A 115343-nucleotide genomic window follows, 5' to 3' on the forward strand; every position below is an offset into this window, starting at 1 on the left:
GGCAGAAGACGAAAAAACGTCAAGAGCCGCTGCTGGTTCTTGGAGAGGGCAGTAATGTCCTGTTTTTAGAAGACTTTGCTGGCACGGTCATGATTAACCGCCTGCACGGTATTAAGGTCAGGGAAGAGCAGGATAGCTGGCATCTTCATGTCAGCGCCGGTGAGAGCTGGCATGAGCTGGTAAAAAGAACGCTCGACGGCGGTATGCCCGGTTTGGAAAATCTGGCTCTGATCCCTGGCTGCGTCGGTTCGGCTCCTATCCAGAATATCGGCGCGTATGGCGTTGAATGGAAAGATGTCTGTGAATACGTCGACCTGCTCAATCTGACGACCGGAGAGATCGATCGGATGGTGCCTGAACGCTGCAACTTTGGCTACCGGGAAAGTATTTTCAAACATCAGTTTAAAGTCGGCTATCTCATCGTTGCCGTCGGTATACGGCTGAATAAACAGTGGCAGCCGCTATTGAGCTATGGCGATCTGACTAAGCTGGATAAAGAGACGGTAACGCCGCATCAGGTATTTGACGCAGTTTGCGCGATGCGTCGCAGTAAACTCCCGGATCCGAGAGAAACCGGCAACGCCGGCAGCTTTTTCAAGAATCCGGTGGTGGAGAAGGAGCAGGCCACAGAACTGTTAGCTGCTTACCCTGCTATGCCGCATTTCCCGCAGGCGGATGGTCGGGTGAAACTGGCCGCAGGGTGGCTGATCGATCAATGCGCGTTAAAAGGCTATCGTATCGGCGGGGCTGCGGTGCATAGTAAGCAGGCGCTGGTGTTGATTAACCAGGATAATGCCGTTAGCCAGGATATCGTTGCGCTGGCGCGCCACGTGCGCAACACGGTTGCAGAGAAGTTTAGCGTCTGGCTTGAACCTGAGGTGCGCTTTATTGCATCGGCAGGTGAAGTAGACGCTGTAGAGGCTATTTCATGAGAGATACGACGGTTCCATTAAAGCTCATCGCCATGCTGGCCGATGGAGATTTCCATTCGGGTGAACAGCTGGGTGAATATTTGGGCATGAGCCGTGCCGCGGTTAACAAGCATATTCAAACCGTCAGAGAGTGGGGCGTAGACGTGTTTACCGTCCCGGGGAAAGGCTACAGCCTGCCGGCGCCGATTCAACTGCTCGAAGCGCAGCGTATTACAGCATTGCTGGATGAGAAGCAGGTGACGGTGTTGCCGGTAGTGGATTCAACCAACCAGTATTTGCTCGATCGTATCGCCAGTTTGCAATCCGGCGATGCCTGTGTGGCAGAATATCAGCAGGCGGGGCGAGGTCGTCGCGGGCGCCAGTGGGTGTCTCCGTTCGGTGCCAACCTCTATTTGTCGATGTTTTGGCGTTTGGAGCAGGGACCGGCGGCGGCGATTGGCCTTAGTCTGGTGATCGGCATCGTGATGACCGAGGTGCTGCAGCGTTTGGGGGCAGAAAAAGTCCGGGTGAAGTGGCCGAATGATCTTTACCTGAATGACCGAAAACTGGCGGGTATTCTCGTTGAATTGACCGGTAAAACCGGCGATGCTGCACAGATTGTGATCGGCGCCGGTATCAACCTGGCAATGCGGGATACGCAGAGCGACAGTATTAATCAGGGTTGGATTAACCTGCAGGAGGCGGGGATTGCTATCGATCGCAATGAGCTTGCCGCTACGTTACTCAATGAGATGCGTCAGTCATTGCGGCAGTTTGAAAGTGAAGGACTGTCGCCTTTCATTGCACGTTGGCGTGAGCTGGATAACTTTATCGATCGTCCGGTCAAACTCTTGATTGGTGAGCAGCAGATCCTGGGGATTGCGCGCGGCATCGATCAGCAGGGTGCATTGCTGCTTGAACAGGATGGCGTGATCAAACCCTTTATCGGCGGTGAGATCTCATTACGCAGTGCCGAGTGATCGTGTAGCCAGCAGGGGACACGGTTGTCCCCTGCAAAACGCTACTTTCTAAGGCGCACATGCTCGACGGCATGATTGGCGCTTTTTGTCATGATCAGACTGGCGCGCTCACGCGTCGGCAGAATATTCTGTTGTAAATTTAAGCCATTAATCTCATTCCATAGCTGAGTGGCGATTTTCACCGCTTCACTCTCCGAGAGTTTGGCATAGTTATGGAAATAGGAGTTTGGGTTGGAGAACGCGCCCTGGCGGAACTTCAGGAAGCGGTTGATATACCAGGTCTGCAGCAGATCGGCAGGTGCATCGACGTAAATAGAGAAATCGACAAAGTCTGAGACAAAGACGTGGTGTGGGTCGTGCGGATAGTCCATGCCGCTTTGCAGAACGTTCAGGCCTTCCAGAATCAGAATATCCGGCTGTTCAATGACCTTATTGCCATCGGGCACGACGTCATAAATCAGGTGTGAGTAAACCGGTGCGGTGACGCGTTTAGCGCCTGATTTCACTTCTGAGACAAATTTCACCAGGCTATGCATGTCGTAAGACTGCGGGAAGCCTTTCTTTTTCATCAGACCGCGTTCGTTCAGTACTCTGTTGGGGTGCAGGAAGCCATCGGTGGTGACCAGTTCAACGCTGCGATGTTCCGGCCAGCTGCTAAGCAGCGCCTGCAGCAGACGTGCGGTGGTGCTTTTACCTACGGCAACGCTGCCGGCGATGCCGATCACATAGGGAATTTTCTGCCCGTCGGTGCCAAGAAATTGCTCCAGAACGGCCTGACGGCGTAGATTGGAACTGATGTAAAAGTTCAACAGTCGCGACAAGGGGAGGTAGATCTGCGCGACTTCCTCTAAAGAGAGATCTTCGTTAATCCCTTTCAGTTTAACAATTTCTTCTTCTGATAACGTCAGCGGCACCGAATCTCGCAACGCAGCCCATTGGGTACGATCGAACTGTAGGTACGGCGTTGCTAAAGATTGATCTCTTTTTATCATAAGCCAAATTCTGCCTGTTAACGCAGGTTGGGAAAGGCGCCGGACGCCAACTCCAGATAATAAACAAGCTGCATATTATAGACAGCTTCGTTTTTGGCGTAGACTTTTTTCAACTTTGTTGTCGATTGCGGTGAGAGAATGGTAATTGTGCGAACGGGCACGCACTTGTGAATGCGTGCGTTGCAAGGCGATATCAGAGAAAAGTAATGATATCGCGCGGGGTTCAGCTGGCCAATGAGCGGGATGCCGGATTGACCGCGAACAGTCGCTTATAGTAAATCACGGTAGGGTGGTAATAACCATCTGGGGTGGCGGCGTAGTCCGGCAGTTCTCCGAGGCAGTGGTACCCCATGGCACGATACAGCGATTCGGCGATGCTGCCAGCTTGCGTATCGAGATAGAGCAGGCCGCGCTGATGCTGTAGCGCCGTATTTTCCACGGTTTTCATCAGCGTGCGGCCGATGCCTTGACGACGCGCCTGGCTGTGCACCAGGAGCTTTTGAACCTCTGCGCGGTTGCGCCCATTGGGTTTTTGGCACAGTTCCAGCTGCACGCAACCGGTAACACCGCTTTCGTCTCTGGCAATCCATAACAGCAGCTCGCCTTTCGCCAGCGCCGGGCGCAGGCCGTGGAAGTAGCTGGCCGCCTCTTCTGGCGTAATGTCCTCGGTATAGCCGATTGATGCGCCCCCTTTTACGGCATCCAGCAGCAGTGCTGCCAACTCGCTGCGGTAGACCGGTAGCGTACTGGCATTTATCGGTACAATTTTCATCAACAACTCCTTGGTTAATGCGGGTAAGCAACCCATGCAATAAGCACGCCAACCGTCCGAAGGCACTGCTGATACGTCAACGGGGTGGTGTACGTTTGCGCGTCTGCACCATCATGGGGCACCATGATCGCTGATGATGCAGGCGTTGAAGAAAGAGGGAGACACCGTCAGTTGATCGCACTGAGCCGGCCGACACGCAGAAACATCGGCTCAAGGCTTGCAAAAAGCGGATGAAATTGTACAGAATGGTCGTCGCGTTTGATGGTTATTTGCGCGCGGAGCGAGCTGAATCCGCTGCAAAATGCAAAAATCGACTGTTTTATGAGCGAAAGTGCGCAGAACGCAATTTTTTTGTTGCATAGCCCGCGCTCTCTACCTAGAATGCGCTGCACTTGATGCCGGCTTAGCTCAGTAGGTAGAGCAACTGACTTGTAATCAGTAGGTCACCAGTTCGATTCCGGTAGCCGGCACCATCAAGTACCTGTAGTTAAAATCTGGTGGGGTTCCCGAGCGGCCAAAGGGAGCAGACTGTAAATCTGCCGTCACAGACTTCGAAGGTTCGAATCCTTCCCCCACCACCATTTTTAACCTTGTTAGCAAGGTTAAACCGCACGGCAGCCAGTATGATGAATGCCGGGCGGGGAAGGTAAACCGGTTTGCACAGCGTGTTTAAGGCTGTACAAAACGAAGGGTGAGGAATTCAGCGACCAACCGTCCTTTCCCCATCCCAATATCTGCAGAAAAATCAGGTAGCCGAGTTCCAGGATGCGGGCATCGTATAATGGCTATTACCTCAGCCTTCCAAGCTGATGATGTGGGTTCGATTCCCACTGCCCGCTCCAAGATGTGCTGATATAGCTCAGTTGGTAGAGCGCACCCTTGGTAAGGGTGAGGTCGGCAGTTCGAATCTGCCTATCAGCACCACTTCTTATTTTCTCGCCCCCTGATTCTCTTTCTGTTCTGAATTCAGCAAGCATTAAGCTTGGTTGATGTGGTGATACCACCGATTTATCCGTGTCTTAGAGGGACAATCGATGTCTAAAGAAAAGTTTGAACGTACAAAACCGCACGTTAACGTCGGTACTATCGGCCACGTTGACCATGGTAAAACAACGCTGACCGCTGCAATCACTACCGTACTGTCTAAAACCTACGGCGGTGCTGCTCGCGCTTTCGACCAGATCGATAACGCGCCAGAAGAAAAAGCTCGTGGTATCACCATCAACACTTCTCACGTTGAGTATGACACCCCGACTCGTCACTACGCGCACGTTGACTGCCCAGGGCACGCCGACTACGTGAAAAACATGATCACCGGTGCAGCGCAGATGGACGGCGCAATCCTGGTAGTAGCAGCGACTGACGGCCCAATGCCTCAGACCCGTGAGCACATCCTGCTGGGCCGCCAGGTAGGCGTACCTTACATCATCGTATTCATGAACAAATGCGACATGGTAGATGATGAAGAGCTGCTGGAACTGGTAGAGATGGAAGTTCGCGAACTGCTGTCTGCTTACGATTTCCCTGGCGACGACCTGCCGGTAATCCGTGGTTCCGCGCTGAAAGCGCTGGAAGGCGAAGCCGAGTGGGAAGCGAAGATTGTTGAGCTGGCAGAAGCGCTGGACAGCTACATCCCAGAGCCAGAGCGTGCTGTAGACAAGCCGTTCCTGCTGCCAATCGAAGACGTCTTCTCCATCTCTGGTCGTGGTACCGTTGTTACCGGTCGTGTAGAGCGCGGTATCATCAAAGTCGGTGAAGAAGTTGAAATCGTTGGTATCAAAGACACCGTTAAGTCTACCTGTACTGGCGTAGAAATGTTCCGCAAACTGCTGGACGAAGGCCGTGCTGGTGAGAACGTAGGTGTTCTGCTGCGTGGTATCAAGCGTGAAGAAATCGAACGTGGTCAGGTACTGGCGAAGCCAGGTTCAATCAAGCCACACACCCAGTTCGAATCTGAAGTGTACATTCTGTCCAAAGACGAAGGCGGCCGTCATACTCCGTTCTTCAAAGGCTACCGTCCACAGTTCTACTTCCGTACAACTGACGTGACCGGTACCATCGAACTGCCAGAAGGCGTAGAGATGGTAATGCCAGGCGACAACGTGAACATGGTAGTAACCCTGATTCACCCAATCGCGATGGACGACGGTCTGCGTTTCGCAATCCGTGAAGGCGGCCGTACCGTAGGCGCGGGTGTTGTTGCTAAAGTTATCGCTTAATCGCTGATAACATTTGACGCGACACGCGGTAAAAGGGCATCATTTGATGCCCTTTTTCTACGCTGTGAACTAGAACCTATCTCATCAGCGATTTTACGTTCATAATCATTGGTGAGATGGGCTCTTAAAAGCGTATTGACAGGGTACGTCATCGCGTAAAACACCGAATGCTGTTTGAAGAGCATCTAATCGGTTTGGTTTGCCTCGCAATGCGAGGCAAAGTTGTTTGTTCTGAATCATAAGTGACAGGTTGGTTTATGAGTGCGAATACCGAGGCTCAAGGGAGCGGGCGCGGCCTGGAAGTGATGAAGTGGCTAATCGTCGCCGTTCTGTTGGTTGTGGCTATTGTCGGTAACTATTACTACCGCGATTTCAGCCTGCCATTGCGTGCGCTGGCTGTGGTTGTGGTGATTGCTATTGCGGGCGCCATCGCCCTGATGACGACCAAAGGTAAAGCCACCGTAGCGTTCGCGCGTGAAGCGCGTACCGAAGTACGTAAAGTGATTTGGCCAACGCGCCAGGAAACGCTGCACACCACATTGATCGTTGCCGCGGTAACTGCCGTGATGTCTTTGATTCTGTGGGGGCTGGATGGCGTTCTGGTCCGTCTGGTATCGTTTATTACTGGCCTGAGGTTCTAAAATGTCTGAAGCTCCAAAAAAACGTTGGTACGTCGTTCAGGCGTTTTCTGGTTTTGAAGGTCGCGTAGCGCAATCGCTGCGTGAACACATCAAACTGCACGATATGGAAGAGCTGTTCGGCGAAGTCATGGTGCCTACGGAAGAAGTGGTTGAAATCCGTGGTGGCCAGCGTCGTAAGAGCGAACGCAAATTCTTCCCGGGTTACGTGCTGGTTCAAATGGTGATGAACGATGCCAGCTGGCACTTGGTGCGCAGCGTTCCGCGCGTGATGGGCTTTATTGGCGGTACGTCGGATCGCCCTGCGCCAATCAGCGACAAAGAAGTTGACGCCATCATGAACCGCCTGCAGCAGGTTGGCGATAAGCCACGTCCGAAAACGCTGTTCGAACCGGGTGAACTGGTGCGCGTTAACGACGGTCCGTTTGCTGACTTTAACGGCGTGGTGGAAGAAGTGGATTACGAAAAGAGCCGCCTGAAGGTTTCCGTTTCCATCTTCGGTCGTGCAACGCCGGTAGAACTGGACTTCAGCCAGGTGGAGAAAGGCTGATCGTTTAATCATCAGCTATCCGGGCTTTACGTCTTGTATGAGGCGCGAAATTAAACTATAATTTCGCGCCTTTTGTTTTTAGAGGCCTTGCTCATTGGTTTGAGCGGGGTGAAACACGGGGAGCCTCTTGCGAGGCGATACTACCCATACGAGGAAATTTCAATGGCCAAGAAAGTACAAGCCTACGTTAAGCTGCAGGTTGCAGCTGGTATGGCTAACCCGAGCCCGCCAGTCGGTCCAGCTCTGGGTCAGCAAGGTGTTAACATCATGGAATTCTGTAAGGCGTTCAATGCTAAGACTGACAGCATTGAAAAAGGCCTGCCGATCCCGGTTGTTATTACCGTTTATTCTGATCGCTCCTTCACCTTCGTTACCAAAACTCCGCCAGCAGCAGTTCTGCTGAAAAAAGCGGCTGGTATCAAGTCTGGTTCTGGCAAGCCGAACAAAGACAAAGTCGGTAAAGTGACCAGTGCTCAGGTACGTGAAATCGCAGAAACCAAAGCTGCGGACATGACTGGTTCCGACGTTGAAGCGATGATTCGCTCCATCGAAGGTACTGCTCGTTCCATGGGCCTGGTAGTGGAGGATTAATAGATGGCTAAGCTGACCAAGCGCATGCGCGTGATCCGTGACAAAGTTGATGCTACTAAACAGTATGACATCACCGAAGCTGTTGCTCTGCTGAAAGAGCTGGCCACCGCTAAATTCGTAGAAAGCGTAGACGTTGCCGTTAACCTGGGCATCGACGCGCGTAAATCTGATCAAAACGTTCGCGGCGCTACCGTTCTGCCACACGGCACCGGTCGCAGCGTACGCGTTGCCGTCTTCGCTCAAGGCCCTAACGCTGAAGCTGCAAAAGCAGCTGGTGCAGAGCTGGTAGGCATGGAAGATCTGGCCGATCAGATCAAGAAAGGCGAAATGAACTTTGACGTTGTTATCGCATCTCCAGATGCAATGCGCGTTGTTGGCCAACTGGGCCAGGTTCTGGGTCCACGTGGCCTGATGCCAAACCCGAAAGTGGGTACCGTTACGCCGAACGTTGCTGAAGCAGTGAAAAACGCTAAAGCAGGTCAGATTCGTTACCGTAACGACAAAAACGGCATCATCCATACCACTATCGGTAAGGTTGATTTCGAAGCAGCTCAGCTGAAAGAAAACCTGGAAGCCCTGCTGGTTGCGCTGAAAAAAGCGAAACCATCTCAGGCTAAAGGCGTTTACATCAAGAAAGTTAGCCTCTCCACCACCATGGGTGCTGGCGTTGCTATCGATCAGAGCGGCCTGACTGCTGTAGCGAGCTAATCGTTTAGACGATTAATCGCTTTGACTTGGGGCATATTTTCGCCTAGAATCTTATGCCCCAAGGTTCTGCCGTTTTTATCGGCGGAACACAAGAATTTTCGGTTGGAGCCTGGCCTAATCCAGGCCTCCGTCCAAGACCGCAGGTGTATCGCAAGATGCTTAATTTTCCTGCGTAGACGGTGACAGAGCCTAAAGAAATTTTTTATAAAAGAATGTCTTTGCTGGATTCTGCTCACCGTGTTAAGCCGCTTGATCTGCTGTTTCGGCAGCGATTAAGTGAAGTGAGTTCCGGGGGATGTTCCCCGGCTAATCCAGGAGCAAAAAGCTAATGGCATTAAATCTTCAAGACAAACAAGCGATTGTTGCTGAAGTCAACGAAGTAGCCAAAGGCGCGCTGTCTGCGGTTGTTGCGGATTCCCGCGGCGTTACCGTAGGTAAAATGACTGAACTGCGTAAAGCAGGTCGTGAAGCTGGCGTTTACATGCGTGTTGTTCGCAACACCCTGATGCGTCGCGTTGTTGAAGGCACTCCGTTCGAATGCCTGAAAGACACGTTTGTCGGTCCAACCTTGATTGCATTCTCTACTGAACACCCGGGCGCTGCTGCTCGTCTGTTCAAAGAGTTCGCGAAAGCGAATGCAGAGTTCGAGGTTAAAGCTGCGGCCTTTGAAGGTGAGCTGATCCCTGCGGCGCAAATCGACCGCCTGGCAACGCTGCCAACTTACGAAGAAGCAATCGCACGCCTGATGTCGACCATGAAAGAAGCCGCTGCCGGCAAACTGGTTCGTACTCTGGCTGCTGTACGCGATCAGAAAGAAGCTGCATAAGCCGCTCTTTCTTAGCCTTTGCTAACGTATTTAAACTATTTCTGAATCTTAGGAACAATTGTTATGTCTATCACTAAAGACCAAATCCTGGAAGCAGTAGCTGCTATGTCCGTAATGGACGTTGTTGAGCTGGTTTCCGCTATGGAAGAAAAATTCGGTGTTTCTGCTGCTGCTGCTGTAGCTGTTGCTGCTGGCGGTGCTGCTGAAGCTGCTGAAGAGAAAACTGAATTCGACGTTATCCTGAAAGCTGCAGGCGCTAACAAAGTTGCTGTTATCAAAGCAGTACGTGGCGCTACCGGCCTGGGTCTGAAAGAAGCTAAAGACCTGGTTGAATCTGCTCCAGCCGCTCTGAAAGAAGGCGTGAGCAAAGATGACGCTGAAGCTCTGAAAAAATCCCTGGAAGAAGCTGGCGCTGAAGTTGAAGTTAAATAAGCCAACCCTTCCGGTTGCAGCCTAAGCGATTAGGCTGATGGCTGGTGACTTTTTAGTCACCAGCCTTTTTGCGCTGTAGGGCGCCAGTAGCGTTTCACACTGTTTGGCTACTGGATTGCCTCCCAATATTTGTTTCTATCGACGACTTAATATACTGCAGCTGTGCGCTCCAGGAGTTCTGGGGGCAGGTGCAATGAAATGGTTTAAGAGTGATAGCAAGAGGTATTGCGGAAAGTGTCCTCGCTTTCCGGTCGACAAAATAGTGTTGCATGAACTGTCCTAATCGGACGGACAGAGAGGTTCTACTTTTCAGCGAGCTGAGGAACCCTATGGTTTACTCCTATACCGAGAAAAAACGTATTCGTAAGGATTTTGGTAAGCGTCCACAAGTGTTGGATGTGCCATATCTCCTTTCTATCCAGCTTGACTCGTTCCAGAAGTTTATCGAGCAAGATCCAGAAGGGCAGTACGGCCTTGAAGCCGCCTTCCGTTCTGTATTCCCAATCCAGAGCTACAGTGGCAATTCGGAGCTGCAATACGTTAGCTACCGTCTTGGTGAGCCGGTGTTCGACGTCAAAGAGTGCCAGATTCGTGGTGTGACGTTCTCTGCACCGCTGCGCGTTAAACTGCGCCTGGTCATCTATGAGCGAGAAGCACCAGAAGGTACGGTCAAAGACATCAAGGAACAAGAAGTCTACATGGGCGAAATTCCGCTCATGACCGAAAACGGTACCTTTGTTATTAACGGTACTGAGAGGGTTATCGTATCCCAGCTGCACCGTAGTCCTGGCGTATTCTTCGACAGCGATAAGGGTAAAACCCACTCTTCGGGTAAAGTGCTGTATAACGCACGCATCATCCCTTACCGCGGTTCCTGGTTGGACTTCGAGTTTGACCCGAAAGACAACCTGTTCGTGCGTATCGACCGCCGTCGTAAACTGCCGGCCTCGATCATTCTGCGCGCGCTGAACTACACCTCAGAACAGATCCTTGACCTGTTCTTCGAGAAAGTTGTTTTCGAAATTCGCGACAACAAGCTGCAGATGGAGCTGGTTCCTGAGCGTCTGCGTGGTGAGACCGCTTCGTTTGATATCGAAGCCAACGGCAAAATCTACGTTGAGAAAGGTCGTCGCATCACCGCTCGCCATATCCGTCAGCTTGAAAAAGACGATATCAAGAGTATCGAAGTGCCGGTTGAGTACATCGCGGGCAAAGTGGTCGCCAAAGACTACATCGATACCAATACCGGCGAACTGATCTGCTCCGCCAACATGGAGCTGTCGCTGGATCTGCTGGCGAAGCTGAGCCAGTCTGGTCACAAGCGTATCGAAACGCTGTTCACCAACGATCTGGATCACGGCGCCTACATCTCCGAGACGCTGCGTGTCGACCCGACCAATGACCGCCTGAGCGCGCTGGTTGAGATCTACCGCATGATGCGTCCTGGCGAGCCACCGACGCGTGAAGCAGCAGAAAGCCTGTTCGAGAACCTGTTCTTCTCCGAAGACCGCTACGATTTGTCCGCGGTCGGCCGTATGAAGTTCAACCGTTCTCTGCTGCGCGACGAGATCGAAGGTTCAGGTATCCTGAGCCAGGAAGACATCATCGATGTGATGAAGAAGCTCATCGATATCCGTAACGGTAAAGGCGAAGTGGACGATATCGACCACCTCGGCAACCGTCGCATCCGCTCCGTGGGCGAAATGGCTGAGAACCAGTTCCGCGTAGGTCTGGTGCGCGTTGAGCGTGCGGTGAAAGAGCGTCTGTCTCTGGGCGACCTGGACACCCTGATGCCTCAGGACATGATCAACGCCAAGCCGATTTCGGCGGCGGTGAAAGAGTTCTTCGGCTCAAGCCAGCTGTCCCAGTTTATGGACCAGAACAACCCGCTGTCCGAGATCACGCACAAGCGTCGTATCTCCGCATTGGGCCCGGGCGGTTTGACCCGTGAGCGCGCCGGCTTCGAAGTACGTGACGTACACCCAACCCACTACGGTCGTGTATGTCCAATCGAAACCCCGGAAGGTCCGAACATCGGTCTGATCAACTCCCTGTCCGTGTACGCACAGACTAACGAGTATGGCTTCCTGGAAACCCCGTACCGCCGCGTGCGTGACGGCGTGGTTACCGATGAAATCAATTACCTGTCCGCCATTGAAGAAGGCAACTTTGTTATCGCCCAGGCTAACTCCAACCTGGATGATGACGGCCGCTTCGTGGAAGACTTGGTCACCTGCCGCAGCAAGGGCGAATCCAGCCTGTTCAGCCGCGATCAGGTTGACTATATGGACGTTTCCACCCAGCAGGTTGTATCCGTTGGTGCGTCTCTGATTCCATTCCTGGAACACGATGACGCCAACCGTGCATTGATGGGTGCGAACATGCAACGTCAGGCGGTGCCAACCCTGCGTGCTGACAAGCCGCTGGTCGGTACCGGTATGGAACGCGCAGTAGCGGTTGACTCCGGCGTAACCGCCGTTGCCAAACGCGGCGGTGTGATCCAGTACGTGGATGCTTCCCGTATCGTTATCAAAGTTAACGAAGACGAGATGTACCCGGGCGAAGCAGGCATCGACATTTATAACCTGACCAAGTACACCCGTTCCAACCAGAACACCTGCATCAACCAGATGCCGTGTGTCAACCTGGGCGAGCCTATCGAGCGCGGCGACGTGCTGGCAGACGGCCCGTCTACCGATCTGGGTGAACTGGCGCTGGGTCAGAACATGCGTGTGGCGTTCATGCCTTGGAACGGTTACAACTTCGAAGACTCCATCTTGGTGTCCGAACGCGTAGTCCAGGAAGACCGCTTCACCACCATCCATATTCAGGAACTGGCTTGCGTGTCGCGCGACACCAAACTGGGGCCTGAAGAGATCACCGCCGATATCCCGAACGTGGGTGAAGCTGCGCTCTCTAAACTGGATGAATCCGGTATCGTATACATCGGTGCGGAAGTGACCGGCGGCGACATTCTGGTTGGTAAGGTAACGCCGAAAGGCGAGACCCAGCTGACGCCAGAAGAGAAACTGCTGCGTGCGATCTTCGGTGAGAAAGCGTCCGATGTGAAAGACTCTTCTCTGCGTGTGCCGAACGGCGTTTCCGGTACCGTTATCGACGTACAGGTCTTTACCCGCGATGGCGTGGAAAAAGACAAGCGTGCGCTCGAAATCGAAGAGATGCAGCTGAAGCAGGCGAAGAAAGACCTGACTGAAGAACTGCAGATCCTGGAAGCCGGTCTGTTTGCGCGTATCCACGCGGTGCTGGTTGCCGGCGGCGTTGAAGCTGACAAGCTGAGCCAACTGCCGCGCGATCGCTGGCTGGAACTGGGCCTGACCGACGAAGAGAAGCAAAACCAGCTGGAGCAGCTGGCCGAGCAGTACGACGAACTGAAAGCCGACTTCGAGAAGAAACTGGAAGCCAAGCGTCGTAAGATCACCCAAGGCGACGATCTGGCACCTGGCGTGCTGAAAATCGTCAAGGTGTACCTGGCGGTTAAACGTCAGATCCAGCCGGGTGATAAAATGGCAGGTCGCCACGGTAACAAGGGTGTTATCTCCAAGATCAACCCGATCGAAGATATGCCTTACGATGAAAACGGCACGCCGGTAGACATCGTACTGAACCCGCTGGGCGTACCATCACGTATGAACATCGGTCAGATCCTGGAAACCCACCTGGGTATGGCGGCGAAAGGCATTGGTGAGAAGATCAACCAGATGCTCAAGCAGCAGCAGGAAGTGGCCAAACTGCGTGAATTCATCCAGAAAGCCTACGATCTGGGTGACGACGTTTGCCAGAAAGTCGACCTGAACACCTTCAGCGATGACGAAGTGATGCGTCTGGCAGAGAACCTGAAAAAAGGTATGCCAATCGCAACGCCGGTGTTCGATGGTGCGAGAGAGACTGAAATCAAGAAACTGCTGGAAATGGGCGGTATCCCGACCTCCGGTCAGATTACGCTGTTCGATGGCCGTACCGGCGAGCAATTTGAGCGCCAGGTAACCGTAGGCTATATGTACATGCTGAAACTGAACCACCTGGTTGACGATAAAATGCACGCTCGTTCAACCGGTTCTTACAGCCTGGTTACGCAGCAGCCTCTGGGTGGTAAAGCGCAGTTCGGTGGCCAACGCTTCGGTGAGATGGAAGTGTGGGCGCTGGAAGCATACGGCGCAGCTTATACCCTGCAGGAAATGCTTACCGTTAAGTCGGATGACGTTAACGGCCGTACCAAGATGTACAAAAACATCGTGGATGGCGACCACCGTATGGAACCGGGCATGCCGGAATCCTTCAACGTATTGTTGAAAGAGATCCGCTCGCTGGGTATCAACATCGAACTGGAAGACGAGTAATCGGCTTTCAGCCTCAGGCTCCTCGCCTAGGAGCCGGAGCGTGGTTGTTCAGGTCACACGGGAAGAGGCGATGTTTGCCTCTTCCCAACAGGTTTAACTCCGACAGGAGCCAATCCGTGAAAGACTTATTGAAGTTTCTGAAAGCGCAAACTAAGACCGAAGAGTTTGATGCGATCAAGATTGCTCTGGCATCGCCAGACATGATCCGTTCGTGGTCGTTCGGTGAAGTTAAGAAGCCGGAAACCATTAACTACCGTACGTTCAAACCAGAGCGTGACGGTTTGTTCTGTGCCCGTATCTTCGGGCCGGTAAAAGATTACGAGTGCCTGTGCGGTAAGTACAAGCGCTTGAAGCACCGCGGCGTTATCTGTGAGAAGTGCGGCGTTGAAGTGACCCAGACCAAAGTGCGTCGTGAGCGCATGGGCCACATCGAACTGGCTTCGCCAACCGCGCATATCTGGTTCCTGAAATCGCTGCCGTCCCGCATCGGTTTGCTGCTGGATATGCCGCTGCGTGACATCGAACGCGTGCTGTACTTCGAATCCTACGTGGTGGTTGAAGGCGGTATGACCAACCTCGAGCGCCGTCAGATCCTGACCGAAGAGCAGTATCTGGACGCGCTGGAAGAGTTCGGTGACGAATTCGACGCCAAGATGGGTGCAGAAGCGATCCAGGCCCTGTTGAAAAACATGGATCTGGAGCAAGAGTGTGAAACTCTGCGCGAAGAGCTGAACGAAACCAACTCCGAAACCAAGCGTAAGAAGCTGACCAAGCGTATCAAGCTGCTGGAAGCGTTCGTACAGTCCGGCAACAAGCCGGAGTGGATGATCCTGACCGTGCTGCCGGTACTGCCGCCGGATCTGCGTCCGCTGGTTCCGCTGGATGGCGGTCGTTTCGCGACCAGCGATCTGAACGATCTGTATCGTCGCGTCATCAACCGTAACAACCGTTTGAAGCGCCTGCTGGATCTGGCCGCGCCGGACATCATCGTGCGCAACGAAAAGCGTATGCTGCAAGAAGCGGTAGATGCGCTGCTGGATAACGGCCGTCGCGGTCGTGCGATCACCGGTTCCAACAAACGTCCTCTGAAATCTTTGGCCGACATGATCAAAGGTAAGCAGGGTCGTTTCCGTCAGAACCTGCTCGGTAAGCGTGTTGACTACTCCGGCCGTTCCGTTATCACCGTTGGCCCATACCTGCGTCTGCACCAGTGTGGCCTGCCGAAGAAAATGGCGCTGGAGCTGTTCAAACCGTTCATCTACGGCAAGCTGGAGCTGCGTGGCCTGGCCACCACTATCAAAGCCGCCAAGAAAATGGTTGAGCGCGAAGAAGCCGTCGTCTGGGATATCCTGGATGAAGTGATCCGCGAACACCCGGTACTGCTGAACCGTGCACCAACCCTGCACCGTTTGGGTATCCAGGCTTTTGAACCGGTACTGATCGAAGGTAAAGCCATCCAGCTGCACCCGCTGGTTTGTGCGGCGTATAACGCCGACTTCGATGGTGACCAGATGGCTGTTCACGTACCGCTGACGCTGGAAGCCCAGCTGGAAGCGCGTGCGCTGATGATGTCGACCAACAACATCCTGTCTCCGGCGAACGGCGAGCCAATCATCGTTCCGTCTCAGGACGTTGTACTGGGTCTGTACTACATGACCCGTGACTGTGTTAACGCCAAAGGCGAAGGCATGGTGCTGAGTGGTCCTAAAGAAGCCGAGCGTATTTACCGCGCTGGCCTGGCCTCGCTGCATGCGCGCGTTAAAGTGCGTATCACTGAAGAAGTGAAAGATGCGGAAGGCGAGTGGACGACGCAGACCAGCCTGGTGGACACCACCATCGGCCGCGCCATCCTGTGGATGATCGTGCCGAAGGGCCTGCCGTACTCTATCGTTAACCAGCCGTTGGGCAAAAAAGCGATCTCCAAGATGCTGAACACCTGTTACCGCATCATGGGGCTGAAACCGACCGTTATCTTTGCTGACCAGATCATGTACACCGGTTTTGCTTACGCAGCCCGTTCAGGCGCTTCCGTAGGCATCGACGACATGGTTATCCCGGCGAAGAAAGCCGAGATCATCGAAGAAGCGGAAACCGAAGTTGCCGAGATCCAGGAGCAGTTCCAGTCTGGTCTGGTTACCGCCGGCGAACGCTACAACAAGGTTATCGATATCTGGGCTGCGGCCAACGAACGCGTTGCTAAAGCGATGATGGAAAACCTGTCGGTAGAAGACGTGGTTAACCGTGACGGCGAAGTGGAACAGCAGGTTTCCTTCAACAGCATCTTTATGATGGCCGACTCCGGTGCGCGTGGTTCCGCCGCTCAGATTCGTCAGCTGGCCGGTATGCGTGGCCTGATGGCGAAGCCGGACGGTTCCATCATCGAAACGCCAATCACCGCGAACTTCCGTGAAGGTCTGAACGTACTCCAGTACTTCATCTCCACGCACGGTGCGCGTAAAGGTCTGGCGGATACCGCACTGAAAACCGCGAACTCCGGTTATCTGACGCGTCGTCTGGTTGACGTTGCGCAGGATCTGGTGGTGACCGAAGACGACTGTGGCACCCACGACGGCATCCTGATGACCCCGGTCATCGAAGGTGGCGACGTGAAAGAGCCGCTGCGTGAGCGCGTACTGGGTCGTGTGACCGCTGAAGAAGTGTTGAAGCCGGGTACGGCGGATATTCTGGTTCCGCGTAACACCCTGCTGAACGAAAAATGGTGTGATCTGTTAGAAGAAAACTCCGTTGACAGCGTGAAGGTTCGCTCTGTCGTTAGCTGTGAAACCGACTTCGGCGTGTGTGCAAACTGCTATGGTCGTGACCTGGCGCGTGGCCACATCATCAACAAAGGTGAGGCCATCGGCGTTATCGCGGCACAGTCCATCGGTGAGCCGGGTACCCAGCTGACGATGCGTACCTTCCACATCGGTGGTGCGGCATCGCGTGCGGCTGCTGAATCCAGCATCCAGGTGAAAAACAGCGGTAGCATCAAGCTGAGCAACGCCAAATTCGTTGTGAACAGCAGCGATAAGCTGGTGATCACCTCGCGTAACACCGAGCTGAAACTGATCGACGAATTCGGCCGTACCAAAGAAAGCTACAAGGTGCCTTACGGCGCCGTGATGGCGAAAGGTGACAACGCGGAAGTGACCGGCGGCGAGACCGTTGCGAACTGGGATCCGCACACCATGCCGGTAGTCAGTGAAGTGAGCGGTTTCATTCGCTTTGCCGATATGATCGACGGCCAGACGATTACTCGTCAGACCGACGAACTGACCGGTCTGTCATCGCTGGTGGTTCTGGATTCTGCAGAACGTACCGCGGGCGGTAAAGATTTGCGTCCTGCGCTGAAAATTGTTGACGCCAACGGCGACGACGTCCTGATCCCAGGCACCGATATGCCTGCTCAGTACTTCCTGCCGGGCAAAGCGATTGTTCAGCTGGAAGACGGCGTACAGATCGGTTCGGGTGATACCCTGGCGCGTATTCCGCAGGAATCCGGCGGTACCAAGGATATTACCGGTGGTCTGCCGCGCGTTGCGGATCTGTTCGAAGCTCGTCGTCCGAAAGAGCCGGCAATCCTGGCTGAAATCAGCGGGATTATCTCGTTCGGTAAAGAGACCAAAGGCAAACGCCGTCTGGTTATCACTCCGCTGGACGGCAGCGATGCCTACGAAGAGATGATTCCAAAATGGCGTCAGCTCAACGTGTTTGAAGGCGAACGCGTCGAACGTGGTGATGTGGTTTCCGATGGTCCAGAGTCGCCGCACGACATTCTGCGTCTGCGTGGTGTGCATGCGGTTACCCGCTACATCACCAACGAAGTGCAGGAAGTTTACCGTCTGCAAGGCGTTAAGATTAACGATAAGCACATCGAAGTTATCGTTCGTCAGATGCTGCGTAAAGGCACCATCGTTAGCGCTGGTGGCTCTGAGTTCCTGGAAGGCGAACAGGCTGAAGTGTCTCGCGTCAAGATTGCCAACCGCCAGCTGGAAGCAGATGGCAAGTTGGGTGCAACCTTCGCGCGCGACCTGCTGGGTATCACCAAGGCATCCTTGGCGACCGAGTCCTTCATCTCTGCTGCATCGTTCCAGGAAACGACGCGCGTTCTCACCGAAGCGGCGGTTGCCGGTAAGCGTGATGAACTGCGTGGCCTGAAAGAGAACGTCATCGTGGGCCGTCTGATCCCAGCCGGTACCGGTTACGCTTATCATCAGGACCGCATGCGCCGTCGTGCACAGGGCGAAGCACCGGTTGTTCCGCAGGTGAGCGCGGAAGAAGCGACTGCCAACCTGGCCGAATTGCTGAATGCAGGCCTGAACGGTAACGGCGACGAGTAATCGCGCCGCGGCCCGGTACGCCGGGCCAGTATTGATAAACCGTCCCTTTGGGGGCGGTTTTTTTTTGCCTGCGGACGGGGGCCGGGTGGGAGAAATGGAACCGGAGACGCATGGCGCTCTGGCCATACGCTCCGGGGTTGGTAAGGCAAGGTTATCAAGAGGGGGAGATAACCTTGGTTGGCTTCGGGATTGATAACCAACGCCGCCACTTTACGTCAATGGTCGGCGGCGGCCAGCGGCGTTTACCGAGGCTGCGCGCCGTTTCCAGCACTTTTCTCTGGCCGTTGAAAACGTTGCCGTTTATTGCGGTGCGCGTCCCAGATAGCTATCCCAGTCTTTCCATACCGGCTGCAGCCCGGCCTTGTCGATCGCCTGGGCGACCTGCTGCGGGGAGCGGCCGTCGTGCGGCTCAAACTGTTCCAGTTCCGGCGGCACATCGTCAGCGTAACCGCCCGGCTGCGTTTTGGAGCCGGCGCTGACGCTGTTAATGGCTAGCGGGATCACGTGATCGCGAAAATGCGGCGATTCGCGCGTGGACAGGGACAGTTCGACGTCAGGCGCAAACAGCCGGAAGGCGCAAATCAGTTGCACCAGCTGCGCTTCATCCATCAGTGACGCCGGTTCGATACCGCCGGCGCACGGCCGCAGACGCGGGAACGAAATCGAATAGCGGCTCTGCCAGTAGGTTTGCTGCAGATAGGCCAGATGCTCCGCCAGCAGATAGCAATCGGTGCGCCAGCTGTTGGACAGGCCGATCAGCGCCCCCAGTCCGATTTTGTCAATCCCGGCGCGCGCCAGGCGATCCGGCGTCGCCAGTCGCCAGTGGAAATCCTGCTTCTGTCCGCGCAGATGGTGCTGCTGGTAGGTGGCCGGATGATAGGTTTCCTGATACACCAGCACGCCGTCCAGCCCCAGGGTTTTCAGCTCCGCATACTCCTCCTGCGACATCGGCTGTACTTCCATCATCAGCGAACTGAACTGAGAGCGGATCTGCGGCAGATGGCGGCGAAAATAGTCCATGCCGACCTTAGTCTGGTGTTCGCCGGTGACCAGCAGCAGGTGCTCGAAACCCAGCGCCTTGATGGCGCGGCACTCTAGGGCGATCTCGTCGGCGTCCAGCGTTTTGCGCTTGATACGGTTGCTCATGGAAAAACCGCAGTAAGTGCAGTCATTGGCGCACAGGTTGGATAGGTAGAGCGGGACGTAGAAGCTGACCACGTTGCCGAAACGCTGGCGAGTCAGCTGTTGGGCGCGTTGCGCCAGCGGTTCGAGGTAGGGAGCCGCCGCCGGTGAAATCAGCGCCATAAAATCGTCCCGCGTCAGCTTCTCTGCGTTCAGCGCCCGCTCCACATCGCGCGCCGTTTTGCTGTTGATGCGCAGGGTGATGTCATCCCAGTCAAAGGTTTGCCAGCGTTGCGAGAAATCATCCGCCATCAGTCCACCTCCGCCGATTGGCTGAGAAATGCGGTCAGCGGGCTGGAGGCGGCCGCGCTGCGCTGGCTGTGGCCGAGGCCTGCCTGGCGCGCCAGCTCGCCGGCCTCCAGCGCCAGGCGGAAAGCCTGCGCCATATGTACCGGGTTGCGGGCGACGGCGATAGCGGTATTCACCAGCACCGCGTCGGCGCCCAGCTCCATTGCTTCCAGCGCGTGGCTGGGGGCGCCGATGCCGGCGTCAACCACCACCGGCACGTTGGCCTGCTCGATAATGATCTCCAGAAAATCGCGGGTGCGTAGCCCGCGGTTGGAGCCGATCGGCGCGCCCAGCGGCATCACCGCAGCGCAGCCCGCTTCCTCCAGCCGTTTGCACAGCACCGGGTCGGCGCCGCAGTAAGGCAGCACCACAAACCCCTCTTTGACCAGCGTTTCCGCAGCTTTCAGCGTTTCGATCGGGTCGGGCAGCAGGTACTTCACGTCCGGGTGGATTTCCAGCTTCACCCAATGGGTGCCGAGGGCTTCGCGCGCCAGCCTGGCGGCGAATACCGCTTCCGCGGCGGTTTTGGCGCCGGAAGTGTTGGGCAGCAGACGCACGCCCAACTGCCGCAGCGGCGCGAGAATGGCGTCGTTGCCGCCTTGCAGGTCGACGCGCTTCATGGCCATGGTCACCAGCTGTGAGCCGGACGCCTGCAGCGCGTCAAGCATCAGCGCCGGGGTGGCGAACTTGCCGGTGCCGGTGAATAAGCGTGAGGTAAAGGTGGTATCGGCGATTTGCAGCATATCAGCCTCCGGCAATCGCTTGGAAAAGCAGGATGTCATCGCCGTCCTGCACCAGATGATTGGCCCAGTCGGCGCGTGGGATGATGACGTGATTGATGGCGAGCGCGGTACCCGGCTGGTCGCGCGTCAGCTGCGACAGCAGGGCGCTGACGCTGAGCGGCGCCGCCAGCTCCAGCGTTTGGTCATTCAGGCGGATTTGCATAGATCGCCTCCGCAGATGGGGCACGACTGGGCTTTGCTCAGCTGCAGCGTATGCCAGCTTTGCTGTTTGCCATCGAACAGGCGCAGCTTGCCGCTGAGCGCGGAGGGCATGCCCGCCAGCATCTTGATGGCTTCCAGCGCCTGCAGCGTACCGATGACGCCGACCACCGGGCCGAGTACGCCGGCGGTGCGGCAGTTGCGCTGCGGCTCCGTCTGGTCAGGGTACAGGCAGGCGTAACATCCCTGCTGGAACGGCGGGGTGATGACCAGCAACTGCCCGCTGAAGCCGACCGCGCTGCCGCTGATAAGCGGCTTGCCGGCGGCCACGCACGTGGCATTGATTGCGTGGCGGGTCGCCATATTGTCGCTGCAGTCCAGCACCAGATCGGCGCGCGCCACCGCCTGTTGCAGTTCTGCGCCCTGCAGGCGCTGCGCCAGTGCGATCGACTCGACCTGCGGATTAAGCGCCTGCAGGTGGCGTTGGGCCAGTTGGGCCTTCCCGTGCGGCACGTCGGCGCTGCGGTAGAGGATCTGCCGCTGCAGATTGGTGAGATGCAGCTGGTCATCGTCCGCCAGCAGCAGCGTTCCGACGCCGGCGGCGGCCAGATACAGCGCCGCCGGCGATCCCAACCCGCCCAGGCCGACGATCAGCACGCTGGCGCCTTTGAGTTTTTCCTGCCCGTCGGGGCCGATGTCTTCCAGCAACAGCTGCCGGCTGTAACGTAAGAATTCGTGATCGCTGAGCATACCGTTACTCCTTGCCTTCAATCAGGCGCAGCAGTTCCGCCGTAGCGGCCCGCCAGTCCGGCGCCTGGGTGATGGCACTCACCACCGCCACGCTGCCGACGCCGCAGGCCAATACCGCCGGGACGCGATCGAGGCTGATGCCGCCGATCGCCACCGTGGGATACGCCGCCAGCGTCGCCACGTGGCGCTTCAGCTCCGCCAGCCCCTGGGGGGCGGAAGGCATATCCTTGGTCTGGGTGGGAAAGATGTGGCCGAGCGCAATATACGAGGGCTGCACCGCTTTGGCGCGCGCCAGTTCGGCATCGTCATGGGTTGATACGCCAAGACGCAGCCCGGCGCGATGGATGGCTGCCAGATCGGTGCTGTCCAGATCCTCCTGCCCCAGATGGACGCCGTAGGCGCCGTGTTTGACCGCCAGCCGCCAGTAGTCATTGATAAACAGACGGGCGTTGTAGCGTTTGCCGAGGGCGATGGCGGCGATAATGTCGGCTTCGACCTGCTCATCCGGTTGGTTCTTAATCCGCAGCTGGATGGTGGTGACGCCTGCGTCCAGCAAGCGTTCGATCCACATGACGCTGTCCACCACCGGGTACAGCCCGAGGCGGTGCGACGTGGCGGGAAACGGGCTTGATAACTCAGCCATTGTTGTCCTCCTGCAGCGCTGCGGCGCTGTGGTACAGCTCGCTGCCGCGTGAGCGGAATTCGGCGGACATTTTTTCCATACCGGACAGCACTTCGATCGGTTTGGCGGCTTCCTGCGCGGCGGCATAGTCGCGCACTTCCTGTGAAATCTTCATCGAACAGAATTTCGGCCCGCACATTGAGCAGAAATGGGCGATTTTGCCGGATTCCTGCGGCAGCGTCTCATCGTGATAGGCGCGGGCGGTGGCGGGATCCAGCGCCAGGTTGAACTGGTCTTCCCAGCGGAACTCAAAGCGCGCCTTGGACATGGCGTTATCGCGGATCTGCGCGCCGGGGTGGCCTTTCGCCAAATCCGCGGCGTGCGCGGCGATTTTATAGGTAATCAGCCCCTGTTTGACGTCTTCTTTGTTCGGCAGCCCCAGGTGCTCTTTCGGCGTCACGTAGCACAGCATGGCGCAGCCGAACCAGCCGATCATCGCGGCGCCGATGCCGGAGGTGAAGTGGTCATAGCCCGGCGCGATATCGGTGGTCAATGGCCCCAGCGTATAGAACGGCGCTTCATGGCAGTGCTCCAGCTCTTCGGTCATATTGCGGCGGATCATATGCATCGGCACGTGGCCCGGGCCTTCGATCATCACCTGTACGTCGTATTCCCAGGCGATTTTGGTCAGTTCGCCCAGCGTATGCAGCTCGGAGAACTGCGCTTCATCGTTGGCGTCCTGTACCGAGCCAGGGCGCAGGCCATCGCCCAGCGACAGTGAAACGTCGTAGGCGGCGCAGATCTCGCAGATTTCGCGGAAGTGTTCATACAGGAAGTTTTCCTGATGATGCGACAGGCACCATTTGGCCATGATCGAGCCGCCGCGGGAGACGATGCCGGTCAGGCGTTTGGCGGTCATCGGCACATAGCGCAGCAGCACACCGGCGTGGATGGTGAAATAATCGACCCCTTGCTCCGCCTGCTCCAGCAGCGTGTCGCGGAACATTTCCCAGGTTAGGTTTTCCGCTACGCCGTTCACTTTTTCCAGCGCCTGATAGATGGGGACGGTGCCGATCGGCACCGGGCTGTTGCGCAGGATCCATTCGCGGGTTTCGTGGATATAGCGGCCGGTGGAGAGGTCCATCACGGTATCCGCGCCCCAGCGGGTGGACCACACCAGTTTTTCCACCTCTTCCTCGATGGAGGAGGTCACCGCAGAATTGCCGATATTGGCGTTTACCTTCACCAGGAAGTTGCGACCGATAATCATCGGTTCAGATTCCGGGTGGTTAATGTTGGCCGGGATAATGGCGCGGCCAGCGGCCACCTCCTGACGGACAAACTCCGGCGTAATGTTTTCCGGCAGGTTGGCGCCCCAGCTTTGGCCCGGATGCTGCTGGCGCAGCACCTCACTGTGGATGCGCTCACGGCCCATATTTTCGCGGATGGCGATAAATTCCATCTCCGGCGTGACGACGCCGGCGCGCGCATAGTGCAGCTGGGTGACGCATTTGCCCGACTGCGCTTTGCGTGGCTGCGGCAGATGTTCGAAACGCAGGTGGTCTAACCCCTCATCCGCCAGACGCTGCTGGGTAAAACCGGAGCTGACGTGGGCCAGCGTCTCGGTATCGTCGCGCTCTGCGATCCAGCCGGCGCGCAGCTTGTCCAGGCCGCGGTGTACGTCCAGTTGGGACGCCGGGTCGCCGTAAGGACCGGCGGTATCATAGACCGGTACCGCCTCATTCGGCTCGTATTGCGGTTCGTCTTTACTGCCGCCGATTAAGGTCGGGCTGAGCTGGATCTCGCGCATCGGCACCTGCAGATCGGGGCGCGATCCTTGCAGATAGATGCGGCGGGAGTTGGGGAAAGCGACGCCCTGAAGGTTGTCGATAAACTGCTGCGCGGCTTCACGCTGTACTTTACGGGGACGCTGGTTGTTATTAGACATAGCAAATTCCTACAAGTCGGGTGAGTTGGGAAAATTGCTTGTCTGGAGCTCGGAGGGAGTAACGATGTTGGCCGATCGGCAGACGCTGGTGGAAGGTCTGCCGCTGGCGATAGATTACTCTTGTTCCCTTCGCGGGTATTAACCCGATCAGGTTCCGCGGATCCCGAATTAACGGTCTCAGCCTGGCCGACTTGATAACAAGCCTGGCGCTAGGCACTCCGACAAGAGCCCCCAGTATAGAAGGGCATTATTGTTTGCTGCAAGGGAAAGCTATTGGACCAGGTTGCCTTTTTCCGCTTCCTGTTGGCCGGGCTGCCAGGTTTCTGTGAGCAGCTGAATCAGGCGATCTTCCAGTGCGAAGCGGGCGGCCAGCGTTTCGCCGATGTCCGACAGCGCCTGATGGAACGCCAGACAGAGATCCTGATCGATCTCGGTGTCGGCATAGCGATCGTGGAACGCCATCACCTGTTCGGTATTGATCCACAACTTGGGATAAATTTGGGTGGCGAAAGACATTTTAGGACTACCGGCGCCTTCCACCTGCTTGATGACTCTGTCATAGATATGAAAATGCCCTGCGGAGAGATAATCCACCAGATTGTGGCAAAAGTTCTCCAGCGCTTTTGCATTAAGCGGCGTATGCTTTTCTTTATTCGGCTTAATGCCGACGAGCGTGCAGTAAGCAACCAGCAACTGCTTACGTGCCTCAAGCCATTGATCAACTAATTCATTACTACCACCAACGCGCTGAGTCAGGCTTTCCAAGTGGTTGAGCATTGTTGACTCCGTAAGTAAGAAAAAGTAACGGTAAGTTATAAAAATGTAACAGTGCCGATTTCTAGAGTGCCAGTGAAGCTGAGGTTGTGCAACAACGATATGGAACTTGCATTAACAGGTAACGAAAAGGGCTGGTGGATCGTCAGCCATGAAAACAAACTTTGGTTACCAAACGGTGAATTGCCGTTTGGTGCTGCCGATAAATGGGGCCTGCGCGGCGAAGCGGCGCGGCAAATTGGCGAGTGGCAAGGGGCGCCGGTCTGGCTGGTGCGCCGCGCTATGGCGCAGGAGATGGGGTCGTTACGGCAGCTGCTGGATCTCGACCGCGCCCTGTTCCAGTTAGCCGGGCGCGGGGTGCAGCTGGCCGAATTTTATCGTTCCCATCAATTTTGCGGCTACTGTGGCCATAAGATGCACCTGAGCCGCAGTGAGAATGCTTGCCTGTGCGGCCACTGTCGCGAACGTTATTATCCGCAAATCGCCCCCTGCGTGATTGTCGCCATCCGCCGCGATGATGAAATCCTGCTGGCGCAGCACGTACGCCACCGCGGCGGCATCCATACGGTGCTGGCCGGTTTTGTCGAGGTAGGGGAAACGCTGGAGCAGGCGGTGGCCCGCGAAGTGATGGAGGAAAGCAATATTGAAATCAAAAACCTGCGCTATGTCTCCTCCCAGCCCTGGCCGTTCCCGCAGTCGCTGATGATGGCCTTTATTGCGGATTATCATCGCGGCGAACTGCGTCACGATCCCAAGGAACTGCTGCATGCCGGCTGGTATCGCTACGATCGGCTGCCCCTGCTGCCGCCGCCGGGCACCGTGGCGCGGCGTTTGATTGAGGACACCGTGGTGCTGTGCCGGGACGCATGATGCGCTGGCGCTTTGGTACAACGCCCATTCTTTTGGGTATACAATAGCGCCAGCTGAATTAAGGGAGCCAATAATGACTGAGTTGAAGAACGATCGTTACCTGCGTGCGCTGTTGCGCCAGCCGGTGGATGTTACCCCCGTATGGATGATGCGCCAGGCCGGTCGTTATTTGCCGGAGTATAAAGCCACGCGGGCGCAGGCCGGCGACTTTATGTCGCTGTGCAAGAACGCCGAACTGGCCTGTGAGGTGACGCTGCAGCCGCTGCGTCGCTATGCGCTGGATGCCGCCATCCTGTTTTCCGACATTCTGACCATTCCTGACGCCATGGGGTTGGGGCTCTACTTTGAAACCGGCGAAGGGCCGCGTTTCTCATCGCCGATTACCTGCCGCGCCGATGTAGAAAAGCTGCCGCTGTTCGATCCGGAGGTGGAGCTGGGCTATGTGATGAACGCAGTGCGCACCATCCGCCGCGAGCTGAAAGGCCAGGTGCCGCTGATCGGCTTCTCCGGCAGTCCGTGGACGCTGGCGACCTATATGGTTGAAGGCGGCAGCAGCAAGGCGTTTACCAAACTGAAAAAGATGATGTACGCCGAGCCGCAAACCCTGCACCTGCTGTTGGACAAGCTGGCGGACAGCGTGATTTTGTATCTGAATGCGCAAATCCGCGCGGGCGCGCAGTCGGTCATGGTGTTCGACACCTGGGGCGGCGTGCTGACCGGCCGTGATTACCGCGAATTCTCGCTGAACTATATGCATAAAATCGTCGATGGCCTGCTGCGCGAGCATGACGGTCGCCGGGTGCCGGTGACGTTGTTCACCAAAGGCGGCGGCCAGTGGCTGGAAGCGATGGCGGCGACCGGCTGCGATGCGCTGGGCCTGGACTGGACCACCGATATTGCCGATGCGCGTCGTCGGGTCGGCGATCGGGTGGCGCTGCAGGGCAATATGGATCCGTCGATGCTTTACGCCGCGCCGCAGCGTATTGAACAGGAGGTGGAAACCATCCTGTCCGGCTTCGGCCACGGCGAAGGGCATGTGTTCAACTTGGGCCACGGTATTCATCAGGACGTGCCGCCGGAAAACGCCGGCGTGTTTGTCGAGGCGGTGCACGCGCTGTCGGCCAAATATCATCGTTGATCCCGTGCTTCAGCGATAGCGCTACAAGGAGAGTTGCCATGATTGATACCCAGACGCTGCGCGCCGAGCAGTTACAGCGCGCCGCAGACGTGATTCGCCAGGACCAGTTGGCGGTCGACCCGCCGGCCTTTATCGCCGGCTGCGACGTGGGGTTCGAACAGGAAGGCGCAGTAACGCGCGCCGCTATCGCGATTCTGCGTTATCCGTCGCTGGAGCTGGTGGAATACCAGATTGCGCGTATTGCCACCACCATGCCGTATATTCCCGGCTTTCTCTCGTTTCGTGAATACCCGGCGCTGCTGGCGGCCTGGGAACGGCTACGGCAGAAGCCCGATCTGATTTTTGTCGACGGCCACGGCATTTCGCATCCGCGTCGCCTCGGCGTGGCCAGCCACTTCGGGCTGTTGGTCGATGTGCCGACCATCGGCGTGGCGAAAAAACGGCTGTGCGGCAAGTTTGAGCCTTTGAGCGCAGAAGTCGGCGCCAAAAGCGCGCTGATGGATAAGGGAGAACAGCTGGGCTGGGTATGGCGCAGCAAGGCGCGCTGCAACCCGCTGTTTATCGCCACCGGGCACCGCGTCAGCGCCGACGGTGCGCTGGCCTGGGTGCAACGCTGCATGGCAGGCTACCGTTTACCTGAACCGACGCGCTGGGCGGACGCCATTGCCTCGCGCCGGCCGGCCTTTCAGCGCTGGCTGGCTGCGTATCCGGAGGTGTCGCCATGCGTATTTTAGGTTACACTGCGCCGCAGACTCAGCGAGTGAGACAAAATAATGCTCCGTAATCCAATTCATTTACGCTTAGAAAAGCTTGAAAGCTGGCAACATTTGACCTTTATGGCTAGTCTGTGCGAGCGTATGTATCCGAATTACCAGATGTTCTGCCTGCAAACCGAGTTTGGCGACCCGCAGGTGTACCGCCGAATCCTGGATTTGATTTGGGAGACGCTGGTAGTGAAAGACGCCAAGGTCAACTTCGACAGCCAGCTCGAGAAGTTGGAGGAAGCGATTCCGGCGGCGGAAGATTACGATCTTTACGGCGTTTACCCGGCGATTGATGCCTGTATCGCATTAGGGGAACTGATCCATTCGCGCCTCAGCGGGGAGACGCTGGAGCACGCCATCGCCATCAGCGAAACATCGATTCGCACCGTGGCGATGTTGGAAATGACCCAGGCCGGGAAAGAAATGACCGATGAAGAACTGAAGGTTCTGCCGGCGGTTGAGGAAGAATGGGACATCCAGTGGGAAATTTTCCGCCTGCTGGCAGCCTGCGAAGAGCGCGATTTAGACCTGATTAAAGGGCTACGCGCAGACCTTCGTGAGGCTGGCGTGAGCAATATTGGGATAAATTTAGCGCAATAAGGCAAGAAAACGTGATTTAACGCCTGATTTGTCATGCCTTAAGGCTTCACATCCGCACCCTGTCTGGTCTACATTTGGGGGGCGTAAAAAAAGTGGCTATCGGTGCGTGTATGCAGGAGAGTGCTGTCAATCGGCATATCCGTCGCACTCGATGCTTTGCAAACGATAAACACACTGTAAGGATAACTTATGAACAAGACTCAACTGATTGATGTAATCGCGGACAAGGCTGACCTTTCCAAAGCACAAGCTAAACTGGCTCTGGAATCTACCCTGGCTGCTATTACTGAGTCTCTGAAAGAAGGTGATGCGGTACAATTGGTTGGTTTCGGTACTTTCAAAGTAAACCATCGTGCAGAGCGCACTGGTCGCAACCCACAGACTGGCAAAGAAATCAAAATTGCAGCGGCTAACGTACCCGCGTTCGTTTCTGGCAAAGCACTGAAAGACGCAGTTAAATAAGACTGCGTGTTGGTGAAAAGATTAAACAGAGGGGCTTTGAAGCCCCTTTTGTTTGTGTGCAGGGCGCTGGCAGCTATTGGCATTGCCAGCGTCCTGAGCGCATGTAGTTGGCATCATACTCCCCCCGCCTTTACCGCCAGCGGCTACGTGGCCGATCAGGGCGTAATCCGCCTGTGGCGTAAAGACGACGAACAACAGCGTCCGGCAGTGTTGGTAACCGTATACAGCCCCTACCGCGGCGTTGGCACCGTGACAACCCGCTATGACTATCAACACGGCGCGCTGAGGCAAATCAAGCGTACCGACGCCGACGGCGACCGCGACTCTATTCAACTGCGTTTTACCGATGACGGTACGGTCAGCTTTATGCAGCGCCAGCTGGCGACGCGGCGTGAACCGCTGTCTGCGGACGATATCGCTCGTTATCAATATCAGGCGCGCCGCGTACTGGCACTAAGCGATGCGTTGCGGGCCGGCAGAGTGACCTTATATCAGGGGCGCTGGCAGCAGGACGGAGTGAAAACCTGTGCCGGGCAGTGGCGTGACCCGGAACTGGGCGACAGAGCGACGGCGTGGATTGAGCGCCGGGCGCAAAACAGCGCAGGGCCGGTCAGCGTGGCCTGGCTGGAGGCGCCGGAAGGGCGTCAGCTGTTGCTGGTGGCGAACGAAGATTTCTGTACCTGGGAACCGCAGGAAGACGCGCTGTAACAGAAGGGGACAGGACGCGGCGAACGCGCCCTGCCATGCAGCGTGATTTACTTGCCGCGCGCAATCGCGTGATAACCGATATCTTTCCGGCAGAAGCTGTCCTGCCACTCAATACCCGCCGCCAGTTGATAAGCGCGTTGCTGCGCCTGCGCCACCGTCTCGCCCAGCGCCGTCACACACAGTACGCGTCCGCCGCTGGTAACGACTTCGCCATCTTTCAACTGCGTGCCGGCATGGAAGACTTTACCGTCGGCGCTCTCCTGCTGCGGCAGGCCGTGAATCGCATCGCCGGTGCGGTAGTCGCCAGGATAGCCGCCGGCAGCCAACACCACGCCAAGAGCGGGGCGCTCATCCCACAGGGAAGTCTGTTGATCCAGCGTGCCCTCAGCACCTGCCAGGCACAGCGCCACCAGATCGGAGCGCAGGCGCAGCATGATCGGCTGGGTTTCCGGGTCGCCGAAGCGGCAGTTGAATTCGATCACTTTTGGCTGACCCTCGGCGGAGATCATCAGACCGGCGTACAGGAAACCGACATAGGTGTTGCCTTCTGCCGCCATGCCGCGCACCGTTGGCCAGATCACCTGATCCATCACCCGCTGGTGGATTTCGTCGGTAACCACCGGCGCCGGCGAGTAAGCGCCCATGCCGCCGGTGTTCGGGCCGGTATCGCCGTCGCCGACGCGCTTGTGATCTTGGCTGGTGGCCATCGGCACCACGTGTTCGCCATCCACCATAACGATAAAGCTGGCTTCTTCGCCATCCAGGAACTCTTCAACCACAATCCGGTGGCCGGCGTCGCCAAAGGCGTTGCCCGCCAGCATATCGCGCACGGCGTCTTCTGCCTGCTGCAGCGTCAGGGCGACGATGACCCCTTTGCCTGCCGCCAGCCCGTCGGCCTTAATCACGATCGGCGCGCCTTTGCTGCGTACGTAGTCCAGCGCCGTGTCTACGTCGGTAAAGTTTTGGTACTCCGCCGTCGGGATCTGATGGCGGGCAAGGAAATCTTTGGTAAATGCTTTGGAGCCTTCCAACTGGGCGGCGGCCTGCGACGGACCGAAGATTTTCAGGCCGGCGGCCTGGAAGGCGTCGACCACGCCGATTACCAGCGGTGCTTCCGGCCCGACAATGGTCAGGCCGATGTCGTGGCTCTGGGCAAAGGCGAGCAGCGCCGGGATGTCGGTGGCGGAAATGGCTACGTTTTCCAGATTGCTTTCCAGCGCGGTGCCGGCATTGCCGGGGGCGACGTACACTTTATCAGCCAGCGGCGACTGGGCGGCTTTCCAGGCCAGCGCGTGTTCACGCCCGCCGTTACCGATAACTAAAATATTCATCAGGTGCTCCACAAAAAACGGCGTGCGCCACGCGGCGCACGCAATAACAGGGGATTAATGGCGGAAGTGGCGCATGTCGGTGAAGATCATGGCGATGCCGTGCTCGTTGGCGGCGGCGATCACTTCGTCGTCGCGAATGGAGCCGCCCGGCTGGATCACGCAGGTGATGCCCACCACGGCTGCGGCATCAATGCCGTCGCGGAACGGGAAGAAGGCGTCGGAGGCCATTGCGGAGCCTTTCACTTCCAGCCCTTCATCGCCTGCCTTGATGCCGGCGATTTTGGCGGAGTAAACGCGGCTCATTTGGCCGGCACCAATGCCGATGGTCATATTGTCGCGTGCATAGACGATAGCATTGGACTTCACGAACTTGGCTACTTTCCAGCAGAACAGCGCATCACGCAGCTCTTGCTCGCTTGGCTGGCGCTCGGTGACGACGCGCAGGTCATCTGCGGTCACCATGCCCAAATCGCGATCCTGCACCAGCAGGCCGCCGTTGACGCGTTTGAAGTCCAGGCCGGCAACGCGCTGCTGCCATTGTCCGCAGGCCAGTACGCGCACGTTCTGTTTGGCGGCCAGCAGGCTGCGTGCTTCTTCGCTGACGTTTGGCGCGATGATCACTTCAACGAACTGGCGGCTGATAATGGCCTGCGCGGTGGCGGCGTCCAGCTCACGGTTAAAGGCGATGATGCCGCCGAACGCGGAGGTCGGGTCGGTTTTGTAAGCGCGCTCGTAGGCCGCCAGAATGTCATCGCCAATTGCCACGCCGCACGGGTTGGCATGTTTGACGATTACGCAGGCCGGCTCGGCGAACTCTTTTACGCACTCCAGCGCGGCGTCGGTATCCGCGATATTGTTGTAAGAGAGCGCTTTACCCTGCAGCTGCTGCGCCGTGGCGACGGACGCCTCCTGCAGATTCTCTTCTATATAGAAGGCGGCCTGCTGGTGGCTGTTTTCCCCGTAGCGCATATCCTGCTTCTTCACGTAGTTCAGATTCAGTGTGCGCGGGAAGCGGCCGGCAGGCTGTTCGGTATCGCCGTGGTAAGCCGGCACCAGCGTGCCGAAGTAGTTGGCAATCATGCTGTCATAGGCGGCGGTATGCTCAAAGGCTTTGATCGCCAGATTGAAGCGGGTGTTGAACAGCAGGGAGCCGTCGTTGTTATCCATCTCGCCAATAATTGCCGCGTAGTCGCTGCTCTTTACTACGATGGCAACGTCTTTATGGTTCTTGGCGGCAGAGCGCACCATGGTCGGCCCGCCGATATCGATGTTTTCCACCGCGTCTTCCAGCGAGCAGTCCGGGCGTGCAACGGTCTGTGCGAAAGGGTACAGGTTGACGACCACCATATCGATCGGCTGGATCGCATGTTGGTTCATGATGGCGTCATCCTGGCCGCGCCGGCCGAGAATGCCGCCGTGTACTTTGGGATGTAGGGTTTTGACTCGTCCGTCCATCATCTCCGGGAAACCGGTATAGTCGGACACTTCGGTGACAGGCAGGCCGGCATCAGCCAGCAGGCGGGCGGTGCCGCCGGTAGACAGAAGTTCAACACCGCGCTGTGACAGCGCCTGCGCAAATTCAACGATACCGGCTTTGTCAGAAACGCTGAGCAGGGCCCGGCGGATTGGACGAGGTTGTTGCATGGTTTTATCCCTTGGCTTTTGAGTCGCAATATAAAGAGCGTTACGTGAATCTCTACCTTTTGACTCTCTATATAAAGAGAAACAGGAACAGATTCAGGTAACGCCCCCATAAAGGGGGATCGTTTCATCGCCGGGAATTGTAGCGAAAACGTTTGCGTGGCGCTCGTAAATTTTCCGCTCAAATACCTTCTGTGGATAAGTTTGTGCAAAAGTGGGTATAAGGGCGGCTTTTGCTGTGGAATGCAGCAAACGAACGTTTTTGTTGAAAATACCTGTTGCGGCCTGCGCGGAACTCCCTATAATGCGCCTCCATCGACACGGAACATGTGAACAACATCACAGAGTGTCCGGGGTCGACAGAGAAAAAATTCTGAAAAAATGAATTGACTCTGAAAGAGGAAAGCGTAATATACGCCACCTCGAGTTAGCAAGCGAAAGCGCGTAACTCACTGCTCTTTAACAATTTATCAGACAATCTGTGTGGGCACTCACAAGACGATATCCAGCATCCTCGGATGCAAAAAAATATCAAGTCTTGAAGAGTGACTAACTGAAGTAAAATTCATGCAGTAAATCTTTGAGCAACAGCTATTAACTTAGCGAATCAAGCTTTTAATTGAAGAGTTTGATCATGGCTCAGATTGAACGCTGGCGGCAGGCCTAACACATGCAAGTCGAGCGGCAGCGGAAAGTAGCTTGCTACTTTGCCGGCGAGCGGCGGACGGGTGAGTAATGTCTGGGAAACTGCCCGATGGAGGGGGATAACCACTGGAAACGGTGGCTAATACCGCATAACGTCTTCGGACCAAAGTGGGGGACCTTCGGGCCTCACACCATCGGATGTGCCCAGATGGGATTAGCTAGTAGGTGGGGTAATGGCTCACCTAGGCGACGATCCCTAGCTGGTCTGAGAGGATGACCAGCCACACTGGAACTGAGACACGGTCCAGACTCCTACGGGAGGCAGCAGTGGGGAATATTGCACAATGGGCGCAAGCCTGATGCAGCCATGCCGCGTGTGTGAAGAAGGCCTTCGGGTTGTAAAGCACTTTCAGCGAGGAGGAAGGGTAGTGTCTTAATACGGCATTACATTGACGTTACTCGCAGAAGAAGCACCGGCTAACTCCGTGCCAGCAGCCGCGGTAATACGGAGGGTGCAAGCGTTAATCGGAATTACTGGGCGTAAAGCGCACGCAGGCGGTTTGTTAAGTCAGATGTGAAATCCCCGAGCTTAACTTGGGAACTGCATTTGAAACTGGCAGACTAGAGTCTCGTAGAGGGGGGTAGAATTCCAGGTGTAGCGGTGAAATGCGTAGAGATCTGGAGGAATACCGGTGGCGAAGGCGGCCCCCTGGACGAAGACTGACGCTCAGGTGCGAAAGCGTGGGGAGCAAACAGGATTAGATACCCTGGTAGTCCACGCCGTAAACGATGTCGATTTGGAGGTTGTGCCCTTGAGGCGTGGCTTCCGGAGCTAACGCGTTAAATCGACCGCCTGGGGAGTACGGCCGCAAGGTTAAAACTCAAATGAATTGACGGGGGCCCGCACAAGCGGTGGAGCATGTGGTTTAATTCGATGCAACGCGAAGAACCTTACCTACTCTTGACATCCAGAGAACTTAGCAGAGATGCTTTGGTGCCTTCGGGAACTCTGAGACAGGTGCTGCATGGCTGTCGTCAGCTCGTGTTGTGAAATGTTGGGTTAAGTCCCGCAACGAGCGCAACCCTTATCCTTTGTTGCCAGCGGTTCGGCCGGGAACTCAAAGGAGACTGCCAGTGATAAACTGGAGGAAGGTGGGGATGACGTCAAGTCATCATGGCCCTTACGAGTAGGGCTACACACGTGCTACAATGGCGTATACAAAGAGAAGCGAACCTGCGAAGGCAAGCGGACCTCATAAAGTACGTCGTAGTCCGGATTGGAGTCTGCAACTCGACTCCATGAAGTCGGAATCGCTAGTAATCGTAGATCAGAATGCTACGGTGAATACGTTCCCGGGCCTTGTACACACCGCCCGTCACACCATGGGAGTGGGTTGCAAAAGAAGTAGGTAGCTTAACCTTCGGGAGGGCGCTTACCACTTTGTGATTCATGACTGGGGTGAAGTCGTAACAAGGTAACCGTAGGGGAACCTGCGGTTGGATCACCTCCTTACCTAAAGATATCCTGACTGTGCAGTGTCCACACAGATTGTCTGATGAAAAGAACGAGCAAAGCGTCGATGCGTTGGGGGTACGGTGACAAATAACACTGTCGCTCGATTTTCCTGGGAAAATCTCGCCCTTACACGAAATTAGCGAATCAGTGATTCGCTAAGCAAATTTCGTGTCCCCTTCGTCTAGAGGCCTAGGACACCGCCCTTTCACGGCGGTAACAGGGGTTCGAATCCCCTAGGGGACGCCACTTGCTGATATCGGGTGAAAGACGGTATCAAACGATATCTCAAAACTGGCTTGCGAGTCATGTTTGAGATATTTGCTCTTTAACAATCTGGAACAAGCTGAAAATTGAAACATGGCAGCTGAAACTTGTCCCCCGTAGAAGTTTGGGATGAGGAGTAACCTGTCATAGAGTCTCTCAAATGTAGCAACGCGACGATGTCGAAAGACACCTTCGGGTTGTGAGGTTAAGTGACTAAGCGTACACGGTGGATGCCTAGGCAGTCAGAGGCGATGAAGGGCGTGCTAATCTGCGAAAAGCGTCGGTAAGGTGATATGAACCGTTATAACCGACGATACCCGAATGGGGAAACCCAGTGTGTTTCGACACACTATCATGTCATGAATACATAGTGGCATGAGGCGAACCGGGGGAACTGAAACATCTAAGTACCCCGAGGAAAAGAAATCAACCGAGATTCCCCCAGTAGCGGCGAGCGAACGGGGAAGAGCCCAGAACCTGAATCGGCTTGTGTGTCAGTGGAAGCGTCTGGAAAGTCGCACAGTAAAGGGTGATAGTCCCGTACACGAAGATGCACAGGTCGTGAGTTCGATGAGTAGGGCGGGACACGTGTTATCCTGTCTGAATATGGGGGGACCATCCTCCAAGGCTAAATACTCCTGACTGACCGATAGTGAACCAGTACCGTGAGGGAAAGGCGAAAAGAACCCCGGCGAGGGGAGTGAAATAGAACCTGAAACCGTGTACGTACAAGCAGTGGGAGCACCTTCGTGGTGTGACTGCGTACCTTTTGTATAATGGGTCAGCGACTTATATTTTGTAGCAAGGTTAACCGAATAGGGGAGCCGTAGGGAAACCGAGTCTTAACTGGGCGTCTAGTTGCAAGGTATAGACCCGAAACCCGGTGATCTAGCCATGGGCAGGTTGAAGGTTGGGTAACACTAACTGGAGGACCGAACCGACTAATGTTGAAAAATTAGCGGATGACTTGTGGCTGGGGGTGAAAGGCCAATCAAACCGGGAGATAGCTGGTTCTCCCCGAAAGCTATTTAGGTAGCGCCTCGTGAACTCATCTTCGGGGGTAGAGCACTGTTTCGGCTAGGGGGCCATCCCGGCTTACCAAACCGATGCAAACTCCGAATACCGAAGAATGTTATCACGGGAGACACACGGCGGGTGCTAACGTCCGTCGTGAAGAGGGAAACAACCCAGACCGCCAGCTAAGGTCCCAAAGTCATGGTTAAGTGGGAAACGATGTGGGAAGGCACAGACAGCCAGGATGTTGGCTTAGAAGCAGCCATCATTTAAAGAAAGCGTAATAGCTCACTGGTCGAGTCGGCCTGCGCGGAAGATGTAACGGGGCTAAACCATGCACCGAAGCTGCGGCAGCGACACTTAGGTGTTGTTGGGTAGGGGAGCGTTCTGTAAGCCGTTGAAGGTGTGCTGCGAGGCATGCTGGAGGTATCAGAAGTGCGAATGCTGACATAAGTAACGATAATGCGGGTGAAAAACCCGCACGCCGGAAGACCAAGGGTTCCTGTCCAACGTTAATCGGGGCAGGGTGAGTCGACCCCTAAGGCGAGGCTGAAAAGCGTAGTCGATGGGAAACAGGTTAATATTCCTGTACTTGGTGTTACTGCGAAGGGGGGACGGAGAAGGCTAGGCTAGCCGAGCGACGGTTGTCTCGGTTTAAGCGTGTAGGGGGAGTGACCTGGTAAATCCGGTTGCTTGTCAACCCTGAGGCGTGATGACGATGCACTACGGTGCAGAAGTAGTTGATGCCAAGCTTCCAGGAAAAGCCTCTAAGCTCCAGGTAACACGAAATCGTACCCCAAACCGACACAGGTGGTCAGGTAGAGAATACCCAGGCGCTTGAGAGAACTCGGGTGAAGGAACTAGGCAAAATGGTGCCGTAACTTCGGGAGAAGGCACGCTGGCGCGTAGGTGAAGTCCCTTGCGGATGGAGCTGAAGCCAGTCGCAGATACCAGCTGGCTGCAACTGTTTAATAAAAACACAGCACTGTGCAAACACGAAAGTGGACGTATACGGTGTGACGCCTGCCCGGTGCCGGAAGGTTAATTGATGGGGTTATGGGTAACCAGAAGCTCTTGATCGAAGCCCCGGTAAACGGCGGCCGTAACTATAACGGTCCTAAGGTAGCGAAATTCCTTGTCGGGTAAGTTCCGACCTGCACGAATGGCGTAATGATGGCCAGGCTGTCTCCACCCGAGACTCAGTGAAATTGAACTCGCTGTGAAGATGCAGTGTACCCGCGGCAAGACGGAAAGACCCCGTGAACCTTTACTATAGCTTGACACTGAACATTGAGCCTTGATGTGTAGGATAGGTGGGAGGCTTTGAAGTGTGGACGCCAGTCTGCATGGAGCCAACCTTGAAATACCACCCTTTAATGTTTGATGTTCTAACTCGGCCCCCTAATCGGGGGTGAGGACAGTGTCTGGTGGGTAGTTTGACTGGGGCGGTCTCCTCCCAAAGAGTAACGGAGGAGCACGAAGGTTAGCTAATCACGGTCGGACATCGTGAGGTTAGTGCAAAGGCATAAGCTAGCTTGACTGCGAGAGTGACGGCTCGAGCAGGTGCGAAAGCAGGTCTTAGTGATCCGGTGGTTCTGAATGGAAGGGCCATCGCTCAACGGATAAAAGGTACTCCGGGGATAACAGGCTGATACCGCCCAAGAGTTCATATCGACGGCGGTGTTTGGCACCTCGATGTCGGCTCATCACATCCTGGGGCTGAAGTAGGTCCCAAGGGTATGGCTGTTCGCCATTTAAAGTGGTACGCGAGCTGGGTTTAGAACGTCGTGAGACAGTTCGGTCCCTATCTGCCGTGGGCGTTGGAAGATTGAGAGGGGTTGCTCCTAGTACGAGAGGACCGGAGTGAACGCACCACTGGTGTTCGGGTTGTCATGCCAATGGCATTGCCCGGTAGCTAAGTGCGGAAAAGATAAGCGCTGAAAGCATCTAAGCGCGAAACTTGCCTCAAGATGAGTCTTCCCTGGGCCTTTAAGGCCCCTGAAGGAACGTTTAAGACTAAGACGTTGATAGGCTGGGTGTGTAAGTGCAGCGATGCATTGAGCTAACCAGTACTAATGAACCGTGAGGCTTAACCTTACAACACCGAAGGTGTTTTAGAGACGCGATTTGATTTTCAGCGAAGTTCCGAGATTGGATTGACTGGCGGCGTGGAAACGTTGCGGGTTGATTGAAACAGAATTTGCCTGGCGGCAATAGCGCGGTGGTCCCACCTGACCCCATGCCGAACTCAGAAGTGAAACGCCGTAGCGCCGATGGTAGTGTGGGGTCTCCCCATGCGAGAGTAGGACACTGCCAGGCATCAAACAAAGTAAGAAGCCTCATGCGAAAGCATGAGGCTTTTTGCGTTTTTGGCCGTTAGGATCGCTTACCTGTATTTTACTCTTATCGACCATTAAAAGGCCCCGTAGGGCCTTTGAGTCACGGGTGTTTGCTTCCTTGAATTACCGACTAATGAGAACTTCCCTGGGAAATCCCGAGCCCGGTTTGCGAACGAACAAACTGGGAGCGGAAGCGCTCACGCTCCTGCTGACCCGTCAATGAACTATCGGTGACGGAGAACAGCCAGGTACCGATAAAGGCTACGATCATGGAGAACAGCGCCGGGTATTCGTACGGATAGATAGGCTTCTCATGGCCCAGAATCTCTACCCAGATCGTTGGCCCCAGAATCATCAGAAGCACCGCAGTCAGCAGACCGAGCCAGCCACCGATCATGGCGCCGCGGGTTGTCAGACGGGACCAGTACATAGAAAGAATAATGATCGGGAAGTTACAACTGGCGGCGATGGAGAAGGCCAGCCCGACCATAAAGGCGATATTTTGTTTTTCGAATAGGATCCCCAAGCCAATGGCGACGATCCCCAGCAGTACTACGGTAATTTTCGACACCCGCAGCTCTTCTTTCTCGGTCGCCTTGCCGTTTTTGACCACGCTGGCGTAGAGATCGTGCGATACCGCAGAAGCCCCGGCTAATGTCAGACCGGCAACAACCGCCAGGATGGTGGCGAACGCGACGGCAGAGATAAAACCAAGGAAGAAATTACCGCCAACTGCATTGGCTAAGTGAACGGCGGCCATATTGGTCCCGCCAAGCAGAGCGCCGGTGGCATCTTTAAAGGCAGGGTTAGCGCTGACCAGCAGGATGGCGCCAAAGCCGATAATAAAGGTCAGAATATAAAAGTAGCCAATAAAGCCGGTGGCGTAGAACACGCTTTTCCGTGCTTCTTTAGCATCGCTGACGGTGAAGAAGCGCATCAGGATATGCGGCAGACCGGCGGTACCGAACATGAGTGCCAGGCCCAGCGAGAGTGCGGATATTGGGTCGGAGACTAGCCCGCCGGGGCTCATGATTTCGCCCCCTTTCGGGTGCACCTTCACGGCTTCGGCAAACAGCGTATTAAAGTCAAAATTGACCGACTTCATCACCATCAGTGCCATAAAACTGGCGCCGGCCAGTAGCAAAACGGCTTTGATAATCTGTACCCAGGTGGTGGCCAACATCCCGCCAAACAGAACGTACATCACCATCAAAATACCGACCAAAATAACTGCTACGTGGTAGTTCAGCCCGAACAGCAGCTCGATCAGTTTGCCGGCGCCGACCATCTGGGCAATCAGATAGAGCGCAACCACCACCAGAGAACCGCATGCTGACAGCAGACGAATCGGTTTTTGCTGCAGTCGGTACGATGCGACGTCGGCAAAGGTATAGCGCCCCAGGTTACGTAGCCGTTCGGCGATCAGGAATAGGATAATCGGCCAACCAATCAGAAAACCAATGGAATAGATCAGTCCGTCGTAGCCGGAGGTATAAACCAATGCGGAAATGCCGAGAAACGAGGCGGCGGACATAAAGTCACCGGCGATCGCCAGCCCGTTTTGAAAACCGGTGATACGACCGCCGGCGGTGTAGTAATCCTGGCGGGAGCGGGTGCGTTTGGAGGCCCAGTAAGTGATGTACAGCGTCGCACCGACGAACAGGACAAACATCACGATGGCTTGAATATTTAACGGCTGGCGCTGTACCGCACCGGTGATGGCATCAGCATTGGCCAGTGTTGGCAGCAGCAGGGCGACAATGGCAAGTAAGTATCTCATTGTTTCACCTCACGCAGAATCTCTGCCGTCAGGCGATCAAACTCGCCGTTAGCACGGAACACGTAGATACCGGTCAAGACAAAAGAGATGACGATCAATCCAACGCCGACGGGAATACCTCGGGTGATGGTGGAGCCGGCGGCGATGGGGGTACCCAGCCACTGCGGCGCGAAGGCGATCAGTAGGATAAAGCCGACGTATAGCGCCAGCGTGATTAACGACAGTAGCCAGGCGAAACGGCCACGTTTGCGCACCAGCTCCTTAAAGCGCGGGTTTTGCTCAATTCCCTGGTAAATGGTGTCATTCATTGTATGTCTCCAAAAGGCATTGATTGCGAACGCCGCGCTATATCCGCAGCCTTTCAGGATACCTACATCTGTTCCGGCATTTGTTTCAGGCAGATACCGGGTAATTCATTCAGACGCAGACTGCAACCTGAACACTTTCGGAGATAGCGGCCGCCGGCCGGACATGCACCGGGCGGCCGGGAACGGCAAAAAATTACGACGGTACTTTCATTGATTGTTTTTCTTCCAACAGCTTGTCGACAACCGCCGGATCTGCCAGCGTCGAGGTATCACCCAGATTGCTGGTATCGCCGGCGGCAATTTTGCGCAGAATACGCCGCATGATTTTGCCGGAGCGGGTTTTCGGCAGAGAGTCGGTCCAGTGCAGGATATCCGGTGTGGCGATTGGCCCTATCTCTTTACGCACCCAGTTGCGTACCTCGGTATAGAGCTCCGGCGTCGGTTCTTCACCGTGATTCAGTGTGATATAAGCGTAAATCGCCTGGCCTTTAATATTATGTGGAATACCGACCACTGCGGCTTCAGCGATTTTCGGGTGGGCAACCAGCGCCGATTCGATTTCTGCCGTTCCCAGACGGTGGCCGGAAACGTTCAGCACATCATCGACGCGGCCGGTAATCCAGTAATAGCCGTCTTCGTCGCGTCGTGCGCCATCGCCGCTGAAGTACATCCCTTTAAAGGTCGAGAAATAGGTCTGTTCAAAGCGCGCGTGATCGCCAAACAGCGTCCGCGCCTGGCCAGGCCAGGAGTCGACCATCACCAGATTGCCCTCGCAGGCGCCTTCCTGCGGCGTACCGGCATTATCGACCAGCGCCGGCTGTACGCCGAAGAACGGCTTCGTGGCGGAACCGGCTTTCAGCTCGGTAGCGCCGGGCAGCGGGGTGATCATAAAACCGCCGGTTTCGGTTTGCCACCAGGTGTCCATGATCGGACACTGGCCGTTGCCAATCTTTTCGTAGTACCACTCCCAGGCTTCCGGGTTAATCGGTTCGCCCACCGAGCCCATAATGCGCAGCGAGTCGCGTTTGGTACCTTCAATCGCTTTGTCGCCCTCCGCCATCAGCGCACGGATCGCCGTTGGTGCGGTATACAGAATATTAACCTGATGTTTGTCGATGACCTGCGACAGACGATTAACTCCGGGATAATTCGGCACGCCTTCAAACATCAGGGTAATGGCGCCGCAGGCCAGCGGGCCATACAGTAAATAGCTGTGGCCGGTAACCCAACCGACGTCGGCGGTGCACCAGTAAATGTCGCCATCATGGTAGTCGAAGACGTATTTGAAGGTCATCGCCGCATAGACCAGATAGCCGCCGGTAGTATGCAGTACGCCCTTCGGTTTACCGGTCGAACCGGAGGTATAGAGGATAAACAGCGGATCTTCGGCATTCATCTCTTCCGGCGGACACTCTGCAGAGACCCCGACGGTCAGCTCGTGCCACCAGAGGTCGCGGCCTTCCTGCCAGTAGCCGGGTTTACCGGTACGTTGGAAAACCACCACATTGTCGACGCTGGTCACCCCTGGATTTTTCAGTGCGTCATCCACATTCTTTTTCAAGGGAACGGAACGGCCGGCGCGCAGGCCTTCATCGGCGGTGATCACCAGGCGGGCGTTGGAGTCGATAATGCGTCCGGCCACCGCTTCCGGTGAGAAGCCGCCAAAGATCACGGAGTGCACCGCCCCGATACGAGCGCAGGCCAGCATCGCTACCGCCGCCTCTGGCACCATAGGCATATAAATCGCCACGACGTCGCCTTTCTTCACCCCCAGACTTTTGAGCACGTTGGCAAATTGGCAGACATCGTGATGCAGTTGCTTATAGGTCACATGCTTGGATTGGTTCGGGTCGTCACCTTCCCAGATAATGGCGGTTTGGTCGCCGCGGGTGGCCAGATGGCGATCCAGGCAGTTGGCTGCCAGGTTGAGAGTGCCGTCTTCAAACCAGCGGATGCTGATATTCCCCGGCGCGAAAGAGGTGTTTTTTACCTGAGTATAAGGCTTGATCCAGTCAACAATCTTGCCGTGTTCTCCCCAGAAGGCCGCCGGGTCTTGCACCGATTGCAGATAGTATTGCTGGTATTGTGCCGGGCTAATCAGGGCATGTTCCGCAATTGCGGCAGGAATCGCATGTTTGTGCAGTTGGCTCATAGCTTTTACTCCTTGTTATAAGTTGTTAATGATATGTCAACTGGTGGTTAAGTATAGTTTGCTATGATTCTTTGTTCCTTTTTTGCGCGATAGATCACGCAACGAAGATATTGATTTGTAATAGTTACTGGCGAATTGACGGGGAGATCTGCGAGGTTAATGTGTCTTTACGGGGGAGTTCACAGTTTTTGACAACAAACCCGTATTTAAAGAACAAAAAAACATAAAGCAAGGGATGTTAAAAACGTCATGAGATATTGCATTTAGCATGGCTAAAACTGTTTCGTAATAATGTGGTTATTAATATTCCTATTCGGTATTAATTAGGCATGATATCTATGAATTGTTTTTTCTTAAAAGTTAAACGTAACGCAATAAAAAAACACCGTGAAGTACGCAATAAATACATCCAGTATTTGTAAGGATTCCCTTCTTTTGACAATCATTCATCCGCCATGTAGGCAAACGTAATTTATTGTTTTAGTATTAAAATTTGTAAGTTTGTGTAAGTTTCAGGAAGTTCCAACCATACGCTTAAATATGCATATTACGTGATGGGTCACGCATTTCCTTATTGCCGATAAATTGAACGATCTGTTTGTTTTATAGCTTAACGCACAGTGAATTATGTATTTAATAACAACGAATTATGTTAATGGAAATTATTGAGAAGTTAGCATTTCCTGCAGCGGCGCGCTTTTTGCAGGTGAAACAAGGCTTGCAGAGCATAGGCTTCAGATGGTACAGATTTAACCCGCAACACTGACAGGGCAAGTGAACGTTACATTAAATTAACATAAACCTGTATTGAATTGATTAAGTATTTCATCTGGAGTTGTTGGTAAAAAATACTTCAGAGGAATGCTTTGAGGACTTTTTTGGGTATGAGAAGTGTGAAAATTAGCCTTGCTTGGCAAATCTTGATTGCGTTGGTGCTAGGGATTGTTGTTGGAGCGATCCTGCACAATCAGACGGACTCTCGCGAATGGCTTGTTAATAATATTCTTAGCCCCGCCGGGAATATTTTTATCAGCCTGATTAAAATGATTGTCGTGCCAATCGTTATTTCTACCTTAGTCGTCGGTATTGCCGGCGTCGGCGATGCGAAGAAATTGGGCCGCATTGGTTTGAAAACCATTCTCTATTTTGAGGTGATAACCACCATCGCGATTGTGGTGGGGTTGACCTTGGCGAATGTTTTCCAACCCGGCCACGGCATCGATATGTCAACGCTGACTACCGTGGATATCTCCCAGTATGAGAAAACCACCGAACAGGTACAGAGCGGCTCTCACAGCCTGGTAAGCACTATTTTATCGCTGATCCCGTCCAACATATTCGCATCGATGGCAAAAGGCGACATGCTGCCGATTATCTTCTTCTCGGTACTGTTTGGCTTAGGGCTCTCTTCCCTGCCCAAGGAAACGAAAGAGCCGCTGCTGAACGTCTTTAAAGCGGTTTCTGAAACCATGTTCAAAGTAACGCATATGATTATGCGTTATGCGCCGGTCGGGGTCTTTGGCCTGATTGCGGTAACCGTCGCAAACTTTGGTTTTGCCTCGTTATTGCCGCTCGCCAAGCTGGTGCTGTTGGTGTATGTGGCCATCGCCTTCTTCGCCCTGGTGGTGCTCGGAACGGTGGCGCGAATGTGCAAACTGCGCATCTGGACGCTGATCCGAATCCTGAAAGACGAGCTTATTCTGGCCTATTCCACTGCCAGTTCGGAAACGGTGCTGCCGCGCATTATTGAAAAAATGGAAGCCTACGGTGCGCCGAAATCGATCACCAGCTTTGTGGTGCCGACCGGGTACTCGTTTAACCTGGATGGTTCCACGTTGTACCAGAGCATTGCCGCCATCTTTATTGCCCAGCTCTACGGTATTGAACTGTCAATCGGTCAGGAAATCGTGTTGGTGTTGACGCTGATGGTGACGTCAAAAGGTATTGCCGGCGTACCGGGCGTTTCCTTCGTTGTGCTGCTGGCAACGCTGGGTAGCGTGGGGATTCCGCTGGAAGGGCTGGCCTTTATCGCTGGCGTCGACCGCATCCTGGATATGGCGCGTACGGCGTTGAACGTTGTCGGCAACGCGTTGGCTGTGCTGGTCGTCTCCAAGTGGGAGCGCCAGTTCGACAGCAGTAAAGCGCTGGCCTATGAGAAGGAATTCCTTGCGGGCAAAGTAAAAACAGCAAGACAATCTTAATATTGCCTCTCGCTAATTATTAAAAAAGCCCGCCATTGGCGGGCTTTTTTTGTGATGTGATGCCAGCGATTGCCCTTTGAGTGTAAAGTTTCTTCAGTAAGCACTTACTTTAGTTTTTTAATACTACGGTATCATTTTTTTATTGTTAAAAATCATTGTGATTAGTAACGATTGTTAAAAGTTCCCACCTTTTTTTACTTGCCTTAATCCTCGCTGCCTCTATTTTTAATAAAGGGTTTTCCTTCTTTAGGAACGATCCTGCATGACATGAAAATGTCATGTATTAGCTTCAAGCCTTTATCGACATCATAAGTTTTTTTTATGTTATTGGCCCTGGGCGGGTAGGTGAAAGCCTGTTTGTCCCCAACAGAGAGAAGCATGCTGTGACAATACTCAAACCCCTAATAGCCAGGAATCGCAGCTGGGCGTTGCAACAGCGCCAGCGCAATCCTCATTATTTCCGTAAGCATATCGCCGGTCAGCAGCCACATGCGCTGTGGATAGGTTGTTCCGATAGCCGGGTTCCGGCAGAGGTGCTGACCGGCGCACATCCGGGTGAGCTGTTTGTACACCGTAATATCGCCAATATGGTTTTACAGGATGACGATAGCCTGATGAGCGTATTGCAGTACGCGTTGGACTATCTGCATGTCTCCGCAATCGTGCTGTGCGGCCACTATGGTTGTGGCGGCGTGCAGGCCGCAGTTAATCTGCCCGATCTGCCGTTGTCGCAGGAGAACAGCGCGTTAGCAAGGCGTCTGAAAAATTTGCGTCAGTCGCTGGCGAGCGAACTGCCGCAGTATCAGCAGAGTGAAGAGGATGAGACGCAGCGCTTGAATCGCGTGATCGACGCGCACGTGGTGACCCAGTTTGCTCATCTTGTCGACTGCCAGCCGGTGCAACAGGTCTGGCAACAGGGCCGCACTCTGGATGTATTCGGCTGCGTTTACGATTTGCATGACGGGCATCTGAAGGAGCTGATTCATCAGGACAGTGCGGAGGTGCATAATGAGCTTAAGCACTCTGCGTAATGATATTCCCGCAGGGATCGTCGTGTTTTTGGTGGCTTTACCGCTCAGTCTGGGCATTGCTCAGGCGAGTGGCGTGCCGCCGTTTGTCGGACTGCTGACCGGTGTGATTGGCGGTCTGGTGGTCACATTACTTAGCCCGTCGCGTTATGCGGTTAGCGGGCCGGCCGCCGGATTGGTAACCATCGTCGTCGGGGCGATGGAAACGCTCGGATCATTTTCTTTGCTGCTGGTCGCGCTGATTATGGCTGGGGTACTGCAGCTTATTTTCGGTTTGTTGCGTGCCGGACGCTTTATTTCATTGGTGCCCGGGACGGTTATCCAGGGCATGCTGGCGGCGATTGGCCTGTTGCTGATTATGCAACAGATACCGGTCGCGCTGGGTTATCAGGGCGAAGAGGGCCTGTCAGGGCTGTTTAGCGCCGCAGGTCAGATGTTGTCGCCGGCTTCGGTCGTGGTCGCGTTGGGTGCACTGTTTATTCTTTGGGCCTGGACGACGGCGCCGGTGAAGCGCATAAAAGTGATGACGTATATCCCCGGGCCGTTGGTGGCGGTACTGTGGGGCGGTTTGGCCGTGGTATTTGGCGAACGCCTGATGCCGGAGTTTATGGGCAATATCTCACGCATTGCCTTACCCCAATTCGACAGCGTTGACGAATTGGGCGCGCAGTTCAGCCGGCCGGACTGGCAGGGGGCATGGAGTAACCCTGCCGTTTATGTGATCGCGGTGACGTTAGCGTTGGTGGCCAGCCTGGAAACCTTGCTCAGTCAGGAAGCGTTGAAAAAGCTTAAATCGCAGACACCAGCGCCATCGCCGGATAAAGAAATGCGCGCGCAGGGTGTCGGTAACATGCTGAGCGGATTCTTGGGCGGTTTGCCCATCACCGCCGTTATCGTGCGGAGTTCGGTTAACGTAAATGCAGGAGCACGCAGTAAAGTTTCTATTTTACTGCACGGGGTTCTGTTGCTGTTGTGCGGTGTGTTCTTCAGCGATTTGTTGAACGTCATTCCGTTAGCAAGCCTGGCGGCGGTACTGCTGTATACCGGCTATAAACTGGCTTCTCCGGCGTTGTTTGCCGTACAGTGGCGTATGGGACTGGCGCACTTCGTACCGTTTATCGTCACCGTTGGCGGGATTATTATCTTCGGCATGCTGGCGGGGATCGCAATTGGTCTGATGGCGCAGGTTCTGTGCAGCACCTACAAAAGCCATCACAATGCGCTGCAGCTGGCGCAGTATGACGATCACTATGTGGTGCGTTTTCATCAGAATCTGACCTTCCTGCATAATCCGCGGCTGCAGAGCGTATTGGCGCAGATTCCTGATAACTGCGTGGTGATTGCGGAATGCGACAATGCAGAATATATCGATCCTGACGTACGTGCCATGCTGGCGGACTTCGGTGCGAGTGCGGCAACGCGCGGCATCACGCTGAACCGCTGGCCGGTGTAGGTGAGATAATGGCGTGAGGAGCATATTCATCACACTTTGCTGATTACGCCGTAAACAGAAAACCCCAGGCTGCGTTTGCGCAGCCTGGGGTTTGCTTATCGTTCAGCTTATTTGGCTGGACGACGGCCAAAGATGCCGCCGAAGATGCCGCCCAGTACGGACAGACCAGCTTCGATAACTTCACCGATGCCGTTGCCCAGGTTGGCAGCTGCGTCTTTAGCGCCTTTGATGCCAAAGTTTTCGATCAGTGCACCGATGCCGTTGCCCAATGCTTTTGCTGCATCAGCAATTGGACCTGCGCCAGAAACGTCCTGTAATTCGACTTTATTTAATTCTCTCATAATCATCATCCTTTTATATGACAGGTTTGTTTTTTCAACGTGAAGAAATAAATGGCGCCCAAGTTAAATTGGCCGGACAAGATATTTCGATGACTACTTTTATCCAAGCTGTAATTAAAATCAACATAAAACACCCTGCACATGGTATTTTATGATGATTCCTGATGTATGGTCGGAAATATCCTTATTCCTTGTGGTTGATGGAGACGGTGATATTTATTTATTTCTGGACTTTAAAACGCCCTCCCGGTTATATTTTATATAATTATCACGTTAGATGATGGTTTGGTGTTGACGATTCGATTTTTATAATTCGTGGTTATGTTTATATCGAAAATATATTTTCCTGTGAATTAATTTTAATTAGCAGGATGATTTTGTTGGTTTTTTTAGTGGAACTGCAAATCAGCTTGGATAATCGAAGGTGCTTGTATGGATACAATTGGCAGGGTTATTGAGGAGTTTTTCCCGGGGCAGGATATGTCTCCTCGCCGGCGTAGGTTAATTAAATGGGTGTTCGGCGAAGAAAAGATTGCGCCAGTATTACAAAAAGCCAAAGGAAAGCAAGGGCTTGATTGGGTTGATTCGGTAGTCGATACCCTGCAGTTGCGCTTTGAGGCACACGGTGGCGATTACGATAATATCCCCAGCCAGGGGCCGCTGATTGTGATTGCCAATCATCCTACGGTTATCGATGGGTTGGCGTTAATGAGCACGATTTCACGTGTGCGTAAAGATGTGAAGATAATTGCTAACCATGTATTAACCTTTTTGTTTCCGCAAATAAAAGATATCTCGATCGGCATCAGAAATATGCACGGTAAGATGAGCCATCGGCAATTTAAAGAGATGAGCGACCACTTGGAGAAAGGGGGCGTTCTGCTGATCTGCCCGGCAGGGCGATTAGCCGGCCTGTCGCTGGGCGGGCTGCGGGAGTCGCCATGGCATTCGGGGTTCATTCACCTGGCGCGTCGTACCCGGGCGACGCTGTTGCCTGTGCATATTCGCGGCATCAACAGCGTTTGGTATTACATGGCAGCGCTTGCCTGGCGTCCCTTGTCTAATCTAATGATTTTCCGTGAAATAGCCCGGCATCAGGGCAGTACGCTACGTATGAGGATTTGTCAGCCAATCGGCGTTTCAGCCCTAAAGACGGATGAAGCGCTGGAGACGTTGGCTGCCGATTGCCGGGCTCATCTTTTGAGCGTCGGTAAGGGGAAACCGGGAGTGGTGCCTACATTGCCGGCGCTTGCCGCTCCGGAATCGAGAAGCCTGCTGGCTAATGCACTGAGTCGGTGTGAAGTGTTGAAAACGCTTGGTGATGGTAAACGGATATATCTGTATCGTTATCAGGACGAGGCATATTCGCCAATTTTACAGGAGCTGGGCCGGCTGCGTGAAGCCTCATTCCGCGCCTTGGCGATGGGATCCGGGGAAAAGCGCGATAATGACGTTTACGATCCGGACTATTACCATGTGATACTCTGGGATCCGCAGGCATTGGAAATTGTTGGCGCCTACCGTATTGTGCCGGCAGGCGAGCAGATCGCCAAGCGTGGCGTAGAAGGTCTGTATAGCTATTCCCTCTTCCAGTATACCCGCCTCTTAACGGCTGACGTCGCCGAAAGTTTTGAAGTCGGGCGTGGGTTTATTCAGCATCAATATCAAAAAACCAATGCGCTGGATGCATTATGGAAAGGTATTTTCTGTTTTTCTCAGCGTTATCCTGATTATAAAAATCTGCTGGGGGTATTAACGATTCCCAAAAACTATTCTGTTTCAGCGCAGCGATTGATTATTGATTTCTACCAATGCTATTTCTCCGCGCCGCATCAGGCCGGCTTAATGGCAGGAGAGGCGAACTGGCCGAACAGCACATCCGGTACGCTGTTTTCCGGCGATGACTTTCGCGCCGACTGGAAGCGGCTGAATACGCTACTGGATGAAGCCGGCTATCAACTGCCATGGCCATTTAAGCAGATGGCGCGCTGGTTTTACCTTGGCGGTTCAATGTTGCTTGGGTTTAAGGACGACCAGAGTTTTAATTCTATTGCCGGCTTGAGTATTTGCAAACTGGCGGCGTTGAAGAAAAGTTATCAATCCCACTATATTAAAACGGCGTAATTATTTATCGAGAGAAATACGTCGCTGCCTCTTGGTATATAGGAATATCTTCAATGAACCTTACTGGTAAGGCTGTGCTGATTATTATTTTTTCTTTGCTGTGCTCGGGCTGTAGGGATACATCGCCCGATGCATTTTCCGGCTATGCCAATGGTGAATTTATCTATCTCTCTTATCACGCCAGTGAAAAGATTGAGAAGGTTCTGGTTAATAAAGGCGCTTGGGTCGAGAAGGGACAACCCTTGGCTACCATGGAGTCTTTTAACGCCGATAATGCGCTGCGTATTGCAGAGAAGAATTATATGGCTGAACGCGCCCTGCTGCAGGATTTGCGTTCTGGCGATCGTGATAAGGAGCTGGACGTGGTGCGTGCACAGTTAACGCGGGCGCGTGCCGCAGCCAAACTGGCAAAACGTCAACTGGAAAGAAATCAGCCTCTTTATACCAAGCATGTTATTTCCGCCACGGAGTGGGAGGGGATGGAAGCGGATTATGCACAGAAGATTGCGCAGGTTAATGAGCTGTCGCATCAACTGAGTGCCAAGGCGCTACCGGCGCGGCAAGAGCGGATTAACAACCAGTCGGCGCGGGTGGCATCCGCCAGGCTGCAGCTGGACAAAGCGCGTTGGGATTTGCAGCAAAGCCAGATTGTCGCACCGGAGTCGGCATTGGTTTATGACGTTATTTATCGCCCCGGCGAGCGTCCCGCTGCCGGTAAACCCATTATCAGTCTGCTGCCGCCGGAAAATATCAAGGTCCGTTTCTTTGTACCGGAAAAGGATCTGGGAGCGCTACATGTGGGTTCACGCATCGATATTCTTTGTGACGGCTGCGCAGAGCCGATCGCGGGGACGGTTCACTATCTCAGTCCGCAGGCGGAATACTCTCCACCGGTGATTTACAGCACCAAACGCCGTGAAAAACTGGTGTTCATGGCTGAGGCGCGACCGGAGCTTGTGCAGGCGCAGCGGATGAAGATTGGCCAGCCGGTGCAGGTGAGGCTCGTTCACGATGAATGACTGGTGCATTGATGTTCACAAGTTGAATAAACACTTTGGCGCCAATCATGCGGTGAGGGATTTTTCTTTACGCATTGGCAAAGGCGAGATTTACGGCTTTCTGGGGCCGAACGGCAGCGGTAAAACCACCTCGATACGCATGATGTGCGGCTTGATCACGCCGGATTCCGGCAGCGGCTCTTGCCTGGGGATGGACATATTTACCCAGCGTGAAGCGATTAAGCGGCGCATTGGCTATATGACCCAGCATTTTTCAATGTGGGGTAATTTGACCATTCGGGAAAATTTATTATTTATTGCACGTCTGCACAATCTTGACCGGCGTAAGCAGCGTATTGAGCGCGTACTGGAGGAGATGGGGCTGGCGTCCCGCCAGCATCAGCTGGCGAAGGTGCTGTCCGGCGGCTGGAAGCAAAGGATGGCGCTGGCCGCCTGTATGCTGCACGAACCTGAGCTGCTGTTTCTGGATGAACCGACGGCTGGGGTTGATCCCAAGGCGCGGCGCGAGTTCTGGCAAACGCTGCATCACCTCTCTGACGCCGGCATCTCCATTCTGGTCAGCACGCACTATATGGATGAAGCGGAGCGCTGCCATAAAGTGGCGTACCTTTCCTACGGCACCCTGCTGGCCAGCGGCGCCATCGCAGATATTATCCAGGCGCAAAATCTCACCACGATCCAGGTGCGCGGCAAGGGATTGACGGAGTTGGAAAGCCGGCTGCAAGCCCTGCCAGAGATCGAGCAGACGGTCATCTTCGGCAATGCGCTGTATGTTACCGCCTGCAATGGCGAACGGCTGCACGGTTTACTGACGGCACGGTTGCCGGTGGGGTATGAACTGTGCCAGGTGCCGACTCAGCTTGAGGATGCGTTTACCTACCTGATGAAGAGTAGCGATGAAAAAACCAATGATTAACTTTTCGCTCACGCGCTGGCTGGGGGTGGTGATCAAGGAGATCCATGAACTGCGCCGGGATCGGGTGAGTTTCAGCATGGTGTTCCTGACGCCGCTGTTCCAACTGATCATTCTGGGCTATGCAGTGAATATGGATCCGCGCCATGTGCCGGCGGCGTTGTTGAACTATGACTCGGGGCATCTGAGCCAGGTGTTTATCAGTGCAGCACAGAATACTCAATATTTCTCCCTGCAGCCGGCAGCCTCGGAGCAGGAGGCGGAAAAGGCTTTTGTGCGGGGTGATGTGATCTTTATCGTGACCATCCCGGCGGACTTCAGCCAGAAGATTTTGCGTGGTGAAAAGCCGCAGTTGCTGATCCAAAGCGATGCTATTGATCCGATCGCCGGCGGCAACGCGCTGAGTGCCATCGCGCAGGCGTCAAAAAATATGTTTCAGTACGATCTGCCGGAGTCACTGCGGGGCAGGGAAGGGACGGAGAACTTCGAGCTGGTAGTGCACCGGATGTTCAACCCGGAAGGGATCACACAGTACAATACCATTCCCGGGATTATCGGCTCGATCCTGAGTACCACCATGATCCTGATGACCGCGCTGGCGATCACCCGTGAGCGTGAGAGCGGTGCGATCGAAAACCTGCTGGTATCGCCGGTGACCGGGCTGGAGGTGATCGTCGGTAAGATCACGCCTTATGTGCTGATCGGCATGTTCCAGTCGGTAATGATCCTGCTGTGCGCGGTATATCTGTTTAATATTCCGCTGCTGGGGAACGTGTTTTTACTCCTGACGGTGCTGACGGTCTATATTTTTCTGTGCCTGTCGGTCGGCATCACCATTTCCAGCATTGCGCAAAGCCAGCTGCAGGCGTTGCAGATGTCGTCGTTCTACTTTATTCCCTCGGTGCTGCTGTCCGGCTTTATCAGCCCGTTTATCAGCATGCCGGCCTGGGCGCAGGCGATCGGTTCATGCCTGCCGCTGACCTACTTTATTCGCTTAATCAAAGGGGTGATGCTGAAGGGCTACACGCTGGCGGAGCTGCTGCCGGATTTTCTGCCGCTGCTGGGGCTGGCGGCGGCGGTGATTTTTATCGGCCTGCGTACCTACCGCAAAACGCTGGACTGATGAGAACGGGTAGCCCATTCCAGAAAGCGAAAAACCCGCCATAGGCGGGTTTTTCTGAATATGGTGCCCGGACTCGGAATCGAACCAAGGACACGGGGATTTTCAATCCCCTGCTCTACCGACTGAGCTATCCGGGCAACGGGCTGCATTAAACCGTAAAGCCCGGTTGGCGTCAATCGCTTTATGACATAAACGTGAAAAAACAGCGTCGTTTGCTGTCTTTTCATTCAGCTTGCGTGAAGTTTATCCTTAAGCAGGATAATCAGCGCGTTATATGGCCGGATAGCGCTGTAATCACCTAGCCCAAGGCACCGTGTTTGCGGCACTGGGCCACCTGCAGAATGTCTTCCGCCAGGCGTTTGGCGACGGAAACATCCTGAAGCTGTCGTTTGATCAGCAATTTGCTCAGGCAGCCTTCCTGAATCAGCTCCATCTGCTGGGCCACCATATCGGCGTCGTCGGCGTCCATTTCCCGCAGCAGGTCGCGGGTCAGCGCCAGCGAGCTCATCTTCTGCTGCTCTGCGAGCTGGTGGATCGGATGGTCATCCTCCGGGAAGAAGCTGCAGGCGGCAATAAACAGGCAGCCGGGATAGCGACTGTTCTGTACGTATTCCGCCAGCACGTCATAGCGCGCCAGCAGTTTTTGCTGCGGCGTCAGCGTCTCATCCAGCAGCAATTGCCGGCGCCAGGCGTCGATCTGCTGCCCGTGATGGCGCAGGCAGTCATACAACAAGGCTTCCGCATCCGGCCAGTAGGGCTTGAAATCAGCAGGTTGTACGTCGAGCTTCTCTGCCAGCATTTCCAGCGTGGTGTTCGCCAGACCTTGCTGTTCCAGCAACCCCAGCGCGGTATCAAGAACATGTTCGCGTTGCACCTGTGCTCCCCTCCAAATTCTGCTTCTGCACCTCAGTGTCGTTTACTGCACAGTTTTCTGCAAATGTGCGTTAAACGTCTGGGCATTCATAAAACCGGTAACGCGATTGGCCGTTTGCTCATGGCCGTTACGGTCAAAGAACAAAATGGTGGGCAATCCCAAGACCTGTAGATGTTTCAGCAGCGCCGCCTGTTCGGCGCTGTTGGCGGTGACGTCAGCCTGCAGCAGCACCGTGTCGGCCAGGCTGGCCTGCACGCCGGCGTCGCTGAAGGTGTACTTCTCAAACTCTTTGCAGGCGACGCACCAGTCGGCGTACAGGTCCAGCATCACCGGCTTACCCTGCGCCTGCCGCAGCGCCTGATTCAACTGTTCTACGTTGCTGATGCGGGTGAACGCCAGGTGCGGCTGGACGGCCTGCTGCGCGGCGCCGGGGCCAAACGCCCAGTCCTGCAGCGGGCGGGCGGCGATCACCGCCGCGGCCAGCAACAGTAGCTGCAGCGCGCGGGTCCAGCCGCGTGAGCTTTTCAAACTCAGCACGAAGGCCCAGCCGAAGAACGCCAGGCCGAGCAGGCTCCACAGGCGCAGCCCCCACAGATCGCCGATCACCCGCTCCAGCAGGAATACCGGCAGGGCCAGGATGACAAAGCCGAAGGCCTCTTTCACGTACTGCATCCATGGCCCGCTGCGCGGCAGCAGTCGGTTGCCGAACAGCGTGACGATAATCAGCGGAATGCCCATCCCCAGTGCGTACAGGTACAGCGTGCCGCCGCCGGCCCACATATTGCCGCTTTGCGCGATATACAGCAGGATGGCGCTGAGCGGTGCGGTGGTGCAAGGCGAACAGATCAGCCCGGCCAGTGCGCCCATCACAAAGACGCCGAACAGCGAGCCACCGCGCTGAGTGTTGCTCCAGTTGGCCAGCCGCGTCTGCAGTGAGGAAGGCAGCTGCAGCGAATAGCAGCCAAACATCGACAGCGCGAGGGCGATAAACAGCGCGGAGAGGCCAATCAGCACGTACGGATGCTGCAGCGCCGCCTGGAACTGCAGGCCGGCGGCGGCCACCACCAGGCCCAGCAGCGTGTAGGTCAGCGCCATACCCTGCACATACACCACCGCCAGCAGCAGGATGCGCCCGCTGCTGTGCGGTCGCTCCCGGCCGAGGATAATGCCGGAAATCAGCGGGTACATCGGCAGGACGCAGGGGGTAAATGCGATGCCGATACCGATCAGCAGCGCCCACAGCGGTGAAAACGGCAGGCTGGCGGGAGCGGGCGTTGCCGGCGTCGCGCTGGCCGGCGTTGGCGGGGATGACGCCGCCACGGCGTCCAGCGGAATCACACGGGTTTCCGGCGGGTAGCAGAAACCGGCGGCGGCGCAGCCCTGATAGGTGACGCTCAGGCTGGCGTTCGCCGAGGCCTGCCGCAGCGTCAGCGGCAACTGCAACTGCTGTTGATAAATCTCGGTCTCGCCGAAGAATTCGTCTTTATGGCTTATCCCTTTCGGCAGGCTGAAGTCGGCCAGCTGCGCCTGCTGTGGCACCAGTTTTATTTGCTGGCGATACAGATAATAGCCGGGGCGGATCTGCCAGTTCAGCGTCAGTTGCTGGCCCTTTTGCTGGAAGTCGAAGGCAAATGCCCGATCGACCGGCACAAACTGGCTGCCGCCGCCGTTGCTGAACAGCGAGGCCTGCACCGTCTGCGACAGGAAGAACAGGCTGCACAGCAGGAAAATCAGTTTAATGATGCGTTGATCCATAACAAATAGTCTTTATCTCCGGCCATCACCGGCAGTACCAGCAGCTCGGGCGTCTGGTACGGGTGATGTTGTTTCAGATAGCTGAGCAGGGCGTGTTGATGCTGGCGATTGCTTTTGAACAGCATCTGGACTTCGTACTCCTGTTCCAGTTTCCCTTCCCAGTAATACAGCGATGACGCGCCGGGCAGCAGCGTGGCGCAGGCGGCCAGCTTTTCACCCAGCACGCGGGCCGCCAGCTCCTGAGCGCTGGCCTCATCCGGTGCGGTACAAAGTATGACGACGGCTTCGCAATCAGACATCTTGACTCCCTCTCAACCCGATTCTCTGCAGAGCACTATACCCTGAAGGCCTAGCGGCTAGAAGGCGAGTTTATCACCAGCGCGGATACCGCAGGAAATACGGGGCCTGACGGCCCCGTGGAGAGTTACAGCATGATGCCGCCCAGCAGGAAGCCGAGCACTACGGAGAGGATGACGCCGATGGTGCCGGGAATAAAGAACGGGTGGTTAAACACGAAACGGCCGATACGGGTGGTGCCGGTATCGTCCATCTGCACTGCGGCGACCAGCGTCGGATAGGTCGGCAGAATAAACAGGCCGGATACCGCCGCGAAAGAGGCGACGGCCGTCAGCGGGCTGACGTTCAGGGCCAATGCCATCGGCATCAGCGCCTTGGCGGTGGCGGCCTGGGAGTAGAGCAGCGCCGAGCAGAAGAAGAAGATCACCGCCAGCAGCCATGGGTGCGCCTGAATCACACTGCCGGCGGTCTCTTTGATCCAGTCCAGGTTGGCCTGTACGAAGGTGTCGCCCAGCCAGGCCACGCCCAGGATACAGATACAGGCGCTCATGCCGGCCTTGAAGGTGCTGGAGTTCAGCACGGCGTCGGTATCGACGCGGCACAGCAACGTGGTCAGGGTGGCGACACTCAGCATGATGATCAGAATAGCGTTGGTGGTGTTCATCAGCGGCTTGGCGACCAGCCCCAGCCCCGGGCTGTTGATGATGGCGTAGGCCACCACGCAAAGTACGCCCAGCAGGAACAGCAACACTGATGACTTGGCGCGCGGTTTAATCTCCATCACCTTGTTGCCGCGCAGGGTAATCAGGCCTTCTTCCAGTCGTTTCAGGTAGACCGGGTCGTTAGACAGTTTGGAGTCGAACAGCCAGGTGACCAGCAGCGACATCAGCAGCACCGCCAGGAAGGTCGACGGAATGACCACCATCAGCAGATGCAGATAGCTGACGCCGTGGCCTTCCATCACCGAGGACATATAAACCACGGCGGCGGAAATCGGCGATGCGGTAATGGCGATCTGGGCGGAGACGACGGCGGTAGAGAGCGGTCGGCAGGGTTTAATGCCTTGCTCTTTCGCCACTTCGGCAATCACCGGCAGCGCGGAGAGGGAAATATTGCCGGTGCCGGCAAAGATGGTCAGGAAGTAGGTGACCACCGGCGCCAGGATGGTGATGTGTTTTGGATTTTTACGCAGTAACTTCTCGGTTTGCTGGACCAGGTAGTCCATACCGCCCGCGACCTGCATCGCGGAGATGGCGGCGATCACCGCCATAATGATGGAGATTACGTCAAAGGGGATATTGCCCGGCTTTACGCCGATCATCGCCAGAACTAAAACCCCAAGGCCCCCTGCAAAGCCAATGCCGATACCGCCCAGTCTGGCCCCGAGAAAAATGGCCAGCAGAACGATGATCAATTCCACCGCTAACATAGTGTTGCTCCTCGCAATAAAGTTTTTATATTCGCCATCTTTCAGGCTGCCGTTTGCCCGGCCGTACGTATCCGCCGTTCCATCGGCGTGTTCGCTGCGCCGTGACGGGGGCGCGACAACCCGAATAACTTTGGTTATATGAAAATGAAACGTTAAAAATTTGTGGGCGCTAGAAAGTAAAAAGGCACGCTATCCAGAGGATTTAGCGTGCCTTTCAGGCTACCGGATGTATCTGTTATTGTTCGTTTTCATCTGTATAGCGTTTTGCTTTATAGGCCGGATGTTTTAAGTTCTCGACGGAGAAGATGTCATCCAGTTCGGCTTCCGTCAACAGGCCGCGCTCCAATACCACTTCCCGCACGCTTTTACCGGTTTCCGCACAAATCTTACCGACGATGTCACCGTTGTGGTGGCCGATAAACGGATTCAGGTAGGTCACGATGCCGATAGAGTTGAAGACGTAGTGTTCGCACACTTCCTTATTGGCGGTAATGCCGTTGATGCATTTCTCCAGCAGGTTATAACTGGCGTTGGTGAGGATGTGGATAGACTCGAACATCGCCTGGCCGATCACCGGCTCCATCACGTTCAGCTGCAGCTGACCTGCTTCGGACGCCATGGTAACGCAAGTATCGTTGCCGATCACTTTAAAGCACACCTGATTGACCACTTCAGGCACCACCGGGTTGACCTTGGCCGGCATAATGGAGGAACCAGCCTGCAGTTCCGGCAGGTTGATTTCATTCAGGCCGGCGCGCGGGCCGGAGGAGAGCAGGCGCAGGTCGTTGCAGATTTTGGACATTTTCACGGCCAGACGCTTCAGCGCACTGTGCACCATGACGTAAGCGCCGCAGTCCGAGGTGGCCTCAATCAGATCTTCGGCCGGCACGACCGGCAGGTTGCTGACTTCCGCCAGCTTTTGCACTGCCAGCTGCTGGTAGCCGTCCGGCGTATTCAGCGCGGTGCCGATGGCGGTCGCACCCAGGTTGACTTCCAGCAGCAGCTCCGCGGTGCGGCGCAGGTTGCGGGTCTCTTCATTCAGCAGCACGCTGAATGCGTGGAACTCCTGGCCGAGCGTCATTGGCACGGCGTCCTGCAGCTGGGTGCGGCCCATCTTCAGGATATTTTCAAATTCTTTGGCTTTACGTTCGAAGCCTTCACCCAGCTGGTTGATGGCGTCGATCAGCTTCATCACCGAGGCGTAAACCGCAATGCGGAAGCCGGTCGGATAAGCGTCGTTGGTGGACTGGCTCTTATTCAGGTGATCGTTCGGGTTCAGATACTGGTATTCCCCTTTCTGATGCCCCATCAGCTCCAGGCCGATATTTGCCAGCACTTCGTTGGTATTCATGTTCAGCGAGGTGCCCGCGCCGCCCTGGAAGACGTCCACCGGGAACTGGTCCATACATTTACCTTTATCCAGCACCTCATCACAGGCCAGGATAATGGTATCGGCGATCTTGCGCGGAATAGTTTGTAGCTCTTTATTCGCCAGCGCGGCCGCTTTTTTCACCATCACCATGCCGCGGACAAACTCAGGAACATCGCTGATTTTGCTGTTGCTGATATAAAAGTTTTCAATCGCACGCAGAGTGTGAACACCGTAGTAGGCATCTGCGGGTACTTCACGTGTTCCGAGCAAATCTTCTTCGATACGAATATTGTTTGACATGAGAACCTTCTCTATGTAGCTACCGAATTATTTATTTTGTTAGTTAATTTATGTTGCCGTGAGCGCCAACCGCCGCAGTATCAACCTAAACGGTCGGAGCTGCGCCGATCATATGCTGCTTCGCAATAAATGAATGAACACAGATCACTATCTGAACGTTCAAAAACCACAGCTTTTGCATTCCGTGATCTGATTCACATTTATCAGTGTAGCCATTTAAAAGAGACCAGCCGGTTGAAAAGCCGCTCGGCTACCCTCATTGTAATTAACTCGACCTGTTTTATCAGGCCACTTTATTATTCTCGTATGCGCCCGGAGCGGGTACGCGAAGCTATCTGATAGGAGAACACGGTGCGCTGGTTACCGTTTTTGCTGATATTTCTGCTGGTATACATTGAAATATCGTTATTTATCAAAGTCGCCGCCGTATTGGGCGTCGCCGTCACCCTGCTGCTGGTGATTTTCACCTCCTGTGTCGGGATATCGCTGGTGCGCAACCAGGGAATGAAAACCTTTGTGCAGATGCAGCAGAAGCTGGCGGCCGGCGAAAGTCCGGCGGCCGAAATGGTGAAAAGCGTTTCGCTGGTGATGGCGGGCTTCCTGCTGTTGGTGCCGGGCTTCTTTACCGATTTCCTCGGCCTGCTGCTGTTGCTGCCGCCGGTGCAGAAAACGCTGACCCTGAAGCTGATGCCGCATCTGTCGGTTTACCGCCCCGGCGGCCGGGGGCCAGGTGGTGATGCGGCCAACGGCAATACTTTTGACGGTGAATTCCAGCGTAAGGACGACGATCGCCATACGCTGGAACACCGCCCGGACGATCATGACAAACGTGACGATCGTTAACGGACGTCTGTCGTATTTCACAGTGAATCACCACGCGGCCTTCTGGCCGCGTTTTTGTGTGGGCGATCGCAATTACTCCGTCGGTTAAAAATTTTTTTTTCCCGCCCCCTTGAAGGGGGTTGGAATGCCCCCATCTCAAAACCCACGAGGCCGGTAAACATGATAATCCGGTGCACAACCCTAAATCTGAGACAGACCTTCTTACAGGAGAGCGTTCAATGAGTATTCGTCCATTGCATGACCGCGTTATCGTCAAGCGCAAAGAAGTTGAATCAAAATCTGCTGGCGGCATCGTACTGACTGGCTCTGCGGCGGGTAAATCCACTCGTGGCGAAGTAGTGGCCGTTGGCAAAGGGCGCGTTCTGGAAAACGGAAATATTCAACCGCTGGATGTGAAAATCGGTGACATCGTGATTTTCAACGACGGTTACGGCGTGAAAGCCGAGAAGATCGACAATGAAGAAGTGTTGATCATGTCCGAAAGCGACATCCTGGCAATTGTTGAAGCGTAATTACGCTTTATCTTCTGAACTGAAAAGAATTGAAGGGAAATACCAATGGCAGCTAAAGACGTAAAATTCGGCAATGACGCACGCGTAAAAATGCTTAACGGCGTGAACATTCTGGCGGACGCGGTAAAAGTCACCCTGGGCCCGAAAGGCCGTAACGTAGTGCTGGACAAATCTTTCGGCGCGCCAACCATCACCAAAGACGGCGTATCCGTAGCGCGTGAAATCGAACTGGAAGACAAGTTCGAAAACATGGGCGCACAGATGGTGAAAGAAGTTGCCTCCAAAGCGAACGACGCTGCGGGCGACGGCACCACCACCGCAACCGTTCTGGCGCAGGCCATTGTGAACGAAGGCCTGAAAGCCGTTGCTGCGGGCATGAACCCGATGGATCTGAAGCGTGGCATCGACAAAGCGGTTATTGCAGCGGTAGAAGAACTGAAAAAACTGTCCGTACCTTGCTCTGATTCCAAAGCGATTGCACAGGTCGGCACCATCTCTGCAAACTCCGACGAAACCGTGGGTAAACTGATTGCAGAAGCGATGGAAAAAGTCGGTAAAGAAGGCGTTATCACCGTTGAAGAAGGCACCGGCCTGCAGGACGAGCTGGACGTGGTTGAAGGTATGCAGTTCGACCGCGGCTACCTGTCCCCATACTTCATCAACAAGCCGGAAACCGGTTCTGTCGAGCTGGAAAGCCCGTTCATCCTGCTGGCTGACAAAAAAGTTTCCAACATCCGTGAACTGCTGCCAGTACTGGAAGCCGTAGCGAAAGCCGGCAAACCGCTGCTGATCGTTGCTGAAGACGTTGAAGGTGAAGCGCTGGCTACGCTGGTGGTGAACACCATGCGCGGCATCGTGAAAGTGGCTGCGGTTAAAGCGCCAGGCTTCGGCGACCGTCGTAAAGCCATGCTGCAGGATATTGCTACCCTGACTGCCGGCACCGTGATCTCTGAAGAGATCGGCATGGAACTGGAAAAAACCACGCTGGAAGACCTGGGCCAGGCCAAACGCGTTGTGATCAACAAAGACACCACCATCATCATCGATGGCGTCGGCGACGAAGCGACCATCCAGGGCCGCGTAGCGCAGATTCGCCAGCAGATCGAAGAAGCGACCTCCGACTACGATCGTGAAAAACTGCAGGAGCGTGTTGCTAAACTGGCAGGCGGCGTTGCCGTTATCAAAGTTGGCGCAGCTACCGAAGTTGAAATGAAAGAGAAGAAAGCCCGCGTTGAAGATGCCCTGCACGCGACCCGTGCTGCGGTTGAAGAAGGCGTGGTTGCCGGCGGCGGCGTTGCGCTGATCCGCGTAGCCAGCAAAATTGCCGAGCTGAAAGGCGACAACGAAGATCAGAACGTGGGTATCAAAGTTGCGCTGCGCGCGATGGAAGCGCCACTGCGCCAGATCGTGGTCAACGCCGGTGAAGAAGCTTCCGTTATCGCCAACAGCGTGAAAGCGGGCGAAGGCAGCTACGGTTACAACGCTTACTCTGAAGAGTACGGCGACATGATCGGCATGGGCATCCTGGATCCAACCAAAGTAACCCGTTCTGCACTGCAGTACGCGGCATCCGTGGCTGGCCTGATGATCACCACCGAGTGCATGGTTACCGATCTGCCGAAAGAAGATAAAGCCGACATGGGCGCTGCAGGTATGGGCGGCATGGGCGGTATGGGCGGCATGATGTAATCATCCCCCTTCACGCTTGCGTGAGTGAAAACCCCGGCCTGGCGCCGGGGTTTTTTTATGGGGTCGCTTTTTCGTGCATTGGCGCACCGTGTTTGGCGATATTTTTACCGGCCGGACGGATTTAGCGTGTAAACTGTTACCTCATCAACTGTCGCTCTATGCGTTGACCAAGTATACGTGGCAACGGAAGCTTAAGAGGTAGCATTGCTTTCTGATAAGCTTTTGCGTAATTCTCAACATTATATGGGGAACAAGATGCGGACTAAAGCCTTACTGGGACTTTCGGCGGCGTTGCTGCTGGCAGGATGCAGCACCACTCATCAACTGACCAGCGCAGGTCAGCAGGTTAAATTTACCGATACCAAACCGGCGGCGGAATGTCAGCTGGTGGGGGAAGTCACCGGCACTCAGAGCAACTGGCTGTCCGGCAGTAATGCAGAAAGCGGCGGCCTGCGCGGCGCGGCCAATGATCTGCGTAACAAGGCGGCTGAAATGGGCGGCAACGTGATTTACGGTGCGACCAGCCCAAGCCAGAATCTGCTCTCCAGCTTTGCGCCTCTGGACAGCAAAATGATGGGTCAGGTTTATAAATGCCCATAACGGCTCCGCGCCGTTAACCAGCGAGATAAAAAAGAGGAATGCCTGCGCATTCCTCTTTTTTTCGCTTATGGCTGGGGCCCGTCCTGCGCCAGCCGCAGATCCAGCGGCGTTTTGCTGGCTTCACCGCCGATTTCCCGCGTCAGGCGCGGCACCAGATAGCCGGACACCTTGCTCAGCAACTGCTGCATGATATGGCGCGCGTCATCGTCGCTGACCATAAAGTGGGCTGCGCCCTGCACCTTATCCAGCACGTGAATATAATAGGGTAGAATACCGGCATCAAACAGGGCGTTGCTCAGCGCCGCCAGCGTATCGGCATGGTCGTTGACGCCGCGCAGCAGTACGCTCTGATTGAGCAGGGTGACGCCGGAACGGCGCAGTTGCGCCATGCTGGCCGTCAGCGCCGCATCAATTTCATTGGCATGGTTAATATGGGTCACCATCAGCACCTGCAGGCGTGATTGGGACAACCGCTGGCAGAGTTCATGGGTGATGCGCGCCGGGATCACCACCGGTAAACGGGTGTGGATACGCAGGCGCTTTACATGCGGAATGGTTTCCAGCTCGCCGATCAGCCAGTCGAGTTCATGATCTTTCGCCATCAGCGGGTCGCCGCCGGAGAAGATGATCTCGTCCAGTTCAGGGTGTTGGCGGATATAGTCCAGCGCCTGGCGCCAGTTGGCCTTATTGCCCTGGTTATCCTGATAAGGAAAGTGACGACGGAAGCAGTAGCGGCAATTGACGGCGCAGCCGCCCTTTACCAGCAGCAGGGCGCGGTTACGATACTTGTGTAATAGGCCGGGCACCACGCTGCGCTGTTCATCCAACGGATCGGTGGTAAAGCCGGCGGCGGTCACAAACTCCTCACTGGCGGTCAGCACCTGACGTAACAGCGGGTCGCCGGCGTCGCCAGCGCGCATGCGGGCGACAAACGCGCGCGGCACGCGCAGCGGGAACAGGCGGCGCGCATCGCGTCCCTGAGGCAATTGCGGATGCGTGTTCAGTGACAGAAGCCGCAGCAATTCATCGGGGTCGGTAATAACATCGGCGAGTTGATGCAACCAATCTTCTCTATCTGCGATGTTTTGGGTTACAATATGTGCCATTTTTTTGGCTAAGCTACCAATTTAAAATTCAGAGGGCCATTATGGCGACTTATTCTAGCAACGATTTCCGTTCGGGTCTTAAAATCATGTTTGAAGGCGAACCTTATGCTGTGGAATCCAGCGAGTTCGTGAAACCAGGTAAAGGTCAGGCGTTCGCCCGCGTAAAAATGCGCCGTCTGCTGACCGGCACCCGCGTGGAAAAAACCTTTAAATCTACCGATTCTTGCGAAGGCGCAGACGTAGTAGATACCAACATGAACTACTCGTACACCGACGGCGAGTTCTATTACTTCATGCACCCTGAAACCTTCGAACAGTATCAGGTTGACGGCAAAACCGTATCCGACGCGGCAAAATGGCTGCAGGACAATGCGGAATGTATCATCACCCTGTGGGATGGCCGTGCTATCGCCGTTCAGCCACCGAACTTCATCGAAGCGGAAATCACTGATACCGATCCAGGCCTGAAAGGTGATACCGCAGGTACCGGCGGTAAGCCAGCTACGCTGTCTACCGGCGCCGTGGTTAAAGTACCGTTGTTCGTACAGATTGGCGAAGTGATCAAAGTTGACACCCGCTCTGGCGAATACGTGTCACGCGTTAAATAAGCATCAAAGCGGGGGAGTCATCGGATTCCCCCGTTTTATTTTATTCCCTTGATAGTTGGCAGAATTTGCATGATGAAGAAAACTCTGTTGGCCGTTATTTCCTTGACGCTGCTGCTGTCGTTAAGCGGTTGCAACACCTTCCGTGGTTTTGGCCAGGATGTTCAGCATCTTGGCGGTGCGATCTCCCGTGGCGCGAGCTAAGCTGCCGTCCATAGCACACACCATTTCTTGCGCAACGCCCGCCAATATTGACTACGCTTAGAGAGCCGTATCTTTTCATCACTGATAAATAAGGAAGTCTTATGCTGAAGAAAAGTATCCTTGCTATGTGCTCCGTGCTGTTCCTGTTTTCGCTGACCGCGTGCAATACCACCGAAGGCATCGGTAAGGATGTACAGGCCGGCGGCGAAGCGATTCAACGCAGCGCGCAATAGCGTCACGCTCTAATGTCTGTGGTATTCCATTAGCAATCACGGGCGTTGTTCTCTGTTCCCAAGCGGTGGAATACCCTGTATGCATAGCTTTTGTGCGGCGCCGGTATGTTCCGCAGACGCCATTTTGGCGATATAATCCATAACTTCACTCAGCCAGGTTGGACGACCTTCCTGCGCTTCCTGCTGTCCGGGGACGACCCCACCTAATCCTGGAGCCGTTTCATGGCATGGATCATTCTTGTTTTTGCCGGTTTACTGGAAGTTGTCTGGGCGATAGGCCTGAAATATACCCACGGTTTTACCCGTTTGACGCCAAGCATTATTACCATCGCCGCGATGGTGGTGAGTATGCTGCTGTTGGCGAATGCGATGAAAACGCTGCCGGCCGGCACGGCCTATGCGGTATGGACCGGCATCGGCGCGGTAGGCGCGGCGGTGATGGGCATGATATTGCTGGGCGAATCGACCAACATGATGCGCATTCTTAGCCTGTGCCTGATCATTGCCGGGATTTTGGGGCTGAAATTCAGCAGTCACTGATGCGGTAAATACCAGGGGCGGCCGGATAGCTTGGCCGCCCCTGGTGGTTATAGCGTCACGATGCCGATCAGCGCGACGACGCTCAGGATGGCCGCCAGGCCGTAGAACACCCACTTACCGGCCGGCACGTGGATTTTCAGGTCGTGCATCGCGTGGTGGATACGGTGCAGGCCGCACCACAGCGGCAGAATGATCATCAGCAGCAGGAACAGGCGGCCGATCAGGCTCTGGCAGAACGTCAGTACGCGTTCATAGCTCAGCGCATCGCCCGGAAACAGCCCCAGCGGCAGCAAAATACCCAGCAGCAGCACGATCACCGGTGCCACGATGGCGCCCCACATGCCGCCGGCGCCGAATAGCCCCCAGAAGATCGGCTCGTCGGAGCGTTTAGGTGCGTGATTAATCATATTTCCTCCCAATTACAGTAGCGCGACGGCGAGAACGACCAGCGTGACCAGAATGGTCACCGCCCATAGGGCTTTGACGATCGGGCCGGGGCCCATTTTCTCGTTGTTGACCACGATATTGGCCGCTTTAGGCGCCAGATCGAACCAGGTTTTGGTGTGCAGCAGCGCCGCCAGCAGGGCGATGATATTAATCAGCAGCACCAGCGGATTTTGCAGGAAACCGACGAATCCGGCCCAGCTCTCCGCGCCGCCCTTCAGGGCAAAGACGCCGTAAATCATCAGGATGCTGAACCACACCGCCGGCACGGAGGTGCCTTCACGCAGCATATAGAAACGGTAGAACCCCAGTTTTTGCCACCAGTTGGGCGCCATGGCGCGCACATAAGGCTTACGTTGTGTTGTCATTGCACTCTCCTCTCCCTTATTGCGGCTTCAGCATGGCGATCATAAAGTCGGTAGCGCTTTCAACTTTGCCTTGTTGAATCGCGGCGGCCGGGTCGACGTGTTTCGGGCAGACTTCAGAGCAGTAACCGACAAAGGTGCAGCTCCAGACGCCGTTCTGGCCGTTGAGCTGCGGCATACGCTGCTTTTTGCCGTGGTCGCGGTTATCGAGGTTATAGCGGTGCGCCAGCGTAATGGCGGCCGGGCCGATAAACTCAGGATTCAGGCCGAACTGCGGGCAGGCGGCGTAGCATAAACCGCAGTTGATACAGCCGGAGAACTGGTGGTACTTCGCCATCTGCGCCGGCGTTTGCACGTTGGGCCCGTCTTCCGGCTTGCGATCGTTGCCGATGATGTACGGCTTAATCGCTTCGAGGCTTTCGATAAAGTGGGTCATATCGACCACCAGGTCGCGCTCGATCGGGAAGTTGCCCAGCGCCTCTACCTTCATCCCGCCCGTGTAGTCGCGCAGGAAGGTTTTGCACGCCAGCTTCGGCACGCGGTTGACCATCATGCCGCAGGAGCCGCAGATCGCCATGCGGCAGGACCAGCGGTAGGACAGATCCGGCGCCAGGTGGTCCTTGATATAGCCCAGCGCATCCAGCAGCGAGGTCTGCTCGTCATAAGGCACGCTATAGGTCGCGAAATGTGGTGCGTCATCGCTTTCCGGGTTATAACGCATGACCTCGATTTTCAGCGTTTTCATCTCAGCCATTCGTCTGCTCCTTCTCCTTTTTTTCCTGCGCATCGGCCTCTGCGCCATATACGCGCTTGGCCGGCGGCAGTTTGGTAATTTTCACATCGCTGTATTCCAGGCGCGGCGCGCCGTCGGCGTGGTGAAACGCCAGCGTATGTTTGAGGAAATTGACGTCATCACGCTCGGTGCAGCCGTTATCCAGCCGCTGGTGGGCGCCGCGCGACTCTTTGCGGTTAAAGGCGGAGTGCGCCATGCATTCCGCTACGTCCAGGCCGTGCCCCAGTTCGATGGTGTACAGCAGGTCGGTATTGAAGACGCTGGAACGATCGGCAATCTTGACGCGTTTAAAGCGTTCTTTCAGCTCCGCCAGCTTGTCGATAGTTTTCTGCATCAGTTCCGGCGTACGGTAGATGCCGCAGCCTTCCTCCATCGACAGGCCCATTTCGTCGCGGATTGCCGACCAGCTTTCGTCGCCTTCCTGTGCCATCAGGGCATGGAGGCGCTGCTCGACATCGCGGCTTTGCGCCTCCAGCGCGCCGCCGTTGGCCGGCGTACTCTCCAGTGCGCGCTGCGCGGCATGTTCGCCCGCCACGCGGCCGAACACCACCAGTTCCGCCAGCGAGTTGGAGCCGAGACGGTTGGCGCCGTGCAGGCCGACGGAGGAGCATTCACCCACCGCATACAGACCCTTGATGCGGGTTTCGCAATTCTGGTCGGTTTCAATACCGCCCATGGTGTAGTGCGCGGTCGGGCGCACCGGGATCGGTTCTTTCACCGGATCGACGCCGACATAAGCCTTGGCCAGCTCACAGATAAACGGCAGGCGTTCGAGCAGCTTCTTCTCACCGAGGTGGCGCAGATCCAGATAGACCACGTCGCCGCGTGGCGTGGTGATGGTGCGACCGGCGCGCCATTCATGCCAGAAGGCCTGAGAGACTTTGTCGCGCGGCCCCAGCTCCATATATTTGTTTTTCGGCTCGCCGAGCGGCGTCTCCGGCCCCATGCCGTAATCCTGCAAATAGCGATAACCGTCTTTGTTCACCAGAATGCCGCCTTCGCCGCGGCAGCCTTCGGTCATCAGGATGCCGGAGCCGGGCAGGCCGGTAGGGTGATACTGCACAAACTCCATGTCACGCAGCGGTACGCCGTGACGGAAGGCTATGCCCATACCGTCACCGGTGACGATACCGCCGTTGGTGTTGTAGCGATAAACGCGGCCGGCGCCGCCGGTGGCCATCACCACCGCGTTGGCGCGGATTTGCACCCGGGTGCCTTCCATCATATTAATGGCGACCAGGCCGCGCGCCTGACCGTCATCGACCAGAATGTCGAGAACGAAATGTTCATCGAAACGTTGAATTTGCGGGTATTTCAGCGAGGTCTGGAACAGGGTGTGCAGCATATGGAAGCCGGTTTTATCGGCGGCAAACCAGGTGCGTTCGATTTTCATGCCGCCAAAACGGCGCACGTTGACCGAACCGTCCGGTTTACGGCTCCACGGGCAGCCCCACTGCTCCAACTGGGCCATTTCACGCGGGCAGTGATGCACGAAGTGATCCACCACGTCCTGTTCGCACAGCCAGTCGCCGCCGGCGACGGTATCGTTAAAGTGATAATCGTAGGCGTCGTGCTCCTGGGTCACGGCGGCGGAACCGCCCTCGGCGGCCACCGTGTGGCTGCGCATGGGGTAGACTTTTGACACCAGCGCGATTTTTAAAGTGGGGTTGGCTTCCGCGGCGGCAATCGCCGCACGTAAACCCGCGCCCCCGGCGCCAATAATGGCGAGATCGGCGTTAAAGGTTTGCACTGCACTCCTCCAGTATTCTTGTCAGAACGGCTGATTAACTTTCAATGCTTAAGATTCAGGAATCATTCGGATGCTAATTAAAAACGCCGGTAATTGATGGACTTGGCCCCCATGCACAGATAACTCCCGGCAAATATTGGGGATTAATATACCCAAAGTTGAGTAGGTGAAATTTGATGTGATCGATTATTTTGTCGTTTATTACGCTTGCCGGAGGCCTTACTGTAAAAAACGGTATCGCGCTCTCATTCCACTTCTATTTGCCTTATTCACAGCGGTTTATATAGCCGTTACTGTTTTTATGTTTTTAATTGGCTGATGGCCGGCTACGGCAAGAATTTGTTTGCCCGGCGGGATGCGAGTAGACTGCATGCCCTGTTTGATTTCGGAGTAATTACCATGAGCGAAGCGGCAAGCTGGCAGCCAAGTGCACCCATCGCCAATTTGTTGAAACGCGCAGCGATTCTCGCTGAGATTCGGCGCTTTTTCGCCGATCGCGGCGTATTAGAGGTGGAAACGCCGGCGATGAGCCAGGCGACCGTCACCGATGTCCATCTGGTCCCGTTTCAGACGCAGTTTGTCGGCCCGAACGCGGCAGATGGCATGACGCTGTACATGATGACCAGCCCGGAATATCACATGAAGCGTTTGCTGGCAGCCGGCAGCGGCCCGATTTATCAGTTGGGGCGGGCTTTCCGCAATGAGGAGGCCGGACGCCACCACAACCCTGAATTCACCATGCTGGAGTGGTACCGTCCACATTACGATATGTACCGGCTGATGAATGAAGTGGATGACTTATTGCAGCAGGTGCTGGACTGCGACAGTGCGGAAACGCTGTCCTACCAACAGGCGTTCCAGCGCCATCTGGAGATTGACCCGCTGTCGGCGGATAAGGCGCAGCTGCGCGAAGCTGCCGCCAAGCTGGATCTCAGCAATATCGCCGATACGGAAGAGGATCGCGATACGCTGCTGCAGCTGCTGTTTACCTTCGGCGTAGAGCCGCACATCGGCCGTGAGAAGCCGGCGTTCGTCTACCATTTCCCGGCGTCACAGGCGGCGCTGGCGGAGATCAGTACGGAAGATCACCGCGTGGCGGAGCGTTTTGAGGTGTATTTTAAAGGCATCGAACTGGCGAACGGCTTCCGCGAGCTGACCGACAGCAATGAGCAGCGTCAGCGTTTTGAGCAGGATAACCGCAAACGCGCGGCGCGCGGCCTGCCGCAGCAGCCGATTGATTATCATCTGCTGGATGCGTTAAGCCACGGTATGCCCGAGTGCGCCGGCGTGGCGTTGGGGGTCGATCGCCTGGTGATGTTGGCGCTGGGGGCAGAAAGCCTGAGTGAAGTGATTGCATTCCCGGTGACGCGAGCCTGATTGGCAGCGTTGTCCGCAATGAAATAAAAAGGCCGACATGATGATGTCGGCCTTTTTTGTGCTTACAGGCTGCCGGAGCTGCGCTTGGTGCTTGGCGTCGGCGTAGAGGACACTGCGCGGCCGTCGTGGTTGGTGATGCGCGACAGGGTGTCGGTGCGCACCTGGAACGGCGGGTACGGCAGGGTAATGCCGTGTTCGCGGTAGCCGGCCAGGATCAACTGGTGCATCTCGTGGCGCAGCGGCATACGGTGACCCATCTCGGCGGCGTAGATACGCAGTTCAAAGATCTGGATACCCTGCTGCAGATCGACCAGATAGACCTCCGGCGGCGGGTTATCCAGCACCAGCGAGCAGCGATGGGAGGCGTCGGTGAGGATTTTGGTCACCTCCTCGCTGTTGGCTTCCGCCGGCGCCGGTACGGTCAGCACCACGCGGGTGATGGCGTCGGACAGCGACCAGTTGACGAACTGTTCGGTGATAAACGCCTTGTTCGGCACGATGATCTCTTTGCGGTCCCAGTCAGAAATCGTGGTGGCGCGGGTATTGATCTTGGTGACGCTGCCGGTCAGGTTGCGGATCGTGACGGTATCGCCGATGCGGATCGGTTTTTCAAACAGAATGATCAGGCCGGAGATGAAGTTGGAGAAGATCTCCTGCATGCCGAAGCCGAGGCCGAAGGTCAGCGCGGTGACCACCCACTGCAGTTTCGACCATTCGATGCCGATCCAGGAGAAACTGAGGATAGCGCCGAACAGCAACAGCAGATATTTGGTGATGGTGGTAATGGCGTAACCGGTGCCGGGAGACAGATCCAGATGCTGCAGCACCGCCAGTTCCAGCAGCGCGGGCAGATTGCGCACCAGTTGGGTAGTGACCATGATCACCAGCACCGCGATCAGCACTGCGCCAAGGGTGATCGACTGAACGCTGTCAATGCCGTTGCTGGTGGAGGTCACGTTCCACAGGGAGATGTTTTCCAGGAAAGCAAAGGCGGAATGGATCTCCGACCACAGGAAGATCACCGACACCAGCGCGATCATCGTCAGGATCGAACGCACCAGCCGCAGCGACTGGGCGCTGATCGCATCCAGATCGATTTCTGTCTCATCGACATCGACGGTGCCTTCATTACTGCCGGTAACGTGCGTATTGCCGGCTTCGTCTTCCCCGCGCGCGCGCTGGGCGAGAATCTCGGCGCGCCGCTGTTTGGCGCGGTCAAAGGCGATGCGTCGGCGCTGAATCAGCATCCAACGGCGGATGATGTGGTAGACCACCAACAGGAAGAACCAGATGGCGACCGAGGTTTCCAGACGCGCCAGCAGGGCCTGGGCGGTGGCGAGGTAGCCGATGGCGGCCGCCAGCGCTGCCAGCAGCGGCGCAGACATCAGTACGCCCCACAGCGCGGTGTTCACCATATTTTCGCCGGAGCCTTTCTTATCCAGATAGAGCGGGATACCGGCGCGCTTCAGGCTGCTGGTCACCAGCAGCAGGGCGACGCACAGCAGGATGAAGCACAGGCGTCCCAGCGTGTTGGAGAATTCGCGGTCGTTGAGGTTATCGAAGGTAATCAGCGCCATAATCAGCGGCACAATCAGCCAGATCGACATTTTGTAATAGCGCATGGCGCGGGAAACCTGCTGCGCCGGCCAGCCGAAGTGCACAATAAACAGCCCGCGCGGGTGGGCGAAGGTGGCGCTGATCATACAGACCCACAGGATTGGCAGGGTGGCGGTCACGCCGTCGCCGATCGCCACGGCGACCGGATAAGGCCAGGCATTTTGCAGGCCGAAGCCCAGCGCTGCCCACAGCACCGGCAGCGGCAGCGCCACCAGAATAGACCAGAAGACGTTGCGCAGGGTCAGATAGAACTGATCCTGAGTGACCTTGCCGACCTTACTGCTCGAACGTTCCAGAAATGCGTGATAGTGCTTGCGGGTGCTGATGCTGAATATCACCAGCAGCAGGGCGCCGAAAATGGGCACCAGCGTGCTACGGCTGGTCACCATCATCACAAAGGCGCTGCTCAGCTGAGCCAGGGTATCCAACGACAGCAGGCGGGTCAGATCGTGCGCCACGTTTATTGGGTAGGAGAGCGTCAGCGGGCTGACGTCCGGCACCCAGAACAGATAACGGTGGGTGGCGTCTTTGATCTCATTGAGCGCGTCGACCAGCTGCGTGTTGGCCACCTTCAGCTTGGTCAGCTCAAGAATTTGCGTATCGCAGCCGGACAGCAGGGAATTAAGTAGCTCGCGCTGGGTGCGCAGCTGCGCGTCGATAATCTGCTGCTGCCCCGGCGTCAGGTCGGAGCCGTCGTCCTGTTTAAGGCTTTGCGCGCGCTGCGGCAGTTTTTCCAGCTGGTTTTCAAACTGCAGGCGCTGCACGCGCAGCTGCGCCATATCGCTGTCCAGCTGCTGCGGTTTGGGCATTTCCGGCAGCGTCGACACCTGCGCGCGCAGCGTTTCGCCCAGCACCGGCGACGAACCCAGCCATTGCGCTTGCTCGATGATGGTGCTCATTGCCTGGCGCACCTGCAGGGTTTGCGAGGCGGCCTGGCGCTGCTGCGAAGAGATCAGATCCATGCGCTGCGCCTGGTTGTTCAGCGCGGTGGACAATTCACGGTTGATTTGCAGCTGTTCGCTGATGCTTTTCGGTAGCTCGCCGCTCTGTTCGGCCAGCTGTTCGGTTTTTTTCAGCGCCAGTTCGGCTTCGCGCTGACGCTGGTTATTCAGGTTATTGCGCAGCGCCTGCAGCTGAATATCCAGCTTTTCATGGCGCTTTTTAAATACTTCGGCACGCATGCGCGCCAGCTCCTGCCGGTTGTTGGCCGACAGCTGTGCAAGATCCAGTTCATTGACCTTGGCCTTGCGCGCGGCGGATTCGGTCTGCAGCAGATACAGCTGCGCCAGCGCCTGCGGTTTGGTCGGGTTTGGCGGCAGCGCCTGCAGGCGGCGCTGGGTTTCCGTCAGTGCGCGCCGGGCCTCGGTCTGTTGCTGTGGCAACTGGCCGAGTGAGTCGCTGATCTCGCGCGAACGGTCCTGCTCCTGCTGCATCAGGCGCGCCTGTTCCAACAGCTGGCTACTGGTCTGCAGAATTTGCTGTTCCAGCTCGCTGGTAGGCAGATTGTCGCCGTTCGGCAGGATTTTGGCGCTTTCGACCGTTAACTGACGGCGCAGCTGCTGCGCCATCTTGGGAAAGTCGTCGATCACTTTCTGATACTGTTCCGTACGCGTCAGGGATTCTGTGCGTTCGGCCAGCCGGTTGAGGGCGCTTTGCAGCGCCTCAACCGTTTCCGCCTGATTGGGTGCGTTCTTGTTGCTTTCTGCCTGTTTCAGCTCCTGTTTGAGCTGTGACTCGCTAGGCAGCGCCGCCGCCAGCGCCGGCTGAGCCAGTAAACAACCGAGCAATAACGTGGTGATAATCAGGCGCACGGCATCATTCCTTTAGGTTTGCGGCGCTTCTGCCGCGTCACGCGCGGTAGCCGCTTCGGCAAAGGCTTCGCCCATACGGGTCACGGTGCCGTTGTTCAGGCGCGGTTCAAAATGCACGCTGTTGGCGGTAAACAGGTTGATCACCGTCGACCCCAGCTTAAAGCGGCCCATTTCCGCGCCTTTTGCCAGCGTAATAGCGTCGTCTTCACCGGCCGCCGGATAGGTCCAGCGTTTGATGATGCCTTCGCGCGGCGGGGTGACGGTGCCGGCCCAGACGGTTTCAATACTGCCGACGATGGTGGCGCCGACCAGTATTTGCACCATAGGCCCGAACGCCGTGTCGAAGATGCAGATCACGCGTTCATTACGGGCGAACAGGTTAGGCACGTTGGCGGCGGTCAGCGGGTTGACCGAGAACAGGTCACCCGGTACGTAGATCATTTCGCGCAGCACGCCGTCGCACGGCATATGCACGCGGTGATAGTCTCGCGGCGCCAGGTAGGTGGTGGCGAACAGGCCGTTGCGGAAGGTGTCCGCCAACTGATAGTTACCGGCCAGCAGCGCCTCCAGGCTGTAGTGATGCCCCTTGGCCTGGAAGATTTGATCGTCGCGGATCAGGCCAAGCTGGCTGATGGCGCCGTCAGCCGGCAGCGCCAGCACGTTGGCTTCGCTGACGACGGGACGCGCGCCGTCGCGCAGCGGGCGTACAAAGAATTCGTTGAAGGTGGCGTATGAGGTCAAATCCGGGTTCTGCGCTTCCTGCATATCCACGCGGTAATAGCGGGCGAACAGTTTTACCACCTGTTGTGTCAGCCAGCCGGCCTCTTTGTCTGCGCCCCAGCCGGCCAGACGGGTCAGCGCCAACTTCGGCAGCCAGTATTGTAATTTGATTTTGATGCTATCCAGCACGTTAACCTCTTAAAAAGGGGGTAAAAGGCGCGCATTGTAACGACCCGCAGATCGCTGTCAACGTTCGCCCGATTGCGTTAACCGTTGGCGTCCAGCAGGTTCTTGCGAACCTTGACCTGCGCCATACTTTCCAGAATACGGTGATAGTTATCGAACCGCTCTTCGGCGATGTCGCCGCGCTCCACCGCCGCGCGGAGGGCGCAGCCGGGATCGTTGTCGTGTTTGCAGTCGCGGAATTTACAGCCGCCCAGATAATCGCGGAACTCGACGAAACCCTGGGTGATCTGTTCCGGCTCCAGGTGCCACAGGCCAAACTCACGCACCCCCGGCGAGTCGATAACATCGCCGCCGTGCTGGAAATGGTACAGCCGCGCCGCGGTGGTGGTGTGCTGGCCGAGGCCGGAGACATCGGAAACGTTATTCACCAGAATCTGTTCGTCGGACGGCGGCAGCAGGGCGTTCAGCAGGCTGGATTTCCCTACGCCTGACTGCCCGGCGAAAATACTGATGCGCCCCGCCAGCGCCTGCTCGAATTCCGCCATGCCTTCACGGGTACGGCTGGAAACTTCCAGCACCCGGTAGCCGATGCGGCGGTAAATATCCATCATGCCGTCAACCAGCTGGCGCGCTTCATCATCCAGCAGGTCGATTTTGTTCAGCACGATCAGCGGCTCGACATCCAGGGTTTCACAGGCGACCAGATAACGATCGATAATATTCAGCGACAGTTCCGGCAGGATCGCCGAGACGATCACGATCTGATCGATATTGGCGGCGATCGGTTTGACGCCGTCGTAAAAATCCGGGCGCGTCAGCACCGAGCTGCGCTCATGCACAGCTTCGACGATGCCTTTTACTCCTTCATGGTTGCCAAGGCCGGGACGCCAGACTACGCGGTCGCCGGTCACCAGCGAACGCAGGGTGCGACGAATATTGCAGCGATGCTGGCTACCGTCTGCTGCTTCAACGTCGGCGTGCATGCCAAAGCGGCTGATGACGATCCCCTCTTGCGGTTCACCCAATTGGCTATCGTCCAGTTCCGGTTTGTTATCAGTGCGCTTCAGGCGACGCTGATGGTTCGCCTGCACTCGGCGTTGTTGACCTTTAGACAGTTTGTTTTTGCTCACTGCGCCTCACTCTTCGGCTTTATATCGCTCTATCGCTCGTTGCGACTAAAAAGACTATGATACACGCTATTTTATATTAAATAACCGTTGTTGGCTGCCGGGCGCCGCGCGCCGTTGCGGAATATTTGCCGCCGCCGGCCGGCGCAGGGTTGTCTTGAGGCTTACAGGCAGGAACTATCATGACCGCAAACGAAAATAACCTGATTTGGATCGATCTGGAAATGACCGGTTTGGATCCCGAGCGTGACCGCATTATCGAGATTGCAACGCTGGTGACGGACGCCAATCTGAACATCCTGGCGGAAGGGCCGGTGATCGCCGTGCATCAGTCAGACGAACAGCTGGCGCTCATGGATGACTGGAACGTGCGCACCCACACCGGCAGCGGGCTGGTGGAACGGGTGAAGGCCAGCACCGTTGACGACCGGGCAGCGGAACTGGCGACCATTGCGTTTCTTGAGCAGTGGGTGCCGGCGGGCAAATCGCCGATTTGCGGCAACAGCGTGGGCCAGGACCGGCGTTTTCTGTTCCGTTATATGCCACTGCTGGAAGCCTACTTCCACTACCGCTATCTGGATGTCAGCACGCTGAAGGAGTTGGCGCGTCGCTGGAAGCCGGAAATTCTGGCCGGCTTTAAAAAGCAGGGCACCCATCAGGCGCTGGACGATATCCGTGAGTCGGTGGCGGAGCTGGCCTATTACCGCGAGCATTTTATTCAGCTGTAAGCTGCAGATAGCCGTTAGACGTTCAGAAAATGCCGCTTTTCGCCGCTTAATTCGCCATATTGGCGCATTAAGCAGCAATCAAACAAAAAAAGCGATTTTTTGCGTTTAGGGGCTTGCGGCAAAAAGGAATTCTCGTATAATGCGCACCCCGTACCGATGAAGAATTTCGAAAAGTTCAGCTATCGATACGACGCGGGAATAGCTCAGTTGGTAGAGCGCAACCTTGCCAAGGTTGAGGTCGCGAGTTCGAGCCTCGTTTCCCGCTCCAAATTCAGCAATGTCGCACTATGCGGCATGATGAGTAACAAGCAGTACCAGCAGTAACCATGCGACGCGGGAATAGCTCAGTTGGTAGAGCGCAACCTTGCCAAGGTTGAGGTCGCGAGTTCGAGCCTCGTTTCCCGCTCCAAAATTTCAAAGGCCATCTTCATTTTTGGCCGGATGCTGTAAAGCATCTCTTGTGTGCGGGAATAGCTCAGTTGGTAGAGCGCAACCTTGCCAAGGTTGAGGTCGCGAGTTCGAGCCTCGTTTCCCGCTCCAATTTTCTCCCCCTGAATGAACCCATACCGCCTGAAAAGGTGCGGTAACGCGTCTTCTCTCTTATCCTTGCGAAAAATCTTGTAAACAGAGTTATCCACAGGCTGGATGGGTAATACCTCTTGGATAAAAAAACAACGTTACCAGAATGAAATATTTATCTTTTTGATATTAAAGAATATTTATTAATTTGAAAACGTTATCCCGATCACTTGCTCTTTTTGTGACGTTTGAAAGACAACGGGTTTTTATTTTTATACACAAGTCCACAGGTGACCTTCAGGACTGGCCGATAGGTCTGCCATTGGCATTAGGCATCTCTGGGTAATCCTTTTTCCACAGCGCGTATTAACCGTTTTTTCTGCGGGCTTTGTACTTCAATGCGGTGTTCGGTACGGCGGGCGAGCTGCTGTTGCAGCGCCCACTCGATATGTTCATCCAGCAGTTCGCTTTGCCCCAGCCGCGTGCGCAGGGCGCTGAGAATCGCTTCCTGATACGGCGCATTGCCGAGCGCAACGGCAATGTTACGCAACCAACGCAAATGGCCGATGCGGCGAATCGCCGAGCCTTCGGTGATGCGCAGAAATTTCTCTTCACTCCAGGAAAACAGATCGATCAGCTGCGGAGCGTGCAGCGCCGCGCGCGGGCTGAAATCTGTTTCGTCGGTCAGCTGTGAGAAACGGTTCCACGGGCAAATCAGCTGGCAGTCGTCGCAGCCGTAAATACGGTTGCCCATGAGCGGGCGAAACTCTTCCGGAATGGCGCCTTCCAACTCAATGGTCAGATAAGAGATACAGCGCCGGGCGTCAACGGTATATGGCTCGACGATGGCGCCGGTCGGGCAGGTGGTGATACAGGCCACACAGCGTCCGCACTGCTCTTCCTGAGGCTGGTCGACCGGCAGAGGCAGATCCACGAGCAGTTCACCGAGGAAGAACCATGAACCGGCTTCCCGATTGAGAATCAGTGAGTGTTTACCAACCCAGCCAATCCCGGCTTTGGCGGCTAACGGGCGCTCCATAATCGGCGCCGAATCGACAAACGGACGAAAATTCAGTTCGCCGCAATACTGCTGGATCTGTTCGCCGAGTTTTTTCAGGCGCTGACGCAGCAGTTTGTGATAATCACGCCCCAGTGCATAGCGGCTGACATAGCCGAGCTGCGGATTGTTCAGCGTGCTGGCGAACGCCGCTTTGGCCGGCAGGTAGTTCATGCGCACGCTGATCACCCGCAGAGTGCCGGGCAGCAGCTCATGCGGCCGGGCGCGCAGCATGCCGTGGCGCGCCATCCATTCCATCTCGCCGTGGTACTGCTTATCAAGCCACGCCTGCAATTTGGGCTCTTCTGCGCTCAGATCGGTATCGCAGATACCAACCTGCTGGAATCCTAGCGATTGCCCCCATTGCTTGATATGTTGGGCGAGTTGATTGAGATCGAGAGGGTGTGTCATGACGGGCCATAGTGAGAAACAATACGCTGTCAGTTTACCACACTCTGTCTGGCCTGCGGACTGGATCCGACAGGCGGAGCCGTTAGCGGCGGCGGCGGCCGGGATATCGCTGTACGAACTGATGCTGCGTGCAGGCCGGGCGGCTTACCAACTGGCTTGCGATCGCTATCCGGCTGCGCGTCATTGGCTGGTGCTGTGCGGGCATGGCAATAACGGCGGTGATGGCTATGTGGTCGCGCGTCTGGCCACCGAAGCCGGCGTGCGGGTGACGCTGATCGCCGGCACAGGTTCGCGCCCCTTGCCAGAGGAGGCAGCGGCGGCGCGCCAGGCCTGGCTGGATGCCGGCGGTCTGGAACTGGCGAGCGACAGCCGCTGGCCGGTGGATATCGACCTGATCATTGATGGTCTGTTGGGCAGCGGGCTGACGAGCGCGCCGCGTGCGCCGGTGGCGGCATTAATCGAGGCGGCCAATCACAGCGGGCTGCCGATTGTGGCGCTGGATATTCCCTCCGGGCTACTGGCCGCCAGCGGCGCGGTTCCCGGTGCGGCGATCCGCGCCGCGCACACCATCACCTTTATCGGATTGAAGCCGGGCCTGCTGACCGGCCAGGCGCGCGATTGGGTCGGGCAACTTCATCAGAGTACGCTAGGATTATCTGACTGGCTGGCACAGCAACCGGTGCAGATTCAGCGCGTTAGTGCGCCCGATCTGGCGGGATGGCTGCCACCGCGCCGTCCGTGTTCTCATAAAGGCGAACACGGGCGCCTGCTGTTGGTCGGTGGCGATCGCGGCTTTGGCGGTGCGATACGTATGGCCGCTGAAGCGGCGCTGCGCAGCGGTGCAGGTCTTGTGCGAGTACTTACTCACTATGAGCATGTGGCGCCGTTGCTGACGGCGCGTCCCGAGCTGATGGTGCAAGCGCTGGATGACGAGGCCCTGCAGCGGGCGCAGGCGTGGGCTGATGTCACGGTAATTGGCCCGGGTCTTGGGCAGGAGGCGTGGGGTCAGAATGCGCTGAAAGTTCTCCAATCCAGCGATAAACCAACATTATGGGATGCTGATGCGCTTAACCTGCTGGCATTAAATCCCGAGAAGCGTCAGAATCGTGTTATTACGCCGCATCCCGGCGAAGCGGCGCGGCTATTGGGCTGTAGCACCGCTGACATTGAAAGTGATCGCTTACTTGCCGTGCGACGTTTGGCTGCGGAGTATGGCGGCGTTGCGGTGCTGAAAGGCGCGGGGACGCTGATCGCCGATGAGCACGGCGCGATGGCGATTGCCGATGTCGGCAACCCAGGTATGGCGTCCGGCGGTATGGGCGACGTGCTGGCGGGTATTATCGGCGGATTGCTGGCGCAAAAGCTCTCGCTGTATGATGCCGCCTGCGCCGGTTGTGTGGTCCACGGCGTTGCCGCAGATAGCGTGGCGGAAAAACAGGGCACCAGAGGGTTGCTGGCGACCGATTTACTGCCGGCGATCCCCTATTACGTTAATCCTCAGTTGGCAAAATAGATATTATCGAATGAAAGAACTCGTGTTACCTCTGCCGGATGAGGCAGCGACGGTTGAATTGGGAGCCGCGTTGGCGCAGGCGTGCGATCGGGCCAGCGTCATTTACCTGTATGGGGATTTGGGCGCCGGTAAAACGACCTTCAGCCGCGGTTTCCTGCAGGCGCTGGGCCATCAGGGCAATGTGAAAAGCCCGACCTATACGCTGGTGGAGCCTTATGCTCTGGAGCCGCTGTCGGTTTATCACTTTGATCTGTATCGGCTGGCCGATCCTGAAGAACTCGAATTTATGGGCATTCGCGACTACTTCGCGCAGAATGCCATTTGCCTGGTGGAATGGCCGCAGCAGGGCGCGGGTGTCTTGCCGCCGCCGGATTTGGCGCTGCATCTGAGCTACCAGGATCAAGGCCGGGAAGCGCGTCTGGACGCACTGTCCGACTATGGCAGCCAACTCATCGACCGAATCCACGGGTAACAGGGATGACGCCAACATGATGTATGGACTAAAGAAAATCCTCGGCATGGCGCTGATCGTCGCGATGGGGCTGTTTGGCCCGTCGTTGGCGCAGGCGGCGTCATCGTCGCTGGCGGATATCAAAGTCACCAACGCCCAGCGCGAGGCGACCGTCGCGGTCAGCTTTAACGGCCCGCCGGCCTATGCGTTCTTCCCGCTGCACGGGCCGGAGCGCGTAGTGCTGGACGTCAATCAGAGCGGCAAAGTCAGCGGCCTGCCGCTTAACTTCAGCGGCCAGAATTTGGTGAAACGCATCCGCTCCAGCGCGCCGAAAGACGCGCAGAGCGTGCGCCTGGTGTTTGAGCTGACGCAGCGCGCGAAAACCCGCGCGGTCACGCGGCAGAACGGTAACGTGTATACCGTGGTGTTTACCATTGCCGCCACGGGCAGCAATAACGTTGTGCGCCAGGCGCCCGCGCCGGCGGCCAGTAAGCCGCTGGCCAGTAAACCGCTGGTGACGAAAACAGAAGAACCGGTGCGCCGTGTGGCGTCTACCCGCTCATCCGGCAGCAATCCGTTCAAGGAAAAACCGACCGTGGTGGCCGGCACAGCAACGGCGGAAACGCCGCGCAGCAGCCGCGTGTCCGCCGGTTCGGGCAACCGCGTCGTGGTGGCGATCGACGCCGGCCACGGCGGCCAGGATCCCGGCGCGCTGGGGCAAAACGGGTTGCGTGAAAAGAACGTAACCATTGCCGTTGCCCGCCGTTTGGAGACGTTGCTGGAGAAAGATCCGATGTTCAAACCGGTGCTGACGCGTACCGGCGACTATTTTGTGTCGGTAATGGGGCGTTCGGAAGTGGCGCGTAAGCAAGGGGCTAATGTGCTGGTGTCGATCCACGCGGACTCGGCGCCAAACCGCAGAGCGACCGGTGCGTCAGTATGGGTGTTGAATAACCGCCGTGCCAACAGTGAAATGGCCAACTGGCTGGAACAGCATGAGAAACAGTCCGAGCTGCTGGGCGGCGCGGGCGATCTGCTGGCCAGCAATCAGGCCGATCCGTATCTCAGCCAGGCGGTGCTGGACTTGCAGTTCGGCCATTCGCAGCGCGTGGGCTATGATGTGGCGGTGAAGGTGCTGAGTGAAATGCAGACTATCGGCGTGCTGCACAAGAGCCGTCCGCAGCCGGCCAGTCTTGGCGTGCTGCGCTCGCCGGATATTCCTTCCCTGCTGGTGGAAACCGGCTTTATCAGCAACCCTTCGGAGGAGCGACTGCTGGGCAGTAGCGACTATCAGGAAAAGCTAGCCAAGGCGATTCATCGCGGTCTGCGCAGCTACTTCCTGTCGCATCCGCTACAAGCCGACCCAAAGGTGGAAAACCGACCGCTGGACGTCGCAGCGGCGGTTAACACGGCTTCACCAGACGTTAGCAGCAGTTACCGGGGTAAAACGCAGATTCACGTTGTGCGCAGAGGGGAAACGCTCTCTGCGATTGCCCGCCGTTACGGCACCAGCATGACGGCGTTGCATAACCTCAATAAATTGAAGAAAGACGGCGTATGGGTAGGACAGCGGCTGAAAGTGCCGGCGGCGGGCGCCGCTGCCGGCAGTCAGCACATCGCCAAAACGCGCGGCGGCGTGAGCAAACCGTCGCGGCATAAAGTGGTGCGCGGTGATACGCTGTCTTCCATTGCCGTACACTATGGCGTTAGCGTCAGTGCCCTGAAAAGCGCCAATCGCCTGAAGTCGGACGTCGCGCCGCTGGATCGGACGCTGACCATTCCGCATACCTGAACCATCAAGGGGAACCCGCATGTCAATCCAGGTGTTACCGCCACAGCTTGCCAACCAGATCGCCGCCGGAGAAGTGGTTGAGCGGCCTGCGTCGGTCGTGAAAGAGCTGGTGGAGAACAGCCTGGATGCCGGGGCCACGCGCATTGATATTGAGATTGAACGCGGCGGCGCCAAGCTGATCCGTATTCGCGATAACGGCTGCGGTATTGGTAAGGAAGAGCTGGCGCTGGCGCTGGCGCGGCACGCCACCAGTAAAATCACCACCCTCGACGATCTGGAAGCGATCGTTAGCCTGGGCTTTCGCGGCGAGGCGCTGGCCAGTATCAGTTCGGTATCGCGCCTGACGCTGACTTCGCGCACTGCCCAGCAGCAGGAAGCCTGGCAGGCTTACGCCGAAGGGCGCGAGCAGGCGGTGACGGTGAAGCCAGCGGCGCATCCGATAGGCAGCACGCTGGAGGTGCTGGATCTGTTTTACAATACGCCGGCGCGGCGTAAATTCATGCGCACCGAAAAAACCGAATTCGGCCATATTGACGAAGTGGTGCGACGCATTGCGCTGGCGCGTTTCGATGTGGCAATCACGCTCAGCCACAATGGCAAGCTGATGCGTCAGTATCGTGCGGCGAAAGAAGAGAGCCAGCATGAACGCCGTCTTGCCAGCATCTGCGGCCCGGCGTTTTTACAGCATGCGCTGGCGGTTTCCTGGCAGCACGGCGATTTAACCATCCGCGGCTGGGTGGCGGACCCTGCAGGTGCGCGGGCGCTTGGCGATATGCAGTACTGCTATGTCAACAGCCGGATGATGCGCGACCGGCTGATCAACCACGCGATCCGCCAGGCGTATCAGGATCAGCTGCAGGATGAGCAGCAGCCGGCATACGTGCTGTATCTGGACGTCGATCCGCATCAGGTAGACGTCAACGTGCATCCCGCCAAGCATGAGGTGCGTTTTCATCAGGCACGTCTGGTGCATGACTTTATCTACCAGGCGGTGACTACGGTGCTGCAGCAGGTGGGGCAGGCGCCGTTGCCGCTGGCGGAAGAAGCGGAGCAGCAGGAGCCCGCGCCGGCCTGGCAGCCGGAAAACCGCGTCGCTGCCGGCGGCAATCACTTTTCTCAGCCCGCGCCGGAGAGCACGCCACGGCGTGAAACGGCACCTTCCGCACCGGCGAGCGAGCGGGCGCCGCAGAGCTATCACGGCGGCTCCGGCTACCAGAAGCGCGAAGGCGAGCTGTATGGGCGCCTGATGCAGGCGACGCCTGAACCGGCGCCGGCCGCTGCCAAAGAGAAACCGCCGCTGTTCCCGTCGGCGAAAACGACACAGGTACCGCAGGAGCCGGCATTGGCCGGCAGCCAGCATGGTTTCGGCCGGGTATTGATGGTGTACCCGCCGTGCTACGCGCTGATGGAGCAGCAACAGCGTCTGTCGTTGCTGAACCTGCCGGTGGCCGAGCGCTGGCTGCGCCAGGCGCAGCTGACGCCGCCGGAAGAGGGGCTGCGCCCGCAGCCGCTGCTGATCCCGGTAAAACTGACGCTGGAAAAAGCGGAGGTTGCCGCCTGCACGGCGCATCAGGCGCTGCTGGTGAAAATGGGGATGGAGCTGCAGGTCGATCACGGGCGTGTGACGTTGCGCGCAGTGCCTTTACCGTTACGCCAACAAAATTTACAAAAGTTGATTCCGGAACTGTTAGGCTATCTGGCCGACCATAAAGCGATGTCGCCTGAGGTGCTGGCCACCTGGTTTGCCCGCCATCTTGGCAGTGAACATGAACAGTGGAACGCCTCGCAAGCGATACAATTACTGACCGACGTTGAACGACTTTGCCCGCAGCTGGTCAAAGCGCCACCGAGCGGTCTCTTACAACCTGTTGATTTACAGGCTGCACTGGCAGCCCTTACACATGACTGAAACAGCAATAACGCCGCGGCCTCCGGCGATTTTTATCATGGGGCCGACAGCGTCGGGCAAGACCGCATTGGCGATGGCGCTGCGCGAGCAGCTGCCGGTAGAGCTGATTAGCGTCGATTCGGCGCTGATTTATCGCGGGATGGATATCGGCACCGCCAAGCCGAGCGCCGAAGAACTGGCGCAGGCGCCGCATCGGCTGATAGATATCCGCGATCCCGCTGAGGCGTATTCCGCCGCGGACTTTCGCGCCGACGCGCTGAAAGAGATGGCCGAGATTACCGCCGCCGGGCGCATTCCGCTGCTGGTGGGTGGCACCATGCTGTATTTCAAGGCGTTGCTGGAGGGGCTTTCCCCGCTGCCGTCCGCTGATGCGGCGGTGCGCGAACGTATTGAACAGCAGGCGGCGGAGCAAGGTTGGGAGGCGCTGCACCAGCAGTTACATCAGATAGATCCGGTAGCGGCGTTAAGAATTCATCCGAATGATCCGCAGAGACTGACCAGAGCACTGGAAGTTTTTTTTATTTCGGGTAAAACTTTAACGGAACTGACTAAAATTTCGGGTGAATCGTTGCCGTATCATGTTCACCAATTTGCGATAGCGCCGAACAGCCGTGAGTTGTTACATCAACGCATTGAGCTGCGGTTCCATCAAATGTTGGCGGCAGGTTTTGAGACGGAAGCGCGCGCACTTTTCGCGCGGGGTGATTTGCATACGGATTTGCCTTCCATTCGCTGTGTCGGTTACCGCCAGATGTGGTCATATTTGTCTGGCGAAATTAGTTACGATGAAATGGTTTATCGTGGTATTTGCGCAACGCGTCAGTTGGCCAAACGTCAAATGACCTGGTTACGGGGCTGGGAGTCAGTCCGCTGGCTGGACAGCGAAAAGCCGGGAGAGGCTTTGGCGTCGGTGACACAGGTTGTTAGTGCATAGGCTGATTGATTGTGTACAATTGATGAGTATTCAGCGCGCAAATTTTTTTAGGTCGTACATTTTAGAGCCGACAGGTTCTTAGTTACAAACAACAAGCAAATAAGGAAAAGATAGAATGGCTAAGGGGCAATCTTTGCAAGATCCGTTCCTGAACGCATTGCGTCGTGAACGTGTTCCGGTTTCTATTTATTTGGTGAATGGTATTAAGCTGCAAGGCCAGATTGAGTCTTTTGACCAGTTTGTCATTCTGTTGAAAAACACAGTAAGCCAGATGGTGTATAAGCACGCTATTTCTACCGTTGTCCCATCGCGCCCGGTTTCGCATCACAGCAACAATCCGAGCGGCGGCAGCAATAACTATCACCATGGTAATAATCCGTCTGCGCAGCAACAGCCGCAGCAGGAAAGCGATGACGCTGAATAAGGCGCATTGCAAGACAACCATGACGGGGAACGTAAGCAGCCTTGCGCTGTTTATGTCCCCCACACTCGCGGTTGATATCCGTTTGAGAGGTTGCACGCTTGTTTGACCGTTATGAAGCCGGTGAGCAGGCCGTACTGGTTCATATCTATTTCTCGCAGGACAAAGATACGGAAGATCTCAGCGAATTCGAGTCGCTGGTTTCTTCAGCCGGTGTTCAGGCTTTGCAAGTGGTGACTGGCAGCCGCAAAGCCCCGCACCCGAAGTACTTTGTCGGTGAAGGAAAGGCCGAAGAAATTGCAGATGCGGTGAAAGCCAGCGGCGCGTCTGTTGTCCTGTTTGATCATGCCCTTTCCCCGGCGCAGGAAAGAAACCTTGAGCGTCTGTGTGAATGCCGGGTTATCGACCGCACCGGGTTGATTCTAGACATCTTTGCCCAGCGCGCCCGTACTCATGAAGGCAAGCTGCAGGTAGAGCTGGCGCAGTTGCGCCATATCGCCACGCGTTTGGTGCGCGGTTGGACGCACCTGGAGCGCCAGAAAGGGGGGATCGGCCTGCGCGGGCCGGGGGAAACCCAATTAGAGACCGACCGTCGTTTGTTGCGCGATCGTATCAGCTTGATTCTGCGCCGCCTGGAGCGGGTAGAGAAGCAGCGTGAACAAGGCCGACGGGCGCGTACCCGCGCCGACGTGCCGACCGTCTCACTGGTCGGCTATACCAACGCCGGCAAGTCCACCCTGTTCAACCGTATGACATCCGCCGAGGTTTACGCGGCGGATCAGCTGTTTGCCACGCTGGATCCCACCTTGCGACGCATCGACGTCACAGACGTCGGCGATACGGTGTTGGCGGATACCGTAGGGTTTATTCGACATCTTCCGCACGACCTGGTCGCCGCCTTTAAGGCGACGCTGCAGGAAACGCGGCAGGCATCGTTGCTGCTGCATGTGATCGACGCCGCAGATAGCCGCGTTGACGAGAACATTGAAGCCGTAAACAGCGTGCTGACAGAGATCGAGTCGGACGAGATACCTACACTGTTGGTGATGAACAAAATAGATATGCTGGATGATTTTGTTCCGCGTATCGACCGCAACGATGAAAATTTACCGATCCGCGTGTGGCTGTCCGCCGTCAGCGGGGAAGGTATTCCGTTGTTGTATCAGGCGTTGACGGAGCGCTTATCGGGGGAAATCGCGCATCATGAGCTGCGCTTACCGCCACGGGCAGGCCGTCTTCGTAGCCGTTTTTACCAGCTTCAGGCAATCGAAAAAGAGTGGAACGAAGAAGACGGCAGCATTGGCATGGTGGTGCGTATGCCGATAGTGGAGTGGCGTCGCCTGTGTAAACAGGAACACGATCTGATTAACTTTATAGTATGATCATATCCTGTTACATTTGTGCACTCGGTCTGCGGGCATTATAGGGGCGGCAAATTTTTGCTGTGGCCCGCGCGTGAACCTGAAGTACCCAATCACAGAATAATGGAGCTAAAACATGGCGTGGAATCAGCCCGGTAATAACGGACAGGACCGCGACCCGTGGGGGAGCAGCAATAATAATGGCGGCAACTCTGGCGGTAACAAAGGCGGTCGTGATCAAGGGCCACCTGATTTAGACGATATCTTCCGCAAGCTGAGCAAGAAATTGAGCGGCCTGGGCGGAGGCAAAGGCTCTAACGGCAATAGCGGCGGCAGCGGCGCGGGCTTCAGCGGCCGTATCATCGGCATCGCGGCGGTTGCTGTGGTGGTGATTTGGGCGGCCAGCGGTTTCTATACCATTAAGGAAGCTGAGCGCGGCGTGGTCACACGCTTCGGCAAGTTCAGCCATCTGGTGCAGCCGGGCCTGAACTGGAAGCCGACCTTTATTGATGAAGTGCGTCCGGTGAACGTGGAGTCGGTGCGCGAACTGGCTGCATCCGGCGTGATGCTGACTTCCGATGAGAACGTGGTGCGGGTCGAGATGAACGTGCAGTATCGCGTGACCGATCCGGAAGCGTACCTGTTCAGCGTGGTGAACGCTGACGACAGCCTGAGCCAGGCGACCGACAGTGCCCTGCGCGGCGTGATCGGCAAGTATTCCATGGACCGCATCCTGACTGAAGGGCGTACCGTGGTGCGTAACGATACCCAACGCATGTTGGAAGAGACCGTGCGTCCGTACAAAATGGGCATCACGCTGCTGGACGTCAACTTCCAGGCGGCGCGTCCGCCGGAAGAGGTGAAGGCGTCATTCGATGATGCTATCGCAGCACGTGAGAACGAGCAGCAGTACATCCGTGAAGCGGAAGCCTACGCCAACGAAGTTCAGCCGCGTGCGAACGGTCAGGCGCAGCGTCTGTTGGAAGACGCCAAAGCGTATAAAGACCGTACCGTCCTGGAAGCCCAGGGTGAGGTGGCGCGCTTTGCCAAACTGCTGCCGGAATACAAGTCAGCGCCGGAAATTACCCGTGAGCGTCTGTATATCGAAACCATGGAAAAAGTCCTGAGCCATACCCGCAAGGTGCTGGTGAATGACAAAGGCAACAACCTGATGGTGCTGCCACTGGAGCAGATGCTGCGCGGCCAGGCCGGCGCATCCAGCGACAGCGGCAACAAAGACACCAGCCTGATTCGTCTCAACCCTGCGCCGTCGACTTCCGGCAGCAACGCCGGCAGCAAACCGCAGAACAGCGGTTCGGTTATGGACCAACGCCGGGCGAATGCGCAGCGTGACGATACCACTCGCGTAGGGAGACAATAATCAATGCGTAAGTCTTTTGTAGTTATCCTCCTCGTGGTGCTGGTGGCGCTTTATGCTTCACTGTTTGTGGTGCAGGAAGGCCAGCGCGGCATCGTTCTGCGCTTCGGCAAGGTACTGCGTGATGACGAAAACAAACCGCTGATTTATGCGCCGGGCCTGCACTTCAAGATCCCGTTTATTGAATCGGTGAAAAATCTGGATGCGCGCATTCAGACCATGGAGAATCAGGCCGATCGCTTCGTGACCAGCGAGAAGAAAGACCTGATCGTCGACTCCTACCTGAAATGGCGCATCAGCGACTTCAGCCGTTACTATCTGGCGACCGGCGGCGGCGACGTCTCCCAGGCCGAGGTACTGCTGAAGCGTAAGTTCAGTGACCGTCTGCGTTCTGAAATCGGCCGTCTGGATGTGAAAGACATCGTGACCGACTCACGCGGCAAGCTGATGTCCGACGTGCGTGATGCGTTGAACACCGGTACGCTGAATAACGGCGAAGAGTTGCCGAAGACCGAAGCCGACGACGCTATCGCCTCTGCGGCGGCGCGTGTTGAGCGTGAAACCACCGGCAAACAGCCGCAGGTGAATCCGAACAGCATGGCGGCGCTGGGTATTGAAGTGGTTGACGTGCGTATCAAGCAGATCAACCTGCCGGCGGAAGTGTCCGATGCCATTTACCAGCGTATGCGCGCGGAGCGTGAAGCGGTAGCACGTCGTCTGCGTTCGCAGGGCCAGGAAGAAGCCGAGAAGCTGCGCGCCAGCGCGGACTACGAGGTAACGCGTACGTTGGCAGAAGCCGAGCGTCAGGCGCGTATCACCCGCGGTGAAGGGGATGCCGAAGCGGCCAAGCTGTTTGCCAACGCGTTCAGCCAGGATCCTAACTTCTATGCCTTTATCCGTAGCCTGCGTGCTTATGAAGCCAGCTTCAAAGAGAACCAGGACGTGATGGTGCTCAGCCCGGACAGCGATTTCTTCCGCTATATGAAATCGCCGGATTCGTCGCGTAAATAAGGCGTTAAAACAGTGACCGGGGGTCCGTGTTAGCACGGGCCCCTTCTTTTTTGGGGTAAGGCATGAATGCAACAATTTGGCTGGCGTTAGGTTTGGTTCTGGTGCTGGAAGGTCTGGGGCCGATGCTGTTTCCGCGCGCCTGGCGTAAAATGATCCTGACGATTTCGCAATTGCCGGACGCCACGCTGCGTCGTTTCGGCGGTGGAATAGTGGTTGCCGGCATCGTGATCTACTATATGTTGAGCACGCGCCTTGGTGGCTGAAGTCTAGCCGAAAAAATACGCAATCGTATGCGAAAAGTGCTGAAACTCTGAAATTACGGTGCTAGAATCCATTTTTAAGCAATCGGTGATTTCGAAAAATGGGTAAGAACGTCGTCGTACTGGGCACCCAATGGGGTGACGAAGGTAAGGGCAAGGTCGTTGACCTGCTGACTGAACGGGCTAAATATGTTGTGCGCTACCAAGGTGGCCATAACGCTGGCCACACTCTGGTTATCAACGGTGAAAAAACCGTTCTTCATTTGATTCCCTCTGGCATCCTGCGTGAAAACGTCACCAGCATCATCGGCAACGGTGTTGTACTGGCGCCTGACGCGCTGATGAAAGAAATGGGCGAACTTGAAGCGCGCGGCGTCCCGGTACGCGAGCGTCTGTTGTTGTCCGAAGCCTGTCCGCTGATCCTGCCTTACCACGTTGCGCTGGATGTAGCCCGTGAAAAAGCGCGCGGCGCGAAAGCCATCGGCACCACCGGCCGCGGTATTGGCCCGGCTTACGAAGATAAAGTTGCCCGTCGTGGTCTGCGCGTTGGCGATCTGTTCGATAAAGAGTCTTTCGCGGTTAAGCTGAAAGAAATCATCGAATACCACAACTTCCAGTTGGTTAACTACTACAAAGCCGAACCGGTCGACTTCCAGTCTACGCTGGACTACGTGATGTCCATTGCCGATATCCTGACCGCAATGGTGGTTGACGTTTCCGAATTGCTGGACGGCGCGCGTAAGCGTGGCGACCTGATCATGTTCGAAGGCGCGCAGGGTACGCTGCTGGATATCGACCACGGTACCTATCCGTACGTCACCTCGTCCAACACCACCGCTGGCGGCGTTGCCACCGGCTCCGGCATTGGTCCGCGTTACGTCGATTACGTGCTGGGCATCGTGAAAGCCTACTCGACCCGCGTTGGCGCAGGTCCGTTCCCGACCGAACTGTTTGACGAAACCGGCGAGTTCCTGTGCAAACAGGGCAACGAATTCGGCGCTACCACCGGCCGTCGTCGTCGTACCGGCTGGCTGGATGCGGTTGCCGTGCGTCGTGCGGTACAGATCAACTCCCTGTCCGGCTTCTGCCTGACCAAGCTGGACGTGCTGGATGGTCTGAAAGAAGTGAAAATCTGCGTGGGCTACCGCATGCCAGACGGCCGCGAAATGAACACCACACCGCTGGCGGCAGAAGGTTGGGAAGGTATTGAACCGATCTACGAAAGCATGCCTGGCTGGAGCGAAACCACCTTTGGCGTAAAAGAGTACAGCAAGCTGCCGCAGGCGGCGCTGAACTACATCAAGCGTCTTGAAGAGCTGACCGGTGTACCGGTAGACATTATCTCTACCGGCCCGGACCGCAGCGAAACCATGGTTCTGCGCGACCCGTTCGACGCATAATCGGTTTTTCTGCATGAAGCAAACCGGGCTGAGTCCCGGTTTGTTTTTTTCCGGCTTGCGCTCTGTCGGCCGTGCCCGTATCACTGAATTGAGTCAACACAGCGCGTATGGCGCTGAGGATAGCGGTTATTCCCACTCTCTGCGGTTCCCGTCAAAACACCGTCACCGTTCTGTCGTAAAGTCTTTCATGCGCTAAATAATTAGCGGCAAACTCACCGGCTGGTTTATTATCCAATAGCAATCTTTTGAAAAATGCCGAAAGCGGCACATTAAACGCAAACGGGCCCTATCGTGCCCAGAGGTAAACGTGCAGTTAACAAGTTTTACTGATTATGGCCTGCGGGCGCTGATTTATCTGGCATCGCTCCCGAAGGATAAAATGACCAGCATTTCGGAAGTGACCGAGGTGTATGGCGTATCCCGCAACCATATGGTGAAAATAATCAACCAACTGAGCCGTATTGGCCTGGTTACGGCCGTACGCGGTAAAAATGGCGGCATCCGGCTAGGCAAACCGGCTGAAACCATTCGTCTTGGCGACGTGGTGCGGGCGCTGGAACCGCTTGCCCTGGTTAACTGCAGCAGCGATTTTTGCCACATCACCCCGGCCTGCCGACTGAAGCAGGTACTGCAACAAGGGGTACAGAATTTCCTTGAAGAGTTGGATAACTACACTTTGGCCGATATGGTTGAAGATAATCCGCCGCTCTACAAGCTATTGCTTGTCGAATAAAACGTCGTTGAGAAGACAAGGCTCAGCGACATCCTGCTGATGACAACGGAGGAACCGCAATGTCACAAGATCCATTCTTGGAACGAGAAGCAGAAAAATACGAATCCCCAATCCCGAGCCGCGAATTCATCCTTGCCCATTTGGCCAAGCGTGAGACGCCGGCCAGCCGCGAAGAGCTGGCAAAAGAACTGAACCTGACCAGTGATGAACATCTGGAGGCGCTGCGTCGCCGCCTGCGCGCCATGGAGCGCGATGGTCAGCTGGTGTTTACCCGCCGCCAGTGCTACGCGCTGCCGGAGCGGCTGGATCTGCTGCGCGGCACGGTGATCGGCCACCGCGACGGCTATGGTTTTTTGCGCGTTGAAGGGCGCAAAGACGACCTGTATCTCTCCGCAGAACAGATGAAAATGGCAATCCACGGCGATGTGGTGCTGGCGCAGCCGCTGGGTGCGGATCGTAAAGGACGGCGCGAGGCGCGCATTGTGCGGGTGCTGGTGCCGAAAACCAGCCAGATTGTCGGCCGCTTCTTTATGGATGCCGGCACCGGTTTTGTAGTGCCTGACGACAGCCGCCTGAGCTTTGACATCCTGATCCCGAACGATGCGGTAGCCGGTGCGCGCATGGGCTATATGGTGGTGGTTGAGCTGACCCAGCGTCCGACGCGCCGCACCAAGGCAGTAGGGAAAATCGTCGAGATCCTCGGCGATAAAATGGGCACCAGCATGGCGGTGGATATCGCGCTGCGCACCCATGAAATTCCTCATACCTGGCCGCCGCAGGTGGAGAAACAGGTGGCCGATCTCAGCGAGCAGGTGCCGGAAGAGGCCAAACAGGGGCGCGTGGATCTGCGTAAGCTGCCGCTGGTTACCATCGACGGCGAAGACGCCCGTGATTTCGATGACGCCGTTTACTGCGAGAAAAAGCGCGGCGGTGGCTGGCGGCTGTGGGTAGCCATTGCCGACGTCAGCTACTACGTGCGTCCGGGCACCGCGCTGGATGACGAAGCGCGCGGCCGAGGCAACTCGGTATACTTCCCGTCGCAGGTGGTGCCGATGTTGCCGGAAGTGTTGTCCAACGGACTGTGCTCGCTGAACCCGCAGGTCGATCGCCTGTGCATGGTGTGTGAAATGACCATCTCCGCGCAGGGGCGCCTCTCCACCGCCAAGTTCTATGAGGCGGTGATGAGCTCTCATGCGCGTCTGACCTATACCAAGGTGTGGCACATTCTGCAGGGCGACCAGGAGCTGCGTGAGCAGTATCATCCGCTGGTCAAGCACCTGCAGGAACTGCACAACATGTACAAGGTACTGGATCAGGCGCGCGCCGAGCGCGGCGGCATCGCGTTTGAGACCGAAGAGGCCAAGTTTATTTTCAATGCCGAGCGCCGCATTGAACGCGTGGAGCCGACGGTGCGTAACGACGCGCACAAACTGATCGAAGAGTGCATGATCCTGGCGAACATCGCCGCAGCGCGCTTTGTTGAGAAGCGTAACGAGCCGGCGCTGTTCCGCGTGCACGATCGTCCGAGCGACGACCATATCTCCGCACTGCGCAGCGTACTGGGCGAGCTGGGGCTGACGCTGGGCGGCGGCAATAAGCCGCAGCCGAAGGATTACGCTACGCTGATGGATGAAGTGGCCGATCGCCCGGATCATGAAATGCTGCAGACTATGCTGCTGCGTTCGATGAAGCAGGCGATTTACGATCCGGAAAACCGCGGCCACTTCGGTTTGGCGCTGTCATCGTACGGCCACTTTACCTCGCCGATCCGCCGTTATCCCGATCTGGCGCTGCACCGGGCGATTAAATACCAACTGGCGAAAGAGCACGGCGAGCCTCAGCATCGCTGGACGCCGACTGGCGGCTGGCACAGCGATCTCGACGAGATGCTGCAGCTGGGTCTGCACTGCTCGATGACCGAGCGCCGTGCCGATGAAGCCACGCGCGACGTGGCCGACTGGCTGAAGTGCGATTTTATGCAGGATCACGTCGGCGAACAGTTTACCGGCATTATCGCCAGCGTAACCGGCTTTGGCTTCTTCGTCCGCCTGAACGATCTGTTTATCGACGGTCTGGTGCACGTCTCGACGCTGGATAACGATTACTACCGCTACGATAATATCGGTCAGCGGCTGATCGGCGAATCTTCCGGGATGGTCTATCGCCTGGGGGATACGGTGGAAATCCGCGTTGAGGCGGTGCATATGGATGAGCGCAAGATTGATTTCGTGCTGATCTCCAGCACCCGCAAGCCGCGCGGCGAAGGTAAAACCGAACGCGAGCGGGCAAAGAAAGGCGGGCAGCGTACGCTGCGTGACGGCAACGGCAATGGCCGTAAGCGTCGCGGCGGCAAAGCGCCGGCCAACTTTGAGCCGGACAGCGCCTTCCGTAAGGATGACGCCAAGCCAGCGGGCAAAGTGAAGAAAGACAAGAAGGCCAAAGCGAAGAAAGCATCGGCCAAAACCAAAAAGATTGCCGCGGCCACCAAGGCCAAGCGTGCCGGCAAGACGAAAGGTGCGGAGCAGGGCTGACCTGCCGCACGGTAATTATCACCGGCCGACCGACGTCGGCCGCACGGTTAAAAGAGCATCATGAGCGAAATTATTTACGGTATCCACGCCGTTAAAGCCCTGTTGGAACGTGACCCGCAACGCTTCCTGGAAGTGTTTATCCTGAAAGGCCGTGACGACCGCCGTCTGCAGCCGTTGATCGCCGAGCTGGAAGCCACCGGCATCGTGATTCAGGTGGCTAACCGCCAGTGGCTGGATGACAAGGTGGAAGGTGCGGTGCACCAGGGGATCGTCGCCCGCGTACGCGAAGGCCGCCAGTATCAGGAAAATGACCTGCCGGGGCTGCTGGAAAGCGTCGATACGCCTTTTCTGCTGATTCTGGACGGCGTGACCGACCCGCATAACCTTGGCGCCTGCCTGCGCAGCGCCGACGCAGCCGGCGTGCATGCGGTGATCGTACCGCGCGATCGTTCCGCGCAGCTGAACGCGACGGCGAAGAAAGTGGCCTGCGGCGCGGCGGAAAGCGTGCCGCTGATCCGTGTCACTAACCTGGCGCGCACCATGCGTTTGCTGCAGGAGATGAACGTGTGGATTGTCGGTACCGCCGGCGAAGCCGATCATACGCTGTATCAGAGCAAGCTGACCGGGCCGATGGCGCTGGTGATGGGCGCAGAAGGCGAAGGCATGCGCCGTCTGACGCGCGAGCACTGCGATGAGCTGATCAGCATTCCGATGGCGGGCAGCGTTTCCTCGCTGAACGTGTCGGTCGCCACCGGCGTTTGCCTGTTCGAAGCGGTGCGCCAGCGCAGCTGATCCCTGCGGGTCAGGCATCGTCTGGCCCGCTGTTTTCCCCCGCCTATATCCCATCCTGTGCGCCGCCCTGCGGCAGAAATCGTCACGTCGGCCATACTGTTTGCTGAGGTCTTGAACAGGGAGCAGGTCTATGGTCTGGCATACGCACGATGTCTTTAATCAGCCCAAACCGCTGGGCAACAGCAACCTTTTTCTTTCCGATACGCCGCTGCGCGAGGCGGCGCAGCGTGAGCAGGCCGGCTGGGACAGCGAGGTGTTGGCCTCGCTGGGACAACAGCTGGGCACCCAGGAATCGTTAGAGCTGGGGCGGCTGGCCAACGCCAACCCGCCGGAGTTATTGCGTTACGACGCCTGCGGCCAGCGGCTCGACGACGTTCGCTTCCATCCCGCCTGGCACATTCTGATGCAGGGGCTGGTGGCTAACCGGGTACACAACCTGCCGTGGGAGGAGGAAGCGCGCGTTGGTTCGGTGGTCGCCCGTGCGGCGCGTTTTATGCTGCATGCGCAGGTGGAGGCCGGCACGCTGTGTCCCATCACCATGACTTACGGCGCCACGCCGCTGTTGCAGCGCACCCTGCCGGCGGTGTTCAGCGACTGGCTGCCGCCGCTGCTGTCCGACCGTTATGATGCCCATCTGCTGCCGGGGGCGCAGAAGCGCGGCCTGTTGATCGGCATGGGCATGACGGAAAAGCAGGGCGGTTCCGACGTGCTGAGCAACACTACCACCGCGACGCCGCTGGCCGGACGTGGCAACGGCGAGCTTTACCGCCTGGTGGGGCACAAATGGTTTTTCTCGGTGCCGCAGAGCGATGCGCATCTGGTGTTGGCGCAGACCGGCGGCGGGCTGTCCTGCTTTTTCCTGCCGCGTATCCTGCCCGACGGCACGCGTAATGCGGTGCGGCTGGAGCGGCTGAAGGACAAGCTCGGCAACCGTTCAAATGCCAGCAGCGAGGCGGAGTTTCTTGACGCCAGCGCCTGGCTGCTGGGCGACGAGGGCGATGGCGTGCGGCAAATCCTCAAAATGGGCACGCTGACCCGCTTTGACTGTGCGCTCGGCAGCCACGGGCTGATGCGTCGTGCGCTGTCGGTGGCGCTGTATCACGCCCATCAGCGCCAGGCCTTCGGCAAAACGCTGATCCAGCTGCCGCTGATGCGCCAGCAGCTGGCGCGTATGGCGCTACGGCTAGAGGCGCAGGTCGCGGCGCTGATGCGGTTGGCGCGCGCCTATGGCGACGTTGGCAGCCCGTTGGCGCAGGGGCTGAGCCGCATTATGACGTCGGCGGCGAAGTTTGAAGTCTGCCGTCAGGGGAGTCCTTTTGTCGCCGAGGCGATGGAGGCGCTGGGCGGCATCGGCTATTGCGAAGAGAGCGAACTGCCGCGTCTGTATCGCGAGATGCCGGTCAACAGCATTTGGGAAGGTTCGGGCAATATTATGAGCCTGGACGTGTTGCGCGCCTGGACGAAAAGCAGCGCGGTACAGGAGGCGGTACAGCAGGAGTTCAGCGAGGTCAAAGGGCAGAACCGCCACTTCGATCGCCAGTGGCGACAGCTGATGCAGCAGCTGCGTAAGGGACAGGAGGCGCAGGGGCGGAGCATGACGGCGCAGCTGTTTAATCTGTTTGCGGCGGCGCAGCTGTTGCGCAGCGCAGCGCCGCCGCTGGCGGAGGCCTGGTGTCAGATGGCGTTGGATGCGCGCGGCGATCGCGTACTGCCGGAGACGCTGTGCGCATCGCTGCTTGACAGAGCGATGGGCGGCTAGGCATAAAGTAGCGCCGGCGTGAAACATTTTGTCACACGGCATCGGCCCGTAAAGGGATAACGACTCTCGTTCAGGAAGGATTATATGGATATCATTAGCGCACTGGCGGCGTTTGCCGCCTACTTTTTCAGTGGTTTTGCCATGGTGCTGGTCTTTTTGTTTATCTACACCCGCATCACGGCGCATGACGAATGGGCATTGATTAAACAGAATAATCAGTCTGCCGCATTCGGTTTCGTCGGCGCCTGTCTGGGGTACGTGATTCCCCTGGCCAGCGCGGCGATCAACTCGGTCAGCCTGCTGGATTACGTTATCTGGGGCGCGGTCGCGCTGGTGGTGCAATTGCTGCTGTTTGCCGCAGTGAAAGTCTATATGCCGCGCATCAGCGATAAAATTGAGGCCAACCATTTGGCGGCGGGGATTTTCCTCGGCGGCGTCTCCATCAGCGGCGGCGTATTGAATGCGGCGTGCATGACATATTAATCAATTAACGAAAACGGAAGGTACAGGCCATGGCCGGCAAACGGCGCGCGCAGACGGCGCGCAACACGCAGAGTACACCTGCGTTCAAGCGTTATTCATCACCGTCGACCACACGCAAGTCGCCGCAGCTGTTGACGCTGGTGTTGATGGGCGGCGCAGCCGGCGCGGTGTGGTATAGCCTGGATGACCCCGCGCCCGAGCAGGCGGTGATTTATCATTCGGTGTCCGCCTGCGTGGATGCCGGCAATAGTCGGGCAGTGTGCCAGAACAGCTATCAGCAGGCGCAGGAAGCGCTGCGGCTCGGTAGCCTGGGGTTTACTCGGATAGACAGCTGCGAGTCCCACTACGGCGCGTATAACTGCACCTATGATTTACCGACGCAACACTTTATCCCGAGGATGGCGGGCTTTACGCTGGCGGCGAATGCTCAGGATGATGAAAGCGGTGCGTCTTCCTCCTCGTCCGGAGGTAGCTATTACGGCGGCGGTGCAAGTTCGCGCGCGCGTCCCTTCTTCCGCTCGCGCGACAGGTTCAATGAGCTGCAAACGCCGGGTGACCGCGAAAGCTGGCGCCTGAAAAGCGCGGGCAACGTTCAGCCGGCGTCGGCGCAGACGGTCTCACGCGGCGGTTTTGGCTCTTCATCGCGCAGTTGGGGGGGGTAACGGTGCTACGTTTACCGATGACGCCGCGCCGCAACCTGGCAGACATCGCCGCCCGTTACGGTTTCCACTTTCATATCATCGACGGCGAACCCTATTGGGATGAGTCGCGCGCCTACCGTTTTACCCTGCAACAGATAGAACAGGGGATTGAAGCACCGACCGAAGAGCTGCACGCCATGTGTCTGGATCTGGTCGGTCGAGTGGTGGCGGACGATGCCCTGCTGACGCAGCTGGCGATCCCTGAACTTTACTGGGATGCCATCGCCGCCAGCTGGCGGCGGCAAGAGCCGTCGCTGTATGGCCGGATGGATTTTGCCTGGGGCGGCAGCGGGCCGGTGAAGCTGCTGGAGTATAACGCCGATACCCCGACCTCTTTGTACGAAAGCGCATTTTTCCAATGGCTCTGGCTGGCGGACTCGGTGGCGGCCGGGCGCATTCCGGCAGGGGCAGACCAGTTTAACTCCCTGCAGGAACAGCTGATCCAGCGCTTTGCGCTGTGGCGCAGCGCCGATCCGCTCTACTTTTGCTGCTGTCGCGATTCGCAGGAGGATCGCGGTACCGTGCGTTATCTGGAGGACTGCGCGCGTCAGGCCGGGCTGGACACCCGTTTTCTGCATATGGAGGAGATTGGTCTCGGCGTTGGCGGCGTATTTACCGACCTGCAGGATCGGACGTTGCGTCAGGCGTTTAAGCTCTATCCGTGGGAATGGATGATGCGCGACGATTTCGGCCCCGCGCTGCGCGGCGGCCGTACGCAATGGCTGGAGCCGCTGTGGAAAAGCATCGTGAGCAACAAGGGGGTTCTGCCCTTGCTGTGGCGTTGGCACCGCGGCCATCCGAACCTGCTGCCGGCCTATTTTGCCGAGGAGGTGCAGCGGCCTGGCTGGCGACTGGCGCAAGAGATGGGCGCGCAGTGGCGCGGTTTTGTGCGTAAGCCGCTGTATTCCCGCGAAGGCGCCAATGTGGCGATGTTCAGCGATCGGGACGGGTTGCGCTGTGAGGCGATGACCGGCGGCGACTATGCGCAGGAAGCGCAGATTTGGCAGGCCTGCGCGCCGCTGCCGCGTTTTGGCGATGACTATACGCTGATCGGCAGCTGGCTGGTGGGCGATCGGGCGGCAGGCATCGGTCTGCGGGAAGATAATTCGCCGATCACCAAAGACACGTCACGCTTTGTGCCGCACTTTATCGCTTAGCGATACAAAATGGCCTGTGAGTACCACTGTCCGGGCACCACGGTTTCGCTGTTCATAATAATCAGGTAGTAGCGGGCGCCGCTGGCGGTGGCCTTTTTCTGGATGGCGTCTTCCACGTTCATCGGGCTGCCGTGCACCAGCGCGCTGACGGTGGTCATCTTTTCCAGACCAAAGGTCTGCGCCCGGATGACCTCCTGCGCCTGTCCGGCAATTGGCGGCGGCGGCGGTTTGGGCGTGGTGGTCATCAGGCCGCAGCCGGATAACGCGGCCAGCAGCGTCAGCAGGGCGGCAGTGCGTGTAAGAGTCATCGGCGACCTCGCTATTTTCATCGCAATACCCCAAGTGTAATGCTTAAGCATAAGCTGGAACAGAATGAGCTAATGCTCACGGCGTTTTTTTGCCATGATAGAGCGGCTTGCGGAGCAATAAGAGGTTTATCGATGGTTGAGCTATTTGACGAACGCGTTGGGGAAATTGCGGTTATTCATGCGGTGCCGGCCGGGAAATATGAGCACCCCCTGCCGACGGTGTTCTTTTATCACGGTTACTGCTCATCGAAAGAAGTGTATGCCTATTTTGGCTATGCGCTGGCGAAGGCCGGATTCCGCGTGATATTGCCGGACGCCGCTCAGCATGGCGAACGCTATCATGGCGATGAGCAGCGGCGGCTGGCGCAGTTCTGGGACATCCTGAAAAGCAATATCGACGAACTGCCGGCGCTGCAGACGCATTTTGCACAGCGCGGGCTGATTGACGGTGCGCGCGTCGGCGTTGCCGGGGCGTCGATGGGCGGCATGACCACGCTGGGAGCGCTGACACGCTATCCGTGGATCACCGCGGCGGCCAGCCTGATGGGGTCCGGTTCGTTTACCTCGCTGTCACGCACGCTGTTTCCGCCGCTGGATGCACACGGGCAACCGCTGGCTGACGCGCAGCATGCCGCATACCTGGCGCCGCTGGCGGATGATGAGTTTGAGCGGCAGTGGGATAAGTTGGCCGAACGCCCGCTGCTGTTGTGGCACGGCGAGGCCGATGATGTGGTGCCCGCGGCGGAAAGCCTGCGACTGGCGCAGGTGTTGCGCGAACGCGGTCTGGCCGAGCGGCTGACGGTGGCGGTTGAGGCGGGCGTGAAGCACCGCATTACGCCGGCGGCGCTGGACGCCTGCGTGGGTTTTTTCCGCGCCGCGTTATAAAAAAGCCCCCTGCAAGCAGGGGGCGTTGGGTTGGATTACCATTTTAGACTGCCGCTTTTGGCTGCGGCTTGGTTCCCTGGCGTTGATCGTTCGGTTAGCGGTACAGTTCGGCGCTGACGTGAATCGACGCGTTGCTGCCCGGCTCATGCATGGCGATGACGCGATAAGCGCCAGCGCCGCGTCGTTCGGCGATTTGTCTGACCTGCGCCTCGGCGTCGTCGGGAGACACCACGTTGCGGTTCAGGGTGACAAACCCGATGCTCTGGCGCTGTGAAGCCTGGCGGGCGTCGATCTCTTCTGCGGCCATCGCACCGCTGGAAAACAGCAATACTGCAAGCATGGCGAGAGTGGCGTGTTTCATAAAGCCTCGCTTAACTCTTTGGCCCGGTCGGTCCGGCAGCGATGATCGTGGGGCAAAAAGTTATTTGTCTGTCTTGAATAACCTTGAATCTGTTCGTCGCGCTGTCTGCGGCGGATATGTTTAATTCTAGTCCGTTCTCACAGATAAAAAAGCGCAGCTATTTGATGGGGTTTTTCAAAAAATATGAATAAAGCGTCGCGGTTGATGATGATTTTATTGAAAGATTCCCGCCTGTGCGGCCGCGTGTCCTTGCTGCTTTGCCATGGCAAATTGTGCGGTTTTTACTTTCCCGCCGCCTGACGGTGAATAAATCCCACTCTGTTCTTGAGTTTCCGCCCCTGCGCCAGTATGATTACGCGTCATTTTTCAGCCGCACACAAACACGTTCCTTGCTTCCATGGGCCGCGGTTGACCCTGACAGGAGGCTGAATAATCCGTAAGGAGCAATTCGATGCGTCATTACGAAATCGTTTTTATGGTCCATCCTGACCAAAGCGAACAGGTTCCGGGCATGATCGAGCGTTACAGTGCTACCATCACTAACGCGCAAGGTCAGATTCACCGTCTGGAAGACTGGGGCCGCCGTCAACTGGCTTACCCGATCAACAAACTGCACAAAGCTCACTACGTTCTGCTGAACGTTGAAGCTCCGCAGGAAGCGATCGATGAGCTGGAAACTAACTTCCGCTTCAACGACGCCGTTATCCGCAGCATGGTTATGCGCGTTAAGCACGCGGTAACTGAAGCATCTCCAATGGTTAAAGCGAAAGACGAACGTCGTGGCGAGCGCCGCGAAGAGTTCTCTAACGAAACCACTGAAGAAGCAGATGCTGGGGATTCTGAAGAGTAATTGCCGCCGTGACGACTAATCGTCTGGTTTTGTCTGGCACGCTGTGCAAGCAACCGGTGCGAAAGGTAAGTCCTTCCGGCATTCCCCACTGCCAGTTTGTGCTTGAGCACAGATCGACGCAGACAGAAGCCGGATTCAGCAGACAAGCATGGTGCCGCATGCCCGTGGTTGTCAGCGGACAACAGTCACAAGCACTGACTCAAAGATTAACGGTCGGCAGTCAGGTTACCGTTCAAGGTTTTGTTAGCTGCCATCAAGGGCGCAACGGCCTGAACAAATTGGTCCTGCATGCCGAGCAGATTGAATTGATAGATTCTGGAGACTAGCCAAATGGCACGTTATTTCCGTCGTCGCAAGTTCTGCCGTTTCACCGCGGAAGGCGTTCAAGAGATTGACTATAAAGACATCGCTACGCTGAAAAACTACATCACTGAAAGTGGTAAAATTGTCCCGAGCCGTATCACCGGTACTCGTGCAAAATATCAGCGCCAGCTCGCCCGTGCTATCAAGCGCGCGCGCTACCTGTCTTTGTTGCCGTACACTGATCGTCATCAGTAATCGGCCACTGTCCATTAACGACTTTGAGAGGATAAGGTAATGCAAGTTATTCTGCTTGATAAAGTAGCAAACCTGGGCAGCCTGGGTGATCAAGTTAACGTTAAAGCGGGCTACGCCCGTAACTTCCTGGTACCACAGGGCAAAGCTGTTCCTGCTACCAAGAAAAACGTCGAGTTCTTCGAAGCACGCCGTGCTGAACTGGAAGCCAAACTGGCTGACGTTCTGGCTGCTGCCGAAGCGCGCGCAACCAAGATCAACGAACTGGCGACAGTTACCATCGAGTCTAAAGCAGGCGACGAAGGTAAACTGTTCGGCTCTATCGGCACCCGCGACATCGCTGACGCAGTTACCGCTGCAGGCGTTGACGTTGCCAAGAGCGAAGTTCGCCTGCCGAACGGCGTTCTGCGTACCACTGGTGAGCACGAAGTGCACTTCCAGGTACACAGCGACGTGTTCGCACAGCTGAATGTAGTTGTGGTTGCTGTCGCTTAATCGCGATTGCCACCCAAGCAAAACGCCAGCCTCGTGCTGGCGTTTTGCTTTTCTGTCGCCGGTAAAATGCGTTATGGTGCCAGGAACGACAAGGAGGCAACGATGACGCAGATCCGATTACTGCGGGTGTATGACTTCAGCGGCCCGGCGCCGCACTGTTTTCTTATCGATCGGCTGTGGCCGCGCGGCATCAGCAAGCAGCGGCTGGAAGGCGTTGAATGGCTGAAAGAGGTGGCGCCCAGCGGTGAACTGCGCCAGTGGTTCCATCATCATACTGACCAGTGGGACGCGTTTGTCGCGCGCTATCGGCAGGAGTTGGCTACCAGCAGCGCCTGGCAGCCGCTGACAGCGCTGTTGCGGCAGGGCGAGTGTCTGACCCTGCTGTACGGCAGCAAGGACACACAGCACAACCAGGGCGTTGTGCTGCGCGATTTCCTCCTGGAACGGTTGTCGGCTTAGCGCTGGCGGCGGTAGCCGCCATCGGACTGACGACGGAAGGTCACCTGATTATTGTCGAGCGTGGTGACTGACAGCGCGATAATCACCCCGTTGCTATCCCGTTCGATACGCACTTCCTGCCCGGCTTTCAGATTGCTCAGCGGCTTATCATTGCCTTCCACCTGTGCCATGGCGAACACCTCGTTGACCGGAAGACTGTTGTCGCGGAACAGCTGCGCCAGCGTCTGGCCGGGCTGAATGCGGTAACGCTGCCACTGACCGGCGGGATCCGATGCTGTGGCGGGCGGCTGCGCATCCGTCTGTTGCACGCTTTGCGGCTCACGGCCGTACGGGCGCTCATCGCGCTCCGGCGAATAGGGCCACAACAGCGAGAGCAGCAGCACGGCGCCGAAGATGATGACCCAGCGGCGGTGGAAATAGGGCAAAGGTTCCAGCCAGCCGAAGCCGTCCGGCAAATGCCAGATTTTCAACAGTAGCGCTTTGATTCCCTGTCCCTGACCGCTTGCAGGCGGCTGCTGCGAATCCGACCCTGCGGACATCTGCCGTGGTGCGCCGAACTTCAGGCGTTGGCTGATACGTTGCCAGACGCGTAGCAACGACCGCTGGGTGCGGGTGGTTTTCCTTCTCCTGGGCGCGATTCTGCCCATGGTGACCTCTCTTCAACTGCGTAAATTGCCACAGTACCAAATGGTGTGCCGACGGTCCGATGACCCGCTTTCAGTATAGTCCGCTAACTGTTTGATGTGAAAGGCAGCGGCGTGATTGCACGGCGGACGCGGCAACGGGGATTAACAGAAGGCCATTGTTTCTTTTTCTACGCGAAAAGTCATCATTCTCGACACAAGATTTTACCCGGCTTTCCGGCGCTGTTATGCTGCGCCTTCGACTTTTTACAGACTTAAGGAAAACCCCATGACAACCCCTTCTTTTGACAGCGTTGAAGCGCAAGCAAGCTACGGGATTGGTTTACAGGTCGGCCAGCAACTGCAGGAATCCGGTCTGGAAGGTTTACAACCGGATGCTCTGCTGGCTGGTCTGCGTGACGCGCTGGAAGGGAATGCCCCGGCGGTTCCCGTTGACGTCGTACATCGCGCGCTGCGTGAAATCCACGAGCGTGCGGATGCCGTACGTCGTGAGCGTCAGCAGGCGATGGCGGTAGAAGGCCAGAAATTCCTGGAAGAAAACGCTAAGCGTGATGATGTGACGCTGACCGAATCCGGCCTGCAGTTCTCCGTGCTGCAGCAGGGCAACGGCCCAATCCCGTCCCGTCAGGACCGCGTGCGCGTACACTACACCGGCCGTCTGATTAACGGCGATGTGTTCGACAGCTCCGTTGAGCGCGGCCAGCCGGCCGAGTTCCCGGTGACCGGCGTGATTGCAGGCTGGATCGAAGCCCTGACGCTGATGCCGGTTGGCTCCAAGTGGCAGCTGTATATCCCGCACAACCTGGCCTACGGCGAGCGTGGTGCCGGTGCCGCTATCCCACCGTTCAGCGCGCTAGTGTTTGAAGTTGAACTGCTGGAAATCCTGTAAGCGGGATTGACGAAACAGGGCGCCAGACGGCGCCCTGTTTGTTATTTAGCGCGCTGCCTCTGCGGGCGGCGTTTGCAGGCCGACCTGATAAATCGCAAAACCGATGCTGTCGTTGCCGACAGGCTTCAGCGGGTAACGGGCGTTTTGCCGGATAAACGCCGCGGCCTTGTCGCTTGGTGAGGTTTCAAAACGGATATCCAGCGGCTGGGCGGCGTCGATGTTGGCCAGACGCCAGTTGTTGTCCGCCTGCGGATGCACCGCCCCGTGTTTTTTACTCTCTGCGCTAATATAGGCCGACAGTACGGCGCGGTTTTCATCCGGCGAGGCGAAGGCGATGTGTTTGTCGCCGGTGCCGGCAAACTTGCCGCCATAGGCGCGGTAGTTGTTGGTAGCCACCAGGAATGTGGCGTTCGGGTCGATCGGTTTGCCGTTGAAGGTCAGCTGTTTGATCCGTTCCGCTTTATCATTGATTAACTGACATTCACCGTCGTAGCGCGCCGGTTGACTGACGTCTACCTGGTAGCTGACGCCGTCAATCACGTCGAAGTTATAGGTGCGGAAGCCGTCCCAGTTAATCAGGCTCTGCGGCTTACTGCTGTTGACGTCGATGCGGTTAAACTGCCCGGCGGAGCACTCCAGCCACTCTTTCACCTCTTTACCGCTGGCTTTGACCACCACCAGCGTATTGGGGTAGAGATACAGATCGGCCGCGTTGCGGAAGGTCAGCTGTCCCTTTTCCACTTCCACAAAGCTGGCCGGATCGTTTTTGCGGCCGCCGACCTTGAACGGCGCGGCGGCGGACAGCACCGGCAGATCCGCCAGATCCGGATCGCCCTGAATGTAGTGCTCCACATAGGCTTTCTGCGCGTTGTTGACGATCTGCACCGTCGGATCGTCCTGCACCAAAGCCAGATAGCTGTACATATTGCCGTCGGACTTGCCGATCGGCTGGCTGACGAACTCGCGGGTGCCCTTATGATCGTCGGCCAGCACCTTCACCAGACCGGCGTCTTCCGCCGCCAGCGAACGTTTGGCGGCGCTGTCGTAAATCGGCCGCGCCTCGGCCTTGGCACGGGTGACCGCCCAGCGGCCGCTGTCGTTACTGAGCTGTAAATCCACCACGCCGAGGTGATCGCCCCATTGGCCCGGCATCACTGCCGGTACGCCGTTCAGCAGGCCCTGCTCAATATCGGCGCCTTTAATCGCGGCGAAGTCCTTACTGGGAAAGACCGCGTGGGCGTGGCCGAACATAATGGCGTCGATGCCCGGCACCTGGCTGAGGTAGTAGACCGAATTTTCCGCCATGGCTTTATAAGGCGCGCTGGAGAGGCCGGAGTGGGGAATGGCGATCACCAGATCGGCCCCTTGCTGACGCATTTCCGGCACGTAGCGTTTGGCGGTGGCGGTAATATCATTGACTGTGACCTTACCCTGCAGGTTGGCCTTGTCCCAGACCATAATTTGCGGCGGGACGAAACCGATATAGCCGATGCGCAGCGTGTGCGTGTGGCCGTCGCGGTCTTTTACCGGCGTATCGACGATAATATACGGGGTGAACAGCGGTTTCTGGGTTTTGCTGTCGATAACGTTGGCGTTAACGTAGGGGAACTTGGCGCCGGCGAGGGCGGTTTGCAGGTAATCAAGACCGTAATTGAATTCGTGGTTGCCGATATTGCCTACCACATAATCCAGCTGGTTCAGCGCCTTATAGACCGGGTGTACGTCGCCTTTGCGCAACCCCTTGGCCGCCATATAGTCCGCCATCGGGCTGCCCTGAATAATATCGCCGTTGTCGACCAGCACGCTGTTAACCGCCTGCTGGCGCGCCTGCTGAATCAGGCTGGCGGTACGCACCAGCCCAAATTTCTCGGTGGGCTTATCCTTATAGTAATCAAAGTCCATCATATTGCCGTGCAGGTCGGTGGTTTCCAGCACGCGCAGGTCGACCGTCGCTGCCTGCGCCGTGGCGGAAATCAGCAGGGCGAGGGCGGATAATGCCAGCGGACGTTTCATCATTATTGGTGTTCTCCATACCATGATGTTTTTGGCGCCTTCTTGGTGAGAAGCCGCAAAGAACGATGTAATTATGCTTACTTGCCATCAGAAAACGTGAAGTGTGGCAGAAAATACCCGTTGGCACCGCGGGAAAGCTCACAGTTACGCGCCGGCAAACTTGAATTATTACCTGCCGTTACCACGCCGGGATGGATATTCCCGGCAAAAAAAACTAGTCTGCTAGCAAAGGTAGCGGGAGATTTCCCACGGAATTGTTTGATCTGAGGTGAATGATGTTAGAACAAATTTGCCAGCTTTCCCGCGAGGCGGGCGCAGCAATTATGGCGGTCTATCACGGCGAACAGCCGCTTGAGGCCGCGGTGAAAAAAGATGATTCACCGGTTACCGCCGCCGATTTAGCGGCCCATGGCATCATCAAGGCGGGCCTGGCGGCGCTGACGCCGGATATCCCGCTGCTGTCGGAAGAAGACCCGCCGGCGTGGGAAGAGCGCCAGCACTGGACGCGTTATTGGCTGGTGGACCCGCTTGACGGCACCAAGGAGTTTTTGCAGCGCAACGGTGAATTTACCGTCAACATCGCGTTGATTGAGGACGGCCAGGCGGTGATGGGCGTGGTGTATGCGCCGGCGCTGGACGTGCTGTATCTGGCGGAGCGCGGCAAGGCGTGGAAAGAAGAAAAAGGGCAGCGCCGGCCTATTCATGTGATGGAAGGGCAGCCGCCGTTGGTGGTGGTCAGCCGTTCGCACAGCGATGATGAGCTGAAGGACTACCTGAAACAGCTGGGCGTGCACCAAACCATCTCGGTGGGATCGTCGCTGAAATTCTGTCTGGTGGCGGAGGGCAAGGCGCAACTGTATCCGCGCTTTGGGCCGACCAATATCTGGGATACCGCAGCAGGGCATGCGGTGGCGATCGCTGCCGGGGCGCAGATTCACGATTGGCAAGGCAAGCCGTTGCTTTATTCGCCTCGTGAATCTTTCCTCAACCCCGGCTTCCGCGTGTCGCTGTTCTGATCGGTTAGCGCAGCATCTGGTGCAGCATGTTCATCACTTGCTGCACTTCTTCTTCCGTCAGCTTGCCGTCTTTGGCGAATTTCACCCGTCCCTGATCGTCCAGCACGATAATGGCCGAGCCGTTGCTTTGCAGATCCCAGGCCTTCTTCACGTAGCCCTTGTTGTCGACGATAAACTGCGACCACGGGAACTCTTTTTTGTTGTCTTCAATACTGCTGCGCACAAACATGCCGGTGCCGACGATGGCGTCATCAATATTGATGATTGTCGTCGTTTGGTAACGATCGCGTGGTAGTTTGGCGGCCTTAATGGCTTCAATTAATGGATCGTTCATGTCTTTGGCGGAACCGCGGCCGGCAATATGCTGAATTACCCGCACTTTTCCGCTGAGCTTGCCACTGCTCCATTTTTCGTAGCTGAAGTCGCCGTTAGCGTAATGTAGCTCGCCACGGTCAGTGACGCTGACCGGCGCTACGCGCTGCAGCAGTTGAAAGTTGTGCGCTGAGGCCAGTAGGGGGGCGAACAGCAGGGACATCATTAGCATGCGACTCTTTTTCATGCTTGCTCCTTGTTATGGGGGATAGTGCGAACAGTCTCCGCAGCCTAAATCTTAGGCAGTGATCGGAGGTCTGTCCTGTTAGCGCGATCTCAGTTTTCCCTATCGGTCTCTAACGCCTTTATTTTGAAGGGATATTCTGAATATGCCGTAAATAATCATATACAAATCTGTCAACAAGTGTAAATCCAGTGAAGACGTCCAGGCGAAAGTGAACAAAATGGTCTTAACTAGGTCTACACCACTGCAATCAATTGCGTTCTTGTATAAGAAACCGCCCGATTAGCGGTTCGAATGAACGCTAGGTCCAACGGAGGAGCACAGAACAAAATGAGAATCTTCCAGCGTTATAACCCTTTGAAAATTGCCAAATATGTGAAGACCCTATTCCGCGGACGTTTATATATCAAGGACGTTGGTGCATTTGAATTCGACAAAGGCCGAATCCTGGTGCCGAAAGTCCGCGACAAGCGTCATCTCAGCGTGATGTCTGAAGTTAATCGGCAAGTGCTGCTTTTGCAATCGGAAATGGGTTAAAACGTTGTTATGGCTGTAGCTTGAGGGCTGCCGCGATAACAGCGTACAGATGTAAGCGCGGCCCCAAACGGGGCCGCTGATGTTTTTAATGGCCGTAGCGCATCAGGCCGGCAGGTTTTCATCCGCCGCTTTCGGCAGCGTCGCCGCCGGCTTATCGCTCAGCTTGGTGACCAGCAGCTGGTCGATCTTGTAGCTGTCGATATCGACCACTTCAAACTTGTAGCCAGCGTATTTGACGAAGTCGGTGCGTTTCGGGATCTTGCGCAGCATATACATCATAAAGCCGCCGATGGTTTCATAGTTGCCCGCCTGCGGGAACTCGTCAATATCCAGCACGCGCATCACGTCGTCGATTGGCGTACCACCTTCAATCAGCCAGGAGTTTTCGTCGCGTGCGACGATTTGCTCTTCCTGCCCTTGCCCCACCAGGTCGCCCATCAGGGTGGTCATCACGTCGTTGAGCGTGATAATCCCCACCACCAGCGCATATTCGTTCAGGATCACCGCGAAGTCTTCGCCGGCCGCCTTAAAGCTTTCCAGCGCCTCGGACAGCGTCAGGGTATCCGGCACAATCAGCGCAGAGCGGATCTGTACGCCGCTGCTCAGCACCAGGCTCTGATTGCCCAGTACGCGGTTCAGCAGGTCTTTGGAATCCACATAGCCCACTACCTGATCGATATGACCGTCACACACCAGGAATTTAGAGTGCGGATGGGTGGAGACTTTCTCTTTAATGCTCTCTTCGCTCTCGCGCAGGTCGAAATAGACCACGCTTTCACGGGAGGTCATCGAGGAAGGTACGGTACGTGATTCCAGCTCAAACACGTTCTCAATCAGCTCATGCTCCTGCTTGCGCAGTACGCCGGCCAGCGCGCCAGCTTCCACCACGGCGTAAATATCGTCGGACGTGATGTCGTCTTTACGCACCATCGGCAGTTTGAACAGGCGGAAAATCAGGTTCGCCATACCGTTGAACAGCCAGACCAGCGGACGGAAAATCATGATCGAGAAACGCATCGGGTTGATGATCCGGACGGCGACCGCCTCTGGTGCAATCATACCGATGCGCTTCGGGGTGAGATCTGCGAACAGGATAAACAGGCTGGTGACCAGTACGAATGAGCAGATAAAGCTGAGCTGTTGCGACAGTTCCGGCGACAGGAAGCGATCGAACAGCACCTGAAAGCTCGGGGAGAATGCCGCGTCGCCGACGATACCGCCCAAAATGGCGACGGCGTTAAGGCCGATTTGCACCACGGTAAAGAACAGGCCGGGTGTTTCTTGCAGTTTCAGCACTTTGGCCGCGTTGACGTTACCTTCGTCAGCCATCAGCTTCAGTTTAATCTTGCGCGAGGCGGCCAGAGAAATTTCCGATACAGAGAAGAAGGCGCTCACTGCGATCAGAAAAAGAATCAGTAAAATACTGTTTAACATAATCTATCCATACGTGCCGACGGGATGACGGCGCTCTTGAGGAAGGGCAATACATTGTAAAAAAGAGTTGCCGGACGCGTTTGACAGCGCCCGTTTTGCCGAAGCAAAAAGCAGGCCGCGTATCGGCGGCCTGGATAGTATAGCAGCAGCCCGATAAGGCCCGCCAGTGGTTAAAAATTAACGCGTTAGGCCTGCGGGGGCAGACAAACGCCGATGCCGCCCAGCCCGCAGTAGCCGCCCGGATTCTTTTCCAGGTATTGCTGGTGGTCGTCTTCGGCGTAGTAGAACGGCGCGGCCGGGGCGATTTCGGTGGTGATGACGCGCTGGTCTCCCGCGGTGTCCATCGCCTGTTGGAAGCTGGCCAGGCTGCGCTCGGCGTCGGCCTGCTGCTCCGGCGTCAGGTAGTAGATTGCAGAACGGTACTGGGTACCGATATCGCCGCCCTGACGCATGCCTTGGGCCGGATCGTGATTTTCCCAGAACACCTGCAGCAGCTGCGGATAGCTGATGACTTTCGGATCGAAGATCACGCGCACCGCTTCGGCGTGGCCGGTCTGGCCGGTGCACACCTCATGGTAGGCCGGATTCGGCGTGTAGCCGCCGGTGTAGCCGGCGGCGGTGCTGTAGACGCCCGGCTGTTGCCAGAACAGGCGCTCGACCCCCCAGAAGCAGCCCATGGCGAAAATCGCCACGTCCATACCGGCCGGCACCTCTGTCATAGAGTGCTGAGTGACGATGTTGAGTGCGGCGACCGGCACCGGCGTGGCGCGCCCCGGCAGCGCGTTGGCCTGGTCGACCAGGCGAGATTTATCTGTATTTTGCACCGCGATTGACTCCTGTTGTCTTCATAAGAATTGGCCCCAGACGGCATTGTGCGAGTTGTAACTCGTCGCTTATTTGCCCACAATAAGGCCGATGTTGCGTTTATGTGTAAGCTTAACGCAGTCTTTTGAGCGCAAAAAGCCAAGAATACGTCCTGTTTATGCCAATTTGTGCGCAGGTCGGTGGGAGTCGGCCATGGGAGAGTCGCCATTTTGATAGCGTGGCGGCATGGTCTGGCGATCTGAACGACGGTTTTTACAGGAAAGTACAATAAATTAAGGAGAACGTGTGCCACGTTACCGTGTCCTTTGCGTTTTATGCGCGCTATTTGTCGCGCCTGCGGCGCTGTCGGCCAATTTGCGGCTGCAGGTCGAAGGGCTGAGCGGAGAGTTGGAAAAAAACGTGCGGGTTCGTCTGTCAGCCATCACCCCCGAAGAGGTGAGCGCCGACGGTCGCTTTCGTGCGCGGGTAGAGCAGGCGGTGCGTCAGGGGCTGCGCGCGCTGGGCTATTATGAGCCGACCATTGAATTTACTCTCGACGACAACCCCAAGCTGTCGCGTCCGGTGCTGCATGCCAAGGTTAAGCCCGGCGAGCCGGTGCGTATTGCCGGCGCCAATATCACGCTGGAAGGCGGCGCTAAAACCGATGAAGACTATCTGGCGCTGGTGAAGAAGGGACGGCCGACCATCGGCGAGATCCTTAACCACGGCACCTATGAAAGCTTTAAAAGCTCCCTGAGCGGTCTGGCGCTGCGCAAAGGCTACTTTGACGCCGAGATGACCAAGAGCCAACTGGGTGTGTCGGAAGAGCTGCGTAAGGCGTACTGGGATTTCGACTTTAACAGCGGCGAGCGCTACCGCTTTGGTAAAGTGAAGTTCGAAGGTTCGCAAATCCGCGAAGACTATCTGCAAAACCTGATCCCCTTCCATCAGGGGGAGTATTACAGCTCGCAGGATTTGGCCGAGCTGAACCGCCGTTTGTCTGCCACCAACTGGTTTAACTCGGTGGTGGTGTCGCCTGATTTTGAAGATGCCAAAGAGAGCAAGATCCTGCCGCTGGATGCGCTGGTGACGCCGCGCAGCCGCAATACGCTGGAAACCGGCGTGGGTTATTCCACCGACGTCGGGCCGCGGATAAAGGGCACCTGGAAGAAGCCCTGGCTGAACGATCGCGGCCACAGTCTGGAAACCAGCGCCTATATTTCGGCGCCGGAGCAGCAGCTGGATCTGACGTATAAAATTCCGCTGCAGAAGAGCCCGCTGGAAGAGTATTACCTGATGCAGGGCGGCTATAAACGCAGCGACCTGAACGACACCAAGTCAGACAGCACCAAAGTGGTGGTATCGCGCAACTGGGATAAATCCAGCGGCTGGCAGTACGCTATCAATATGACCGGTCGTTTTGACCACTTTACCCAAGGTAATGTCACCAACACCACCGTGCTGCTGTATCCGGGCGCCAGCCTCAGCCGCACCCGCTCGCGCGGCGGTCTGATGCCGACCTGGGGCGACAGCCAGCGCTATTCCATTGACGTTTCCGATACCACCTGGGGCTCAGGCGTCGATTTTGCGCTGCTGCAGGCGCAGAACGTCTGGATCCGCACGCTGGCGGATAAACACCGCTTTGTGGCGCGTGGTCAGGTGGGTTGGATTGAAACCAATGACTTCGATAAGGTGCCGCCGGATCTGCGCTTCTTCGCCGGCGGCGACCGCAGCATCCGCGGCTACAAATATAAAGACATCTCGCCGCGTGACGCAGACGGCAAGCTGACCGGCGCCTCTAAAATGCTGACCGGCTCGCTGGAGTATCAATACAACGTGACCGGCAAGTGGTGGGGCGCGGTGTTCGTCGACTCCGGCGAAGCGGTGAATGATATCAAACAGAGCAATTTCAAAACCGGCGCGGGCGTTGGCGTGCGCTGGCAATCGCCGGTCGGGCCGGTGAAACTGGATATTGCCGCCCCGGTCGGGGATAAGGAAACCCACGGGATGCAGTTCTATATCGGTTTGGGGCCTGAACTATGAGCCTGGTGAAAAAGATTTGTCTTGGGGCGCTGATCGTTCTGCTGTTGCTGGTGGGAGGCGTTGCCTACCTGCTCGGCACCACCAGCGGTCTGCATATGGTGCTCAACGGCGCGGCGCGCTGGGTGCCGGGGCTGGATATCGCCAGCGTCAGCGGCGGCTGGCGCGATCTGACGCTGAAAGGCGTGAAATACCAGATGCCGGGCGTGACGGTGAATGCCGGCCAGTTCCATCTGTCACTCGATTTGTCATGCTTTAAACGCAGTTCGCTGTGTGTGAACGCCTTGACCGCTGATGACGTCGACGTGGTGGTGAAAACCAGCGAAATGGCGCCGTCCGAGCCGGCGGCGGAGAGTAGCGAACCAACCACCGATCTCAGCACTCCCTACCCGATTATCCTGCGCAAACTGGCGCTGAATAACGTCAAGGTCAACGTTGACGACACCGCCATTTCACTCGGGGAGTTCAGCACCGGTGCCGAATGGCAGGAGCGCGCGCTGCAGCTGCAGCCGACCAAAATCGCTTCGCTGTTGATTGCCCTGCCGAAAACGCCGGCCAATCCGCTATCGGAAGACGTACAGCCGGCGGTCGATATGGTGAAGAAAGCCGGCGATGCGCCGAAAGCGGCGCCGCAGCCGGAAGAGAAACCGCTGGGCGAGACGTTGAAAGAACTGTTTGCCAAGCCGCTTCTGCCGGATCTGCCGGAAGTGCGTCTGCCGCTGGATATCACGGTGAAAGAGATCCGCGGTGAACAGCTGCGTCTGACCGGCGATACCGACGTGCTGATCACCAGCCTGCTGCTGAAGGCCAGCACCAAGGACCAGCATATCCAGCTGGACAACTTTGACGTCAGGTCGCCGCAGGGCACGCTGTTCGCGCACGGCCAGGCCACGCTGAAAGATAACTGGCCGGTGCAGATGAGCGCCAACAGCACGCTGAATATCGATCCGCTGAAAGGCGAAAAGGTGAAGCTGACCCTCGGCGGCGGTCTGCGTGAAGCGTTGAACGTAGCGCTGAACCTGTCCGGACCGGTGGGGGCGCAACTCGATCTGCAGACCGAGCTGGCAGAGGCGGGTTTACCGCTCTCGCTGACGCTGCAGAGCAAACGGCTGAAGTGGCCGCTTACCGGCGTATCTCAGTACCAGGTGAATGACTTACGTCTGCGCCTTAACGGCAAAGCCACCGACTATGCGCTGTCGACGCGCGCCGATATCAAAGGGCAGGATCTGCCGCCGGCGCTGCTGACGTTGGACGGTAAAGGCAACGTCGAGCAGTTCAGACTTAACCGCCTGCGTCTGGCGGCGCTGCAGGGCAATACCGACCTGACCGCGCTGGTGGACTGGAGCAAGGCCATTAGCTGGACGTCGCAGTTGACGCTCAGCGGCATCAATACCGCCAAACAGTGGCCGGAATGGCCGGCGAAGCTGAACGGCAAAATCACCACCCGCGGCAGTCTGTACGGCGGCAGCTGGCAGCTGCAGGTGCCGACGCTGCAGCTGGACGGCAACGTGAAGCAGAACAAGGTGTCGGCTCGCGGCTCGCTGAGCGGCAACGCCGCCGGCCAGTGGAAGATTCCCGGCGTCGACCTGGCGCTGGGGCGTAATAGCCTGAACGTGAAAGGGCAGTTGGACGAGAAAAGCTGGAATCTGGACGCCAACATCGACGCGCCGCAGTTGGACGGCGCGCTGCCGGGTCTGGGCGGCACGGCGAAGGGCTTGCTGAAGCTGCGCGGCAATCTGCAGGCGCCGCAGCTGCTGGCGGACCTGACCGCGTCCGGCCTGCAATGGCAGGCGCTGCATATCAAACGGGTGAAAGTAGACGGCGACGTGCGCTCCACCGATCAGATTCAGGGCCAGCTGGCGGTGCGGGTCGAGCAGCTGAAGCAGGATGCGCTGGAGGTGAACCTGCTGCAGCTTGACGCTAAGGGCACGGAAAAGCAGCACACGCTGCAGTTGAAGGTTGACGGCAAGCCGGTCTCCGGCCAGCTGGCGCTGGCGGGCAGCTTCGATCGCCAGCAGCAGCGCTGGCGCGGCAATCTGAACAATACCCGTTTTGATACGCCGGTAGGCGAATGGCGCCTGACGCGCGCCATCGCGCTGGACTATCTGAATACCCAGCAAAAAATCAGCGTCGGCCCGCACTGCTGGCAGAACCCGGATGCCGAAGTCTGCGTGCCGAAAACCATCGAAGCCAGCGCCGCCAATGGCCAGGCCAGCGTGGTGCTGAACCGCTTTGATCTGAAAATGATCAAACCGTTCCTTGGCCCGGAAACCGCACTGAACGGCGTCTTTACCGGCCGTGCCGACGTGAGCTGGAAAGAGGGCGCCGCGCTGCCGCAGGCGAAGGTATCGCTGGTGGGCAACGGGGTGAAAGTAGTGCAGCAGGTGCAGGGCAACGCGCTGCCGATCGCCTTTGATACGCTGAACCTCAACGCGGGTGTTAACAACGGTCGCGCGCAGGCCGACTGGCTGATTAAGCTGCATAACAACGGCCAACTGGACGGTAACATCCAGGTGACCGACCCGCAGAAGCAGCGCAATATCGCCGGTAACGTCAATATCGCCAATATTTCTCTGGCGATGCTCAACCCGGCGCTGATGCAGGGTGAAAAAGCCGCCGGTATGCTGAACGCCAATCTGCGGCTGGGCGGCAATGCGCAAAAACCGCTGGTATATGGGCGTCTGGCGCTGGACAAGGTGGATATTGACGGCAGTTGGATGCCGTTCGATATGACCGACGGCCGGCTGGCGATTGACTTCAACGGCATGAATTCGACGCTGGATGGCCTCATTACCACCACGCGCGGCCAGCTGAACCTGACCGGCGATGCCGACTGGCGCGATATCAACGCCTGGCGGGCGCGCATCGCCGCGAAGGGCGACAAACTGCGGGTGACGGTGCCGCCGATGGTGCGTATCGACGTGTCACCGGATCTGGTGTTTGAAGCAACGCCGCAGCTGTTCTCGCTGAACGGCAATGTGGATATCCCATGGGCGCGCATTACCGTGCAGGAGTTGCCGGAAAGCGCGGTCGGCGTCTCGTCGGATGAAGTGATGCTGGATAAACAGCTGAAAGCGATCCAGCCGAAGAG

The 115343-nt window shown here is 56.7% G+C and carries 99 protein-coding genes, 9 tRNA genes, 3 rRNA genes and 1 riboswitch (2 of these 112 cut by a window edge); of the genes, 74 read left to right on the plus strand and 37 right to left on the minus strand.

Annotated elements, in window-relative coordinates:
• Together murB and birA are read left to right on the plus strand one after the other, a co-directional pair.
• Positions 1-932, plus strand: partial view of a UDP-N-acetylmuramate dehydrogenase gene (gene murB / locus CLM71_RS01330; RefSeq protein ID WP_105229422.1) — the 3' portion only. 106 nt of this gene lie to the left of the window's left edge; only the last 932 of its 1038 coding nucleotides appear in the window; its start codon lies beyond the left edge, outside the window; the stop codon is at positions 930-932.
• Positions 929-1891, plus strand: coding sequence for a bifunctional biotin--[acetyl-CoA-carboxylase] ligase/biotin operon repressor BirA (birA, locus tag CLM71_RS01335; protein WP_105229423.1), 963 nt, complete (start codon positions 929-931; stop codon positions 1889-1891). The genes murB and birA overlap by 4 nt, the downstream gene beginning before the upstream one ends.
• A 41-nt stretch (positions 1892-1932) precedes the next feature.
• On the opposite strand, the gene coaA is transcribed toward birA, so the two are convergent.
• Positions 1933-2883 carry a type I pantothenate kinase gene (coaA, locus tag CLM71_RS01340; protein WP_105229424.1) on the minus strand — a complete coding sequence of 317 codons (951 nt, stop codon included), beginning with the start codon at positions 2881-2883 and terminating at the stop codon, positions 1933-1935.
• Positions 2884-3106: 223 nt separating this feature from the next.
• Complete coding sequence (locus CLM71_RS01345) at positions 3107-3655, minus strand: GNAT family N-acetyltransferase (RefSeq protein ID WP_105229425.1); 549 nt, start codon at positions 3653-3655, stop codon at positions 3107-3109.
• 397 nt (positions 3656-4052) lie between these two features.
• On the opposite strand from CLM71_RS01345, the gene CLM71_RS01350 reads away from it, so the two are divergent.
• The 13 genes from CLM71_RS01350 to rpoC all read left to right on the plus strand — a co-directional run bounded on the left by CLM71_RS01350 (position 4053) and on the right by rpoC (position 18317).
• Positions 4053-4128, plus strand: a tRNA-Thr gene (locus CLM71_RS01350).
• A 23-nt stretch (positions 4129-4151) separates the two neighbouring features.
• Positions 4152-4236 (plus strand) — tRNA-Tyr (locus tag CLM71_RS01355).
• Positions 4237-4422: 186 nt separating this feature from the next.
• Positions 4423-4497, plus strand: a tRNA-Gly gene (locus tag CLM71_RS01360).
• Between the two features lie 6 nt (positions 4498-4503).
• Positions 4504-4579, plus strand: a tRNA-Thr gene (locus CLM71_RS01365).
• Between the two features lie 110 nt (positions 4580-4689).
• A complete protein-coding gene (tuf, locus tag CLM71_RS01370) occupies positions 4690-5874 on the plus strand; it encodes an elongation factor Tu (protein WP_105229426.1) in 1185 nt (394 codons plus the stop codon).
• 257 nt (positions 5875-6131) lie between these two features.
• Positions 6132-6515, plus strand: coding sequence for a preprotein translocase subunit SecE (gene secE, locus CLM71_RS01380; protein ID WP_105229427.1), 384 nt, complete (start codon positions 6132-6134; stop codon positions 6513-6515).
• A 1-nt stretch (position 6516) separates the two neighbouring features.
• A complete protein-coding gene (gene nusG / locus CLM71_RS01385) occupies positions 6517-7062 on the plus strand; it encodes a transcription termination/antitermination protein NusG (protein ID WP_004929914.1) in 546 nt (181 codons plus the stop codon).
• A gap of 162 nt (positions 7063-7224) precedes the next feature.
• Entirely contained in the window at positions 7225-7653 is a 429-nt protein-coding gene (gene rplK / locus CLM71_RS01390; RefSeq protein ID WP_004089458.1) for a 50S ribosomal protein L11, read from the plus strand.
• Positions 7654-7656: 3 nt separating this feature from the next.
• On the plus strand, positions 7657-8361 hold the full coding sequence (gene rplA / locus CLM71_RS01395) for a 50S ribosomal protein L1 (RefSeq protein ID WP_105229428.1): 705 nt from the start codon (positions 7657-7659) through the stop codon (positions 8359-8361).
• A 328-nt stretch (positions 8362-8689) separates the two neighbouring features.
• The gene (gene rplJ, locus CLM71_RS01400; RefSeq protein ID WP_015344224.1) at positions 8690-9187 is read left to right on the plus strand and encodes a 50S ribosomal protein L10; all 498 of its coding nucleotides are present in this window, start codon (positions 8690-8692) and stop codon (positions 9185-9187) included.
• Positions 9188-9250: 63 nt separating this feature from the next.
• Positions 9251-9619, plus strand: a complete 369-nt coding sequence (rplL, locus tag CLM71_RS01405; RefSeq protein ID WP_015344225.1) for a 50S ribosomal protein L7/L12 — start codon at positions 9251-9253, stop codon at positions 9617-9619.
• 329 nt (positions 9620-9948) lie between these two features.
• The gene (gene rpoB / locus CLM71_RS01410; protein WP_105229429.1) at positions 9949-13977 is read left to right on the plus strand and encodes a DNA-directed RNA polymerase subunit beta; all 4029 of its coding nucleotides are present in this window, start codon (positions 9949-9951) and stop codon (positions 13975-13977) included.
• A gap of 116 nt (positions 13978-14093) precedes the next feature.
• Positions 14094-18317 (plus strand): DNA-directed RNA polymerase subunit beta', encoded by a 4224-nt coding sequence (rpoC, locus tag CLM71_RS01415; RefSeq protein ID WP_105229430.1) that lies wholly within the window; start codon positions 14094-14096, stop codon positions 18315-18317.
• A 300-nt stretch (positions 18318-18617) separates the two neighbouring features.
• On the opposite strand, the gene thiH is transcribed toward rpoC, so the two are convergent.
• From thiH to rsd, 7 genes are all read right to left on the minus strand, one after another.
• Positions 18618-19751, minus strand: a complete 1134-nt coding sequence (thiH, locus tag CLM71_RS01420) for a 2-iminoacetate synthase ThiH (protein ID WP_105229431.1) — start codon at positions 19749-19751, stop codon at positions 18618-18620.
• Positions 19751-20530 carry a thiazole synthase gene (locus CLM71_RS01425; protein WP_105229432.1) on the minus strand — a complete coding sequence of 260 codons (780 nt, stop codon included), beginning with the start codon at positions 20528-20530 and terminating at the stop codon, positions 19751-19753. The genes thiH and CLM71_RS01425 overlap by 1 nt, the downstream gene beginning before the upstream one ends.
• Before the next feature lies 1 nt (position 20531).
• Positions 20532-20732 (minus strand): sulfur carrier protein ThiS, encoded by a 201-nt coding sequence (gene thiS / locus CLM71_RS01430; protein ID WP_105229433.1) that lies wholly within the window; start codon positions 20730-20732, stop codon positions 20532-20534.
• Entirely contained in the window at positions 20717-21478 is a 762-nt protein-coding gene (locus CLM71_RS01435; RefSeq protein ID WP_105229434.1) for a HesA/MoeB/ThiF family protein, read from the minus strand. The genes thiS and CLM71_RS01435 overlap by 16 nt, the downstream gene beginning before the upstream one ends.
• A gap of 4 nt (positions 21479-21482) precedes the next feature.
• A complete protein-coding gene (gene thiE, locus CLM71_RS01440; protein WP_105229435.1) occupies positions 21483-22121 on the minus strand; it encodes a thiamine phosphate synthase in 639 nt (212 codons plus the stop codon).
• On the minus strand, positions 22114-24048 hold the full coding sequence (thiC, locus tag CLM71_RS01445; protein WP_105229436.1) for a phosphomethylpyrimidine synthase ThiC: 1935 nt from the start codon (positions 24046-24048) through the stop codon (positions 22114-22116). Before thiC ends, thiE begins: the two co-directional genes overlap by 8 nt.
• Positions 24049-24155: 107 nt before the next feature.
• Positions 24156-24279: riboswitch (TPP riboswitch) on the minus strand.
• 39 nt (positions 24280-24318) lie between these two features.
• Positions 24319-24825 carry a sigma D regulator gene (gene rsd, locus CLM71_RS01450; RefSeq protein ID WP_105229437.1) on the minus strand — a complete coding sequence of 169 codons (507 nt, stop codon included), beginning with the start codon at positions 24823-24825 and terminating at the stop codon, positions 24319-24321.
• Between the two features lie 99 nt (positions 24826-24924).
• On the opposite strand from rsd, the gene nudC reads away from it, so the two are divergent.
• The 6 genes from nudC (at position 24925) to CLM71_RS01480 (ending at position 29364) form a co-directional block, all read left to right on the plus strand.
• The gene (gene nudC, locus CLM71_RS01455; protein WP_105229438.1) at positions 24925-25692 is read left to right on the plus strand and encodes an NAD(+) diphosphatase; all 768 of its coding nucleotides are present in this window, start codon (positions 24925-24927) and stop codon (positions 25690-25692) included.
• A 73-nt stretch (positions 25693-25765) separates the two neighbouring features.
• Complete coding sequence (gene hemE / locus CLM71_RS01460) at positions 25766-26830, plus strand: uroporphyrinogen decarboxylase (RefSeq protein WP_105229439.1); 1065 nt, start codon at positions 25766-25768, stop codon at positions 26828-26830.
• Between the two features lie 41 nt (positions 26831-26871).
• Positions 26872-27564, plus strand: coding sequence for a deoxyribonuclease V (gene nfi / locus CLM71_RS01465; protein ID WP_105233189.1), 693 nt, complete (start codon positions 26872-26874; stop codon positions 27562-27564).
• A 39-nt stretch (positions 27565-27603) separates the two neighbouring features.
• Positions 27604-28194: a YjaG family protein gene (locus tag CLM71_RS01470; RefSeq protein WP_105229440.1), complete on the plus strand. Its 591-nt coding sequence runs from the start codon at positions 27604-27606 to the stop codon at positions 28192-28194.
• Between the two features lie 189 nt (positions 28195-28383).
• The gene (hupA, locus tag CLM71_RS01475; protein ID WP_004957785.1) at positions 28384-28656 is read left to right on the plus strand and encodes a nucleoid-associated protein HU-alpha; all 273 of its coding nucleotides are present in this window, start codon (positions 28384-28386) and stop codon (positions 28654-28656) included.
• Positions 28657-28692: 36 nt separating this feature from the next.
• The gene (locus CLM71_RS01480) at positions 28693-29364 is read left to right on the plus strand and encodes a DUF1481 domain-containing protein (protein WP_199776393.1); all 672 of its coding nucleotides are present in this window, start codon (positions 28693-28695) and stop codon (positions 29362-29364) included.
• A 47-nt stretch (positions 29365-29411) separates the two neighbouring features.
• Here CLM71_RS01480 and purD read toward each other — a convergent pair whose 3' ends face one another.
• Positions 29412-30695: a phosphoribosylamine--glycine ligase gene (gene purD / locus CLM71_RS01485; RefSeq protein WP_105229442.1), complete on the minus strand. Its 1284-nt coding sequence runs from the start codon at positions 30693-30695 to the stop codon at positions 29412-29414.
• 54 nt (positions 30696-30749) lie between these two features.
• Complete coding sequence (gene purH, locus CLM71_RS01490; protein WP_105229443.1) at positions 30750-32339, minus strand: bifunctional phosphoribosylaminoimidazolecarboxamide formyltransferase/IMP cyclohydrolase; 1590 nt, start codon at positions 32337-32339, stop codon at positions 30750-30752.
• 613 nt (positions 32340-32952) lie between these two features.
• Between purH and CLM71_RS01495 the strand changes: the two genes are divergently transcribed.
• The 4 genes from CLM71_RS01495 (at position 32953) to rrf (ending at position 38094) form a co-directional block, all read left to right on the plus strand.
• Positions 32953-34494: ribosomal RNA gene (locus tag CLM71_RS01495) — 16S ribosomal RNA — on the plus strand.
• Between the two features lie 173 nt (positions 34495-34667).
• Positions 34668-34743, plus strand: a tRNA-Glu gene (locus CLM71_RS01500).
• A 221-nt stretch (positions 34744-34964) separates the two neighbouring features.
• Positions 34965-37872, plus strand: a 23S ribosomal RNA gene (locus tag CLM71_RS01505).
• Between the two features lie 106 nt (positions 37873-37978).
• Positions 37979-38094, plus strand: a 5S ribosomal RNA gene (rrf, locus tag CLM71_RS01510).
• Together the 16S, 23S and 5S rRNA genes with 1 tRNA gene alongside form the textbook arrangement of a ribosomal RNA operon.
• Positions 38095-38244: 150 nt before the next feature.
• Here the strand turns inward: rrf and actP are convergent.
• The 3 genes from actP to acs all read right to left on the minus strand — a co-directional run bounded on the left by actP (position 38245) and on the right by acs (position 42354).
• The gene (gene actP, locus CLM71_RS01515; RefSeq protein WP_105229444.1) at positions 38245-39894 is read right to left on the minus strand and encodes a cation/acetate symporter ActP; all 1650 of its coding nucleotides are present in this window, start codon (positions 39892-39894) and stop codon (positions 38245-38247) included.
• The gene (locus CLM71_RS01520) at positions 39891-40202 is read right to left on the minus strand and encodes a DUF485 domain-containing protein (protein WP_015344244.1); all 312 of its coding nucleotides are present in this window, start codon (positions 40200-40202) and stop codon (positions 39891-39893) included. The genes actP and CLM71_RS01520 overlap by 4 nt, the downstream gene beginning before the upstream one ends.
• Before the next feature lie 193 nt (positions 40203-40395).
• Positions 40396-42354 (minus strand): acetate--CoA ligase, encoded by a 1959-nt coding sequence (gene acs, locus CLM71_RS01525; RefSeq protein ID WP_105229445.1) that lies wholly within the window; start codon positions 42352-42354, stop codon positions 40396-40398.
• An 884-nt stretch (positions 42355-43238) separates the two neighbouring features.
• On the opposite strand from acs, the gene gltP reads away from it, so the two are divergent.
• From gltP to CLM71_RS01540, 3 genes are all read left to right on the plus strand, one after another.
• Positions 43239-44555 carry a glutamate/aspartate:proton symporter GltP gene (gene gltP / locus CLM71_RS01530; protein WP_105229446.1) on the plus strand — a complete coding sequence of 439 codons (1317 nt, stop codon included), beginning with the start codon at positions 43239-43241 and terminating at the stop codon, positions 44553-44555.
• Positions 44556-44938: 383 nt separating this feature from the next.
• Positions 44939-45586, plus strand: a complete 648-nt coding sequence (locus CLM71_RS01535) for a carbonic anhydrase (protein ID WP_105229447.1) — start codon at positions 44939-44941, stop codon at positions 45584-45586.
• On the plus strand, positions 45564-47036 hold the full coding sequence (locus CLM71_RS01540; RefSeq protein ID WP_105229448.1) for a SulP family inorganic anion transporter: 1473 nt from the start codon (positions 45564-45566) through the stop codon (positions 47034-47036). Before CLM71_RS01535 ends, CLM71_RS01540 begins: the two co-directional genes overlap by 23 nt.
• A 107-nt stretch (positions 47037-47143) precedes the next feature.
• Here CLM71_RS01540 and CLM71_RS01545 read toward each other — a convergent pair whose 3' ends face one another.
• Complete coding sequence (locus CLM71_RS01545; RefSeq protein WP_105229449.1) at positions 47144-47377, minus strand: hypothetical protein; 234 nt, start codon at positions 47375-47377, stop codon at positions 47144-47146.
• 432 nt (positions 47378-47809) lie between these two features.
• On the opposite strand from CLM71_RS01545, the gene CLM71_RS01550 reads away from it, so the two are divergent.
• The 4 genes from CLM71_RS01550 to CLM71_RS01565 all read left to right on the plus strand — a co-directional run bounded on the left by CLM71_RS01550 (position 47810) and on the right by CLM71_RS01565 (position 52556).
• Positions 47810-49501 carry a lysophospholipid acyltransferase family protein gene (locus tag CLM71_RS01550; protein WP_105229450.1) on the plus strand — a complete coding sequence of 564 codons (1692 nt, stop codon included), beginning with the start codon at positions 47810-47812 and terminating at the stop codon, positions 49499-49501.
• 74 nt (positions 49502-49575) lie between these two features.
• Positions 49576-50520 (plus strand): HlyD family secretion protein, encoded by a 945-nt coding sequence (locus tag CLM71_RS01555; protein ID WP_234008607.1) that lies wholly within the window; start codon positions 49576-49578, stop codon positions 50518-50520.
• Positions 50513-51436 carry an ABC transporter ATP-binding protein gene (locus tag CLM71_RS01560; protein ID WP_105229452.1) on the plus strand — a complete coding sequence of 308 codons (924 nt, stop codon included), beginning with the start codon at positions 50513-50515 and terminating at the stop codon, positions 51434-51436. The genes CLM71_RS01555 and CLM71_RS01560 overlap by 8 nt, the downstream gene beginning before the upstream one ends.
• The gene (locus CLM71_RS01565; protein ID WP_105229453.1) at positions 51417-52556 is read left to right on the plus strand and encodes an ABC transporter permease; all 1140 of its coding nucleotides are present in this window, start codon (positions 51417-51419) and stop codon (positions 52554-52556) included. The genes CLM71_RS01560 and CLM71_RS01565 overlap by 20 nt, the downstream gene beginning before the upstream one ends.
• 61 nt (positions 52557-52617) lie before the next feature.
• On the opposite strand, the gene CLM71_RS01570 is transcribed toward CLM71_RS01565, so the two are convergent.
• From CLM71_RS01570 to aspA, 6 genes are all read right to left on the minus strand, one after another.
• Positions 52618-52693: transfer RNA gene (locus CLM71_RS01570), tRNA-Phe, on the minus strand.
• 161 nt (positions 52694-52854) lie between these two features.
• On the minus strand, positions 52855-53430 hold the full coding sequence (locus tag CLM71_RS01575) for a transcriptional regulator (RefSeq protein WP_105229454.1): 576 nt from the start codon (positions 53428-53430) through the stop codon (positions 52855-52857).
• A gap of 42 nt (positions 53431-53472) precedes the next feature.
• A complete protein-coding gene (locus CLM71_RS01580; RefSeq protein ID WP_105229455.1) occupies positions 53473-55185 on the minus strand; it encodes a protein-disulfide reductase DsbD in 1713 nt (570 codons plus the stop codon).
• Complete coding sequence (gene cutA / locus CLM71_RS01585) at positions 55161-55484, minus strand: divalent cation tolerance protein CutA (protein ID WP_105229456.1); 324 nt, start codon at positions 55482-55484, stop codon at positions 55161-55163. Before cutA ends, CLM71_RS01580 begins: the two co-directional genes overlap by 25 nt.
• A 125-nt stretch (positions 55485-55609) precedes the next feature.
• Positions 55610-56911 (minus strand): anaerobic C4-dicarboxylate transporter, encoded by a 1302-nt coding sequence (locus CLM71_RS01590; protein WP_105229457.1) that lies wholly within the window; start codon positions 56909-56911, stop codon positions 55610-55612.
• Between the two features lie 235 nt (positions 56912-57146).
• Entirely contained in the window at positions 57147-58583 is a 1437-nt protein-coding gene (gene aspA, locus CLM71_RS01595) for an aspartate ammonia-lyase (RefSeq protein WP_105229458.1), read from the minus strand.
• A 351-nt stretch (positions 58584-58934) separates the two neighbouring features.
• Here aspA and CLM71_RS01600 point away from each other — a divergent pair, with 351 nt between their 5' ends.
• The 4 genes from CLM71_RS01600 (at position 58935) to CLM71_RS01615 (ending at position 62227) form a co-directional block, all read left to right on the plus strand.
• Positions 58935-59426 (plus strand): FxsA family protein, encoded by a 492-nt coding sequence (locus CLM71_RS01600; protein ID WP_105229459.1) that lies wholly within the window; start codon positions 58935-58937, stop codon positions 59424-59426.
• Positions 59427-59644: 218 nt separating this feature from the next.
• Positions 59645-59938, plus strand: coding sequence for a co-chaperone GroES (locus tag CLM71_RS01605; protein WP_105229460.1), 294 nt, complete (start codon positions 59645-59647; stop codon positions 59936-59938).
• Positions 59939-59983: 45 nt separating this feature from the next.
• Positions 59984-61627, plus strand: a complete 1644-nt coding sequence (gene groL, locus CLM71_RS01610) for a chaperonin GroEL (protein ID WP_105229461.1) — start codon at positions 59984-59986, stop codon at positions 61625-61627.
• 255 nt (positions 61628-61882) lie between these two features.
• On the plus strand, positions 61883-62227 hold the full coding sequence (locus CLM71_RS01615; RefSeq protein WP_105229462.1) for a DUF4156 domain-containing protein: 345 nt from the start codon (positions 61883-61885) through the stop codon (positions 62225-62227).
• 65 nt (positions 62228-62292) lie between these two features.
• Here the strand turns inward: CLM71_RS01615 and epmB are convergent, their stop codons facing one another.
• On the minus strand, positions 62293-63333 hold the full coding sequence (epmB, locus tag CLM71_RS01620) for an EF-P beta-lysylation protein EpmB (RefSeq protein ID WP_105229463.1): 1041 nt from the start codon (positions 63331-63333) through the stop codon (positions 62293-62295).
• Between the two features lie 41 nt (positions 63334-63374).
• On the opposite strand from epmB, the gene efp reads away from it, so the two are divergent.
• The 4 genes from efp to sugE all read left to right on the plus strand — a co-directional run bounded on the left by efp (position 63375) and on the right by sugE (position 64915).
• Entirely contained in the window at positions 63375-63941 is a 567-nt protein-coding gene (efp, locus tag CLM71_RS01625) for an elongation factor P (RefSeq protein ID WP_105229464.1), read from the plus strand.
• A gap of 69 nt (positions 63942-64010) precedes the next feature.
• Complete coding sequence (locus CLM71_RS01630) at positions 64011-64142, plus strand: entericidin A/B family lipoprotein (protein WP_041411700.1); 132 nt, start codon at positions 64011-64013, stop codon at positions 64140-64142.
• Positions 64143-64243: 101 nt separating this feature from the next.
• Positions 64244-64375 carry an entericidin A/B family lipoprotein gene (locus CLM71_RS01635; RefSeq protein ID WP_054306510.1) on the plus strand — a complete coding sequence of 44 codons (132 nt, stop codon included), beginning with the start codon at positions 64244-64246 and terminating at the stop codon, positions 64373-64375.
• A gap of 222 nt (positions 64376-64597) precedes the next feature.
• Positions 64598-64915: a quaternary ammonium compound efflux SMR transporter SugE gene (gene sugE, locus CLM71_RS01640; RefSeq protein WP_105229465.1), complete on the plus strand. Its 318-nt coding sequence runs from the start codon at positions 64598-64600 to the stop codon at positions 64913-64915.
• A 47-nt stretch (positions 64916-64962) separates the two neighbouring features.
• On the opposite strand, the gene frdD is transcribed toward sugE, so the two are convergent.
• From frdD to frdA, 4 genes are read right to left on the minus strand one after another with little or no spacing between them, the layout of a single operon-like run.
• Positions 64963-65322 carry a fumarate reductase subunit FrdD gene (gene frdD, locus CLM71_RS01645; protein WP_105229466.1) on the minus strand — a complete coding sequence of 120 codons (360 nt, stop codon included), beginning with the start codon at positions 65320-65322 and terminating at the stop codon, positions 64963-64965.
• Between the two features lie 12 nt (positions 65323-65334).
• Complete coding sequence (gene frdC, locus CLM71_RS01650) at positions 65335-65727, minus strand: fumarate reductase subunit FrdC (protein WP_105229467.1); 393 nt, start codon at positions 65725-65727, stop codon at positions 65335-65337.
• Positions 65728-65743: 16 nt separating this feature from the next.
• Positions 65744-66478: a succinate dehydrogenase/fumarate reductase iron-sulfur subunit gene (locus CLM71_RS01655; protein ID WP_105229468.1), complete on the minus strand. Its 735-nt coding sequence runs from the start codon at positions 66476-66478 to the stop codon at positions 65744-65746.
• Entirely contained in the window at positions 66471-68267 is a 1797-nt protein-coding gene (gene frdA, locus CLM71_RS01660) for a fumarate reductase (quinol) flavoprotein subunit (protein ID WP_105229469.1), read from the minus strand. Before frdA ends, CLM71_RS01655 begins: the two co-directional genes overlap by 8 nt.
• A 399-nt stretch (positions 68268-68666) precedes the next feature.
• On the opposite strand from frdA, the gene epmA reads away from it, so the two are divergent.
• Complete coding sequence (epmA, locus tag CLM71_RS01665; RefSeq protein WP_105229470.1) at positions 68667-69644, plus strand: elongation factor P--(R)-beta-lysine ligase; 978 nt, start codon at positions 68667-68669, stop codon at positions 69642-69644.
• A gap of 62 nt (positions 69645-69706) precedes the next feature.
• On the opposite strand, the gene mscM is transcribed toward epmA, so the two are convergent.
• The 3 genes from mscM to rsgA form a co-directional block, all read right to left on the minus strand.
• Positions 69707-73072 (minus strand): miniconductance mechanosensitive channel MscM, encoded by a 3366-nt coding sequence (gene mscM, locus CLM71_RS01670; protein WP_105229471.1) that lies wholly within the window; start codon positions 73070-73072, stop codon positions 69707-69709.
• Positions 73073-73084: 12 nt separating this feature from the next.
• A complete protein-coding gene (gene asd / locus CLM71_RS01675) occupies positions 73085-73981 on the minus strand; it encodes an archaetidylserine decarboxylase (RefSeq protein ID WP_105229472.1) in 897 nt (298 codons plus the stop codon).
• A 77-nt stretch (positions 73982-74058) separates the two neighbouring features.
• Complete coding sequence (gene rsgA, locus CLM71_RS01680) at positions 74059-75108, minus strand: small ribosomal subunit biogenesis GTPase RsgA (RefSeq protein ID WP_105229473.1); 1050 nt, start codon at positions 75106-75108, stop codon at positions 74059-74061.
• 179 nt (positions 75109-75287) lie between these two features.
• Between rsgA and orn the strand changes: the two genes are divergently transcribed.
• From orn to CLM71_RS01700, 4 genes are all read left to right on the plus strand, one after another.
• Positions 75288-75833, plus strand: coding sequence for an oligoribonuclease (gene orn, locus CLM71_RS01685; RefSeq protein WP_105229474.1), 546 nt, complete (start codon positions 75288-75290; stop codon positions 75831-75833).
• A 192-nt stretch (positions 75834-76025) separates the two neighbouring features.
• Positions 76026-76101, plus strand: a tRNA-Gly gene (locus CLM71_RS01690).
• A 65-nt stretch (positions 76102-76166) separates the two neighbouring features.
• A tRNA-Gly gene (locus CLM71_RS01695) sits at positions 76167-76242 on the plus strand.
• A 55-nt stretch (positions 76243-76297) separates the two neighbouring features.
• Positions 76298-76373, plus strand: a tRNA-Gly gene (locus tag CLM71_RS01700).
• A 307-nt stretch (positions 76374-76680) separates the two neighbouring features.
• On the opposite strand, the gene queG is transcribed toward CLM71_RS01700, so the two are convergent.
• On the minus strand, positions 76681-77820 hold the full coding sequence (gene queG, locus CLM71_RS01705) for a tRNA epoxyqueuosine(34) reductase QueG (protein ID WP_105229475.1): 1140 nt from the start codon (positions 77818-77820) through the stop codon (positions 76681-76683).
• Here queG and nnr point away from each other — a divergent pair.
• The 18 genes from nnr to CLM71_RS01795 all read left to right on the plus strand — a co-directional run bounded on the left by nnr (position 77819) and on the right by CLM71_RS01795 (position 98406).
• Positions 77819-79333, plus strand: coding sequence for a bifunctional ADP-dependent NAD(P)H-hydrate dehydratase/NAD(P)H-hydrate epimerase (nnr, locus tag CLM71_RS01710; protein ID WP_105229476.1), 1515 nt, complete (start codon positions 77819-77821; stop codon positions 79331-79333). The two genes, queG and nnr, sit on opposite strands and share 2 nt — an antisense overlap.
• 10 nt (positions 79334-79343) lie before the next feature.
• On the plus strand, positions 79344-79805 hold the full coding sequence (gene tsaE, locus CLM71_RS01715) for a tRNA (adenosine(37)-N6)-threonylcarbamoyltransferase complex ATPase subunit type 1 TsaE (protein WP_105229477.1): 462 nt from the start codon (positions 79344-79346) through the stop codon (positions 79803-79805).
• 16 nt (positions 79806-79821) lie between these two features.
• On the plus strand, positions 79822-81576 hold the full coding sequence (gene amiB / locus CLM71_RS01720) for an N-acetylmuramoyl-L-alanine amidase AmiB (RefSeq protein WP_105229478.1): 1755 nt from the start codon (positions 79822-79824) through the stop codon (positions 81574-81576).
• Between the two features lie 19 nt (positions 81577-81595).
• Complete coding sequence (gene mutL, locus CLM71_RS01725; protein WP_105229479.1) at positions 81596-83485, plus strand: DNA mismatch repair endonuclease MutL; 1890 nt, start codon at positions 81596-81598, stop codon at positions 83483-83485.
• Positions 83478-84419 carry a tRNA (adenosine(37)-N6)-dimethylallyltransferase MiaA gene (gene miaA, locus CLM71_RS01730; protein WP_105229480.1) on the plus strand — a complete coding sequence of 314 codons (942 nt, stop codon included), beginning with the start codon at positions 83478-83480 and terminating at the stop codon, positions 84417-84419. Before mutL ends, miaA begins: the two co-directional genes overlap by 8 nt.
• 115 nt (positions 84420-84534) lie before the next feature.
• Positions 84535-84843: an RNA chaperone Hfq gene (gene hfq / locus CLM71_RS01735; RefSeq protein ID WP_015344293.1), complete on the plus strand. Its 309-nt coding sequence runs from the start codon at positions 84535-84537 to the stop codon at positions 84841-84843.
• Positions 84844-84941: 98 nt separating this feature from the next.
• Complete coding sequence (hflX, locus tag CLM71_RS01740; RefSeq protein WP_105229481.1) at positions 84942-86222, plus strand: ribosome rescue GTPase HflX; 1281 nt, start codon at positions 84942-84944, stop codon at positions 86220-86222.
• Positions 86223-86337: 115 nt separating this feature from the next.
• Positions 86338-87582 carry an FtsH protease activity modulator HflK gene (gene hflK / locus CLM71_RS01745; protein WP_105229482.1) on the plus strand — a complete coding sequence of 415 codons (1245 nt, stop codon included), beginning with the start codon at positions 86338-86340 and terminating at the stop codon, positions 87580-87582.
• A gap of 3 nt (positions 87583-87585) precedes the next feature.
• Entirely contained in the window at positions 87586-88590 is a 1005-nt protein-coding gene (gene hflC, locus CLM71_RS01750) for a protease modulator HflC (RefSeq protein ID WP_105229483.1), read from the plus strand.
• Positions 88591-88652: 62 nt separating this feature from the next.
• Positions 88653-88853 (plus strand): DUF2065 domain-containing protein, encoded by a 201-nt coding sequence (locus CLM71_RS01755; RefSeq protein WP_015344297.1) that lies wholly within the window; start codon positions 88653-88655, stop codon positions 88851-88853.
• Positions 88854-88951: 98 nt separating this feature from the next.
• Positions 88952-90250 (plus strand): adenylosuccinate synthase, encoded by a 1299-nt coding sequence (locus tag CLM71_RS01760; protein WP_105229484.1) that lies wholly within the window; start codon positions 88952-88954, stop codon positions 90248-90250.
• A gap of 307 nt (positions 90251-90557) precedes the next feature.
• Positions 90558-90983: a nitric oxide-sensing transcriptional repressor NsrR gene (nsrR, locus tag CLM71_RS01765; RefSeq protein ID WP_105229485.1), complete on the plus strand. Its 426-nt coding sequence runs from the start codon at positions 90558-90560 to the stop codon at positions 90981-90983.
• 59 nt (positions 90984-91042) lie between these two features.
• On the plus strand, positions 91043-93514 hold the full coding sequence (gene rnr, locus CLM71_RS01770) for a ribonuclease R (protein WP_105229486.1): 2472 nt from the start codon (positions 91043-91045) through the stop codon (positions 93512-93514).
• A gap of 60 nt (positions 93515-93574) precedes the next feature.
• Positions 93575-94306 (plus strand): 23S rRNA (guanosine(2251)-2'-O)-methyltransferase RlmB, encoded by a 732-nt coding sequence (rlmB, locus tag CLM71_RS01775; protein ID WP_015344301.1) that lies wholly within the window; start codon positions 93575-93577, stop codon positions 94304-94306.
• Positions 94307-94436: 130 nt separating this feature from the next.
• Positions 94437-96065: an isovaleryl-CoA dehydrogenase gene (locus tag CLM71_RS01780; protein ID WP_105229487.1), complete on the plus strand. Its 1629-nt coding sequence runs from the start codon at positions 94437-94439 to the stop codon at positions 96063-96065.
• Between the two features lie 84 nt (positions 96066-96149).
• Complete coding sequence (locus CLM71_RS01785; protein ID WP_105229488.1) at positions 96150-96548, plus strand: DUF350 domain-containing protein; 399 nt, start codon at positions 96150-96152, stop codon at positions 96546-96548.
• 29 nt (positions 96549-96577) lie between these two features.
• A complete protein-coding gene (locus CLM71_RS01790) occupies positions 96578-97210 on the plus strand; it encodes a DUF1190 domain-containing protein (protein ID WP_105229489.1) in 633 nt (210 codons plus the stop codon).
• 2 nt (positions 97211-97212) lie between these two features.
• The gene (locus tag CLM71_RS01795) at positions 97213-98406 is read left to right on the plus strand and encodes a glutathionylspermidine synthase family protein (protein ID WP_105229490.1); all 1194 of its coding nucleotides are present in this window, start codon (positions 97213-97215) and stop codon (positions 98404-98406) included.
• Here CLM71_RS01795 and bsmA read toward each other — a convergent pair.
• Positions 98403-98714, minus strand: coding sequence for a biofilm peroxide resistance protein BsmA (gene bsmA, locus CLM71_RS01800; protein ID WP_105229491.1), 312 nt, complete (start codon positions 98712-98714; stop codon positions 98403-98405). The genes CLM71_RS01795 and bsmA overlap by 4 nt on opposite strands.
• Before the next feature lie 132 nt (positions 98715-98846).
• On the opposite strand from bsmA, the gene yjfP reads away from it, so the two are divergent.
• Positions 98847-99599, plus strand: coding sequence for an esterase (gene yjfP, locus CLM71_RS01805; RefSeq protein WP_105229492.1), 753 nt, complete (start codon positions 98847-98849; stop codon positions 99597-99599).
• A gap of 94 nt (positions 99600-99693) precedes the next feature.
• Here yjfP and CLM71_RS01810 read toward each other — a convergent pair whose 3' ends face one another.
• Positions 99694-99960 (minus strand): DUF1471 domain-containing protein, encoded by a 267-nt coding sequence (locus tag CLM71_RS01810; RefSeq protein ID WP_105229493.1) that lies wholly within the window; start codon positions 99958-99960, stop codon positions 99694-99696.
• 451 nt (positions 99961-100411) lie between these two features.
• On the opposite strand from CLM71_RS01810, the gene rpsF reads away from it, so the two are divergent.
• The 5 genes from rpsF to CLM71_RS01840 all read left to right on the plus strand — a co-directional run bounded on the left by rpsF (position 100412) and on the right by CLM71_RS01840 (position 102319).
• Positions 100412-100810, plus strand: a complete 399-nt coding sequence (gene rpsF, locus CLM71_RS01820) for a 30S ribosomal protein S6 (RefSeq protein ID WP_105229494.1) — start codon at positions 100412-100414, stop codon at positions 100808-100810.
• Between the two features lie 8 nt (positions 100811-100818).
• Entirely contained in the window at positions 100819-101136 is a 318-nt protein-coding gene (gene priB / locus CLM71_RS01825) for a primosomal replication protein N (protein ID WP_015344308.1), read from the plus strand.
• Between the two features lie 4 nt (positions 101137-101140).
• Positions 101141-101368: a 30S ribosomal protein S18 gene (rpsR, locus tag CLM71_RS01830; RefSeq protein WP_000135199.1), complete on the plus strand. Its 228-nt coding sequence runs from the start codon at positions 101141-101143 to the stop codon at positions 101366-101368.
• Between the two features lie 39 nt (positions 101369-101407).
• On the plus strand, positions 101408-101860 hold the full coding sequence (gene rplI, locus CLM71_RS01835) for a 50S ribosomal protein L9 (RefSeq protein WP_105229495.1): 453 nt from the start codon (positions 101408-101410) through the stop codon (positions 101858-101860).
• A 102-nt stretch (positions 101861-101962) separates the two neighbouring features.
• On the plus strand, positions 101963-102319 hold the full coding sequence (locus CLM71_RS01840; RefSeq protein ID WP_105229496.1) for a DUF488 domain-containing protein: 357 nt from the start codon (positions 101963-101965) through the stop codon (positions 102317-102319).
• Here CLM71_RS01840 and CLM71_RS01845 read toward each other — a convergent pair.
• Entirely contained in the window at positions 102316-102966 is a 651-nt protein-coding gene (locus tag CLM71_RS01845) for an OapA family protein (protein ID WP_105229497.1), read from the minus strand. The genes CLM71_RS01840 and CLM71_RS01845 overlap by 4 nt on opposite strands.
• A 265-nt stretch (positions 102967-103231) precedes the next feature.
• On the opposite strand from CLM71_RS01845, the gene fklB reads away from it, so the two are divergent.
• On the plus strand, positions 103232-103852 hold the full coding sequence (gene fklB, locus CLM71_RS01850) for an FKBP-type peptidyl-prolyl cis-trans isomerase (RefSeq protein WP_015670578.1): 621 nt from the start codon (positions 103232-103234) through the stop codon (positions 103850-103852).
• 45 nt (positions 103853-103897) lie between these two features.
• Here the strand turns inward: fklB and CLM71_RS01855 are convergent, their stop codons facing one another.
• Complete coding sequence (locus CLM71_RS01855; protein ID WP_105229498.1) at positions 103898-105868, minus strand: bifunctional 2',3'-cyclic-nucleotide 2'-phosphodiesterase/3'-nucleotidase; 1971 nt, start codon at positions 105866-105868, stop codon at positions 103898-103900.
• Between the two features lie 272 nt (positions 105869-106140).
• Between CLM71_RS01855 and cysQ the strand changes: the two genes are divergently transcribed.
• Positions 106141-106881: a 3'(2'),5'-bisphosphate nucleotidase CysQ gene (gene cysQ / locus CLM71_RS01860; protein WP_172606356.1), complete on the plus strand. Its 741-nt coding sequence runs from the start codon at positions 106141-106143 to the stop codon at positions 106879-106881.
• A 4-nt stretch (positions 106882-106885) separates the two neighbouring features.
• On the opposite strand, the gene CLM71_RS01865 is transcribed toward cysQ, so the two are convergent.
• The gene (locus tag CLM71_RS01865; RefSeq protein ID WP_105229500.1) at positions 106886-107440 is read right to left on the minus strand and encodes a YtfJ family protein; all 555 of its coding nucleotides are present in this window, start codon (positions 107438-107440) and stop codon (positions 106886-106888) included.
• 327 nt (positions 107441-107767) lie between these two features.
• On the opposite strand from CLM71_RS01865, the gene CLM71_RS01870 reads away from it, so the two are divergent.
• Positions 107768-107974, plus strand: coding sequence for a DUF1107 domain-containing protein (locus CLM71_RS01870; RefSeq protein WP_015670582.1), 207 nt, complete (start codon positions 107768-107770; stop codon positions 107972-107974).
• Positions 107975-108076: 102 nt separating this feature from the next.
• Here CLM71_RS01870 and CLM71_RS01875 read toward each other — a convergent pair whose 3' ends face one another.
• Together CLM71_RS01875 and msrA are read right to left on the minus strand one after the other, a co-directional pair.
• Positions 108077-109408, minus strand: coding sequence for a hemolysin family protein (locus CLM71_RS01875; RefSeq protein WP_105229501.1), 1332 nt, complete (start codon positions 109406-109408; stop codon positions 108077-108079).
• Between the two features lie 185 nt (positions 109409-109593).
• Positions 109594-110232 (minus strand): peptide-methionine (S)-S-oxide reductase MsrA, encoded by a 639-nt coding sequence (gene msrA / locus CLM71_RS01880; protein WP_105229502.1) that lies wholly within the window; start codon positions 110230-110232, stop codon positions 109594-109596.
• A 286-nt stretch (positions 110233-110518) separates the two neighbouring features.
• Here msrA and CLM71_RS01885 point away from each other — a divergent pair, with 286 nt between their 5' ends.
• A complete protein-coding gene (locus CLM71_RS01885; RefSeq protein ID WP_105229503.1) occupies positions 110519-112255 on the plus strand; it encodes an autotransporter assembly complex family protein in 1737 nt (578 codons plus the stop codon).
• Positions 112252-115343, plus strand: partial view of a translocation/assembly module TamB domain-containing protein gene (locus CLM71_RS01890; RefSeq protein WP_105229504.1) — the 5' portion only. The gene runs 718 nt beyond the window's last position; only the first 3092 of its 3810 coding nucleotides appear in the window; it begins with the start codon at positions 112252-112254; its stop codon lies off the right edge, out of view. Before CLM71_RS01885 ends, CLM71_RS01890 begins: the two co-directional genes overlap by 4 nt.

Origin of the sequence: Serratia sp. MYb239 (assembly GCF_002966855.1) — a bacterium.
Classification (GTDB): domain Bacteria; phylum Pseudomonadota; class Gammaproteobacteria; order Enterobacterales; family Enterobacteriaceae; genus Serratia_B; species Serratia_B rhizosphaerae.

What these genes read in the sequence shown, in the direction of transcription:
- nnr (WP_105229476.1), top strand. Translation starts at nt 77,819, where the DNA reads ATGACGGGCCATAGTGAGAAACAATACGCTGTCAGTTTACCACACTCT.
- fklB (WP_015670578.1), top strand. Translation starts at nt 103,232, where the DNA reads ATGACAACCCCTTCTTTTGACAGCGTTGAAGCGCAAGCAAGCTACGGG.
- epmA (WP_105229470.1), top strand. Translation starts at nt 68,667, where the DNA reads ATGAGCGAAGCGGCAAGCTGGCAGCCAAGTGCACCCATCGCCAATTTG.
- CLM71_RS01435 (WP_105229434.1), bottom strand. Translation starts at nt 21,478, where the DNA reads ATGCTCAGCGATCACGAATTCTTACGTTACAGCCGGCAGCTGTTGCTG.
- queG (WP_105229475.1), bottom strand. Translation starts at nt 77,820, where the DNA reads ATGACACACCCTCTCGATCTCAATCAACTCGCCCAACATATCAAGCAA.
- CLM71_RS01545 (WP_105229449.1), bottom strand. Translation starts at nt 47,377, where the DNA reads ATGAGAGAATTAAATAAAGTCGAATTACAGGACGTTTCTGGCGCAGGT.
- CLM71_RS01755 (WP_015344297.1), top strand. Translation starts at nt 88,653, where the DNA reads ATGAATGCAACAATTTGGCTGGCGTTAGGTTTGGTTCTGGTGCTGGAA.
- miaA (WP_105229480.1), top strand. Translation starts at nt 83,478, where the DNA reads ATGACTGAAACAGCAATAACGCCGCGGCCTCCGGCGATTTTTATCATG.
- purD (WP_105229442.1), bottom strand. Translation starts at nt 30,695, where the DNA reads ATGAATATTTTAGTTATCGGTAACGGCGGGCGTGAACACGCGCTGGCC.
- rplJ (WP_015344224.1), top strand. Translation starts at nt 8,690, where the DNA reads ATGGCATTAAATCTTCAAGACAAACAAGCGATTGTTGCTGAAGTCAAC.
- amiB (WP_105229478.1), top strand. Translation starts at nt 79,822, where the DNA reads ATGATGTATGGACTAAAGAAAATCCTCGGCATGGCGCTGATCGTCGCG.
- CLM71_RS01565 (WP_105229453.1), top strand. Translation starts at nt 51,417, where the DNA reads ATGAAAAAACCAATGATTAACTTTTCGCTCACGCGCTGGCTGGGGGTG.
- acs (WP_105229445.1), bottom strand. Translation starts at nt 42,354, where the DNA reads ATGAGCCAACTGCACAAACATGCGATTCCTGCCGCAATTGCGGAACAT.
- hflC (WP_105229483.1), top strand. Translation starts at nt 87,586, where the DNA reads ATGCGTAAGTCTTTTGTAGTTATCCTCCTCGTGGTGCTGGTGGCGCTT.
- CLM71_RS01605 (WP_105229460.1), top strand. Translation starts at nt 59,645, where the DNA reads ATGAGTATTCGTCCATTGCATGACCGCGTTATCGTCAAGCGCAAAGAA.
- CLM71_RS01560 (WP_105229452.1), top strand. Translation starts at nt 50,513, where the DNA reads ATGAATGACTGGTGCATTGATGTTCACAAGTTGAATAAACACTTTGGC.
- CLM71_RS01840 (WP_105229496.1), top strand. Translation starts at nt 101,963, where the DNA reads ATGACGCAGATCCGATTACTGCGGGTGTATGACTTCAGCGGCCCGGCG.
- yjfP (WP_105229492.1), top strand. Translation starts at nt 98,847, where the DNA reads ATGGTTGAGCTATTTGACGAACGCGTTGGGGAAATTGCGGTTATTCAT.
- CLM71_RS01785 (WP_105229488.1), top strand. Translation starts at nt 96,150, where the DNA reads ATGGATATCATTAGCGCACTGGCGGCGTTTGCCGCCTACTTTTTCAGT.
- rplA (WP_105229428.1), top strand. Translation starts at nt 7,657, where the DNA reads ATGGCTAAGCTGACCAAGCGCATGCGCGTGATCCGTGACAAAGTTGAT.
- birA (WP_105229423.1), top strand. Translation starts at nt 929, where the DNA reads ATGAGAGATACGACGGTTCCATTAAAGCTCATCGCCATGCTGGCCGAT.
- CLM71_RS01865 (WP_105229500.1), bottom strand. Translation starts at nt 107,440, where the DNA reads ATGAAAAAGAGTCGCATGCTAATGATGTCCCTGCTGTTCGCCCCCCTA.
- rpoB (WP_105229429.1), top strand. Translation starts at nt 9,949, where the DNA reads ATGGTTTACTCCTATACCGAGAAAAAACGTATTCGTAAGGATTTTGGT.
- hupA (WP_004957785.1), top strand. Translation starts at nt 28,384, where the DNA reads ATGAACAAGACTCAACTGATTGATGTAATCGCGGACAAGGCTGACCTT.
- rpsR (WP_000135199.1), top strand. Translation starts at nt 101,141, where the DNA reads ATGGCACGTTATTTCCGTCGTCGCAAGTTCTGCCGTTTCACCGCGGAA.
- rlmB (WP_015344301.1), top strand. Translation starts at nt 93,575, where the DNA reads ATGAGCGAAATTATTTACGGTATCCACGCCGTTAAAGCCCTGTTGGAA.
- CLM71_RS01470 (WP_105229440.1), top strand. Translation starts at nt 27,604, where the DNA reads ATGCTCCGTAATCCAATTCATTTACGCTTAGAAAAGCTTGAAAGCTGG.
- CLM71_RS01875 (WP_105229501.1), bottom strand. Translation starts at nt 109,408, where the DNA reads ATGTTAAACAGTATTTTACTGATTCTTTTTCTGATCGCAGTGAGCGCC.
- CLM71_RS01520 (WP_015344244.1), bottom strand. Translation starts at nt 40,202, where the DNA reads ATGAATGACACCATTTACCAGGGAATTGAGCAAAACCCGCGCTTTAAG.
- CLM71_RS01655 (WP_105229468.1), bottom strand. Translation starts at nt 66,478, where the DNA reads ATGGCTGAGATGAAAACGCTGAAAATCGAGGTCATGCGTTATAACCCG.
- CLM71_RS01540 (WP_105229448.1), top strand. Translation starts at nt 45,564, where the DNA reads ATGAGCTTAAGCACTCTGCGTAATGATATTCCCGCAGGGATCGTCGTG.
- hemE (WP_105229439.1), top strand. Translation starts at nt 25,766, where the DNA reads ATGACTGAGTTGAAGAACGATCGTTACCTGCGTGCGCTGTTGCGCCAG.
- nudC (WP_105229438.1), top strand. Translation starts at nt 24,925, where the DNA reads ATGGAACTTGCATTAACAGGTAACGAAAAGGGCTGGTGGATCGTCAGC.
- tsaE (WP_105229477.1), top strand. Translation starts at nt 79,344, where the DNA reads ATGAAAGAACTCGTGTTACCTCTGCCGGATGAGGCAGCGACGGTTGAA.
- epmB (WP_105229463.1), bottom strand. Translation starts at nt 63,333, where the DNA reads ATGGCACATATTGTAACCCAAAACATCGCAGATAGAGAAGATTGGTTG.
- mutL (WP_105229479.1), top strand. Translation starts at nt 81,596, where the DNA reads ATGTCAATCCAGGTGTTACCGCCACAGCTTGCCAACCAGATCGCCGCC.
- rplI (WP_105229495.1), top strand. Translation starts at nt 101,408, where the DNA reads ATGCAAGTTATTCTGCTTGATAAAGTAGCAAACCTGGGCAGCCTGGGT.
- CLM71_RS01345 (WP_105229425.1), bottom strand. Translation starts at nt 3,655, where the DNA reads ATGAAAATTGTACCGATAAATGCCAGTACGCTACCGGTCTACCGCAGC.
- CLM71_RS01870 (WP_015670582.1), top strand. Translation starts at nt 107,768, where the DNA reads ATGAGAATCTTCCAGCGTTATAACCCTTTGAAAATTGCCAAATATGTG.
- sugE (WP_105229465.1), top strand. Translation starts at nt 64,598, where the DNA reads ATGGCATGGATCATTCTTGTTTTTGCCGGTTTACTGGAAGTTGTCTGG.
- purH (WP_105229443.1), bottom strand. Translation starts at nt 32,339, where the DNA reads ATGCAACAACCTCGTCCAATCCGCCGGGCCCTGCTCAGCGTTTCTGAC.
- frdC (WP_105229467.1), bottom strand. Translation starts at nt 65,727, where the DNA reads ATGACAACACAACGTAAGCCTTATGTGCGCGCCATGGCGCCCAACTGG.
- actP (WP_105229444.1), bottom strand. Translation starts at nt 39,894, where the DNA reads ATGAGATACTTACTTGCCATTGTCGCCCTGCTGCTGCCAACACTGGCC.
- hflK (WP_105229482.1), top strand. Translation starts at nt 86,338, where the DNA reads ATGGCGTGGAATCAGCCCGGTAATAACGGACAGGACCGCGACCCGTGG.
- CLM71_RS01855 (WP_105229498.1), bottom strand. Translation starts at nt 105,868, where the DNA reads ATGATGAAACGTCCGCTGGCATTATCCGCCCTCGCCCTGCTGATTTCC.
- CLM71_RS01550 (WP_105229450.1), top strand. Translation starts at nt 47,810, where the DNA reads ATGGATACAATTGGCAGGGTTATTGAGGAGTTTTTCCCGGGGCAGGAT.
- cutA (WP_105229456.1), bottom strand. Translation starts at nt 55,484, where the DNA reads ATGTCTGATTGCGAAGCCGTCGTCATACTTTGTACCGCACCGGATGAG.
- CLM71_RS01580 (WP_105229455.1), bottom strand. Translation starts at nt 55,185, where the DNA reads ATGGATCAACGCATCATTAAACTGATTTTCCTGCTGTGCAGCCTGTTC.
- thiS (WP_105229433.1), bottom strand. Translation starts at nt 20,732, where the DNA reads ATGCAAATCCGCCTGAATGACCAAACGCTGGAGCTGGCGGCGCCGCTC.
- CLM71_RS01780 (WP_105229487.1), top strand. Translation starts at nt 94,437, where the DNA reads ATGGTCTGGCATACGCACGATGTCTTTAATCAGCCCAAACCGCTGGGC.
- CLM71_RS01425 (WP_105229432.1), bottom strand. Translation starts at nt 20,530, where the DNA reads ATGCTGCAAATCGCCGATACCACCTTTACCTCACGCTTATTCACCGGC.
- CLM71_RS01615 (WP_105229462.1), top strand. Translation starts at nt 61,883, where the DNA reads ATGCGGACTAAAGCCTTACTGGGACTTTCGGCGGCGTTGCTGCTGGCA.
- efp (WP_105229464.1), top strand. Translation starts at nt 63,375, where the DNA reads ATGGCGACTTATTCTAGCAACGATTTCCGTTCGGGTCTTAAAATCATG.
- thiH (WP_105229431.1), bottom strand. Translation starts at nt 19,751, where the DNA reads ATGGCGGATGATTTCTCGCAACGCTGGCAAACCTTTGACTGGGATGAC.
- CLM71_RS01790 (WP_105229489.1), top strand. Translation starts at nt 96,578, where the DNA reads ATGGCCGGCAAACGGCGCGCGCAGACGGCGCGCAACACGCAGAGTACA.
- rplK (WP_004089458.1), top strand. Translation starts at nt 7,225, where the DNA reads ATGGCCAAGAAAGTACAAGCCTACGTTAAGCTGCAGGTTGCAGCTGGT.
- rnr (WP_105229486.1), top strand. Translation starts at nt 91,043, where the DNA reads ATGTCACAAGATCCATTCTTGGAACGAGAAGCAGAAAAATACGAATCC.
- frdD (WP_105229466.1), bottom strand. Translation starts at nt 65,322, where the DNA reads ATGATTAATCACGCACCTAAACGCTCCGACGAGCCGATCTTCTGGGGG.
- cysQ (WP_172606356.1), top strand. Translation starts at nt 106,141, where the DNA reads ATGTTAGAACAAATTTGCCAGCTTTCCCGCGAGGCGGGCGCAGCAATT.
- gltP (WP_105229446.1), top strand. Translation starts at nt 43,239, where the DNA reads ATGAGAAGTGTGAAAATTAGCCTTGCTTGGCAAATCTTGATTGCGTTG.
- groL (WP_105229461.1), top strand. Translation starts at nt 59,984, where the DNA reads ATGGCAGCTAAAGACGTAAAATTCGGCAATGACGCACGCGTAAAAATG.
- thiC (WP_105229436.1), bottom strand. Translation starts at nt 24,048, where the DNA reads ATGTCTAATAACAACCAGCGTCCCCGTAAAGTACAGCGTGAAGCCGCG.
- rplL (WP_015344225.1), top strand. Translation starts at nt 9,251, where the DNA reads ATGTCTATCACTAAAGACCAAATCCTGGAAGCAGTAGCTGCTATGTCC.
- coaA (WP_105229424.1), bottom strand. Translation starts at nt 2,883, where the DNA reads ATGATAAAAAGAGATCAATCTTTAGCAACGCCGTACCTACAGTTCGAT.
- CLM71_RS01760 (WP_105229484.1), top strand. Translation starts at nt 88,952, where the DNA reads ATGGGTAAGAACGTCGTCGTACTGGGCACCCAATGGGGTGACGAAGGT.
- thiE (WP_105229435.1), bottom strand. Translation starts at nt 22,121, where the DNA reads ATGGCTGAGTTATCAAGCCCGTTTCCCGCCACGTCGCACCGCCTCGGG.
- orn (WP_105229474.1), top strand. Translation starts at nt 75,288, where the DNA reads ATGACCGCAAACGAAAATAACCTGATTTGGATCGATCTGGAAATGACC.
- aspA (WP_105229458.1), bottom strand. Translation starts at nt 58,583, where the DNA reads ATGTCAAACAATATTCGTATCGAAGAAGATTTGCTCGGAACACGTGAA.
- CLM71_RS01590 (WP_105229457.1), bottom strand. Translation starts at nt 56,911, where the DNA reads ATGTTAGCGGTGGAATTGATCATCGTTCTGCTGGCCATTTTTCTCGGG.
- CLM71_RS01845 (WP_105229497.1), bottom strand. Translation starts at nt 102,966, where the DNA reads ATGGGCAGAATCGCGCCCAGGAGAAGGAAAACCACCCGCACCCAGCGG.
- tuf (WP_105229426.1), top strand. Translation starts at nt 4,690, where the DNA reads ATGTCTAAAGAAAAGTTTGAACGTACAAAACCGCACGTTAACGTCGGT.
- hfq (WP_015344293.1), top strand. Translation starts at nt 84,535, where the DNA reads ATGGCTAAGGGGCAATCTTTGCAAGATCCGTTCCTGAACGCATTGCGT.
- rsd (WP_105229437.1), bottom strand. Translation starts at nt 24,825, where the DNA reads ATGCTCAACCACTTGGAAAGCCTGACTCAGCGCGTTGGTGGTAGTAAT.
- CLM71_RS01630 (WP_041411700.1), top strand. Translation starts at nt 64,011, where the DNA reads ATGATGAAGAAAACTCTGTTGGCCGTTATTTCCTTGACGCTGCTGCTG.
- nusG (WP_004929914.1), top strand. Translation starts at nt 6,517, where the DNA reads ATGTCTGAAGCTCCAAAAAAACGTTGGTACGTCGTTCAGGCGTTTTCT.
- CLM71_RS01635 (WP_054306510.1), top strand. Translation starts at nt 64,244, where the DNA reads ATGCTGAAGAAAAGTATCCTTGCTATGTGCTCCGTGCTGTTCCTGTTT.
- secE (WP_105229427.1), top strand. Translation starts at nt 6,132, where the DNA reads ATGAGTGCGAATACCGAGGCTCAAGGGAGCGGGCGCGGCCTGGAAGTG.
- CLM71_RS01810 (WP_105229493.1), bottom strand. Translation starts at nt 99,960, where the DNA reads ATGAAACACGCCACTCTCGCCATGCTTGCAGTATTGCTGTTTTCCAGC.
- bsmA (WP_105229491.1), bottom strand. Translation starts at nt 98,714, where the DNA reads ATGACTCTTACACGCACTGCCGCCCTGCTGACGCTGCTGGCCGCGTTA.
- rpsF (WP_105229494.1), top strand. Translation starts at nt 100,412, where the DNA reads ATGCGTCATTACGAAATCGTTTTTATGGTCCATCCTGACCAAAGCGAA.